The sequence below is a fragment of the Maribacter corallii genome (genome assembly GCF_047345415.1).
Taxonomy (GTDB): Bacteria; Bacteroidota; Bacteroidia; order Flavobacteriales; family Flavobacteriaceae; genus Maribacter_C.
The window spans coordinates 57,672-171,808 of sequence record NZ_JBLFEP010000003.1 but is presented as its reverse complement, the minus strand read 5'-3'; the positions used below and the strand labels follow the sequence as shown (position 1 = coordinate 171,808).

At 43.3% G+C, this 114,137-nt stretch carries 122 protein-coding genes and 1 pseudogene (2 of these 123 cut by a window edge); 53 read left to right on the top strand and 70 right to left on the bottom strand.

The window, feature by feature from the left end; all coding sequences use genetic code 11:
- Positions 1-195, bottom strand: partial view of a PorP/SprF family type IX secretion system membrane protein gene (locus ACKWCA_RS10750; protein ID WP_413978200.1) — the beginning only. 1,635 nt of this gene lie to the left of the window's left edge; the window shows 195 of its 1,830 coding nt (coding positions 1-195); the start codon lies at positions 193-195; its stop codon lies beyond the left edge, outside the window.
- Between the two features lie 96 nt (positions 196-291).
- On the opposite strand from ACKWCA_RS10750, the gene ACKWCA_RS10745 reads away from it, so the two are divergent.
- Positions 292-840, top strand: a complete 549-nt coding sequence (locus tag ACKWCA_RS10745) for a SixA phosphatase family protein (protein ID WP_413978199.1) — start codon at positions 292-294, stop codon at positions 838-840.
- On the opposite strand, the gene ACKWCA_RS10740 is transcribed toward ACKWCA_RS10745, so the two are convergent.
- Positions 818-1,570, bottom strand: a complete 753-nt coding sequence (locus ACKWCA_RS10740) for a DUF6503 family protein (protein WP_413978198.1) — start codon at positions 1,568-1,570, stop codon at positions 818-820. The genes ACKWCA_RS10745 and ACKWCA_RS10740 overlap by 23 nt on opposite strands.
- 107 nt (positions 1,571-1,677) lie before the next feature.
- Between ACKWCA_RS10740 and smpB the strand changes: the two genes are divergently transcribed.
- On the top strand, positions 1,678-2,142 hold the full coding sequence (gene smpB, locus ACKWCA_RS10735) for an SsrA-binding protein SmpB (RefSeq protein ID WP_413978197.1): 465 nt from the start codon (positions 1,678-1,680) through the stop codon (positions 2,140-2,142).
- Here the strand turns inward: smpB and ACKWCA_RS10730 are convergent.
- Positions 2,139-2,780, bottom strand: coding sequence for a protein-L-isoaspartate(D-aspartate) O-methyltransferase (locus tag ACKWCA_RS10730; RefSeq protein ID WP_413978196.1), 642 nt, complete (start codon positions 2,778-2,780; stop codon positions 2,139-2,141). The two genes, smpB and ACKWCA_RS10730, sit on opposite strands and share 4 nt — an antisense overlap.
- A gap of 85 nt (positions 2,781-2,865) precedes the next feature.
- Positions 2,866-3,372 (bottom strand): YybH family protein, encoded by a 507-nt coding sequence (locus ACKWCA_RS10725; RefSeq protein WP_413978195.1) that lies wholly within the window; start codon positions 3,370-3,372, stop codon positions 2,866-2,868.
- 122 nt (positions 3,373-3,494) lie between these two features.
- Here ACKWCA_RS10725 and ACKWCA_RS10720 point away from each other — a divergent pair, with 122 nt between their 5' ends.
- From ACKWCA_RS10720 to ACKWCA_RS10685, 8 genes are all read left to right on the top strand, one after another.
- Positions 3,495-4,460, top strand: coding sequence for a Gfo/Idh/MocA family protein (locus ACKWCA_RS10720; RefSeq protein ID WP_413978194.1), 966 nt, complete (start codon positions 3,495-3,497; stop codon positions 4,458-4,460).
- 67 nt (positions 4,461-4,527) lie between these two features.
- Positions 4,528-5,418, top strand: coding sequence for a 3-hydroxybutyryl-CoA dehydrogenase (locus tag ACKWCA_RS10715; protein ID WP_413978193.1), 891 nt, complete (start codon positions 4,528-4,530; stop codon positions 5,416-5,418).
- A gap of 2 nt (positions 5,419-5,420) precedes the next feature.
- A complete protein-coding gene (locus ACKWCA_RS10710) occupies positions 5,421-6,653 on the top strand; it encodes a DUF1015 domain-containing protein (RefSeq protein WP_413978192.1) in 1,233 nt (410 codons plus the stop codon).
- Positions 6,654-6,671: 18 nt separating this feature from the next.
- Positions 6,672-7,331, top strand: a complete 660-nt coding sequence (locus ACKWCA_RS10705; RefSeq protein WP_413978191.1) for a YggS family pyridoxal phosphate-dependent enzyme — start codon at positions 6,672-6,674, stop codon at positions 7,329-7,331.
- 24 nt (positions 7,332-7,355) lie between these two features.
- Positions 7,356-8,729: an exonuclease domain-containing protein gene (locus tag ACKWCA_RS10700; protein ID WP_413978899.1), complete on the top strand. Its 1,374-nt coding sequence runs from the start codon at positions 7,356-7,358 to the stop codon at positions 8,727-8,729.
- Positions 8,730-9,572: an ion transporter gene (locus ACKWCA_RS10695; RefSeq protein ID WP_413978190.1), complete on the top strand. Its 843-nt coding sequence runs from the start codon at positions 8,730-8,732 to the stop codon at positions 9,570-9,572. It abuts the gene before it with no gap.
- Positions 9,572-10,489 (top strand): tRNA (adenosine(37)-N6)-dimethylallyltransferase MiaA, encoded by a 918-nt coding sequence (miaA, locus tag ACKWCA_RS10690; protein ID WP_413978189.1) that lies wholly within the window; start codon positions 9,572-9,574, stop codon positions 10,487-10,489. The genes ACKWCA_RS10695 and miaA overlap by 1 nt, the downstream gene beginning before the upstream one ends.
- Complete coding sequence (locus ACKWCA_RS10685) at positions 10,486-10,989, top strand: gluconokinase (protein ID WP_413978188.1); 504 nt, start codon at positions 10,486-10,488, stop codon at positions 10,987-10,989. The genes miaA and ACKWCA_RS10685 overlap by 4 nt, the downstream gene beginning before the upstream one ends.
- A 39-nt stretch (positions 10,990-11,028) precedes the next feature.
- Here ACKWCA_RS10685 and ACKWCA_RS10680 read toward each other — a convergent pair whose 3' ends face one another.
- The 13 genes from ACKWCA_RS10680 to ACKWCA_RS10620 form a co-directional block, all read right to left on the bottom strand.
- Positions 11,029-11,736, bottom strand: coding sequence for a response regulator transcription factor (locus tag ACKWCA_RS10680; protein ID WP_413978187.1), 708 nt, complete (start codon positions 11,734-11,736; stop codon positions 11,029-11,031).
- 5 nt (positions 11,737-11,741) lie between these two features.
- Positions 11,742-13,289, bottom strand: coding sequence for a sensor histidine kinase (locus ACKWCA_RS10675; protein ID WP_413978186.1), 1,548 nt, complete (start codon positions 13,287-13,289; stop codon positions 11,742-11,744).
- A gap of 120 nt (positions 13,290-13,409) precedes the next feature.
- A complete protein-coding gene (gene coaE / locus ACKWCA_RS10670) occupies positions 13,410-13,991 on the bottom strand; it encodes a dephospho-CoA kinase (RefSeq protein WP_413978185.1) in 582 nt (193 codons plus the stop codon).
- The gene (locus ACKWCA_RS10665; RefSeq protein WP_413978184.1) at positions 13,991-14,878 is read right to left on the bottom strand and encodes a CdaR family protein; all 888 of its coding nucleotides are present in this window, start codon (positions 14,876-14,878) and stop codon (positions 13,991-13,993) included. Before ACKWCA_RS10665 ends, coaE begins: the two co-directional genes overlap by 1 nt.
- Positions 14,879-14,978: 100 nt before the next feature.
- Entirely contained in the window at positions 14,979-15,980 is a 1,002-nt protein-coding gene (locus ACKWCA_RS10660) for a glycosyltransferase family 2 protein (RefSeq protein WP_413978183.1), read from the bottom strand.
- 43 nt (positions 15,981-16,023) lie between these two features.
- Positions 16,024-16,836 (bottom strand): enoyl-ACP reductase FabI, encoded by an 813-nt coding sequence (locus tag ACKWCA_RS10655; RefSeq protein WP_413978182.1) that lies wholly within the window; start codon positions 16,834-16,836, stop codon positions 16,024-16,026.
- Positions 16,837-16,980: 144 nt separating this feature from the next.
- Positions 16,981-18,633, bottom strand: coding sequence for a DNA repair protein RecN (gene recN, locus ACKWCA_RS10650; RefSeq protein WP_413978181.1), 1,653 nt, complete (start codon positions 18,631-18,633; stop codon positions 16,981-16,983).
- 48 nt (positions 18,634-18,681) lie between these two features.
- Positions 18,682-19,569, bottom strand: a complete 888-nt coding sequence (porD, locus tag ACKWCA_RS10645) for a type IX secretion system protein PorD (protein WP_413978180.1) — start codon at positions 19,567-19,569, stop codon at positions 18,682-18,684.
- The gene (gene coaBC / locus ACKWCA_RS10640) at positions 19,562-20,767 is read right to left on the bottom strand and encodes a bifunctional phosphopantothenoylcysteine decarboxylase/phosphopantothenate--cysteine ligase CoaBC (protein WP_413978179.1); all 1,206 of its coding nucleotides are present in this window, start codon (positions 20,765-20,767) and stop codon (positions 19,562-19,564) included. Before coaBC ends, porD begins: the two co-directional genes overlap by 8 nt.
- Positions 20,768-20,770: 3 nt before the next feature.
- A complete protein-coding gene (locus tag ACKWCA_RS10635) occupies positions 20,771-21,103 on the bottom strand; it encodes a DNA-directed RNA polymerase subunit omega (protein ID WP_413978178.1) in 333 nt (110 codons plus the stop codon).
- 11 nt (positions 21,104-21,114) lie between these two features.
- Positions 21,115-21,963, bottom strand: a complete 849-nt coding sequence (locus tag ACKWCA_RS10630) for an outer membrane protein assembly factor BamD (protein ID WP_413978177.1) — start codon at positions 21,961-21,963, stop codon at positions 21,115-21,117.
- 123 nt (positions 21,964-22,086) lie between these two features.
- The gene (gene dapA, locus ACKWCA_RS10625; protein WP_413978176.1) at positions 22,087-22,977 is read right to left on the bottom strand and encodes a 4-hydroxy-tetrahydrodipicolinate synthase; all 891 of its coding nucleotides are present in this window, start codon (positions 22,975-22,977) and stop codon (positions 22,087-22,089) included.
- A complete protein-coding gene (locus tag ACKWCA_RS10620; RefSeq protein WP_413978175.1) occupies positions 22,977-23,510 on the bottom strand; it encodes a DUF6913 domain-containing protein in 534 nt (177 codons plus the stop codon). The genes dapA and ACKWCA_RS10620 overlap by 1 nt, the downstream gene beginning before the upstream one ends.
- A gap of 67 nt (positions 23,511-23,577) precedes the next feature.
- Between ACKWCA_RS10620 and ACKWCA_RS10615 the strand changes: the two genes are divergently transcribed.
- From ACKWCA_RS10615 to ACKWCA_RS10595, 5 genes are all read left to right on the top strand, one after another.
- Positions 23,578-24,342: a 5'-nucleotidase C-terminal domain-containing protein gene (locus tag ACKWCA_RS10615; protein ID WP_413978174.1), complete on the top strand. Its 765-nt coding sequence runs from the start codon at positions 23,578-23,580 to the stop codon at positions 24,340-24,342.
- A gap of 111 nt (positions 24,343-24,453) precedes the next feature.
- On the top strand, positions 24,454-25,365 hold the full coding sequence (locus ACKWCA_RS10610; protein WP_413978173.1) for a bifunctional metallophosphatase/5'-nucleotidase: 912 nt from the start codon (positions 24,454-24,456) through the stop codon (positions 25,363-25,365).
- A 9-nt stretch (positions 25,366-25,374) separates the two neighbouring features.
- Positions 25,375-25,830, top strand: coding sequence for a GNAT family N-acetyltransferase (locus ACKWCA_RS10605; protein WP_413978172.1), 456 nt, complete (start codon positions 25,375-25,377; stop codon positions 25,828-25,830).
- 12 nt (positions 25,831-25,842) lie between these two features.
- Entirely contained in the window at positions 25,843-26,007 is a 165-nt protein-coding gene (locus ACKWCA_RS10600; RefSeq protein ID WP_413978171.1) for a hypothetical protein, read from the top strand.
- A complete protein-coding gene (locus tag ACKWCA_RS10595) occupies positions 25,973-26,617 on the top strand; it encodes an NIPSNAP family protein (protein WP_413978170.1) in 645 nt (214 codons plus the stop codon). The genes ACKWCA_RS10600 and ACKWCA_RS10595 overlap by 35 nt, the downstream gene beginning before the upstream one ends.
- Here ACKWCA_RS10595 and ACKWCA_RS10590 read toward each other — a convergent pair.
- The 3 genes from ACKWCA_RS10590 to ACKWCA_RS10580 all read right to left on the bottom strand — a co-directional run bounded on the left by ACKWCA_RS10590 (position 26,611) and on the right by ACKWCA_RS10580 (position 31,081).
- Positions 26,611-26,913, bottom strand: a complete 303-nt coding sequence (locus ACKWCA_RS10590; RefSeq protein ID WP_413978169.1) for a hypothetical protein — start codon at positions 26,911-26,913, stop codon at positions 26,611-26,613. The genes ACKWCA_RS10595 and ACKWCA_RS10590 overlap by 7 nt on opposite strands.
- A gap of 130 nt (positions 26,914-27,043) precedes the next feature.
- The gene (locus ACKWCA_RS10585; protein ID WP_413978168.1) at positions 27,044-27,547 is read right to left on the bottom strand and encodes a M23 family metallopeptidase; all 504 of its coding nucleotides are present in this window, start codon (positions 27,545-27,547) and stop codon (positions 27,044-27,046) included.
- Between the two features lie 141 nt (positions 27,548-27,688).
- Entirely contained in the window at positions 27,689-31,081 is a 3,393-nt protein-coding gene (locus ACKWCA_RS10580) for a ThuA domain-containing protein (RefSeq protein ID WP_413978167.1), read from the bottom strand.
- Between the two features lie 199 nt (positions 31,082-31,280).
- Between ACKWCA_RS10580 and ACKWCA_RS10575 the strand changes: the two genes are divergently transcribed.
- On the top strand, positions 31,281-31,859 hold the full coding sequence (locus ACKWCA_RS10575; RefSeq protein ID WP_413978166.1) for a YdeI/OmpD-associated family protein: 579 nt from the start codon (positions 31,281-31,283) through the stop codon (positions 31,857-31,859).
- A gap of 8 nt (positions 31,860-31,867) precedes the next feature.
- On the opposite strand, the gene ACKWCA_RS10570 is transcribed toward ACKWCA_RS10575, so the two are convergent.
- On the bottom strand, positions 31,868-33,124 hold the full coding sequence (locus ACKWCA_RS10570; protein ID WP_413978165.1) for an MFS transporter: 1,257 nt from the start codon (positions 33,122-33,124) through the stop codon (positions 31,868-31,870).
- Positions 33,125-33,228: 104 nt separating this feature from the next.
- Between ACKWCA_RS10570 and ACKWCA_RS10565 the strand changes: the two genes are divergently transcribed.
- The 6 genes from ACKWCA_RS10565 (at position 33,229) to ACKWCA_RS10540 (ending at position 39,623) form a co-directional block, all read left to right on the top strand.
- Positions 33,229-34,068 carry a cyanophycinase gene (locus tag ACKWCA_RS10565; RefSeq protein ID WP_413978164.1) on the top strand — a complete coding sequence of 280 codons (840 nt, stop codon included), beginning with the start codon at positions 33,229-33,231 and terminating at the stop codon, positions 34,066-34,068.
- 110 nt (positions 34,069-34,178) lie between these two features.
- Positions 34,179-34,946, top strand: coding sequence for a CDP-alcohol phosphatidyltransferase family protein (locus ACKWCA_RS10560; RefSeq protein WP_413978163.1), 768 nt, complete (start codon positions 34,179-34,181; stop codon positions 34,944-34,946).
- Between the two features lie 32 nt (positions 34,947-34,978).
- Positions 34,979-36,406, top strand: a complete 1,428-nt coding sequence (locus ACKWCA_RS10555; RefSeq protein ID WP_413978162.1) for an amidohydrolase family protein — start codon at positions 34,979-34,981, stop codon at positions 36,404-36,406.
- Complete coding sequence (locus ACKWCA_RS10550; RefSeq protein WP_413978161.1) at positions 36,403-37,776, top strand: amidohydrolase family protein; 1,374 nt, start codon at positions 36,403-36,405, stop codon at positions 37,774-37,776. Before ACKWCA_RS10555 ends, ACKWCA_RS10550 begins: the two co-directional genes overlap by 4 nt.
- A 4-nt stretch (positions 37,777-37,780) precedes the next feature.
- Entirely contained in the window at positions 37,781-39,031 is a 1,251-nt protein-coding gene (locus tag ACKWCA_RS10545) for a metal-dependent hydrolase family protein (RefSeq protein ID WP_413978160.1), read from the top strand.
- Positions 39,006-39,623, top strand: coding sequence for a methyltransferase domain-containing protein (locus ACKWCA_RS10540; protein WP_413978159.1), 618 nt, complete (start codon positions 39,006-39,008; stop codon positions 39,621-39,623). Before ACKWCA_RS10545 ends, ACKWCA_RS10540 begins: the two co-directional genes overlap by 26 nt.
- A gap of 39 nt (positions 39,624-39,662) precedes the next feature.
- Here ACKWCA_RS10540 and ACKWCA_RS10535 read toward each other — a convergent pair whose 3' ends face one another.
- Entirely contained in the window at positions 39,663-40,199 is a 537-nt protein-coding gene (locus ACKWCA_RS10535) for a hypothetical protein (RefSeq protein WP_413978158.1), read from the bottom strand.
- A 172-nt stretch (positions 40,200-40,371) separates the two neighbouring features.
- Here ACKWCA_RS10535 and ACKWCA_RS10530 point away from each other — a divergent pair, with 172 nt between their 5' ends.
- The 7 genes from ACKWCA_RS10530 (at position 40,372) to ACKWCA_RS10500 (ending at position 48,468) form a co-directional block, all read left to right on the top strand.
- Positions 40,372-43,593: a VPS10 domain-containing protein gene (locus tag ACKWCA_RS10530; protein WP_413978157.1), complete on the top strand. Its 3,222-nt coding sequence runs from the start codon at positions 40,372-40,374 to the stop codon at positions 43,591-43,593.
- Positions 43,594-43,783: 190 nt separating this feature from the next.
- Complete coding sequence (locus tag ACKWCA_RS10525) at positions 43,784-44,494, top strand: DUF2490 domain-containing protein (RefSeq protein WP_413978156.1); 711 nt, start codon at positions 43,784-43,786, stop codon at positions 44,492-44,494.
- Complete coding sequence (locus ACKWCA_RS10520; RefSeq protein WP_413978155.1) at positions 44,491-45,705, top strand: bifunctional alpha/beta hydrolase/OsmC family protein; 1,215 nt, start codon at positions 44,491-44,493, stop codon at positions 45,703-45,705. The genes ACKWCA_RS10525 and ACKWCA_RS10520 overlap by 4 nt, the downstream gene beginning before the upstream one ends.
- Before the next feature lie 157 nt (positions 45,706-45,862).
- A complete protein-coding gene (locus tag ACKWCA_RS10515) occupies positions 45,863-46,357 on the top strand; it encodes a YdeI/OmpD-associated family protein (protein WP_413978154.1) in 495 nt (164 codons plus the stop codon).
- 69 nt (positions 46,358-46,426) lie between these two features.
- Positions 46,427-47,014, top strand: a complete 588-nt coding sequence (locus ACKWCA_RS10510) for a superoxide dismutase family protein (protein WP_413978153.1) — start codon at positions 46,427-46,429, stop codon at positions 47,012-47,014.
- A gap of 131 nt (positions 47,015-47,145) precedes the next feature.
- Positions 47,146-48,015, top strand: a complete 870-nt coding sequence (locus ACKWCA_RS10505) for an RluA family pseudouridine synthase (RefSeq protein WP_413978152.1) — start codon at positions 47,146-47,148, stop codon at positions 48,013-48,015.
- A gap of 81 nt (positions 48,016-48,096) precedes the next feature.
- Positions 48,097-48,468, top strand: coding sequence for a VOC family protein (locus ACKWCA_RS10500; protein ID WP_413978151.1), 372 nt, complete (start codon positions 48,097-48,099; stop codon positions 48,466-48,468).
- 8 nt (positions 48,469-48,476) lie between these two features.
- Here the strand turns inward: ACKWCA_RS10500 and ACKWCA_RS10495 are convergent, their stop codons facing one another.
- Positions 48,477-49,538: a VOC family protein gene (locus ACKWCA_RS10495; RefSeq protein WP_413978150.1), complete on the bottom strand. Its 1,062-nt coding sequence runs from the start codon at positions 49,536-49,538 to the stop codon at positions 48,477-48,479.
- The gene (locus ACKWCA_RS10490) at positions 49,538-50,248 is read right to left on the bottom strand and encodes a TIGR04283 family arsenosugar biosynthesis glycosyltransferase (RefSeq protein ID WP_413978149.1); all 711 of its coding nucleotides are present in this window, start codon (positions 50,246-50,248) and stop codon (positions 49,538-49,540) included. The genes ACKWCA_RS10495 and ACKWCA_RS10490 overlap by 1 nt, the downstream gene beginning before the upstream one ends.
- Before the next feature lie 153 nt (positions 50,249-50,401).
- Here ACKWCA_RS10490 and ACKWCA_RS10485 point away from each other — a divergent pair, with 153 nt between their 5' ends.
- Positions 50,402-51,187, top strand: a complete 786-nt coding sequence (locus ACKWCA_RS10485; protein WP_413978148.1) for a DUF547 domain-containing protein — start codon at positions 50,402-50,404, stop codon at positions 51,185-51,187.
- Between the two features lie 7 nt (positions 51,188-51,194).
- On the opposite strand, the gene ACKWCA_RS10480 is transcribed toward ACKWCA_RS10485, so the two are convergent.
- On the bottom strand, positions 51,195-52,292 hold the full coding sequence (locus ACKWCA_RS10480) for a BamA/TamA family outer membrane protein (RefSeq protein ID WP_413978147.1): 1,098 nt from the start codon (positions 52,290-52,292) through the stop codon (positions 51,195-51,197).
- Between the two features lie 114 nt (positions 52,293-52,406).
- Here ACKWCA_RS10480 and ACKWCA_RS10475 point away from each other — a divergent pair, with 114 nt between their 5' ends.
- Both ACKWCA_RS10475 and ACKWCA_RS10470 read left to right on the top strand, forming a co-directional pair.
- On the top strand, positions 52,407-54,647 hold the full coding sequence (locus ACKWCA_RS10475; protein ID WP_413978146.1) for an efflux RND transporter permease subunit: 2,241 nt from the start codon (positions 52,407-52,409) through the stop codon (positions 54,645-54,647).
- Between the two features lie 389 nt (positions 54,648-55,036).
- A complete protein-coding gene (locus ACKWCA_RS10470; protein ID WP_413978145.1) occupies positions 55,037-56,233 on the top strand; it encodes an LETM1-related biofilm-associated protein in 1,197 nt (398 codons plus the stop codon).
- A gap of 71 nt (positions 56,234-56,304) precedes the next feature.
- Here ACKWCA_RS10470 and ACKWCA_RS10465 read toward each other — a convergent pair whose 3' ends face one another.
- The 10 genes from ACKWCA_RS10465 to ACKWCA_RS10420 form a co-directional block, all read right to left on the bottom strand.
- Positions 56,305-57,060, bottom strand: coding sequence for a LytR/AlgR family response regulator transcription factor (locus tag ACKWCA_RS10465; protein WP_413978144.1), 756 nt, complete (start codon positions 57,058-57,060; stop codon positions 56,305-56,307).
- A 76-nt stretch (positions 57,061-57,136) separates the two neighbouring features.
- A complete protein-coding gene (locus ACKWCA_RS10460; protein ID WP_413978143.1) occupies positions 57,137-57,505 on the bottom strand; it encodes a 2TM domain-containing protein in 369 nt (122 codons plus the stop codon).
- Positions 57,502-57,810, bottom strand: a complete 309-nt coding sequence (locus ACKWCA_RS10455) for a 2TM domain-containing protein (protein WP_413978142.1) — start codon at positions 57,808-57,810, stop codon at positions 57,502-57,504. The genes ACKWCA_RS10460 and ACKWCA_RS10455 overlap by 4 nt, the downstream gene beginning before the upstream one ends.
- Positions 57,797-58,147, bottom strand: coding sequence for a 2TM domain-containing protein (locus tag ACKWCA_RS10450; RefSeq protein WP_413978141.1), 351 nt, complete (start codon positions 58,145-58,147; stop codon positions 57,797-57,799). Before ACKWCA_RS10450 ends, ACKWCA_RS10455 begins: the two co-directional genes overlap by 14 nt.
- Positions 58,134-58,490 (bottom strand): 2TM domain-containing protein, encoded by a 357-nt coding sequence (locus tag ACKWCA_RS10445; protein WP_413978140.1) that lies wholly within the window; start codon positions 58,488-58,490, stop codon positions 58,134-58,136. The genes ACKWCA_RS10450 and ACKWCA_RS10445 overlap by 14 nt, the downstream gene beginning before the upstream one ends.
- A gap of 119 nt (positions 58,491-58,609) precedes the next feature.
- Positions 58,610-58,909, bottom strand: a complete 300-nt coding sequence (locus ACKWCA_RS10440; protein ID WP_413978139.1) for a 2TM domain-containing protein — start codon at positions 58,907-58,909, stop codon at positions 58,610-58,612.
- A 53-nt stretch (positions 58,910-58,962) separates the two neighbouring features.
- Positions 58,963-59,241: a 2TM domain-containing protein gene (locus ACKWCA_RS10435; protein ID WP_413978138.1), complete on the bottom strand. Its 279-nt coding sequence runs from the start codon at positions 59,239-59,241 to the stop codon at positions 58,963-58,965.
- Between the two features lie 270 nt (positions 59,242-59,511).
- A complete protein-coding gene (locus tag ACKWCA_RS10430) occupies positions 59,512-60,849 on the bottom strand; it encodes a 2TM domain-containing protein (protein ID WP_413978137.1) in 1,338 nt (445 codons plus the stop codon).
- A 5-nt stretch (positions 60,850-60,854) separates the two neighbouring features.
- Positions 60,855-61,484, bottom strand: coding sequence for a tetratricopeptide repeat protein (locus ACKWCA_RS10425; RefSeq protein ID WP_413978136.1), 630 nt, complete (start codon positions 61,482-61,484; stop codon positions 60,855-60,857).
- A 55-nt stretch (positions 61,485-61,539) separates the two neighbouring features.
- Positions 61,540-61,956, bottom strand: coding sequence for a DUF2141 domain-containing protein (locus tag ACKWCA_RS10420; protein WP_413978135.1), 417 nt, complete (start codon positions 61,954-61,956; stop codon positions 61,540-61,542).
- A 191-nt stretch (positions 61,957-62,147) separates the two neighbouring features.
- Here ACKWCA_RS10420 and ACKWCA_RS10415 point away from each other — a divergent pair, with 191 nt between their 5' ends.
- Both ACKWCA_RS10415 and ACKWCA_RS10410 read left to right on the top strand, forming a co-directional pair.
- On the top strand, positions 62,148-62,867 hold the full coding sequence (locus tag ACKWCA_RS10415; RefSeq protein ID WP_413978134.1) for a hypothetical protein: 720 nt from the start codon (positions 62,148-62,150) through the stop codon (positions 62,865-62,867).
- A gap of 156 nt (positions 62,868-63,023) precedes the next feature.
- Positions 63,024-64,574, top strand: a complete 1,551-nt coding sequence (locus ACKWCA_RS10410; protein ID WP_413978133.1) for an NAD(P)/FAD-dependent oxidoreductase — start codon at positions 63,024-63,026, stop codon at positions 64,572-64,574.
- Between the two features lie 9 nt (positions 64,575-64,583).
- Here ACKWCA_RS10410 and ACKWCA_RS10405 read toward each other — a convergent pair whose 3' ends face one another.
- The gene (locus ACKWCA_RS10405; RefSeq protein ID WP_413978132.1) at positions 64,584-66,002 is read right to left on the bottom strand and encodes a C-type lectin domain-containing protein; all 1,419 of its coding nucleotides are present in this window, start codon (positions 66,000-66,002) and stop codon (positions 64,584-64,586) included.
- Positions 66,003-66,218: 216 nt separating this feature from the next.
- Between ACKWCA_RS10405 and ACKWCA_RS10400 the strand changes: the two genes are divergently transcribed.
- Positions 66,219-67,520 (top strand): DEAD/DEAH box helicase, encoded by a 1,302-nt coding sequence (locus ACKWCA_RS10400; protein WP_413978131.1) that lies wholly within the window; start codon positions 66,219-66,221, stop codon positions 67,518-67,520.
- Positions 67,521-67,534: 14 nt separating this feature from the next.
- Here ACKWCA_RS10400 and ACKWCA_RS10395 read toward each other — a convergent pair whose 3' ends face one another.
- The 3 genes from ACKWCA_RS10395 to ACKWCA_RS10385 all read right to left on the bottom strand — a co-directional run bounded on the left by ACKWCA_RS10395 (position 67,535) and on the right by ACKWCA_RS10385 (position 70,671).
- Positions 67,535-69,373, bottom strand: a complete 1,839-nt coding sequence (locus tag ACKWCA_RS10395; protein ID WP_413978130.1) for an SLC13 family permease — start codon at positions 69,371-69,373, stop codon at positions 67,535-67,537.
- 13 nt (positions 69,374-69,386) lie between these two features.
- The gene (locus ACKWCA_RS10390) at positions 69,387-70,166 is read right to left on the bottom strand and encodes a universal stress protein (protein ID WP_413978129.1); all 780 of its coding nucleotides are present in this window, start codon (positions 70,164-70,166) and stop codon (positions 69,387-69,389) included.
- Positions 70,167-70,284: 118 nt separating this feature from the next.
- Complete coding sequence (locus ACKWCA_RS10385; protein WP_413978128.1) at positions 70,285-70,671, bottom strand: glyoxalase superfamily protein; 387 nt, start codon at positions 70,669-70,671, stop codon at positions 70,285-70,287.
- Between the two features lie 135 nt (positions 70,672-70,806).
- Between ACKWCA_RS10385 and ACKWCA_RS10380 the strand changes: the two genes are divergently transcribed.
- The 8 genes from ACKWCA_RS10380 (at position 70,807) to ACKWCA_RS10345 (ending at position 76,611) form a co-directional block, all read left to right on the top strand.
- Positions 70,807-71,568, top strand: coding sequence for an endonuclease/exonuclease/phosphatase family protein (locus tag ACKWCA_RS10380; protein WP_413978127.1), 762 nt, complete (start codon positions 70,807-70,809; stop codon positions 71,566-71,568).
- Between the two features lie 3 nt (positions 71,569-71,571).
- On the top strand, positions 71,572-72,177 hold the full coding sequence (locus ACKWCA_RS10375) for an FMN-binding negative transcriptional regulator (RefSeq protein WP_413978126.1): 606 nt from the start codon (positions 71,572-71,574) through the stop codon (positions 72,175-72,177).
- A gap of 26 nt (positions 72,178-72,203) precedes the next feature.
- A complete protein-coding gene (locus ACKWCA_RS10370) occupies positions 72,204-73,142 on the top strand; it encodes a sugar phosphate isomerase/epimerase family protein (protein ID WP_413978125.1) in 939 nt (312 codons plus the stop codon).
- Between the two features lie 71 nt (positions 73,143-73,213).
- A complete protein-coding gene (locus ACKWCA_RS10365) occupies positions 73,214-73,561 on the top strand; it encodes a YciI family protein (protein ID WP_413978124.1) in 348 nt (115 codons plus the stop codon).
- A 47-nt stretch (positions 73,562-73,608) separates the two neighbouring features.
- Positions 73,609-74,850, top strand: coding sequence for an RNA polymerase sigma factor (locus ACKWCA_RS10360; RefSeq protein ID WP_413978123.1), 1,242 nt, complete (start codon positions 73,609-73,611; stop codon positions 74,848-74,850).
- Positions 74,851-74,876: 26 nt separating this feature from the next.
- Positions 74,877-75,245 carry a TfoX/Sxy family protein gene (locus tag ACKWCA_RS10355; RefSeq protein WP_413978122.1) on the top strand — a complete coding sequence of 123 codons (369 nt, stop codon included), beginning with the start codon at positions 74,877-74,879 and terminating at the stop codon, positions 75,243-75,245.
- Between the two features lie 163 nt (positions 75,246-75,408).
- The gene (locus ACKWCA_RS10350; RefSeq protein WP_413978121.1) at positions 75,409-75,939 is read left to right on the top strand and encodes a CIA30 family protein; all 531 of its coding nucleotides are present in this window, start codon (positions 75,409-75,411) and stop codon (positions 75,937-75,939) included.
- 6 nt (positions 75,940-75,945) lie between these two features.
- Entirely contained in the window at positions 75,946-76,611 is a 666-nt protein-coding gene (locus ACKWCA_RS10345) for a haloacid dehalogenase type II (protein ID WP_413978120.1), read from the top strand.
- A 28-nt stretch (positions 76,612-76,639) separates the two neighbouring features.
- Here ACKWCA_RS10345 and ACKWCA_RS10340 read toward each other — a convergent pair whose 3' ends face one another.
- Both ACKWCA_RS10340 and ACKWCA_RS10335 read right to left on the bottom strand, forming a co-directional pair.
- Positions 76,640-76,936 carry a putative quinol monooxygenase gene (locus tag ACKWCA_RS10340; protein ID WP_413978119.1) on the bottom strand — a complete coding sequence of 99 codons (297 nt, stop codon included), beginning with the start codon at positions 76,934-76,936 and terminating at the stop codon, positions 76,640-76,642.
- 8 nt (positions 76,937-76,944) lie between these two features.
- Positions 76,945-77,544 (bottom strand): nitroreductase family protein, encoded by a 600-nt coding sequence (locus ACKWCA_RS10335; protein WP_413978118.1) that lies wholly within the window; start codon positions 77,542-77,544, stop codon positions 76,945-76,947.
- A gap of 111 nt (positions 77,545-77,655) precedes the next feature.
- Between ACKWCA_RS10335 and ACKWCA_RS10330 the strand changes: the two genes are divergently transcribed.
- Positions 77,656-78,015 carry a winged helix-turn-helix transcriptional regulator gene (locus ACKWCA_RS10330; protein ID WP_413978117.1) on the top strand — a complete coding sequence of 120 codons (360 nt, stop codon included), beginning with the start codon at positions 77,656-77,658 and terminating at the stop codon, positions 78,013-78,015.
- Between the two features lie 70 nt (positions 78,016-78,085).
- On the opposite strand, the gene ACKWCA_RS10325 is transcribed toward ACKWCA_RS10330, so the two are convergent.
- The 24 genes and pseudogenes from ACKWCA_RS10325 to ACKWCA_RS10210 all read right to left on the bottom strand — a co-directional run bounded on the left by ACKWCA_RS10325 (position 78,086) and on the right by ACKWCA_RS10210 (position 100,527).
- Positions 78,086-78,451 (bottom strand): hypothetical protein, encoded by a 366-nt coding sequence (locus tag ACKWCA_RS10325; protein ID WP_413978116.1) that lies wholly within the window; start codon positions 78,449-78,451, stop codon positions 78,086-78,088.
- 5 nt (positions 78,452-78,456) lie between these two features.
- Positions 78,457-79,329, bottom strand: a complete 873-nt coding sequence (locus ACKWCA_RS10320) for a nuclear transport factor 2 family protein (protein WP_413978115.1) — start codon at positions 79,327-79,329, stop codon at positions 78,457-78,459.
- Positions 79,330-79,424: 95 nt separating this feature from the next.
- Positions 79,425-80,303, bottom strand: coding sequence for an AraC family transcriptional regulator (locus ACKWCA_RS10315; RefSeq protein ID WP_413978114.1), 879 nt, complete (start codon positions 80,301-80,303; stop codon positions 79,425-79,427).
- 40 nt (positions 80,304-80,343) lie between these two features.
- Positions 80,344-81,399, bottom strand: coding sequence for a succinylglutamate desuccinylase/aspartoacylase family protein (locus ACKWCA_RS10310; protein ID WP_413978113.1), 1,056 nt, complete (start codon positions 81,397-81,399; stop codon positions 80,344-80,346).
- Positions 81,400-81,501: 102 nt separating this feature from the next.
- Positions 81,502-83,217, bottom strand: a complete 1,716-nt coding sequence (locus ACKWCA_RS10305) for a serine hydrolase domain-containing protein (protein ID WP_413978112.1) — start codon at positions 83,215-83,217, stop codon at positions 81,502-81,504.
- A 126-nt stretch (positions 83,218-83,343) separates the two neighbouring features.
- On the bottom strand, positions 83,344-83,853 hold the full coding sequence (locus ACKWCA_RS10300) for a nuclear transport factor 2 family protein (RefSeq protein WP_413978111.1): 510 nt from the start codon (positions 83,851-83,853) through the stop codon (positions 83,344-83,346).
- A 30-nt stretch (positions 83,854-83,883) separates the two neighbouring features.
- Positions 83,884-84,330: a cupin domain-containing protein gene (locus ACKWCA_RS10295; RefSeq protein WP_413978110.1), complete on the bottom strand. Its 447-nt coding sequence runs from the start codon at positions 84,328-84,330 to the stop codon at positions 83,884-83,886.
- Between the two features lie 269 nt (positions 84,331-84,599).
- Positions 84,600-85,253 (bottom strand): DUF2306 domain-containing protein, encoded by a 654-nt coding sequence (locus tag ACKWCA_RS10290; protein ID WP_413978109.1) that lies wholly within the window; start codon positions 85,251-85,253, stop codon positions 84,600-84,602.
- A 1-nt stretch (position 85,254) separates the two neighbouring features.
- Positions 85,255-86,151: an alpha/beta hydrolase gene (locus ACKWCA_RS10285; protein WP_413978108.1), complete on the bottom strand. Its 897-nt coding sequence runs from the start codon at positions 86,149-86,151 to the stop codon at positions 85,255-85,257.
- Positions 86,152-86,218: 67 nt separating this feature from the next.
- The gene (locus ACKWCA_RS10280) at positions 86,219-86,818 is read right to left on the bottom strand and encodes a Crp/Fnr family transcriptional regulator (RefSeq protein ID WP_413978107.1); all 600 of its coding nucleotides are present in this window, start codon (positions 86,816-86,818) and stop codon (positions 86,219-86,221) included.
- Positions 86,819-86,973: 155 nt separating this feature from the next.
- On the bottom strand, positions 86,974-87,753 hold the full coding sequence (locus ACKWCA_RS10275) for a GDSL-type esterase/lipase family protein (RefSeq protein WP_413978106.1): 780 nt from the start codon (positions 87,751-87,753) through the stop codon (positions 86,974-86,976).
- A gap of 231 nt (positions 87,754-87,984) precedes the next feature.
- On the bottom strand, positions 87,985-88,614 hold the full coding sequence (locus ACKWCA_RS10270; protein ID WP_413978105.1) for a hypothetical protein: 630 nt from the start codon (positions 88,612-88,614) through the stop codon (positions 87,985-87,987).
- Positions 88,615-88,744: 130 nt separating this feature from the next.
- Positions 88,745-89,353, bottom strand: coding sequence for a toxin-antitoxin system YwqK family antitoxin (locus ACKWCA_RS10265; RefSeq protein WP_413978104.1), 609 nt, complete (start codon positions 89,351-89,353; stop codon positions 88,745-88,747).
- 104 nt (positions 89,354-89,457) lie between these two features.
- Positions 89,458-90,369, bottom strand: a complete 912-nt coding sequence (locus ACKWCA_RS10260; RefSeq protein ID WP_413978103.1) for a DUF6892 domain-containing protein — start codon at positions 90,367-90,369, stop codon at positions 89,458-89,460.
- A gap of 170 nt (positions 90,370-90,539) precedes the next feature.
- Entirely contained in the window at positions 90,540-91,136 is a 597-nt protein-coding gene (locus ACKWCA_RS10255; protein ID WP_413978102.1) for a mobile mystery protein B, read from the bottom strand.
- Positions 91,127-91,588 (bottom strand): mobile mystery protein A, encoded by a 462-nt coding sequence (locus ACKWCA_RS10250; protein WP_413978101.1) that lies wholly within the window; start codon positions 91,586-91,588, stop codon positions 91,127-91,129. Before ACKWCA_RS10250 ends, ACKWCA_RS10255 begins: the two co-directional genes overlap by 10 nt.
- Positions 91,589-91,875: 287 nt before the next feature.
- Complete coding sequence (locus ACKWCA_RS10245; protein ID WP_413978100.1) at positions 91,876-92,787, bottom strand: hypothetical protein; 912 nt, start codon at positions 92,785-92,787, stop codon at positions 91,876-91,878.
- A gap of 102 nt (positions 92,788-92,889) precedes the next feature.
- The gene (locus ACKWCA_RS10240) at positions 92,890-93,696 is read right to left on the bottom strand and encodes an FAD binding domain-containing protein (protein ID WP_413978099.1); all 807 of its coding nucleotides are present in this window, start codon (positions 93,694-93,696) and stop codon (positions 92,890-92,892) included.
- 141 nt (positions 93,697-93,837) lie between these two features.
- The gene (locus ACKWCA_RS10235; protein WP_413978098.1) at positions 93,838-96,198 is read right to left on the bottom strand and encodes a xanthine dehydrogenase family protein molybdopterin-binding subunit; all 2,361 of its coding nucleotides are present in this window, start codon (positions 96,196-96,198) and stop codon (positions 93,838-93,840) included.
- A gap of 2 nt (positions 96,199-96,200) precedes the next feature.
- The gene (locus tag ACKWCA_RS10230) at positions 96,201-96,665 is read right to left on the bottom strand and encodes a (2Fe-2S)-binding protein (RefSeq protein ID WP_413978097.1); all 465 of its coding nucleotides are present in this window, start codon (positions 96,663-96,665) and stop codon (positions 96,201-96,203) included.
- Between the two features lie 298 nt (positions 96,666-96,963).
- Complete coding sequence (locus ACKWCA_RS10225) at positions 96,964-98,127, bottom strand: vWA domain-containing protein (protein WP_413978096.1); 1,164 nt, start codon at positions 98,125-98,127, stop codon at positions 96,964-96,966.
- Positions 98,128-98,247: 120 nt separating this feature from the next.
- Positions 98,248-98,624, bottom strand: a pseudogene (locus ACKWCA_RS10220) (GxxExxY protein).
- 106 nt (positions 98,625-98,730) lie between these two features.
- Positions 98,731-99,630, bottom strand: coding sequence for an AAA family ATPase (locus ACKWCA_RS10215; protein WP_413978095.1), 900 nt, complete (start codon positions 99,628-99,630; stop codon positions 98,731-98,733).
- A 153-nt stretch (positions 99,631-99,783) separates the two neighbouring features.
- Complete coding sequence (locus tag ACKWCA_RS10210) at positions 99,784-100,527, bottom strand: amidohydrolase family protein (RefSeq protein ID WP_413978094.1); 744 nt, start codon at positions 100,525-100,527, stop codon at positions 99,784-99,786.
- Positions 100,528-100,625: 98 nt separating this feature from the next.
- On the opposite strand from ACKWCA_RS10210, the gene ACKWCA_RS10205 reads away from it, so the two are divergent.
- Positions 100,626-101,231 (top strand): carboxymuconolactone decarboxylase family protein, encoded by a 606-nt coding sequence (locus tag ACKWCA_RS10205; protein ID WP_413978093.1) that lies wholly within the window; start codon positions 100,626-100,628, stop codon positions 101,229-101,231.
- A 470-nt stretch (positions 101,232-101,701) separates the two neighbouring features.
- Here the strand turns inward: ACKWCA_RS10205 and ACKWCA_RS10200 are convergent, their stop codons facing one another.
- On the bottom strand, positions 101,702-103,864 hold the full coding sequence (locus ACKWCA_RS10200) for a TonB-dependent receptor (RefSeq protein WP_413978092.1): 2,163 nt from the start codon (positions 103,862-103,864) through the stop codon (positions 101,702-101,704).
- Between the two features lie 227 nt (positions 103,865-104,091).
- Here ACKWCA_RS10200 and ACKWCA_RS10195 point away from each other — a divergent pair, with 227 nt between their 5' ends.
- From ACKWCA_RS10195 to ACKWCA_RS10165, 7 genes are all read left to right on the top strand, one after another.
- Positions 104,092-104,511, top strand: a complete 420-nt coding sequence (locus tag ACKWCA_RS10195; RefSeq protein ID WP_413978091.1) for a DUF2141 domain-containing protein — start codon at positions 104,092-104,094, stop codon at positions 104,509-104,511.
- Between the two features lie 189 nt (positions 104,512-104,700).
- Positions 104,701-105,786, top strand: a complete 1,086-nt coding sequence (locus ACKWCA_RS10190) for an adenylate/guanylate cyclase domain-containing protein (protein WP_413978090.1) — start codon at positions 104,701-104,703, stop codon at positions 105,784-105,786.
- A gap of 12 nt (positions 105,787-105,798) precedes the next feature.
- Positions 105,799-106,359: a hypothetical protein gene (locus ACKWCA_RS10185; protein WP_413978089.1), complete on the top strand. Its 561-nt coding sequence runs from the start codon at positions 105,799-105,801 to the stop codon at positions 106,357-106,359.
- A 13-nt stretch (positions 106,360-106,372) separates the two neighbouring features.
- Positions 106,373-107,314: an SMP-30/gluconolactonase/LRE family protein gene (locus ACKWCA_RS10180; RefSeq protein ID WP_413978088.1), complete on the top strand. Its 942-nt coding sequence runs from the start codon at positions 106,373-106,375 to the stop codon at positions 107,312-107,314.
- A gap of 367 nt (positions 107,315-107,681) precedes the next feature.
- On the top strand, positions 107,682-108,074 hold the full coding sequence (locus ACKWCA_RS10175; RefSeq protein ID WP_413978087.1) for a VOC family protein: 393 nt from the start codon (positions 107,682-107,684) through the stop codon (positions 108,072-108,074).
- Positions 108,075-108,180: 106 nt separating this feature from the next.
- A complete protein-coding gene (locus ACKWCA_RS10170; protein ID WP_413978086.1) occupies positions 108,181-108,651 on the top strand; it encodes a (2Fe-2S)-binding protein in 471 nt (156 codons plus the stop codon).
- 19 nt (positions 108,652-108,670) lie between these two features.
- Positions 108,671-110,845 (top strand): xanthine dehydrogenase family protein molybdopterin-binding subunit, encoded by a 2,175-nt coding sequence (locus tag ACKWCA_RS10165; RefSeq protein WP_413978085.1) that lies wholly within the window; start codon positions 108,671-108,673, stop codon positions 110,843-110,845.
- A gap of 32 nt (positions 110,846-110,877) precedes the next feature.
- Here ACKWCA_RS10165 and ACKWCA_RS10160 read toward each other — a convergent pair whose 3' ends face one another.
- The 4 genes from ACKWCA_RS10160 to ACKWCA_RS10145 all read right to left on the bottom strand — a co-directional run bounded on the left by ACKWCA_RS10160 (position 110,878) and on the right by ACKWCA_RS10145 (position 113,461).
- Positions 110,878-111,888, bottom strand: coding sequence for an Atu2307/SP_0267 family LLM class monooxygenase (locus tag ACKWCA_RS10160; protein ID WP_413978084.1), 1,011 nt, complete (start codon positions 111,886-111,888; stop codon positions 110,878-110,880).
- Positions 111,889-111,895: 7 nt separating this feature from the next.
- Positions 111,896-112,351 carry a hypothetical protein gene (locus ACKWCA_RS10155; protein WP_413978083.1) on the bottom strand — a complete coding sequence of 152 codons (456 nt, stop codon included), beginning with the start codon at positions 112,349-112,351 and terminating at the stop codon, positions 111,896-111,898.
- Between the two features lie 11 nt (positions 112,352-112,362).
- Positions 112,363-112,905: an NADPH-dependent FMN reductase gene (locus tag ACKWCA_RS10150; protein ID WP_413978082.1), complete on the bottom strand. Its 543-nt coding sequence runs from the start codon at positions 112,903-112,905 to the stop codon at positions 112,363-112,365.
- Positions 112,906-112,990: 85 nt separating this feature from the next.
- Positions 112,991-113,461 carry a Crp/Fnr family transcriptional regulator gene (locus tag ACKWCA_RS10145; RefSeq protein WP_413978081.1) on the bottom strand — a complete coding sequence of 157 codons (471 nt, stop codon included), beginning with the start codon at positions 113,459-113,461 and terminating at the stop codon, positions 112,991-112,993.
- Positions 113,462-113,754: 293 nt separating this feature from the next.
- On the opposite strand from ACKWCA_RS10145, the gene ACKWCA_RS10140 reads away from it, so the two are divergent.
- Positions 113,755-114,137, top strand: the 5' portion of a protein-coding gene (locus ACKWCA_RS10140) for an SDR family NAD(P)-dependent oxidoreductase (protein WP_413978080.1). 373 nt of this gene lie beyond the right edge of the window; the window shows 383 of its 756 coding nt (coding positions 1-383); it begins with the start codon at positions 113,755-113,757; the stop codon falls past the right edge of the window.

Here is a 114,137-nt window from a genome sequence, read left to right as displayed (position 1 = left end):
TTGCTGCCATTGCCATCGTGTCCAGAATGAAACGGACTGTGGATTATTGTAATCTAACGTGAACGTAGGGTTAAAAAGACTCGCATTATACTGGGTCAGTGCGTGTTGCCGAAGGTCCGCTGGAAGCGAAACCTCCTGAGCCTTAGCTACATAACAAAAAAGCAGGAACGAAATTAGGGTGGCTTTCGTGGTCATATGCAAAAAAACAAAAAACCACCAGTTTTACATACTATTTTTCACTTATTTTAGTTAAATCAAAAAGAAAGTTTTCAACAACCCAAGCCACAACGTATGACACGTCTCAAAACAGTAATCGTATTCGTTATCTTTTGCAGCATATTCAGTTGTAAAGATGATAAAAAGGGAACAGCCGAGGCGCCACAAGAAATGGGTATTTCAACCTTTTACTTTATTCGACATGCGGAGAAAGACCGATCAGATCCAGAGAATTCGGATCCCGAATTAAGTCAAGATGGTCTTGGAAGAGCCATGCACTGGGATGTCATTTTAAAGGATGTCGCGCTTGACGCCATCTACAGCACCGATTACCGTCGCACAAGCATGACGGCTGCGCCCACCTCGGTAAACAGAAATATTGACATCCAATATCACGACCCTAGAATCATTGATATTCAAGAGTTTAAAAGGGAGAACCTAAACAAAAATGTATTAGTCGTAGGTCATAGTAATACGACCCCTGAATTTGTAAACCAAATGCTGGGAGAGGAGAAATATTATCCGATGGATGATGATGATAACGGAAGCCTGTTCATTGTACAGATCGTCAACGGTGAAGCAACTTCACAGCGCATCCATATCAATTGTAACTGTCCGGACTGACAATAACATTCTTAAGTTCTATTTTTGACAACAGTTCGAGCCCTCCGTTTATAAACAAACTATCGGCATCAAAAATAGAAGCGTTTGAATCTTTCGGCTTGAGATTCTCATAGTCTACAAAACGTATCCCGTTAACGATTCGCTCATTGTAAGCCACCCGAAATCGGGTGCCTCCTCCATTAACGTGAAAGCTGTACCCTAAGTAATCGGGAGTGAAGGTCTTCTTGTTGATCCAATAGATGTAGGTGTCGTCAAAGTCATCTCCCCCACTCGCTTGTTCAAAGGTTACCTTGACTCTGTAGTACGCCTTTTGGTCAATGGTTATTTCGCCGATCTTCTCTTTTTGTACGGCCGGGTCATTCAGCCCGTACGGAAGTTTGGCGAAATAATGAACCGAGTTCACCGAATTCGAATATACATTGGCCAATGAATCACTGAGGGTGACCAGAGTATCGTTGACAAAACGTTGCAGCCCTTCAATGGTGCGCACATCTTTCATGTAAATCGTATCATTTTTCAAAATACGGGTCAGTGTCTTTTTCTTCCCTTTCATTTCTGAGATATAGTGTCTATCCCTAAAATCAAAGGAGACCGTACGGTCTTCAAATAGTTGTCCTCCGGAAGCCTCGATGCTCTTGTCCACGATTTCTTGTGCGGTCAGTGACTTCTCTGCTTCCCCAGAACAGGAAAAGGCCATCCCTATCAAAAGAATAACGTATATTTTGTTCATGATTTCGTTTTCTATATAGTTCGCAAAAATGCGCTATTATTTACAAAATCAGAAACCTTATTTTCAATCCTCATCCGTTTCGTTGAAAATGTGGTTATTTTTACACTATGGTTCAGAAAAACATCAATATCAAAAACAGACGTGCCCGATTCGAATACGAGTTACTCGACACCTATACGGCAGGTATTGTTTTAGGGGGAACCGAAATCAAGTCGATACGTGAGGGCAAGGCCTCGATTTCGGAAAGTTTTTGCGAATTCAACGACAATGCCGAGCTTTTCATTATCAACATGCATATCGATGAGTACTCGCATGGCTCACATTATAATCATCAGCCCAGAGCCGAACGCAAATTGCTATTGAACAAGAAGGAACTTAAAAAATTATACAAAGAGGTAAAAGCATCAGGTCTTACGATTATACCCCTTAACCTTTTTTTGAATGACCGAGGTCTGGCCAAGCTCAATATCGCCTTGGCAAAGGGTAAAAAGCTTTACGATAAAAGGGAAACAATGAAAGATCGGGATAACAAACGCAATTTGGACCGGATAAAGAAAAACTTCAACAACTAGTTTTTATTCTGCAACAGCGGCACAAACCGGAAGGCACCGAACTCCTTCTTTTCGAATTCAGTGGCCGATGTCCGCACAAATAGGGTCATGATCTGCTCATCCGTTCCTACGGGGATCACTAACCGGCCTCCTATTTTCAACTGTGACATCAGGGCTTTCGGTACTTGCGGGGCACCTGCCGTAACGATGATACCGTCAAAAGGAGCTTCTTCAGGAATACCTTTATAACCGTCACCAAAAATCATTTTTTTGGGTCGGTATCCCATTTTCTTAAAAAAAATGGAAGTCTTTTTAAAAAGTTCAAGCTGGCGTTCTATGGTATATACCTTGGCCCGTAGCTTCAAGAGTACAGCGGTTTGATACCCGCTTCCCGTTCCAATTTCAAGTATTTTCTGGTTTGGTTTTATGGCTAAGAGTTCTGTTTGAAAAGCGACGGTATAGGGTTGGGAAATCGTTTGATCCGCCCCGATAGGAAAGGCCTTGTCTTGGTAGGCATGGCCTTCAAAACCGCTGTCCATAAACAGATGTCTTGGAATGCTTCGAATAGCGGCTAACACGGGCTCATTCGAGATGCCCTTACCAACCAATACATCGGCTAGTTTGTTTCGCATTCCCTTATGTTTTAAGGTATCCTTCAATCGTTTGGTTTTGGTGAAACGAAGTTATAAAAGTTTCCGGATTCCCGATTCGGCTTTTTACGAATTTTGGACATCAACACAAAAATCAATCAAATTGTATCGGTTCTTTTTTATCGAAATCGTGTTTTGATAGTTCTTCCCCAAAAATAGAACCCGTATCCCAGTCCTGTACGATTTTCCAAGTTCCGGCCTTCTTTTTCAAGACAATGTGAAATTGCCCGTAAATGGTTTGTACTTCGCTTGAATTCGTCAATGTCATTCTGTAAAAACCGACTTCGTATGACGTGTCTATATTGGTATGCCTGCTGTCAAACCAAAAATCGAGTTGAAGTTCCGTATTCGTTTTTCGATGCCGGCCCAAGCGTTCCTCGTTTCCCTTTTTAAAAAGGTTTTCCGTATCGATACCTCCAGGGGTCACACGTAACACTTCATCGGCGTAAAGGGCATTGAGCCGTTCGGCATCCAAATTCTCGAAAGCGGCTTGAAAGGGTTTCCACAGATTGGCATCGATTTCTTTTTGAATTTGTGCGCTGTCTTGGGAGTGCATTAAAAACGACATTCCCAGCGCCACGAGTAGACCGTATTTTTTCATCTTGTTTGGTTTCTATTGGACAATGTTAGCCAAAAAAAACGAGTTTCAAGTAAAAACCGAACAGTGGTCTATCGAAGAAGGTATTTGGGCAAATCTCCTTATTTTTGAACAAAAGAAACTTCATGTTAAAAGTTGGTGTTCTAGGAGCGGGCCATTTAGGGAAGATCCATTTACGACTTCTCAACGAATCAGAGAAATTTGAATTGGTCGGTTTTCACGATCCAGATGCGATTACCGGCAAAAAGGTATCCGAAGAATTTGGTTATTCCTATTTCGAGAATAGGAACACACTAATAGAAGCAGTCGATGTTGTCGATATTGTAACCCCTACCCTTTCGCACTATGATTGTGCCAAGAAGGCTATGGAACAAGGCAAACATGTGTTCATTGAGAAGCCCATCACGAACACGCTGGAAGAGGCCGAGGCCCTGGTATCGCTAGAGGAAAAGCACGGTGTGAAGGGTCAGGTGGGTCATGTAGAGCGGTTCAACCCCGCATTCTTGGCGGTGAAAGATAAGATCCAACAACCCATGTTCATTGAAACGCATCGGCTTGCCGAGTTCAATCCTAGAGGTACCGATGTTCCTGTAGTACTAGATCTCATGATACACGATATCGATGCTATTCTGAGTGTGATGGATTCCGATGTAAAACAAATCAATGCCAGTGGGGTTTCGGTGATAAGCAATTCACCGGATATCGCTAACGCCCGAATCGAGTTCGAAAACGGATGTGTCGCCAATTTGACGGCGAGTAGAATCTCCTTGAAAAACATGCGCAAATCGCGTTTCTTTCAAAAAGACGCCTATATCTCCGTAGACTTTTTAGAAAAAAAAGTGGAGGTCGTCAAAATGAAAGACGCCCCGGAACAACCAGGGGATTTTGATATAATCCTACAAAATGCCGAAGGGGTAAAAAAACAGATCTATTTCGAGAATCCCGAAATCAGTCAAAACAATGCGATCAAAGATGAGCTAGAGACTTTTGCCGACGCTATAGCAAACGACACCACCCCTATCGTGAGCTTGAAACAGGGGACTGCGGCCCTGAGAGTAGCCTTGAAAATCATCGCCTCTTTCGACAATTGAAGAAAATCTTTGCCTGAAACGAATAATGGGATACATTCTCGTCAACTAATACATGAATAATAACAGTATGAAAACAGTAGCGGTTATCGGAGCGGGAACTATGGGGAATGGTATTGCCCATGTCTTCGCACAAAATGGATTCAAGGTCAATCTTATCGATATTTCGGAAGCGTCACTAGAAGCGGGCCTAGCGAACATCGTCAAGAATCTTGACAGAATGGTGGCTAAGGAGAAAATTTCGGAAGAGACAAAAGCCAATACCCTTTCCAATATCGGAACGTGTACCTCGGTGACCGATGGTTCAAAAAATGTTGATCTTGCTGTAGAGGCGGCCACCGAAAGTCTAGAGCTAAAACTGGATATTTTCAGGCAATTGGACGCCGCTTGTGCCAATCATACCATACTCGCCACAAATACATCCTCAATTTCGATCACCCAAATCGCCGCTGCGACCAAAAGACCGGAAAAGGTTATTGGCATGCATTTCATGAACCCTGTACCGATCATGCAATTGGTAGAGATCATTAGGGGATATTCCACTTCGGATGAGACCGCCGAGGTCATCATGACCTTATCTGAAAACTTAGGAAAAACACCTACGGAAGTCAATGATTATCCAGGTTTCGTAGCAAATCGTATTTTGATGCCAATGATCAATGAAGCCATTGAAACACTGTATAACGGGGTTGCCGGTGTTCATGAAATCGATACGGTCATGAAATTAGGTATGGCCCATCCTATGGGGCCACTACAATTAGGTGATTTTATCGGTTTAGATGTCTGTCTTTCCATTATGAATGTACTCTATGATGGATTCAAAAACCCGAAATATGCCCCTTGCCCCCTTTTGGTCAATATGGTCATGGCAGGCAAATTAGGCATAAAGTCCGGAGAAGGGTTTTACGACTATTCGACCTCACGAAAAGCCGAAAAAGTAGCAGCGCAATTTAGCCAATAAACATGGCGCAGATCAAACCTTTTAAAGCGATAAGACCAGCTAAGGATAAAGTAGCCTTTGTGGCCTCGCGTTCTTATCAAGAATATCCGAAAAAAGAGCTGAACGCCGAACTGGCTTTCAACCCCTTTTCATTCCTGCACATCATCAACCCCGGATATAAGTTTCATAAAAAGGTATCGGGCTCTGAGCGGTTTCAACTTGTACATAATAGATATCTCGAATTTTTAGAGGAAGGCATACTCCTAAAGGATACTGACGCGAATCTGTACCTCTATCAAATTGAAAAGGGCAATTTTAGATGTTGTGGACTTTTTTGCGCAACAAGCGTGGGAGATTATAGAGCGGATGTCATCAAAAAACATGAGAATACGCTCGAGCAACGCGAAAAGCTTTTTGCCGACTACTTGGATACCGTGGCCTTCAATGCCGAGCCCGTATTGATGACGTATCAAGATAATGAGGCGATATCCAAAGAACTCGACAGGCAGAAAAAGAGAACCCCAGAATACTTTTTCACTACCAAAGACAGAATGACCCACCGTCTTTGGGTAATATCCGAAAAAGAAACCGTTGCGAAACTCACTCAAGAGTTCGAGAAGGTTTCTTCGCTTTATATCGCCGATGGCCACCATAGAAGTGCCTCGTCGAATCTTTTGGCCGCTATTTCGGAAAAAAGAAATCCCCCCACGGGTAAAGAGGCCTACAATTTCTTTATGAGCTATCTCATTCCCGAATCGGAAATTCGGATCTATGAGTTCAACAGAATGGTCAAAGATCTCAACGGACTCTCCAAAGAACGCTTTTTAATAGCCCTTGATAAATTATATCGAATTGAAAACCAAGGGAGTATACTTTATAAGCCTACAAAAAAGCATCATTTTGGCATGTATCTCGATGGACAGTTCTATTCACTCTACCTACGGAAAAAAGTGTATAATTTTACGGATCCCTTGAGCAAACTCGATACCCAAATACTATTCAAAACCATATTGCAACCGATTTTGGGCATTAAAGACCTACGTACCGATAAACGAATTCAATACGGTTACGGGAAGCATAATGTGATACAGATGAAAGATGAAATCGACAAGGGCAGTTTTTCCGTTGGTTTCAGTTTGGTGCCGATTACTATGGAAGAAATAAAGGACATCGCCGACGCAGGTTTGGTCATGCCCCCGAAAAGCACCTATATCGAGCCCAAATTAAGAAGTGGAATAACAATTTATGAACTCTAACATCCAATATTTTTTTCAATGTCGATTCGTTCAAATTTAGAAGAAATAAGAAAATCACTTCCCGCAGGTGTAACGCTGGTAGCGGTTTCAAAAACAAAGCCCATTAGCGACCTCAACGAAGCCTACCAAGCTGGACAGCGGGTTTTTGGTGAAAACAAGATCCAAGAGATGAGCCAAAAATGGGAGGAGCTTCCTAGGGATATCGAATGGCATATGATCGGTCATGTGCAGCGAAATAAGGTCAAATATATGGCGCCTTATGTATCTCTGGTTCACGGAGTGGACAGTTTTCGTTTACTGCGGGAAATCAATAAGCAAGCAAAGAAGAATGACCGCGTTATCCCATGTCTATTGCAAATGCATATCGCGGAAGAAGAAACCAAATTCGGGCTCGATACGACCGAACTGAACGAGATTTTAGATTCGGAAGATTTCCCTAAAATGGAAAACATAGCGGTGACGGGCCTTATGGGAATGGCTACTTTTACCTCGAACGAAGAACAGCTAAGGCGCGAATTCAAACAGCTAAAGACCATTTTCGATACATTACGCCAAAAGGTACCGACAGCTGAAATCCTTTCTATGGGGATGAGCGGCGATTATAAAATAGCAATCGAAGAAGGAAGTACCATGGTGCGTATTGGAAGTAGTATCTTTGGAGCACGAAATTACCACTAAGCCAAAGATTACGAAAAGAGCATGATGTACGCAGTTTTGGATATTGAGACTACCGGAGGAAAGTATAATGAAGAAGGTATTACGGAAATAGCGATACACCGCTTTGATGGTCATCAAGTGACGGATAAATTCATCTCACTGGTCAACCCAGAAAAGGAAATTCAACCTTTTGTAGTCAAACTTACGGGAATCAATACTAAAATGCTCCGGACGGCACCTAAGTTTCATGAGGTGGCCAAACGCATTGTCGAAATTACCGAAGGGGCCGTTCTCATTGCCCATAATGCCCAGTTCGACTATCGCATTCTACGCACCGAATTTCGAAGACTTGGTTACAATTATGAGCGAAAAACGCTCTGTACCGTTGAATTGGCACAAAAACTATTGCCCGATGCCGAATCATATAGCTTGGGTAAATTGGTGCGATCTTTGGGTATTGCGGTCAGCGATCGGCATAGAGCCAACGGAGATGCCTTGGCGACTTTAAAACTCTTTAAACTACTACTTGATAAGGATTCTGAAAAAGCCATTCTCAAAACGGTAGTCAAAGCGGAAACCTTGGGGGAATTATCCCCACGGCAGCTCGACATTGTAGCCAATGTACCTTCGGAGACCGGCATTTATTATATGCACAACAAGGATGGAGACATCATCTTTTTAGGAAAAAGCAGTAATATCAAGAAGAGGGTCAATCAACATTTTACAAAAAGTGGGCATCGCGCAAGGCGTCTTCAAAAAGAAACGAAAAAAGTCACTTTTGAAAAAACCGGTAGCGAATTGGCAGCCCAATTAAAGGAGTATGAAGAGCTAAAACGCAACAGCCCCAAATACAATCAACGGCGAAAATCTCGCTTATATTCCCATGTAATGCATAAGGTCTCCCATAAAAATGGGTATCTGGCCTTGCATATCGGCAGCGCCGAAATGATTCAAACCGAATTCATTACTTCCTTCATCAGCATCCATGGCGCTCGTAATTTTTTACACGAAGCGAGTTTGGCCCATGGGCTATGTGACAAAATCAATGGAATCTCTCAGGCAAAAAACGAATGTGGCCGTTATGAGGAGGAACTGTGCCTGGGGGCATGTATTGATGAAGAACCTGTTGAAACCTACAACGAGCGGGTATTAGAGGTCACGGAAAAGTATTCTTTAAGCGACAAAAATCAAGTCATCGTCGATAAAGGTCGGGAAACCGGGGAATATTGTGCGATTCTTATTCAAAATGGTCGCTTCAAAGGTATGGGGTACTATGGTCTTAATCACCAAATAAATAATATTCATATCTTAGAAAACTTAATCACCCCAATGAAGGGTGATGCCAATACCAAACATATTATCGAATCTTACCTACGGAAGCGAAAGGTTTTAAAAATTCTAGAACTTCAATCCGAGTAATTGAAAAAAGCAACTAAAGGCTGGAAAGCTAAAATTCATGAAGTCATTTACGAAGCTGACACGCCTCTGGGCAAGTGGTTTGACATTGTTTTGATTTTCTTGATACTGTGCAGCGTTATCCTTATCATGCTCGAGAGCGTTAAGGAAATCGATGCCGAGTATCATAAGTTGCTATTGACCTTGGAATGGATCGTGACCATCTTTTTTACCATTGAGTACATTCTGCGAATTATTTCCATCAAGAAACCGTTTCACTACATTTTCAGTTTTTATGGTATTATCGATTTTGTATCGACAATACCCTTATATCTATCATATCTGTTCGCTGGTTCGCAAGTGCTATTGGCTTTTCGAGTATTTCGAATGCTCCGTATTTTCCGGATACTAAAATTGGTCAAATTCATTGGGGAGGCCTCTCAACTAAAGGAAGCGCTCAAAGCGAGCCGAGCAAAAATCGCGGTGTTCATTTATGTAGTTCTTATTCTGTCTGTCATTATGGGAACGGTCATGTATTTGATAGAAAGCAATGAAGCAGGTTTTACTAGTATACCACGAAGTATTTACTGGACCATTGTGACCCTAACAACCGTGGGATACGGTGATATCGCCCCGCAAACCGATATTGGTCAATTTATCGCCACGATAATCATGATTTTGGGATATGGTATTATCGCCGTTCCTACCGGTATAGTGACCGTGGAGTTTTCAAAGCACAGCAAAGGGGCCAAGGTCAGTGGTCCGTCGGATATTGTACATATCAATACGCTAAGCTGTTCTTCTTGTTCTAGAGAAGGGCATCGCGACGATGCCTCACATTGTTATAACTGTGGAAGCGAACTATAGTGAGTAAAAAGTTAATTTCCGTCATAGGCCCTACGGCCATAGGCAAGACCACACTTGCTATTGCCCTCGCAAATCATTTCGACACCGAAATCATATCTGCGGATTCTAGGCAGTTCTTTAAGGAAATGCGTATCGGAACAGCAGTACCCTCAACCGAAGAACTGAAGCAGGCGAGGCATCATTTCATTCAGCACAAAAGTATTTTCGAGCCGTTCACGGTTGGTGATTTTGAAAGAGCGGCCATTGAAAAAATTGAAGGGATCTTTAAGGAAAAAGACTATATCATTATGGTGGGCGGCAGTGGCCTCTATGTGGATGCTGTCATCAACGGGCTCGACGAGTTCCCAAAAGTCGATCCTGAAGTACGTATACATCTCAATACATCGTTTGAAGAGAAGGGTATCGAATACCTGCAGCAAGAACTGCAGCAACACGACCCTAATTACTATAAAGAAGTGGATATAAGCAATCCCCATCGTCTTATACGAGCTTTGGAAATCTGTATCGGTACTGGTCGGCCCTATTCTAGTTTTCTCAAAAAGAAAAAAGCGCAAAGAACGTTTCAAACCACCACTATCGGTATGATGGCTCCACGTGAAACGATCTATGAACGCATCAATCAAAGAGTGGCACTGATGATGGAAGAAGGCTTATTGGAAGAGGCTAGATCACTTTACGACCATAAGGCTCTCAATGCGTTACAAACGGTAGGGTATAAAGAACTTTTCCACTTTTTCGATGGGCATGGCACCTTGGAATTCGCTGTGGAAGAAATCAAGAAAAACACCAGGCGTTTTGCCAAGCGCCAATTGACTTGGTACCGCAAAAAGGAAGATGTACTGTGGGTGGATTATGATCTAGAACCCGCTAAGATTATCGATCGACTGGAAAAACAAATTATCGAAAACAATAAATGAAAAAACCTTCTCTTTTTGTGGTCATGGGCGTCTCCGGTTGTGGTAAATCCACAATAGGAAAACTACTCGCCTCAACATACGGACTTCCTTTTTTTGATGGTGATGACTATCATCCACACGAAAATGTGGACAAGATGTCAAAGGGAATCCCTTTAGAGGATTCAGATCGAAAAGACTGGTTGCAACGACTGAATATACTCGCTAAGGAGTACCGGGAGAAAGGAGCGGTAATCGCCTGCTCTGCCTTGAAAAAAGCGTATCGCGACCAAATCGCCGATGCACTGACGCCTCAAATGGAATTCATTTATTTGAAAGGAACCAAAGATGAAATACTTCGTAGGTTAGAGGAACGAAAAGGTCATTTCATGCCGGCCGGTTTACTGGACTCCCAGTTTCAAACGCTTGAAGTTCCTTTAGATGCCATAACCGTATCCATAGAAAAAAGTCCAGATGAAATTGTATTGGAAATTATTAAAAAACTACCATTAAAAAAGCCCTGATGGAAGTCAGGGCTTTTTAGTGTTATCAAAAAAATGCTATTATTCGGTTTTTACGACCAATCTGAATCCTTCTCCATGGATGTTCAGAATTTCGACCGTATCATCGACTTTCAAATACTTTCTGAGTTTGGCAATATATACGTCCATACTACGAGAGGTAAAATAGTTATCATCTCTCCATATTTTGGTCAGCGCCAATTCTCGAGGCATTAAATCGTTTTCATGAAGTGCCAATAGTCGCAAGAGTTCGTTCTCTTTTGGAGACAGTTTAATCGCTTCGGTATCTTTATATTTCAAAAACCGGAGTTTTGAATTTAAGTGGAATCCTCCAATTTGGAACTCGAATTTTCTGCTGTCCGCAAGCGTATTAGAAGCCTTGCGTTGCAAGATGGCCTTCAATTTCATCAACAATACTTCAGAATCGAACGGTTTGTTCAGATAGTCATCGGCACCTGCTTTGTAGCCTTTCAGCACATCTTCTTTCATGGTTTTAGCGGTGAGAAAAACGATAGGAACGTTCTCATTTTTTTCACGTATTTCTTTCGCCAGGGTAAAACCGTCTTTGTACGGCATCATTACATCCAAAATACAGATATCAAAATTATCCTTCTTGAATTTTTCAAAACCCTCCATTCCATTCTTCGCAAGAGTTACTTCGAAATCGTTCATTGACAAATAATCCTTTAGTACAATACCAAAGTTCGGGTCATCCTCTACCAAAAGTATTTTCTTGTTTATCGTCTCCATAAATTTTAAATTAAAGGCAGTTTGATATAAAAAGTGCTTCCTTTTCCTTTTTCACTTTCTGCATAAACCTCACCTTGGTGATCATCTACTATTTTTTTAACATATGCCAGTCCTAAGCCGTGACCTTTTACATTATGTATATCTCCCGTGTGTTCTCGGTAAAATTTCTCAAAGACCTTTTTAAGAACCGCCTTGCTCATTCCAGCTCCTTGATCTTGTATTTTAATTATTATATTATTCTTGGCCAACTCAGTAAACACATCTATTTTAGGCGCCTCAGGCGAATACTTAACGGCATTGTCCAAAATGTTTACCACGACATTCGTAAAATGCATTTCATTCGCCAGAACTTCAGACCTTCCAGCGTTGAGATGTTTTTCAACATATCCCCCACGGTCAGCAACAATCAATTCAACATGGGCAATCGCATCTTGAATTATGTCGTGTGCATCTACTCTATCCTTACTAATATCCAATTGGTTCTTCTCCAATTTTGATATTCGCAACACGTTCTCCACTTGGGCATGCATTCGTTTATTCTCGTCACGGATCATTTGCAAATACCGTTGAACCTTTTCGGTGTCACCGATTATTTTAGGATTTCGAATGGCCTCTACCGCTAGATTAATGGTCGCAATGGGCGTTTTGAACTCATGCGTCATGTTATTAATAAAATCCGATTTGATTTCGGAAATCTGCTTTTGTCGTATCAGCTGGTATATCGCTCCGGTATATGAAGCTACGATAACCAACGTAAAGAGAATGGATAAAAGCCCCATTCCTAAAATAGATTGTATTAAGAACCGCTTTTTCTTTGGAAATGAAAGGAGAAGCGAAAAATCGGAATTTCCCTCACTATCTTTGAAAATAGGAGCTTCAAAGAGCCCCCTCTTCGCATATTTGAACTTTTTCGACTTTACTTTAGTTGGCAAATCATTGCTATACACACCGTATTCATACTCGATATCAATACCCCTATTCTCTAGCTCTTGGTTCAATCGTAGTTCTATCTCTTGTTTGGATACCCGTTGATGAATGGGGTGCTTTTGAGCCGCTTCACGAAATACATCTTCGAACTGTGCCTTTTCAATGGCTGATAGCCCACCGATTTTCTCCAATTTCTGAATGGGCGATAACCGATATGAATTTCCATCGAGACCAAAGTCCTCTTTAAGAATCGTAGTGGTCCGCTTGCTAGTGAAATTTTTCACTATGGTACTATCGGTAGTCGTGTTACTATTGTCAAAGAACGTAGATGCGATGTTGTATTTTTCCTCAAGGATTCCATGTTCATACAACCGAATCTCATCGGAATTCACATCTCGATTGACAAAAAAGAAATTGGTGAAGTTTGAACCTTTGAATTCGCCTATGCTATCGATTCTACTTAAATACCGATCAGAGTAGTCCTTACGCTCCCTTGCTTCTATTTTATCAGTGACCTTATTCAACACCTGGGTGACCGTATTGGAAAACTGTTCTTCTTTATCTTCAACCGATTGTTTAAACCAATACCCCTGAACAAAGATGATTCCAATAAGTGAGAGGCTCATGAAAATTACTAACAGAACAAACAACCTCTTATTCATCTAAAGCTAAATTAAAGATTAAAGCACTTGCACATTCTACGTTTAACCAAACCTTAACAAAAATGTTAAAATTTCTGCGGATGCCTAGCTATTGTCAAGGAGAGCGCTATGTATCTCCTTTACACTACGGCGTGTATCGTCTAGGTGAATGTTCTCGAGCACATAATCGGAAAGTGGTATTTTCCGATCATCTTGGAGCTGGTTTTGAAGCCGGTCTAAAATCTCCTTTTTCGAAGAGCCGTCGCGTTTGATAACTCGCTCAAGCCTGAGTTCTATGGGCGCCGTAACCAAAACAATGAAATCATAGAAGTCTTGTTTGTCATTTTCGAAGATCAAGGCTGTTTCTTGGACAACATAGGGGGCTTTTTGTTTTCCCTCCCACATCAAAAAATCTTTGGCAACAGCTGGGTGAACGATTTGATTCATTTTTTTCAAAAGAGCGGAATCCGTAAAAATCCGCTTCGAAATGTACTTTTTGTTTAACTTTTTGTCTTTGTAGGCCTTTTTTCCCAACAAGGAAATTATGGCCTCTTTCACCTCTTTTGACGTGGTCATCAACCGTTTCGCTCTTTTGTCGGAATTATAGACGGGCACTCCTAATTCCACAAAAAAACCGGCCACTGTAGTTTTACCGCTTCCTATTCCCCCTGTTAAACCTACCCGCATTATTTATTCTTTAATATATACGCCACCTTATCTTGAACCAAGGTCGCATCAAAAACGTTCCTGGGTTTCTTTTGTAAGGTCAGTGAGAGCGTTTTCTGCCTTTGATTCGCTCCCGTCACCTGCTTATAATCTGCGACCACCCTAAAATCGCTACTTTGTATGGTTTTTAAATTGCTTACACTGGCCTTGCACAGTATTTCTATTTCTTCTGGAAAGGTCTGAATGGTCATCGCAGCAGGCAAATTCAGCACTTGAACGGGTACAGCGATGATTTTTTCCGAAAACTTGGCCACCACCCCACTCACCACAACGTTCTTATGGGAGAAAGTAGAATTTATCAAGGAATCGGGTATCGTGATTATCGTAGTTTGAGAGAAGTCGGACGAAAGATCGTTCAATTCCATTCTAGGCGTAGTCAGTGAGACGATCGTATCTACTTCATTTGAGGGGCCCGTAATGGTTATCATTGGGGGATCTACCCGTATCTGCCCTTCAAGGAAGTAGTTCTGATTGAGGTCGAGCTCAATATCGGGTTCCACGGGTACTTCTTTTGTCAGTAATGCATCAAACTCGAAGAACAAAGTATCATCCACAATTTGAATCAACCGCATCGAATTTGACAATTGTTTCTCAATCTGCTGTTGAAACTGATCCGGAGTTACGAAATAACGCCCTTCGGACTCCGAAACAGTAGACAGATCGATATCAACGTCTTTATTACCGAAATTAAAACGTAAAAATTGGAAACCGACGGCCTCTAGCTTCACATCTAATTTTTCTTTGGACGCACTCAGCAATAATTTGTCTTCTGGGATACGGGTAAAATTAAGGTCAAAGGTCGTACCACTCGTATACGTTTCCGACAGGTTGCTTACAAACCATGCCAAAAACGAACAAAGTAAAAAAACGAAAAAGAGTTTTACTTTCCTTTTCTTTAGTCCCTTTTTGATTTTCGCGAACAAATCGTGCTACTTAATTGATTCCATGCTATTGAAAAAACACCTCTGGAAAAAGCTCCTGAGGCTCCTTAGGCGAAAGGGCCAGAAGTAGGGAAGACTTTAAAAATCCGAACCCATAACCGGCAAACTGAATCACCACTGCAAGTAAAGATAACAAAGCAATGGCAATGCTCTTGTTCTTTACTAATGAATCGAGGAAAATCAATAGAAAATAAGAGACAAATAGAAGCACTGGTAGTATAAGGCCCAAATACCACAACACTAAGGCTATGATAAAGCCTGAACAGAATATGGTAGGAAACCAGTAGGTAGCCTTAGCGGTTTTAGGATGCCATTTGTTCAAAATAGGGCGTACCGTACCGAATTTACGAACTTGGGTGAAAAACTTCGACCAATCGATTCTCCGCTTGTGGTATACAAATGCATCGGGAACTAATGCGGTCGTAAAACCTTTTTTCCAAAGGCGGATGCTCAAATCAGGGTCTTCGCCAGGGTGTATTTTTCCAAACCCCCCGGTAGCTTCAAAAGCCTTATGGGAAATACCCATGTTAAAACTTCTTGGCTGAAATTTGCCCAATGCTTTTTTACTGCCCCGAATACCACCAGTGGTCAAAAAAGATGTCATGGCATAATTGATGGCTTTTTGCACCAAGCTAAAAGATTTGTGGGCGGCATCAGGACCTCCATAACAATCTACATAGCTCCTTTGTAACTCTCGATCCACGATTTCCAAATATTTGGGTGGAAGTACACAATCAGAATCAAGAATAATAAAATAATCCCCATTGGCGTGGCGCATGCCATAATTTCTTGAATCTCCTGGTCCAGAATTCGGTTTTTGAAGGTAGGTAATGGATAATTTTGCCTGGAAATCAGCGACCACTTCATCTGACGGAAGAGTTGAACCATCTTCGATTACAACCACTTCGAATGGTTTCGAAAATGTCTGAACCGCTAAACTTCGCAACAGCTCCTCGATTTCATTCGGTCTGTTGTATACGGGAATGATAAAAGAAAAGTACCGATCCATTGGGCCAAAAATACACCTAAAAACTAGAACGGACGGTTTTCATCTACTCTGAAAAACGTTCGATTACTTCCTGACTCACCCCAGTGTTGGAGAATCCTCCGTCGTGAAAAAGATTCTGCATGGTCACTTTTTTGGTCAAATCGGAAAAGAGGGATACCGTATAGTCCGCACAATCTTGTGCGGTGGCGTTACCTAGGGGCGACATTTTTTCAGCATAACTGATAAAGCCGTCAAAACCTTTTACCCCAGATCCCGCTGTAGTTGCGGTCGGTGATTGTGAAATGGTATTTACGCGCACCTTTTTTTCTTTCCCGAAGAAGTACCCAAAGCTACGGGCTACCGATTCAAGATAAGCCTTGTTATCGGCCATATCATTGTAATCTGGAAACGTTCGTTGTGCCGCCATATAGGTCAGGGCTACAATACTGCCCCATTCGTTCATGGCATCGGCCTTGTATAAGTTTTGCAATACACGGTGAAAGGAAAGCGCCGAAATATCCCAACCTTTAGCAGTAAAATCATAGTTCTCATCAGTATAGTGTCTCCCCTTGCGCACGTTGATTGACATTCCGATAGAATGCAGTACAAAGTCTAACTTACCACCGAGAATCTCCATGGACTTGTTCACCAAGTTTTCCAAATCTTCTTGACTTGTGGCATCCGCGGGTATGATCTCTGAACCCGTTTTTTCGGCCAACACCTTTATCTGTCCCATTCGCATGGCGACGGGAGCATTGGTCAATACAAAGGTCCCTCCTTCTTCATGAACTCTTTCCGCTGTTTTCCAGGCGATTGAATGCTCATCAAGAGCTCCAAAAATGATTCCTCTTTTTCCCTTTAATAAGTTGTATGACATGTTCTCGACTTCGTTAAGTTGTTAAGGCCCCAAAGATATTAAAAATTAGTATGTGCAAATTAAATCGGGAAGTACAAATCAAGATATCCCTTCTGCCCCAGGTCAAACCCGTGAGCCAGATCCAGTTTTCGCCACTGCTAGTGCTTAATTCAATAATTGGCGGGCGTGCGCCAGAGCGGAATCGGAAAGGTTTTTCCCGCCGAGCATTTCAGCCAGCTCCACTACCCTTTCGTCATCGCTCAAAGGCTTCATTCGGGTGCGGGTAACATTATTTTCATCTACCTTATATACTTTAAAATGCTGTTTGCCCTTCGAGGCTACTTGTGGCAAATGTGTGATGGAAAAAACCTGCATGCTTTTTCCCATTTGCTGCATAATATCGGCAATGCTATTAGATATTTCACCGGAAACACCGGTATCTATTTCATCGAACATCATGGTCGGAAGCTGCTCGTATTTCGCCAAAATCGATTTGATGGTCAACATGATCCGGCTCAATTCCCCTCCAGAGGCCACCTTCTTCAATTCACCAAAATCGGCGCCTTTGTTGGCAGAAAACAAGAAGGCCAAATCGTCATTGCCATTTTCTTTAAAGTCGTTTGAGGCAGCAATGGTAATGTCAAAGGTCGCATTCGGCATCCCCAAACTCGTGAGATTGGTTTCCAATTGCTCCTTTAATTGTGGAATGACTTTTTTTCTACGGTCATGTAAAACGGTCGCCAGCTGCTGTAACTTATGTTCTGCCTGCTCTAGTTGCTCTTGCTTTTGGCCGATGGTAGTTTCCAAATTTTCAGTGACACCCACTTTTTCCGATAAGTCCTCTCTAAGAGCAATGAGTTCGGCAATCTCCGAGGTGCCATGCTTCTTATGCAAATCGAACAAAACCTGTAGCTTTTGGCTAATTTCATCGAGCATTTGCGGATTTGTTTCCGCTTGTTCGACCAGGGCCCGAAGTTCGGTCGAAATATCGTCCATTTCAATAAAACTAGAGGCTATTCGCTGGTGTAACGCATCGTAGGAAGTACCGAAAGCGGACAAACGTGCGGAGACCTGTTTCAACTCGGAGAGGGAGGTGAGCACACCAACCTGCTCGTCCATCAACAATTGATTGCCTTTGGCCAGCAATTCAATAATGCGCTCCATATTGTTCAGCTGCTCATACTGCTGCTCTAACTCCTCTTGTAAACCGACTTTTAAAGTAGTAGCTTCTAACTCTTTCAATAAGAAGCTATTGTAATCGTGTTCTTTATGCGCATTTGACTGAAACGCCAATAGTTCTTCCAACTCCCTAGCCAGTTTTTTATACTGCTTCAGATTATCGGAATAGTTTGACAAGACTTCCGTGTTTTCCGCAAGCGCATCGATTACCTTCATCTGAAAATCGTTGTTTCCCAATTGAAGGGTTTGATGTTGCGAATGCACATCGATTAGCCGATTGCCCAATTGCGATACGATATCAAGGGTTACCGGCGTATCATTTATAAAAGCCCTTGACTTTCCACTGGGAAGAATTTCGCGACGTACCAAGGTCAACTCTTCATAATCTAGATCATAGGTTTCAAAGAAAGCTCGAAGACCGTATTTTTTTACTTGAAATTCAGCCTCTACGATACACTTGATCTTCTTGTCTTGCAAGGCACCCAGGTCGGCCCGCTTTCCTAAGACCAAGGATAACGCTCCTAGTAAAATGGACTTACCAGCCCCCGTCTCTCCCGTAATACAGGTGAACCCAGTGTCAAAAGATACCTCAAGGGTATCGATAAGTGCATAATTTTTTATGGAAAGATGTGACAGCAATACTTCGAATTCAAGATTGCCGCAAAGATAAATGATATTCTAATGGATTCAATATTTAATATCATTCCATGTACTGGAATAATATGGTGCCACTCTGTTCAGGGTCTCTTTGAGCTTTACGATATCGACTTTGGGTCCGTCTGAAAAAATATTTTGTATCTCCTCGTTCTTCGCATCGAAAAAGGTTTGGGTCAAAAAGGCGTTTGGCCTCCGTTTTTGCATCGTCTCGAACAGTTTCATCACACCCGAAATCACTTGCTTTCCAGTACTGTTGTTATCCGCAAGGATATCCAGTCCCTTTCGGTGGTAATTGTACATCGCCACGCGGTACTCCCTATAGGTATTCGACATGAGATCATCGATAAGTACGAAGCGACTTCGGTTTTCACTTGAATCCCATCCTTTATAATTGGTTCCTTGTGCCTGGGTGGTAATCTGTTGTGCCATACGGTAATGCTCCGTTCCTCCTTCCAAAGAGAAGGTATCCGCATCCATCCCTAAAATAATATTGACATAGTAGGCAATCACCCCGATCAAATTGGACTCATAGACATTTTCATTGAAAACCAGGGGTTGAAATTCAAGATACTCAAATGTGAAGTCGTTATCCTTATAACTAAAAACCGAAGTCTCATACGAAGTGTTGAACACCGGACGGAAAGACTGAACTTGAATAGTACCTTCGAATCGATTCGATTCGTATTTGGTAATCGTAATGAACATCTGCGCATTGATAAGCTCATTTTCCTTGTAGGTTCGATTGCTCCAGCGTGTTTTATTTACAAAATCGTTCAGTGACCTTTCCAAGTTCTTAAAAATCGGCAGGTCTCCCTGCGACAATTGATCGGAATTGACCGTGACGGTACAGTTCAATTCTTGCGCCCGTACCATTAAGGAACCGATGAAACAAAAAATTACAATGAGAAGATTACGCATGGATTCTACTACAAATTTCAGATAGAATATCGGCAGCTACGGCGGCCTTGGTTTTTAGTTCAAACGTTTTTATTACGGAATTCTTGTCTATAAAGGTGATTTTATTCGTGGCCTTTCCAAAACCTGCTCCTAGGTCATTCAAAGAGTTCAACACAATGGCATCCAAATTCTTCCTTTTTAACTTCCCCTTGGCATTTTCAAGTTCGTTTTCCGTCTCCAAGGCAAAACCGACCAAAAACTGATTTTGCTTCCGCTCACCTAGCGAACGTAAAATATCTTTATTTCTCACCAAGTCCAATGACAGGGTATCGGATGCTTTTTTAATTTTTTGACCCGCAATCGTCTTGGGTCGGTAATCGGCAACGGCTGCAGCAGCGATGGCAATGTCTATCTCTTCAAAATATGAATGGGCCGCTTCGTACATTTCATCGGCCGAAACCACGCGTATCAATTTGATATTCGTATGGGCAACGTTCAATGAAGTAGGGCCTGAAACCAGATATACTGACGCCCCTAAATCGGCTGCTGTCTTAGCAAGTTCGTACCCCATCGTGCCCGATGAGTGATTTCCGATAAAACGAACCGGATCAATCGCCTCATAGGTGGGGCCTGCGGTAATCAAAACCTTCTTTCCGCTCAGCGGAAGACCTTCTGACAGAAAATCGGTAACCGCGTTTATAATGTCTTCTGGTTCTGCCATTCGACCTTCTCCGTGTAGTCCACTAGCCAATTCTCCTGAAGTGGCCGGTATCATATGATTCCCAAAGGCCTTCAACTTTTCGAAAGAAGCCTTGGTCGAAGGGTGCTTATACATGTCCAAATCCATAGCAGGAGCATAAAAGACCGGACATTTCGCTGAAAGGTAGGTCGCTAATAAAAGGTTATCGCACGCTCCATTAGCCATTTTGGAAAGCGTGTTGGCCGTGGCGGGCGCGATAATCATGAGATCGGCCCATAAGCCGAGCTCTACATGATTGTTCCAATCTGTTTCACCTGATTCTTCCTTTATAAATGAGGATAGTACCGGGTTTTTGGAAAGGGTCGCGAGGGTGAGCGGGGAAACAAAAGAGCTGGCGCTATCGGTCAAAATTACTTTAACCTCTGCGCCAGCTTTTATCAATAATCGTACAAGAAAGGTAGTTTTGTATGCGGCGATTCCTCCGGTTATACCTAAAAGAACTTTTTTGCCACCCAACATTGCCTATGCGTCTTTCTCTGTATTGCGATAGTATATTTTGTCAGTCAACCACTCTTCCACGGCCAATGCGTGTGGTTTTGGTAACTTCTCGTAAAACTTGGAAACCTCTATTTGTTCCTTGTTCTCGAACACCTCTTCTAGGCTATCGCTGTAAGTTGCGAACTCTTCCAATTTTTCCAAAAGTTCTTTCTTGATTTCAGAATTGATCTGAATCGCCCTTTTCGAAGCAATTGAAATCGCCTCATAGATATTGTCGGTAGGCTCATCGAACTCATTTCTATTGATGGTCTTCGTTGAGACAGGTGCCTTTGAATTCTTTAGATCGTTCATGTTCATAATCAGTATGTTTATTTTGTTTCTTTGGGAGCTTCTTCCCCTTTATAGTCTTGTAATTCCTTATTGACTTTTTCTAACAGGTCGTTTGCTTTTTTATCGAACTTAGACTCCGGATATTGCTTTCGGAAATCATCGTAGGCCTCTTTTGCTGCTTTCAGGCGGTCTTGCTTGAATATCTCAAAACTGTTCATCGCCAGATTGGTCGTGGCCTGTACTTTGATAAAAAAAGCTTCCTCCCGATAAATAGAACCTGGAAAATCGGACACGAAGTTATCTACGGCCGCAACAGCGGACTTCAAGAGTTCATAATTGAATTCACCTAGTTTATTAAACTGCTTGGCTATCTCAAAAGCCTTTCGTTCTTTTTTTGTGGTTAATTCCTTAGCCATTTTGTTGGCTTCGTCAAAGTATTCGGAATCCGGATATATATTGATAAAACCCTGAAGTTTAACCAAAGCTTTATCGGTATCCGTTTGATCTAAAGAGTATTCGGGTGATAATTCATAATAACTCTTTGCTCCTAAGAAAGCGGCTTCCGGAACTTTATCACTCTTTGGATACGACTTGATGAACCGCTCAAATTGATACCCGGCCATATTAAAGTCTTTTCTTTGGAAATAGGAATCCGATAGAAAGAACATGACCCGCTCACCCTGTGGTTTGCCAACATATTTCGGAGCGATTTGCTCGAAAAGCCTATTGGCGCGCTTAAAGTCTTTCTCCTCATAGTATCTTTGGGCCAAGTCATACTTCGCTTTGACATCGGTATTCTTGAGCACCTTTTGGTACTCACTACAGGAGGATGCCGCAACTAGTACTAAGGCCAGTAAAGGAAACAGTCTACGCATATTAAAAAACATTTTGCAAAATTACGGATAAACGGTGGATTTAAAAAATAGTTGCTCCACCCTTGTCAAAAGTATACCCCTACGTTGGTCAGGGCAACATATTTAGCTAACATTTAACGTAGTAGGAAAAGAAGATTAGGCGGTCACTTCCAAGAATGGTTTCACAAACAAACCGATTTTCTGCTTTAATGCCGGGGTCGCTTCCACAAGAGGTAATCGTACCGTGGCCGTACAAAGTCCCAAGACCTCGAAAATTGATTTGATTCCTGCTGGATTCCCTTCATCGAAGATCAAGGACATCCCCGAATTCATTTTATCATGCAACTGAATAGCCGTGGAACTATCGTTTTCCAATCCGGCTTTGATCATTTGCGAAAATTCAGTAGGCAACCCTTGCCCTAAGACCGATATTACGCCAGAGCCCCCGGCCAGAACTGTTTCTAGGGCGGTACCATCATCACCGGAGATCACCAGAAAATCAGATGGTTTTTGCGCGATAATGTCCTTTACTTGGGCCATGTCGCCGATAGCTTCCTTGATTCCCACGATATTGTCAAAGTCGTTCGCTAGGCGCATCACTGTTTCAGGGAGCATATTACTGCCAGTCCTACCAGGTACATTGTATAAGATAATCGGTTTTGTTGCCACTTCGGAAATGGCCTTGAAATGTTGATAAATGCCTTCTTGGGTAGGCTTATTGTAGTATGGGGATACCGAAAGTATGGCATCGAAATCATCGGATTGAAAGGACTGTACCTCGTGCGCCACCCGATAGGTACTATTGCCTCCAATACCCAGTACCAAAGGCAACCTTCCCTCGTTTGCTTCCACAACGGTCTCCATAACCAACTGCTTCTCGGCCTTGTTCAATGTGACAGACTCGCCTGTTGTACCAAGCACCACAAGATAATCTACGCCACCTTCAATACAATAATTGACAATGCGTTTCAACGCTTTTGTGTCAATCGAGAAATCAGTTTTGAATGGGGTTACCAAAGCAACACCCGTACCTATCAACTCTTTCATTAGTTTATTTCATTCAGAACTCGCAAGTATTTCTTAAGCTCTTGTTTAAATGTTTTAAAATCGTTCATCGGCGTCGCCAAAATCAGATCATTGTATTGTTCATCCACTTCCATAAACCCAACTCTGACCCTCGCCCTTGTCTTTACGCTCATCAACTGTAACAACAAATTGTCGACCGTGTAATAGTTGACAAGTAAATCATATTCCCGACTTAAGAATTCAAGCACATAGCTATTCTCGATGGCCCCGTTCCACCCCAAGTCCTTATCTGAAAAAACAGGTGTGGCATATGGCGAATTCTTATCGTAATAATTTTTATAGCCAATTATTTTTACCGCATTTGGACGCAATGAAAATTCATCTACGAATTCATAAAAAAGATTGGCGTTCTCAAAGCTGTCTAAATCTACTAGGCACGCTATTGCCGTAATACCCTTTTTCCGTTTTACTTCGGGAAACGGTTGCTTCAATTGATCTTTCAAGAATTTAAGCCCTGATTTGTACTTAAATTTATCTTTTATCCCCTTAAACATGTATTTTTACATTTCCACAAATGTAAAGAATATCCATGCATATTATGGATGCAAGATAGTACCATTTATGAGTTTAAAAATACAACATTTTGTTATATTTATAACTTTAAGTCTAATTACATCCTGTAGGCAAGGTCCTGTAGGTCTTTCAAAAATTGAGTCGGCCCAGCTACCAGTTGATAGCGCGCTTTCGAAAGCTGAGGCTATAGAAGCATACATTCTCCCCTATCGCGAGCGCGTCAAAGAAGTGCTTGATAGTACATTGGCCTACGCACCTAAGCTGATTACAAAAGAAGATGGCGCGTACAATACCTCAGCGGGAAACCTGATGGCCGACATACTCTTATCGGAAGCCAGTCCCATATTCAAATCGCGGACCGGAAAGAAAATTGACTTAGTGGTATTGAATCACGGAGGAATACGTTCCGTTATTTCCAAGGGAAATGTCTCGGCCAAAACGGCCTATGAGGTCATGCCTTTTGAGAACTCCATAGCCGTTGTTACCATGGACGGTAACGCCATTATGGAATTGGCGGAATTCTTGAGTGCCTCTGGAAGGGCCCACCCGATTGCCGGAATGCAAATTGTACTAGGGTCATCAGGAACGATCAAGTCCATACGAATTGGAGGAAAGCCATTGGATACGGATAGAAAATACCGTGTAGCCACTTCGGATTATTTGGTTTCAGGTGGAGACGATATGGTATTCTTTAAAGAGGCGGAAACCGTCCATAATCTAAACTACCTTATCCGTAACGCCATGATCGACTATTTTCGAAAGGTGGATACGCTTAAGGCATCTGTTGATGACCGTTTTATAAAACTGAAGTAAACAATCTTGGAACACGCTCTTAAAGCATTTGAAATAAAGTAAAAGCATCAAATCGTCGCACCCTGCAGGACAGCTTAGCGTCAAGACCTATTAATTTCGATTACAGAGTAAATGAAAAGAAGGAATTTCATCAAAAATACTACGGCGGCTACCGCCTTAACAGGTCTAGGGGGACTATCCCTTGGTTCTTGTTCCGTCGGAAACGAAAAGCATATCACCATTTTACACACCAATGATGTGCACAGTCATATCGATGCCTTTCCGAAAGACCATTCATTGTACCCTAATTTAGGTGGACTTGCTAGACGGGCCGCTTTGGTCGATTCTATTCGGAAGGAAAACCCGAATACGCTCCTTTTTGACGCTGGCGATTACTTTCAGGGTACCCCCTATTTCAATTTTTATGGCGGGGAACTGGAATTTAAATTGATGAGTATGCTCAACTATGATGCGGCGACAATCGGCAACCATGATTTTGATAACGGGGTAGATGGCCTGTATGCCCAGCTTCCGCATGCTAATTTCGACTTACTGTGTGCCAATTATGATTTCAAGAATACGCTAATGGACGGGCACGTACAGCGAAGCAAGGTCTTCATACTCGATGGTCTCAAAATAGGGGTATATGGCATCGGTATTGAATTAAAAGGGCTTGTCAACAAAGAACTGTACAAAGAGACCCGATATATGTATCCTTATGCGTTGGCACAAGATGCCGAAAAGCAGTTGAAAGTATACGAAAAATGCGATGTGATCATATGCCTTTCACACCTAGGTTATGATTATGAATCCGAGACCAAACCCAACGATCTCACACTGGCCAAAAAAACCGAATACACCGATTTGATTATCGGCGGTCATACCCATACCTTTTTGGACAAGCCAACTATTGTTAAAAACAAGAGCGATAAAGAGGTACTTGTTAATCAGGTCGGTTGTTTTGGAATCAATTTAGGGCGAATCGATTTTTATTTTGACGACTTGGCCAATCTAAGCTCAAATGGGGTCTCTATAAAAGTTTAAAAGATGACTATGATACACTTGGTCCGAACCGATTTCAAAAACCATGATTTTGCACATCTCGTTTCAAAACTAGATGCTGATTTGGGTCAACGTGACGGTGAGGATCATGCCTTCTATCACCAATTCAATGGTATCGATTCACTACACCAGACGGTAGTGGCTTATTTAGATGGAGTGGCAGTCGGTTGTGGTGCACTAAAAGAACACGATACGGATGTAATGGAAGTCAAACGCATGTACGTGCCCCCACAATACCGGGGAAAGGGCATCGCTTCAAAAGTGCTTCACGAACTTGAAAAATGGGCCGCTGAGCTAGGCAACTCCGCCTGTGTATTGGAAACCGGAAAAAGACAACCTGAAGCCATCGCGCTATACACCAAAAATGGCTACAAGAGTATCCCCAATTATGGACCGTATACTGACGTAGAAAACAGCGTCTGTTTCAAAAAAAATGTATCTTTCTAAAAATTCGATCTTATGAGACGTATCAAACCCTTTATCTGTTGTGTTTTTTTATTGGCGATTATGCAAGGTTTTTCACAAGCACGTGAGTATTATCAACTCAAGATCTACTCTTTTGATACAGAAGCACAACAAAAGACCACAGATGCCTATCTCAAAGATGCCTTTTTACCAGCTTAAAAAAAAACTCGACATCCAAAACGTGGGCGTATTCAAACCAAGACCTACAGATTCGGAAACCCCAAAAATGACCTACGTTTTGATACCGTTCAATTCAATGGCACAATTCAGTCTTTTGGACGATACGCTTATGAAAGATCGAACCCATATGGAAAAGGGAGCGGCCTACCTTGAAGCTCCGCATGACGCCCCCCCGTACAGTCGAATCGAATCCGTACTGATGAAGGCTTTTGTGGAAATGCCGAAAATGAGTCCTTCCAAGTTAGACGGGCCCCGCAAAGACCGTATTTATGAGCTAAGAAGTTACGAGGCTGCCACGGAATCGCTGTACCGAAAAAAAGTGGACATGTTCAATGCAGGCGGTGAGGTTCAACTGTTCGACGAATTGGATTTTAATGCCGTCTTTTACGCAGAAGTGCTATCCGGCAGTCAAATGCCCAATCTGATGTACATGACTACACATAAAGATCAAGAAACGAGAGATGCCAATTGGAAGAATTTTGTCGACTCCCCCACTTGGTCCAAACTCAAAGTCATGCCCAAATACCAAAACACGGTCTCCCGTAATGATACCAGACTTTTATATCCCACGGAATACTCGGACTATTGATTTAGTATAAAATCAGTGATTTCACGATGTTCTTGGGCCAATGTCATTTTCGGAAACGGCTGGTTCGCCTGCCGATACCAATATCCGGCATTCCACTCATCCCCTTCTTTTCTGTGTAGGTATGCATGTATCCAACTACCTAGTCTAGTATGCATTTCTTGGGCAATATCGTGAGAAGCTGCCCAATTTCCATTCGCGTCATACCACATCGCTTTTAGAGCTTCGGGCCATTTGACGTTCGGTTCGTCATCAATTAAGGTTTCTTCAAATTCCGAATACGAAGTTATTACGTTCATATAATACAGTTTTGGCTCAACTTCTTTCACAAAGGTAATTGTAATATGATAAAACCATCTTTGAGCCAAAAGACGGCTTACTCGATATACTCTGGTTTGAAACCCGTGGTTATCAATAATAGTCTTGTACTCAGCGCAACCAAATGTCGGGGTTTAAATAAAACATGCGTTTCCATCCCTGGACCGAAACTTCATCATACAGATTTGGATAAGGGAAAGGCGTGGTTATCGCATAATGCAGATGTGGGGGTTTTCCCTTTGCGTTCCCTGTATCGCCAACAGTTCCTAAGACAGCACCACGACCTAACGGTTTGAAAGTAAACGTTTTGATCTCATCTAAATGCGCGTAGTAATGAAAACGCCATTTGGGTCCCAATACCATTACCGATTTACCTCCCTTTCCGCCCTCATGGGTATAAATGACAATACCGTTCGTAGCCGCAATCACAGCCGTACCTTTTGGAGCAAAGATGTCAATTCCCTTATGGGTAATGGAACTGCCCCAAGGATAGGCCCAAAACGATTTCTCACTCCAGCTATTGGTAGTCGCATTCTCAACGGGGATAATCATATGCTGCGGAAGAAGAAATCCGATGCCGATAATCACCAGTGGAATCCAAAACCACTTGCGCATGCCGCGGTTACGTATGAAAAAGGCAAGCGACATCAACAAAGTATACCAAAATCGTCTCGTCGTATTGGTGATCATAATACCCTAAAATAAAAAAAGCATCCGACTAGGCCGGATGCTTATACCTAAATTCATATCATCTCATTAGTTAAAGGTCGTATTGACCAATGCGATCTGTGCAGGCTCTTTCCCTTCCTCCACGGCATACGTCATATACAGATCGGTTTTACCGTCAACGGTATCGGTCAATGGTATGACTGCGGCGCCTCCCGGGGTGCCGGGTGCAGGGTTCAGTCTACCTTTACCCAAGACCTTTCCATCAGGACCTCCTGCCCTCACTTCAAAATCATAAGCGACTTTTGGCGCTTCTTGCCAACCTGCTGCAGCGATGACCGCCTTCACTCCGGTCAGATCGATTTCACCAAATTGAACCCATCCATCTTTTTTAGCCAATAAGAACAGATCCATTCCATTGAACGCTACCGCTTGCATACCTTCGGTTTTCATGGCAGGATCACACAAAACCGTATTACTCGAGAGGGCTACAGAGGTGGATCCCGTCAAGGGTACGGAACCTTCGGCACCGACATCGGTATAACTTGCCGTCAACACCATTAAATTACCAGGTTTAGCAGCCTCTGCCACTACCGATCCAGTTGGTGGTAAAGAGGGTTTCTTGTTCACATCACCCGCCAGAGATAAAATATAGGTAGCGATCTGACGTGTTTCATCTGCCGTAATATTCGGGTGGGCAGCCATCATCACATCACCCCAGACTCCTGAGCCACCTTCCTTGATCTTCTTTTGTAGATAAGGAATAGCATTCTCATCATCTTTATATTTTTTGGCAACATCGGTATAATTGGGTCCAATGGACGCCTCCGCCTCCTTGTGACAGGTTTTACAGTCCATCGCAAGGGTCATGGCTTTCCCCGTTACCACGGCCGAAACCTGCTGATGCCCTAATGACATGGCTACCTTGTCCATACCTTCCAAATAATCTACGGAAACAAAAATATTGGAAGGGTCTATGGAGGTACTTTCGGCATCGGTCACCGTGACCTTATAGTTGACCGGCTGTCCTGGTACGAAAAAGGAAGAATTGCCCCCGGTAATAGCAATTGCTACTTCTGGTCTAGAGTTACCCGCTACAACGGACGTCGACTCACTCATAGCAGCTTCTCCACGGGCATCTTTGACTTCAACCGAAATCTTATACTCCCCTGCGTCCGCATAGGTATACGCTATTTCCGGCTCCGAAGTTTCCTTGGTCTCACCATTTCCTAAATTCCATATATAGGTCACCGTATCATTTTCTCGATCTACTGCCGTTACTTTGGCCGTAACCGATAAGGGTAACTTTCCTGAGGTTTTGTCAACGATCATGTGATCGATAACCGGAGGACGGTTTCCGCCGTTGAATTCGACATAACTTAATGCTGAATCGTCATTTTGACTGAACCATCCACTTCCATATTCCAAAAGGTACATGCGCCCATCAGGCGCCATCTCCATATCGATCAGGTTATTAACTTTGATGTCAGAAGAAAACGGTTCCATTTTATTAAAACTTCCATCTTCAAAGAGGTGTACGGCCATCATCCAACCTCGCATCCAGTCGTACACAATGACTTTCCCATCGTAATAGCTCGGCAATCCACCCCCATTGGGATATTGATCGGAATAGTAGGTTGGGCCTGCCATGGCATTTCTACCTCCGGCGCTGACCTGTGGAAATTCAGAGGTCTCCGCGTAGGGATAAAACGCATAGGCCGATTGTGCCGGTGGTAATTCACGTAACCCGGTATTGTTTTTAGAATCATTGATCGGTTTTTCGGGATCGAAAGTGATTCCGCTTTCACCAGTGGCATAGTCATAGTCCACATAGGGTTTATTGTCGCCTATGAACAAAGGCCAACCAAAGTTACCTGCCTGACGTGCTTGGTTCATTTCATCATAGCCTTTTGGACCACGCGTCTCTAGTTTATCCTCTCGGGCATCAGGGCCCACATCTCCCCAATAGACATACCCTCTTTTGGAATCGACGGAAATGCGATATGGGTTGCGATGTCCCATCGTATAAATCTCAGGACGGGTCTTTGCGGTTCCTTCCGGGAATAAATTGCCCTCGGGAATAGCATAACTGCCATCTTCATTGACCTTGATTCTTAGAATTTTACCTCTCAAATCATTGGTATTCCCAGAAGAGCGTCGCGCGTCATATTGTTTTTTTCCAGGAAGATCATTGAGCGGTGCATAGCCCTCATTGACATATTTGGCCCCCTTTTCATTAAAAGGTGTAGAGTTGTCACCCGTAGAGAGATAGAGCAACTCATCTCCACCAAAAGCAATGGAGCCTCCTGTATGGCAACAGATTTCTCGATCGGAGGCGACATCAAGTATTTTCTGTTCGGAATCCATATCCCAAACCCCATCTTTATACTTGAAACGCGACAACCGGTTGACTTCTTCTGCTCCGGTCGGGGCATAAAAAGCGTATACCCAATTATTTTCACTGTAATTAGGGTCTTTTTGCAAGCCCATGAACCCTTCTTCGGCATTCGCATCAGGATTGTTCAACGTCTTATGATACACATCCAACTTAGCAATCTCCTTTAATTCTTGGGTCTCCGCATTGTAACGCAATAGTTCACCTCTGCGTTGTGCAATAAGCACATCATTGTTTGGGAGAATGGTCATCTCCGTAGGTTCGAAAAATTTGCCTTCACTCAAAACTATTTTTGAAAAACGATCGACATCCGGCGGAATCTGAGAGGTAACTTTGGTATAATCCAACTCTAGGTTATCACCTATGGCATACTGAATACCACCGAGAATATGCTTCAAGAATTTTTCTTCTTGGTAACTTTCATCGGTATGTCCTGCCCCCGTGTAAAATGCGCGGCCTCCGTCAAACTCGTGGTACCAAGCAAACGGATGGTAATCGCCATTCTCTCCACCTTCATAGGTCGATTCATCAACCGTCATCAAAACATTGACATCAGGGTTTATTCTTTTGTAATTGTAGATTTCGTCCGCACGATGCCAAACTGAATCCGTGAAGTGTTGTGTAGCAATGAAGGTATTATCCTTTATAATAAAGTCAGCTTCAGGTTGCCCAGCGGGGTGGCTTAAAAATTGTGCCCCGACCAATTTGTTATACCAGCCCCAATCATATTCACAATCGGCAGCGGCATGAATGCCAACATACCCCCCTCCCGCTTGAATATAACGTTCAAAGGCCGCCTCTTGCTTATGGTCGAGTACATTCATTGTAGTGCTCAAAAAGATGATACTCGAATACTTCTTCAAGTTTTCTTCGGTGAACAATTCCGCATTTTTGGTAGTATCTACTTCAAATCCGTTCTCGACACCAAGCTTTTGTATCGCTTCTATTCCTGCCGGAATCGAGGCATGTTTGAAACCCATTGTTTTTGAGAAGACCAAAACTTTTGGTTTCCCTGGTCTTGTGCTATCATTGCAACCGATCATTGCAAGTCCGAAAATGAGTACTAGTAAAAACGTCGATTTTTTCATGGATACTTTTCTATGCATAAGGTTTCCCCTTTTTTTACTCCCATACCAACTGAAACACGTATCGGCACAGGTTATGTTATTGGAAATTTGTTGTTTCTGTAAGTCAAACTTCTAAAATAAGCATAAGCCCTCAAATGTGCCAAATACATTTGCAGTAATTGGTTATTTTTAAGGAATAGCAGGTAAATTCCAAAAATCAGTGAAAGAAATACAGCACTACTATTTTAAAGACGATGTCGAATGGCGCTCATGGCTTCATGAAAACCATACCAATCAAGAAGGAATCTATTTGATTTTCTATGCAGTATCACACAAAAAACCAAGCATGCGGTGGGAAGAAGCTGTTCGGGTAGCCCTCTGTTATGGCTGGATAGACAGCACGGTGAAAAGTCTTGGCAATGGTAAAAGACGGCAATATTTCTGCCCGAGAAAACCAAAAAGCGTCTGGAGCAAAGTCAACAAGGACCATATCAAAGATTTGATCAAGCACAATCGGATACACCAAAGTGGTTTAGAGGTTATTAAAACCGCCAAGAAGAATGGGTCGTGGTCGGCCTTGGACGCTGTGGAAAAAGGCATCATTCCTGACGACTTAAAAAAAGCTTTTGATACGAACAAAGCGGCATTGATCAACTATAAAGGTTTTACGCGAGGGCAACGCAAAAGTTACCTCTATTGGTTGAATCAGGCCAAACGAGAGGAAACCCGTCAGAAACGTATTGCCGAAATCATCAGGCTCTGCGCCAATAATGTAAAAAGTAGAACTACAGGTCGATAATGAAAGGGTTATTTCTTTCGCCCATATAGTCGATAATAGACCACGGAGGCCACACCGCCCACAAATGAAAAGGCTACCAACATCCAAAAAACGTTTTGATGGCCAATTTCCTTTCCAGGATGGGCATCCAACAAGTAGCCGTAAGCTGGCCCCGCAAAGATATCGGGAGTATACCCAACCACTGAAATTAGGCCCACGGCGGTACCGGTCAATTTAAGCGGTATTCGCCCCTCTTGCATTACGGCAAAATATAGGGTTCGCGCAGAATACACTCCCACGGCAATGATAACCACCGATATGAAGAACAAGGCGGTATACGAAGGTCCGATGATTCCCGAGGCGAAAAGCACTCCTCCTGCCAAAGACAACACAAAACTCAAAATCAAGACTTTACTTAACCGAAAACGGTCTGCAAGTAGCCCCAGCAGAATACCAGTGGTGGGCCTCAAAAATTGCAAAAAAGTACCTACCTGGGCTGATTTCACCTCATCATAAGCCATCACTTCATTGGCGTATTGCGATAGAATATCCGTTATCTTATACCCTACGTAGGCACAAAGAATGATAATCATGAGCAGCATGACCGAGGGAAGTCTTAGTACCTCCATGATCTGGCTCCATGAGATCTTCTCCAATTGAATTTCTTTCTCATCGACCCCAGACTTCATAAAGAACCAGGTCAAGACTCCAATAATGGTAATGATCAACGACGAACAGTATAGAACATATCGAAAAGCCTCTTGCCGTTCCGCTAGTGAAGCGGTCTGCACATTATCCGTGAGAAACAAGGAGAAAATAAATACCCCCAAAAGTCCAAAAAGTGCTCCCGTAAGTCCTCTTCCCCCATCCAACAACCCGAAAGCCCGACCTTGGGAACTTGTGCCGCCCCAAACGCGCGCTGCCTTGATCATGGGCGCCCAAAATAGAAATATAGTCGTAAAGCCCCAGAAACCATATAGCAACTGTAGGGTAGTGAAATCAGGGAAAGAAGCAAAAACCAATCCACCAGAAGCCGTCAACCAAAGCGCCATGGCCATGAGTTTTCGTGGCGGGAATTTGTCGGCAATCGGTCCTCCGAATACATAAGAAATCAGCGCAACGACACCATAAACGGAAAAACATAATCCGAGCTCTACATTGTCAAGTTCGAATACCCCTAAGACCGTAGGTCTAAAAATTCGGGGTAATACAAATGGAAGTATGAATACGGCCTCACCAGCCAAAATGAGCAAAATCAAATAATACCAAGGGGCCGTTTTCTGCATGAGCCGAAAGGTACTAAGAACCATTGAATCTAAAAAAGTGATCATACAGTAAGCGCAACCATGGCTTTATGAATTTTATCGTTAGCTTCGTATAAATTCCGGTAATGAAAAAGTTTCTCTGTCTTTTTTTAGTGTCTCTTTCGGTAATGGCGCAAGAGCAATCGACTACGGGACCCGAGAGCGGAAACCTTGTCATTGCCGGTGGTGGCGCCATTGGACAGGACATCACCAATACTTTTATCAATCTGGCCGGCGGCAAAAATGCCACTATCGTAGTGATTCCTACAGCGGGTGGGCAAGATACGTATGACGATGACGTATGGTTCGCAAAACAGCTACGTGACTACGGATGTACCCGAGTGACGGTCTTGCACACCTACGACAGAACGATGGCCGATTCGGACGAATTTACACTTGCACTAAAAGAAGCGACCGGCGTCTGGTTCTCTGGCGGTCGGCAGTGGCGATTGGTAGACGCCTATGCCGGTACCGAAACCGAACGGGTATTCTGGGAAGTGTTGGACAAAGGCGGGGTCATCGGTGGCACCTCGGCAGGGGCAACCATTCAAGGGTCTTATCTTGTCAGGGGCGATACCCAAACCAATCAGATCATGATGGGCGACCATGAAGAAGGATTTGGCTTTGTAAAGAATATTGCCATCGACCAACATGTTCTGGCAAGAAACCGTCAATTCGATATGTTTGAAATATTGGAAAAGCGACCCGAGCTTTTGGGTATCGGGCTCGACGAAAGCACGGCCATTGTAGTCCATCAAAATACCTTTGAAGTCATTGGTGAAAGTAATGTGCTGATCTATGATGGTAACTTTTGGTCGAGGGATACCAATGATGTCGCACACCCCCCCAACATCGAACGGCCGTTCTATTTTCTGCAAAAAGGTGATCTGTACGATCTCCGAGAACGGAAGGTAATTACTAACTGACCACTTGCCTTTACCGAATGTAAATTAAATCTTATCTTTACATTAAGTTCTTAGGAGTGTACCGGGCCAACGTGTTTCCGTTACCGGTTTTCTCCGAGAACTGGAATACTATGTCAAAACTGCCCAAGCAGAACCAATTCTTGGACTTATCGGATTACGGCAGACCTTTCGCTAAAATCATAGCGAAATCCCTTAAAAACACTTCCTTCACTCCTATTCATGTGACCATCGCATTTGTGATTTCGGGGCTTGTAGCCATCGCCTGTATTTTGAACCACTATTATTGGGCAACGGCTTTTTTCTTGATTCTCAAATCGATTTTAGATGCGGCCGACGGTGAGCTGGCACGTATTAAAAACACACCTTCCTATACGGGAAGGTATTTAGATTCCGTTTCCGATATCATATTGAACCTATTGATTTTGGTAACGATATGGTACGTAACCGACGGGTCTTTTAGTCTGACCATTCTCGCTTTTTTCGGAATCCAATTACAGGGTACGCTCTACAACTACTATTATGTCATTTTGCGAAACAAGCACAATGGAGATACCACCAGTCGTATATTCGAAAATGAGACCCCAAAGGCACTGGCAGGTGAAAGACAACAAGATGTGGACTTCCTTTTTTGGCTCTATACCATGTTTTATGGTGTGTTCGATAAAATTATCCATACCATAGATCGAGATGCTGTCGAGGCCAACTATTTGCCCAATTGGTTCATGACCGGAGTGTCGACTTTTGGCCTCGGGTTTCAGTTGCTCTTGATCGGTTTGATGTTGGCGCTAAACCTAGAACAATACATCATTCCTTTCTTTATAGGCTATTCGATTTTCATCTTCGTATTTATCGCCATCCGAAGGTTGATAAATCGGTAAGATTGGTTACTTTTCAGCAAAGAAACCGTCCTATGCGCTTTATTTTCGTATTCCTATTGACCGTACTGCTAGGTACGGGGTGTGCTTCCGAGGAACAGGAAATGTTCGACTTGGTCATCGAAAACGGTAACGTCCTGAACCTGGAAACTGGAACCATGGCAAATCAGACCCTTGGTATTTCCGACGGAAGAATCGTGAAAATCCTAAAAGCGAGCGAGAAACACACATATATAGCCAAGGAGACCATTAATGCAAAAGACAAATACGTGTTACCCGGCTTTTGGGATAATCACGTACATTTTCGAGGGGGCGACAGTCTCATATCCGCCAATAAGAACTTTTTGAAACTATTTATCGCAAACGGAATAACCACGGTCAGAGATGCCGGTGGGGATTTAACAACTTCCGTAATGCAGTGGAAAAAACAAATCAGTGCCAATGAGTTGGTCGGCCCTACTATCTTCACCTCAGGTCCTAAAATCGATGGCCCTAGAGGAACTTGGGCAGGATCACTTGAAGTCGTAGACGAAGAGGATATTACAAAGGCCTTAGATTCCCTTGAGGCCATTCCAACGGATTTCGTAAAGCTCTATGATAGCAGAATTTCGGGCGAAGCCTACCTTAAAACCATTGCCGAAGCCGAAAATAGAAACCTAATTACCTCGGGCCATATGCCGTTTACCGTTGCGCTCGATGAAACCATAGGAGCTGGTATCGATGCCATTGAGCACCTGTACTATGTGATGAAAGGATGTTCTTCGGAAGAAACACCCATAACTCAGCAATTGGTCAATAAAGAAATCGGATTTTGGGAGGCCATGCCAGCTTTACAAGCGACTTACCAAGATTCCGTGGCGCAGCGTACCTTCAATGAGCTAAGGGAAAATGGGGTTTTCGTTGTACCTACATTGCATATTGGGAAGGTGTTGAGCTACCTTGATGAAGTGAATCATACCCATGACCCCTATTTGAAATACATGACCAAAGGCATTCAAAAAACGTACGAGGGTCGTATCAAAAGGGCGCTGAATGCTTCCGAAAAGGCAATACAGGATCGTAAGGATCTTGATACCTTCTTTGGCGAACTTACCAAATCCCTTCATGAAGCGGATGTTCGCTTATTGGCGGGCTCGGATAGCGGGGCGTATAATTCCTATACCTACCCGGGCATTTCTTTGCATAAGGAATTGGAAGAAATGGTGGCCAACGGTATTCCACCCCTTGATGCCCTTCGCTCCTCGGCCTACAATGGAGCGGACTTCCTAAAAAAGAATACGGATTATGGAACGCTATCCGAGGGAAAACTATCGGATATTGTTATTTTAGAGGCAAATCCCTTAGAAAACATCTCGAACACAAAACACATCTTTTGCACGGTACATGGCGACAAGATCTTTTACAAAAAGGACCTTGAAACCCTATTACAATCTGCGGAAGTAGATCAAAACCCAGACTTATGAAAAAACTCGCGTTATCCTTGTTGCTTATTGTTTTCGTTTCTTGTGGACAATCAGAGGAGAAAATCAGTCCGACAGCAATTCTTATTTCCAACGTGAATCAAATAGATGTCACGAACGGCTCGCTTTTAAAAAATCGTCAAATCGTTATCGACTCCGGGAAAATCAAGCGAATCACAGATGATATTGAAAACCCCGGAGCCTATACGACCACTATAGACGGAACCGGAAAATATGTGATCCCAGGCTTAGCGGAGATGCATGCCCATATTCCCCCTCCTTCGACTCCGGCCGAACGTGTGGAGGAAGTACTCTTTTTATATGTCGCCAACGGCATTACCACTATTCGCGGTATGTTAGGTCACCCAGGCCATCTGACACTGCGGGAGGTAGCCAAAGAAGGGCGTATCATTAGTCCGCGTATCTTTACCTCTAGTCCTTCTTTGAACGGTAATTCGGTGACCTCTAAAGAAGAGGCCATACAGAAGGTAAGCGCATATCAAAAGGCCGGTTATGATTTTTTGAAAATCCATCCCGGTATTCAACGCGAGGTATTCGATCAGGTGGTAGCCACTGCCAATGAGGTCGGCATCCCTTTTGCCGGGCATGTACCTGTTGACATAGGTATTCGTCATGCTTTGAAGAGCAGGTATGCGTCCATTGATCATGTCGACGGTTTTCTGGAGGGCCTTGTACCCGAGTCCGCTAATGTAAAACCTACCGATAATGGTTTTTTCGGCTATGCCTTCACCCCCTTGGCCAACACCTCCAAAATTGATGAATTGGTAGCACTTGCAAATCAGAACGAGGTATGGATCGTACCTACACAGAGCCTTTTCGAGCGTTGGTTCGCCCCTATTAGCTCAGATGAACTCTTGCAGCAACCCGAAATGGTTTATATGCCCAAGACAACCTTGCAGAATTGGAAAACCCGTAAAGACGAGTCTATAAACGACCCTAGCTTTAATACGGAGCAATGGAAGAAGTTTGACGGCATAAGAAAAGAACTGATCGCCAAACTGAATGCCAACGGTCATGGCATGCTTCTAGGTTCCGACGCCCCACAGCTTTTCAATGTACCCGGTTTCTCCATCCATCACGAAATTCAGGGCATGATAGGTGCCGGAATGACGCCGCTGGAGATACTGAAATCAGGCACCGTAAACCCTGCCCGCTACTTCGACATGGAAGATACTTTTGGTGACCTGAAGGTTGGTCTGGAGGCTGACATGGTATTACTTGAGTCGAATCCCTTGGATGATATGACCGCCTTACAAGAGATTGCAGGTGTCATGTTGCGAGGTCGTTGGATTCCAAAGGAAGAAATAGACGAAAAGTTGGCTATCGTAGCCAAACATGCTTCCCAAAACTAACATCATGAAAAACATATTGACCCTTATACTGCTCTCGTTAGGGCACCTCGTTCTGTCACAAACCCTTCTTCGACCAGACCGAGTGTTCGATGGTGAGGCACTACACGAGAACTGGGTAGTCTTGGTCGAAGGCAACCAGATTGCTTATGTCGGCAGTGCCTCCGATCTGAAATATTCCGGCAATACGACAATCATAAACCTAAACGGCACTACCCTAATGCCCGGATTGATAGAAGGGCATTCACATCTACTACTCCACCCCTACGATGAAACCTCTTGGAACGACCAAGTACTGAAAGAATCTCCAGTAGAAAGGGCTATTCGAGGTACCGTGCATGCCAAAAAGACCTTGTGGGCGGGTGTTACCACAACACGCGACTTAGGCGCCGAAGGAGCGGGTTACACTGATGTGTATCTAAAAAAAACCATTGAAGACAGCATCGTTCCCGGACCAAGGATGCTGGTTGCCGGACCAGCAATTGTAGCTACCGGAGCATACGGACCAAAGGGATTTCACGATGGTGTTCAGGTACCTTTGGGAGCAGAGGCCGTCAGTGGCGTTCCCGCGGTCATTCAAACCGTTCGTAGGCAATTGGGCAATGGCGCGGATTTCATTAAAATATATGCCGATTATAGATGGACACCAGGAGCACCTTCGCAGCCCACGTTCTTACAAGAGGAAATCAACGCCATGGTAGCCACGGCGACGAGTGCCGGTAGCCACGTGGTAGCCCATGCAAGTACCCCTGAAGGAATGCGACGAGCGATAGCCGGTGGTGTAGAGACCATTGAACATGGTGACGGCGGCACTTTGGAGATCTTTAAGCTGATGAAAGAAAAAGGTATCGGGTTTTGTCCCACACTGGCGGCAGGTGATGCGATTACCCAATATCGCGGATGGCGCAAGGGAATAGATCCCGTACCGGAGCGAATCACCCGTAAGAAGCAATCGTTTCAAATGGCCCTTGACGCTGAAGTTCCAATCGTTTTCGGAGGTGATGTGGGCGTTTTTGCCCATGGGGAAAACTACCGCGAGCTTGAATTGATGGTCGATTACGGGATGAAACCGATAGATGCCTTGAAATCGGCAACAGCCGTGAATGCCGAAATTTTTCACTTGGAAAAGCTAGGTAAACTTAAAAAAGGATATCTGGCCGATATCATAGCTGTTGAAGGAAATCCAACGAAAGATATTAATGCCATGCGGAAGGTACGATTTGTTATGAAGGATGGTCGAACCTACAAAACCGAATGAATTGAAAGAAGAAGCATACTGGACCCAACGTTATCAGGAAGCTAGAACGGGATGGGATATCGGATACCCCTCCATACCACTCAAGACCTATATTGACCAACTTGAAGATAAGACGATCTCTATTCTTATCCCCGGCGCTGGAAATGCCTATGAAGCCGAATATCTTTGGAAAAAGGGATTTCGCAACGTATTCATCATGGACATTTCGCAAGTTCCGTTGGAACAATTCGCGAAAAGAAACCCCGACTTTCCGAAACAGCAGTTGCTTTTAGAAGATTTTTTTCAGCACAATACCCGCTATGATCTCATCTTTGAGCAGACCTTTTTCTGCTCATTTGTCCCAACATTAGAAAATCGAACTGCGTATGCAAAACAAATGGCGGACGTATTGAAATCTCATGGAAAATTGGTCGGGGTATGGTTTGATATCCCCCTCACGGAGGATATGGAAAAACGTCCTTTCGGTGGTGATAAAAAGCTTTATTTAAGCTATTTAACCCCCTACTTCAAACCTATTACTTTTGAGCCTTGCTACAATTCAATTCCGCCAAGAATGGGCAGTGAATTATTTGGGGTTTTTGAGAAAAAATAACCCCCGAAAAAAGCACTATTTTGCTTACAGGGAAGAAACTTATCTTTTTGTCTTTACGAAGCCCACTACGAATGTAGATAGCTTGTAAACGATAAAAAGCATCAGTGCCAATATACTCCCAAAAACAATGGGAATGATAGCACCAAAGGTAAATGAAGAACCGAGCACCCAGCCCAAGAGGTATTCAGATTTGTACAACGGATAAAATAACGCTAAAACGATGATGCCCAACATAATGTAATCGATGATATCGATCTGAAGACTAAAGAACACAGAAATCGATAGCGCTATGGAAAGGGATAACAAAAAACGCTTGAGTATGGCGTTCAGGCTTTCAGAGGCTGGAAGCATCTCAAAACCGCTCATACGTCGATGAATTCTGTATAATAGGAACCAAGTAAAAAATGGCAAAACCAAACCACCTACCCAATTGGGAATTCCCGGAAGGGCATCATCATGTAAAACATAATGAACAGGAATACCCCCATGGAAATAGTCCCATATGATATGACCCCATACCAAAAGGGTGACCACTACAGTAATGCTGATTCTTGATTTTAAGGTAAGTTTGTCCATAGCTATTGGTGTCTATATTTAAAGACGATTTAGGTTGGACTTTCGTTGCCCAGAGATTGCGCAACGTGCTTGCGTCTTAAAGATAGTGAATCGATACTAGCTCTTAACACCCTCTTAAGAATTCTCCCTAAAGTTTTTGGTATATTTAACTCGACTAATTAATTCAATCAAAATGACTAAAAAACTACTCGTTTTTGCGATGTTCATCGCGACGCTCCCCCTATGTGCACAAGACTTTGACATGAAATTGCTTCAAGACCTCAAGCCTAGAAACATTGGGCCTGGGGGAATGAGTGGTCGCGTTACCGCTATTGATGCCGTTCATGATAATCCTGATGTCATGTATGTGGGCACGGCTTCCGGGGGACTCTGGAAATCGACTTCAGGAGGTATTAAATGGGAACCGATGTTCGATAAGGAACTGACGGCATCCATAGGGGCTCTGGCGATACAGCAATCCAACCCTTCGATACTCTGGGTAGGCACTGGTGAAGGGAACCCACGAAACAGCTTAAATGGTGGTTACGGGGTGTATAAATCCTTGGACGGGGGTAAAAGTTGGAAGTCGATGGGTCTTGAAAAGACACGACACATCCATCGTATAAAAATCGACCCTTCGGACCCCAATACCGTGTATGTTGGCGCTATTGGATCTCCGTGGGGCGAACATCCAGAACGGGGTGTTTTTAAAACGACGGATGGCGGTGAGACCTGGGAAAAAGTGCTATTTGTAAATAATAAAACTGGCGTAGCCGATTTGGTAATGGACCCGACCAATCCAAATAAATTGATTGCGGCGATGTGGGAACACAAACGTGACCCTTGGTTTTTTAAGTCCGGAGGAAAAGGAAGTGGATTGTACATGACCCATGACGGCGGTAAAAACTGGAAACGTTTATCGGAAGAGGATGGCCTGCCTAAAGGAGACCTAGGGCGTATCGGAATCGCCATAGCCCCAGGAAAACCGAATATCGTATACGCGCTTGTAGAAGCCAAAAAGAATGCACTGTACAAATCTGAGGACGGCGGATTCAAATGGAAAAAAATCAACGACAAGGCCGATATCGGCAATCGACCTTTCTATTACTCTGAAATCTATGTAGACCCACAAAATGAGAACCGCGTATACTCGGTATTTACCTATGTGAATGTCTCGGAAGACGGAGGCAAGAATTTCACGCAACTTATGCCCGCCTATCAAGTAGATAACGGGGTGCACCCCGACCACCACGCCTGGTGGATACACCCTAAGAACGGTCAGTTTATGATGGACGGTAATGATGGGGGTATGAATATTACGAAAGACGGTGGTAAATCATGGCGCTTTGTGGGCAATATTCCCGTTGCGCAGTTCTATCATATCAATGTGGACAATGAGTTTCCGTACAATGTATATGGTGGTCTACAAGATAACGGTTCATGGCGCGGCCCTGCCTATGTGTGGAAAGACCAAGGCATTCGAAACAGTTACTGGCAAGAAATCAGTTTTGGTGATGGCTTCGATGTCGTACCCGACCCCGATGATTCGCGATATGGGTATACCATGAGCCAACAAGGTTTTGTACAACGATACGATCACGTAACCGGCAACAATTACATTGTTCGCCCCACTCCGCCAGATGCAGAAACAAAGTTGCGCTTTAATTGGAATGCTGCTATCGGTCAAGATCCTTTTGACAATAACACCGTCTATTTTGGCAGTCAATATGTACACAAGAGCACCGACAAAGGATTGACCTGGAAAATCATTTCTCCTGACTTGACTACAAACGACCCGGAAAAGCAAAAGCAATCGGAGAGTGGCGGACTATCGATGGATGCCACAGGGGCCGAAAATCACACCACCTTATTGGTCATTGAACCTTCGCCATTGGAAAAGGATATGCTTTGGGCAGGCTCTGATGACGGTCGAGTGCATTATACACAAAATGGCGGACAGAGTTGGGTAGACGTCACAACTAACATCAAAGGACTGCCCAGTGGTAGCTGGATTCCACAAATTAAAGCCTCGAACAAAAACAAAGGGGAAGCCTTATTGATCGCCAATGACTATCGACGGTTTAACTATACCCCCTACGCCTATCGCACCAAGAATTATGGTAAAACATGGGAACGTATCGTTGACGGTTCCGACGTGCAAAGTTATACCCTCTCTATTGTTGAGGATATTGAAAATCCGAACTTGTTGTTTTTAGGAACGGATGACGGACTCTACATCTCTTTTGACGCCGGTACAAAATGGCAAAAATGGACCGAAGGATTTCCGACAGTATCCACAAAGGACCTTGTCATACAACCAAGAGAACACGATTTGGTCATTGGTACTTTTGGTCGTGCCGTCTGGGTTTTAGATGACATTCGTCCGTTACGGGCCATAGCTTCCGATAGAGGCATCTTGAATAAAGATGCCAAGTTATTCGCACCTCCCGTGGGGTATCAAGCTGCCTATCAGCAGCCCACCGGAAGTCGTTTTGGTGCGGACGCCCTTTACAACGCCGAGAATAGGAAAGAGGGTGCGATGATTACGTACTACCTCAAAGAAGGGAAGAAAAAGAAAGACGCTCCAGAAAATAAAGAGGATGGAGAAAAAGATGATGCCACTTCGGCAACCGAAAAAGAATTGACCGGAGTACAAAAGAAAGACTCCGTTCAATTTGAGTTTTTAAAGGGTAATCAGGTCATTCGCACCTTGAAATTCAAGACTCCGGAAAAACCAGGTTTCCATAGAATTTATTGGGAAATGGATGAGAAGGGACCTGACCGGCCCTCTCGAAAAATCAGCAAAAGCAAAGATGAGCGCGGTGGTCGCGATGTCAGACCTGGCACCTATACGGTGCGAATGTCTTTTGGCGATTTGACTGACGAGACTGCCATTACCGTAGCGTCGGACCCCCGACTGGAAGTAGACTTGAATTCAATCAATGAAGTGTACGAGGCTTCGGGCAAAGTAGCGAAAATGACGCAAATCGCCGCCGATGCGGTGAAGCAACTTGTAGAGAGCAAAAACACCGTGAATGAATATTCAAAGCAGATGAAAGATCTGGATAAGAAAAAATACAGAGATCAAATCAAAGCCTCGGGGAATATGGTCAAAGCCATCGATTCGGTCATCGCGTTATACATTGGCAAGGATGACAAACGTCAAGGTATTACCAGAAACCCGGAAATCACGGTAATGCAGCGCCTTGGAAATGCAGGCTATTATGCAGGGACGCGTCAATCCGGTCTGACCGAAACCGAAAAAAAACTAATGGAGTATGCTGAAATGGATTTGAAAAAAGCCCTTGAAAAGACCAATACATTTTTCGCGGACCGTTGGAACGCGTATCGTGAATCAATCGAAGCCTTAGAATTATCACCCTTCAAAGAAACCGAACGTTTCAGCTTAGACTAGAGAGGAAGCACTGTGTGTTGTAAAACCTCAGTAAACAAGCTAGTGGCAGGTCTGTCTGGCGACAAAGGCAGGATTAAGAGACATTCGAAGGAAATTCAATGAAACGAATCGATACGTGCGGTATACATCCTTGATTATCGCGCTATTTTATAAAGGAAAACAAATTTTAATTTAAGAAGACGCTCTTTTGATGAAAAAAACGCTCGCTCTTTTAGCGCTACTCCATTCAATTACAAGTTTTGCTCAAGAAATCGGTGATGATAAATGGGGTTCTTGGCATATGTATTTCGGCACCAATACGATTTCCGAAAAGCTGAGCATACACACCGAAGCGCAACTGCGTTATTATGAAAACGGTAAGAATTTCAATCAATTGCTACTTCGAACGGGGTTGAACTATCATATCAATCGGAATGCCATGGTTACGGGAGGATATGCCTTTATCGACACCGACCCGACCTTTGAGGGAAATGAGAACCTGATCAATAACATCTCAGAGCATCGTATTTTTCAACAGCTTATTTTGAAGAACACCGTAGGTCGAGTTCTTTTCGAACATCGCTATCGACTGGAACAACGATTCATTGAAGTGGAGAACCGCAATTCACCCTTTTACGAGAAAAGTACCCAGCATCGGGCACGGTATCGCTTACAGGTTACCGTACCTTTGAACAAGATATTTTTCCTGAATTTCTATGACGAGATATTTCTGAATTTGCAGGATAACGTGTATGGTCAAAATCGTTTGTATGGAGCACTAGGTGCCCATGTCTTTAAGAATACTAGTGTTCAAGTGGGGTACCTAAAAAATCATTTTCCCACGGCAAATTTCGATCGCTTGCAGATAGGTGTCTTTTACAATCCCGACTTAAGACGTAAATCTAAAAAGAACGCACCATGAGTCTCCAAAAAATCACGTTTCAAAATAAAGAAGGGCAAACTCTTGTCGGCAGATTAGAACTACCCGCAGATCAACATCCGCATAACTTTGCCATTTTCGCGCATTGTTTTACGTGTAACAAAAATCTCTCAGCGGTACGGAATATAAGTCAAGCCCTTACTTCAAAAGGTTTTGGGGTACTGCGTTTTGATTTTACAGGATTGGGTGAAAGCGATGGCGATTTTGAGGATACCAATTTCTCCGGTAATGTAGAGGATCTAATTGCCGCCTCAGACTACCTAGAAACAAATTACAGCTCCCCCACCCTTCTTGTTGGGCATTCTTTAGGAGGTGCCGCGGTTATCTTTGCGGCGTCCAAGATCGCTTCGGTAAAGGCCGTAGCAACTATCGGAGCCCCATCAAATCCGAAACATGTACAGCATCTGTTCAAAAGTCGATTGGATGAAATTGAAGCATCTGGTAAGGCCGTAGTGAATTTGAGCGGTCGGGACTTTACCATCAAAAAGCAATTCTTGACCGATTTAGAATCGAAATCCCTTCCGGAAACCGCTCAAGGTTTGCGAAAGGCCTTGTTGATCATGCATTCTCCACAAGATGACACTGTGGGCATTAAAAATGCCGAGGAAATCTATGTGGCCGCACGTCATCCGAAAAGTTTCGTTTCCATTGATGGTGCGGATCATTTGCTAATGAACAAAAGTGACTCGGTCTATGTCGGTCGGGTTATCGCCGGATGGGCGCAACGTTATGTTGAAGTTCCTGAGGGATCATCATTGAAATCACAACATCAGGTAGTGGCAAGTTTAGATGCCGAAGATGGCTTCACTACAACCATGAAGGTGGGCAATCACTATATGGTCGCAGATGAACCGACTTCCTTTGGAGGAAACGATTTTGGACCTTCACCCTACGAATTGGTTTCGGCAGGTTTGTCGGCTTGTACGGCAATGACCGTGCAGATGTATATGCGGCGAAAGAAATGGCCCTTGGAAACCATTGAAGTGCACACGTCATACGGAAAATCACATGCTGAGGATTGTGAGGACTGCGAATCGGATAAAGCGAAAATCGATACCTTCCATCGGGAAATCAAACTGACCGGAAATCTAGACGAAAAACAAATTGCCCGTATTTTAGAGATTGCCGATAAATGCCCTGTTCATAGAACATTACATAGCGAAACACAGGTCATCACCAAACTCATACGTTAACAATGAACAGTAAACAGTGAACAGTTGGCAATGAGCAATGAACAGTGAACAGTGAATAATAATCAATGACCAATGATCAGTTAGCAGGGAACGGTTTGCAATAAACAATGATCTCTTAACTGTGACCGCTGAACAACGACTTATTAAATTTTACGATTTGTCCAAGTTAAAAACCGAACCTTTCGAGATTACCGTTACGGGAAGCTATTATTCCCTGCTACTACCTGTAGCCATCATTCAACCTTTTCTCGAAAAGAACATCAAGCGGGTAAAGGCAAAGGCTTCGTTTGAGGGGAAAGTGTTGCATTTTCATGCCGCGATTCAGAAGCGAAACGGAAGCTATTACATGATGTTCGGCAAGCGTTACCAAAAAGAATTGGGGCTATTCCCCAACGACTATTTTCAATTACAATTCTTTGAAGACGATTCGAAATACGGTGTGGAAATGCCTGAAGAACTAGATGCTGTTCTGACCAGCGACTATGAAGCCTATCAAATTTTCGATTCCTTTACCGATGGAAAAAAGAGAGGTATTATTTATGCCGTGGCCAGATACAAAAATTCGCAGACTCGAATTGATAAATCTATCTTAATCTGTGAGAATTTGAAACGAGGAATACGTTACAATCCCGATTTGTTAAAATCATTTTGATTGTGTTTGACATGACCTCAATTATTGTGTAACTTCAACATCGAAAAAAATTCACTAAAAAACCGAAAAATGAAAACACTACAAATAGCCGCACTAGGCCTATTGGTCTTCGCTTCCTATAATTGTAAGGAGGCAAAAAAGGAAGCCGAAAAAGCGGTGGACACCGTGGAAGAAGCTGCTGAAGAAATCGAGGAAGAGATTATGGCAAAGGAAATCAAGTTCAAAATGGAACCAAAAAGTGACAGTGAGGTTACCGGCGATGTCACTTTTACCGAAGAAAACGGAACGGTCAAAATGATGGCAGTTCTTACTGGATTAACTCCGGGAGAACATGCGATTCATATTCATGATAAGGCCGATTGCTCCTCTGCGGATGGAAAATCCACTGGTGGACATTGGAACCCTACAAATACCCCTCATGGTAAATGGGGTGCCGAAGAAGGCTATCACAAAGGCGATATTGGTAACTTCCCCGCAGATGCCGAAGGCAATGCTACGGTCGAGTTTGCTACCAGTGAGTGGTGTATTGGATGTGACGATGCTACTAAGAATATTGTGGGCAAAGGTGTCATTGTACATCAAGGTGTCGATGACTTCACTTCGCAACCAAGTGGCGCTGCCGGAGCACGAGTAAGCTGTACGGGAATCATTCAATAGATTTAAGTATAAGAATCGATAAAAATTGCCCTTAAAGGGCAATTTTTTATGGAATATCATTTACTTCAGTACACTAAGGGAACCCGAGCAGCTAGCAATCGTGAAGTACCGAAAATGAGAGCACTACTACTATGAGCCATGCTGAGACACATCGGGTCCCAAATCAAAGAGTGCCTGTTCGACTTCAAGAATATGGTGTAGGGGTCTTTAAAGCGATCATGACCAAATCGGCGCTAAAAAAGGCCTTGAAGAAAGCGTATATTACAGTTGATAACGTGACCGCTACCACCGCTACCTTTATCTCAGGGGGAGAGGAAATCACTTTGACCCTACCTGATAAAAAAACGTCAGGAAAAAAATTCCACTATTCATGTCACATCCTATTTGAAGATGCTTATTTGGCCGTCATACGAAAGCCTCCGGGCATTCGGGTCAGTGGCAACCACTTCAAAACAATTGCCAATGCGCTTCCGCAATGTATTCAGGCCAGTGAAGTAGACGATGCTATCAAACCTCAACCTGTTCATCGCTTAGATTATGCAACAACGGGCGTATTGCTCATTGGAAAAACCAACAGCAGTATCCGTAAGCTGAATGCCCTATTTCAAAATAGGGTCGTGACGAAAACCTATTATGCGGTTACCATTGGTAAAATGAAAGATTCGGGTGAAATTAAATCCGATATCGAGGGAAAAGTGTCGCTTTCGCGATACACATTGCTCCAATCTGTACCCTCAAAAAGGTTCGGGCAGCTCAACCTAGTTCAACTCTATCCGGAAACCGGCAGAAGACATCAGCTTCGCATCCACATGTCAGAAATAGGAAATCCTATTTTGGGTGACCCGAATTACGGTACGGAAGGATTGGTATTAAAGGGCAAAGGACTACACTTACATGCCCACTCGTTGAAATTCACCCATCCATTTACCGAAGAATACCTGTGTATAACGGATGCGCTTCCTCAGAAGTTCAAAAAAATATTTCCGGAAATAGCGGTATAAGACCAGCCCAAAGTGCCACATCATCGAGCATCCCGTAAATTGCTATCTTTAGTACTGTAGAAATTCAGTAAAAAGAAACATATGAAATTAGGTGCCTTTTCCATTAGTTTAGCGGTTAAAGATCTTCAAATCTCTAAGCAATTTTATGAACATCTAGGCTTTGCCCTTTTTGCAGGGGAAGTCGAAAAAAACTACGTAATCATGAAAAACGGAGATGCGATTGTTGGACTTTTTCAAGGAATGTTCGAGAACAATATCATCACTTTCAATCCTGGATGGGATCAGAACGCGGGGCCCGTGGAAGGTTATGATGATATCCGAGACCTACAGTCGGAATTCAAATCAAAAGGTATCGCGTTTCAATCAGAAATAGCGGAAGACACCCAAGGACCAGCAAATTTTGTCATCAACGACCCCGATGGAAATACCCTTTTGTTCGATCAGCACATTTAAACGGAGCCTTATCGATCTTTCCGGACCCGATGCCAGCGCATAGCCTTGACCAACCATCTCGGTAGGGGCTTCTTCGGGTCTCGATTCCTCAGGTCAATAAACCAACCCAAACGTTTTAAAAGCGGTACTTTGTGGGTCTGCACAAATTCAATGAGTGTACCATCGGGGTCTTCGGCGTAGCTAAAACGGCCCGCTGCCTTTCCCATATCAAAACTATCGGCACTGTCTACCGTAAAACAATAATCCAGACTTTTGGCTCTTTGTAAAAGAGCGTCCATATCCTGTACATCAAAACAGACATGTATATATCCGAGATCGCCCCAAAGTCGGTTTTCAAATATTTTTTGTGGAGGCCTATCCGGGATTTGTATCAACTCTATCTCGGTCGGACCTAAAAGCGCTCCGAACCCACCTACCTTTTGTGAAGACTGTTTTAAAACGACCCTCCGAATAGTACCTTTTCCAGTGGCGGTCATAAATGGCTTAAAACTACCGGTCCGATCACTTAATACCTGGTCATAGCCTAAAAGCTTTTTATAGAAATGAAGGCTTTTTTCCATATGCGATACCCCGATTATCGCGCCTAGAACCCCACCAAAACGTGACTTAGTCTCGCAGAACACATAGCCATCCGATAGGACCTCTACTCGATTTCCCCAAGGGTCTCGAAACAAGAAATGTTGTCGAGATTCAGGAGTTTGCATGAGTGCGGTCAAGAAAGGAAGTTGAAGTTTTTTAAGTGTGGTATGGGCTTTTTGAATGTCATTAGTCCGAATTTTCATGGCATTGACACCCAAATCGCCCCATTCGATTTCAATAGCAGGTTCTTGGGGTTTTCTATTTTTGAACTGCCATATTTCCAAACCACCACCACCTCTCATGTTCATGGAGAGCAAGGCACGACGATGCTCGACCGTACCCCCTGTATACCGGGTCATTAGAGTCGCCGGCGACTCATCTTCAAAAACCAGGATATCGAAGCCCAGATTCTTTCGATACCAATTGAAAACTACTTGGGTATCGGCAACGCCAAGACCTATCTGTTGTATACCATTTAATCCACTATCCATTAAGTATTTGTTTTATAAGAGACACGCAACAATTTGTCATGCAATGCCTTAAGCCTTTGAGAAGAGTATCCGAATTTAAATAATAATACGAGCAGCATGTTGGCAAGATTGACACGTAAATAGGAGTTAACACTATATTTTCTAGCAGAAACAATCAAGTCGTTCTTGATGATCGTGTAGTTGATATCTTGTCTTTTCATCCGTTGGAAGAACTCGAAATCCTCCATCAATACCTGTTCTTCATCGAATCTTCCGAGCTCCATAAAAACAGGCTTTTTGATAAAAAGGCATTGATCGCCTCCTCCGGTGAAAAATCCATCCTTAGCGGTAAAGCTCGCATTGATTTTTAACAAAATACTGTCTTTGTCGAACTTATAAGAAAAGAAGCCTGCTACATAACCTTCATCTAGGGCCTGAACGATATCTTGAAGAAAAGAGCGGGGAGGTACCACATCAGCATGCAAAAAAACCAAAATATCACCTTTCGCCCTTTCTACAGCGGCATTCATTTGCACGGCCCTACCCCTACCCGGACATTTTAAAAGTTGAACACTATTGGAATCCAAAAAATCATAGGGACCATCGTGGTTTTCACAGGAAAGCGCGACAATTACTTCAACCGGTATGGCCGAACTCAACTGCAGTAGATAGGGCAATAAATGCGTCAGGTTTTGCCTTTCGTTATGCGCCGGTATTATAATCGATATCATATAAATTCAACCAAAGATTCCATTACCATTAGGTCGGGCTGCTACCCTTTCTTTATACCTACGTATTTTTGTTGGAAAGGTTTTTTTTTATTTACGACAAACCTTTTGCAAAAATCTTCGTACATCGTATAGCACGAAGCTACATTTAATTTTATGATATCACATCCTATAAAATCATTACTCTTGGTCTTTTTTATCGTACTTAGCTGTACGAGTCACTATGCACAAAAAGCAAGTTCGGATATTTCGGATTTCAATCAATTGTCGGAACAGTTCCTAAGCGATGTCAAGGCCGGGAAAGACACAAAATCCTATGAAGACAAACTTGCAAGGACCTCGGTCAACGCATTGGCGGACGGACTGCAGACCGATGAACAAAAGTTAGCCTTCTGGATAAACATCTACAACGCCTACATTCAGGTGCTTTTATCAAAAAATCCGGAACTGTATGAAGATCGGCAGGCCTTCTTCAACGAAGAACGCATACTGATCGCCGGGGAGAAAAGGTCATTCTCAAAAATTGAGCACGGTATCATACGGAAGTCACAGTGGTCACTCGGTTTAGGGAAAATCCGCAAATGGTTTCCCGATGCGTTTGAGCGGAAGCTACGTGTCGACAAACGTGATTACCGCATTCATTTCGCCCTCAATTGTGGTGCGAAAGACTGCCCCCCTGTCGCCATTTATGAAGCAAAGCGCGTAAATGAACAATTGAATAAAGGCACAGAACAGTATCTTAAGAGGACTACCGCTTATGATGCAGCGTCAAAAACCGTTAAGGTCACGTCATTATTCAGCTGGTTTAGGGGTGACTTTGGAAGCGGTCGAGGCACGAAGAAGATTCTTAAGGAACAGGGGTTGATACCCTCAACGGATGTCGAATTGGAGTTCAAGAATTATGACTGGACGTTGGACCTGGACAATTGGATCGCCCTGTAGTTTCCATTTAAAACGCCTCGTTGATGGTGAAATAAAAGTTACCCCCTTCTCCGCTTATACCATAGTCCATCCGTATACGGGTTCCTTCTTTTTTATTCAGGGTATATCGGAGACCGATACCCGCGGCATTTTTGAAAGCAGAGGAAAAAAGTGAACCAAAATCTTTTGAAACCGTAGCCGTGGAACCGAAAGCGACCCCTTCAATGCGCCGGTACAACGGAAACCGATACTCGAGGGCCATACTCCATTCCGCATTATCTTGAAATCGTCGGTTGTCAAAACCCCTTGTTCTTCTAGAGCCCAATGAGTTTAGGTCTAGGAAAGGGGCACCTTCTCCATTATTGGCAAAATAGAGGTTTGTAGCCAATACATGTCTTCCCTTGATTTTCTGGTAATATCGTGAATCGAGAATCCATTTGTTATAGGAGAAGTCGGAACCTACGGCCTTAAAAGAGGCCAACAAATTACCTTGTATAAAAAGTCCTTTGGTCGGAAAGAAGATGTTATCCCGTGAGTCATACACGGTAGAAATTCCCAAATTGGAGATGATTCCCCCCTCTTTACCAAGAAAGTCTCCTGCATCGATCAAGCCATCCTCTTTTAATGTCGGGGTGCCGTACTTATCGAATTCATACGCCAACCCCACGGAAAATTTGGGGACAATTTCCCGAAGCACGGTCAGCCTAGCCCTGGAAAAAGTAACATCATAGGTTTCAAGATCCTCTTCCCTAGAATCGATTCCGATACCAAAAAAATTATAGAAATATTTATAGAACCCCACCTCGCCTACAAAGCGCCATTTCTCTTCATCGGCATATATTTCAAAAGGTGCGAAGAGTAAAATCTGTTTTTTACTGGTCAAAGTAGCTGCCGCCTGAATGGTTGAAGGACGTGAATCAGCAGATTCATTTTTAAAGCGAAACGTTCCGATACTTATTCCTCCGTAACCCAAGCCTGTTTCCGGTAAAAAAAAGAGCACGGGTAGTACCCTTATTTTCAGGTTTTTTGTAGAATCGTTAACCTTAGGAGTCGGTTCTTGGCCACATACCGATTTTGAAATTGCACAAAGCGCGAGCAAAAAGAAAACTACAATCCGAAAATTCATCGCCGTAATTTAAACAACTATTTATTGTTCATCCATATTTCTGAAGAAAACTATCAGGTTTTCCTAAATTTGTAGTTCCAGCAAAAGGATAAATACGATTCCCTAAGTCCCTCAATGCAAAAAATACTTGCTTTTAAGAAATCAATACTCGGTCTTTTCATTTTTTTGGGAATTGTAGCTACCCTGCTACTTTTTCAGTTAAAGTTCTCATTTGACTTCAGTCAGTTTTTTCCTGAAGGCGACGAAGACCTTGTCTTTTATCAGGAGTTTATTAAAGAATTCGGAGTAGACGATAGCTTTCTACTTATCGCCATTGAAAAGGAACCCACTGTGTTCGAAACGGATTTCCTAGAGCGTTTCGATGCCTTCTCAAAAACATCAAAAGACATCCCGTACGTTATTGAAAACCAATCTTTAACCACCCTCTTTTATCCTTTAAAAACTTCTTTCGGATACAGCCGGCTTCCGATCATACATATTGGGGATTCGTTGAAGTACGACAAGGACTGGCAGAAAATAAAAAAGGATAGTTTGTTTACTGGGCTTCTCGTCGACGAAAAAGCCACTTCTATGGTAGTTTCCCTAGAAACTGAGGATACACTCGATTACGAGCAATGTATCGCACTACTTACGGCTTTAAGAAATTCATTGGAAAAGCACGGTTTCGATGACTACCACCTTCTCGGGCGTGCTTTTTTCTATGAGGCACTTGTCAATATGCAAAAAGAAGAACTGATCAAAACCACGATTTTCGCCACCCTACTTGTCGTACTAGTGCTCTTTTTGGTGTATCGAAGAATAACCGTAGTGGCTATCGCCCTCTCTTCCATAATTTTGGCACTACTCATTTTTTTGGGAGTGTTATCACTTCTTGGCAAAGAGCTGAATACGTTATCCTCCTTTTACCCCATTTTGTTATTGATTGTCGGCACTTCCGATGTCATCCATATCATGGATGACTATTTGGCAAAACTACGTAGCGGACTGCAAAGACAGATCGCAATGGCAAATACACTTAAGGAAGTAGGCATTTCGACCCTACTCACTTCAGTGACCACGGCTATCGGCTTTGCCTCCTTGGTCACCTCCAAATCAAGCGTGGTAAGTGGTTTCGGAATCAATTCGGCCCTTGGGGTGCTGATCGCCTTTGTGACCATCGTAGGATTTGCCTGCTCCCTCTTACTGCTGATCGATACGAAATACGTACTGCCCAAAAAGAACAGTTCTTCGAAATGGACTGCTGGCCTCACTCGCGTAAATCAGTTTACCCAACATTTTCCTAGGGGTATCCTAGTGGCAAGCCTCCTCTTTATGGGAATTTGCATTTGGGGGCTTTCAAGAATCAATACGAACTATCAGATCAAAGAGAGTCTTCCCTCGGGAAGTGCAATTGCCGCTGATTTTGAGTTTTTTCAAAAAAACTATGGCGGATTTCGACCTCTTGAAGTAGCGGTGTCAGCTCAAGGGGAGTATAAGGTTACCGACTTTTTCGTGGCTCAGGAAGTTGAAAGAGTAGTACAGCGCCTAAAGCAATTCAGTGCTGTGCGTAACGTGCAATCGGCCAATGCTTTTTACAAAGGATTGCACAAGGCCAATAATCTTAACCAATCCGATTACTTCATACTACCAAAAGAAAGGGAAACCTTTGAAAAATATAAAAGGGAAGTGCAGAAAATAGCGCGCAAGCCCTTGGGTAAGTTCGTTAATACCGAAGAGACCAAAGCGAGAATAACGGCCAAGGTACTCGATATAGGGCTAGACACCCTTAATACGGTATATGAAGAATTCAATTCATTTGTGACCACGGAAATAGATTCGAATCTAGTGAAGTTCAGACTGACCGGCACAGGTATCTTATTGGATAAAAACGCCTACTACATCAAGGACAGTCTGTTGCAAGGTTTGCTTATGGGACTATTGCTTGTTGCGCTCGTTATGGCTTTTTTATTCAAGAACTTGAAGCTAGTGTTGGTCTCCTTACTACCAAACTTTTTACCCTTGTTATTCGCGGCGGCACTTTTAGGCTTTTTAGGTATACCCCTTGAGGCTACTATTTCAGTAGTATTCGCTATTGTATTCGGTATAGCCGTCGACGATACCATACATTTTCTAGGTCGTTATAAGATAGGGCTTTCTAAAGGCTTGAATAAGGAAGAAGCCTTGCAAGTTACCTTTGCAGAAACAGGCCGGGCACTTATTATCACCACTTTGATACTGTTCTTCGGCTTTCTGGTGTTGTTATTTTCAGTGCATACACCAAGTACGACCATTGGAATGCTCGTCAGCGTGACGCTTTTAACGGCATTGATTTTAGACCTACTACTACTTCCGGTGTTGATCCGAAAGTTGCTTTAGTAAAAGGTGCGCAATAAAAAGAACCGTCTTACTTTAAACGGTATTTGCGACCTCGAAGAGTTTTACGTAATTGTTTGCGCGCATTTAAAACAAAATACACCAACACTGACATGATAGAAATCCAAATAAAAAATAGGAAGTATTCCATAACACTCTAGTTTTTAGGGGAACTGTTTTCGGTTAAATTCTATTGTTGCTTCTGTAACACTTGGGGCATTTCATAAGCTTTTAAAATAATTGGGAAGATAAAAATATAGAAAAGTACGCTATATTCCTACAAAAAATATCTAAAATCGACCAAATGACATCTAAGCTTCCGACATCGAATCGTTCATAACCACCTAAAAGTCCCTATTTTCCATTAATTTAGCGACCTAAATCATCGATCAATGAACCCATCGGCATCGGGCTGGATTAATAAATTCGGGCAGATAGTTAACACGAGCCATGAAAGCTATGCCAACTTTGTTGAACTATACAATGCACTTAGAAAGACCGGCTTCGTATATGGCATCAATACCCAAGTTCCGCCGTTTATTGCCACTCAGCACACCCTATCGGAAGATGAAAAAGCCAAAATCAATCTAGTAGTAGGCCTGTACTCCGTTTTCAATCTAGAAAACCCAAAAACACCTTTTGATGCTTTCTTAGAAGCTATTTTCGCTTTTTACCAAGATTTGGGGATTCAACAGATTTCCTTTTTGCATAAAATTCTGACCGGTAAGAAAACGTCCGATCAGCTGGAAAAACTGATCGATTCGCGGGTTTATCTCGAAGATAATTTAATCAGTAAGACCTTTAATAGTATTATCACCAACTCGTTGCTCTTCATAGATGTATTGGTCTTCAAGAAATACCTGCAACAGAAAACGGAAATACGTGCATATGCTCAAAATTTGGAATACAAGACCATACATATTACCTATCACGCCTTGAATTCAAAGGAAAAGGAGCGTAATGATGAGCGGTTGGCGCAGCTCTTTGGGGCTTCACTGACATTCATAGACACGACCTCGCAGCGTTTTGACGGGTCATACCGCGAAAAGCTGATGCACAACCACTCTGTATGGGAAAACCATTATTTCTTGGACATTGCCTGCTTAAGTGTTTGGGAAGACAATTCGTTGGACTACCGAGAATCGGAGTTTATCTTCGGAATAGGCAAAGACCTGGGATTCGAAAAAAAACAGATTTCCGAATCTTTGGAAGAAGTGACCGCCTTTTTCGATATGAACGCGGAGAATATCCCTTTCTTAAAGGACAATAATATGGCCATGCAATTTTACGAAAGCATGTCAAAAGTGGTCAATCGACTCATTCTAAGAAACAGTAAGCGATTGCAAAAAGAACTTTCCGAAAGCGCCGAACTCGTGGCCTTACTATCAAAATCAACGGTTCGTGATTTGAATGCGGAGGAAAAGAAAAAAATACAAAATCAGCTTATCGATATTTTCAAGAGCATTCCTTCCCTTGCTATTTTTATTTTACCAGGTGGTGCGGTTTTACTTCCGATTTTCATTAAATTGATTCCAAAATTACTTCCCTCGTCATTCGATGAAAATCGCATTGAAAAAACAGATAATTAGCGCTAAAAACATGATATAAGAAAAATCTATAGCTGTATTCAATAATCACAAAATCAATTAATTAAATCACACTACTCTAACCATACCTTAAAGTCTCGAACTCTTTCTCTACTAACGATAATTTCTTGCTCGGAAAAGTTGTTCAACTTGATTTGAAGCCTTGAATTCGTATAAGAAATGATGTCTTTAATATGGGTGATACTAACATAGAATTTTCTACTCACCCGAAAGAAAATCTTGGGATCTAGTTCTGTCTCCAAATTTTCCAGCGTCGTATCCAATAGGTAATTTCTTCCGTCCGAGGTAGCTGCATAGGTGCCTTTATTCTCACTATAAAAACACTCCACCTCATCAGCGTTGATAATCTTCAGGTGCTGCCCTACCTTGACAGTGAATCTTTTCTTGTGTTCTCGCTCCAACGGATTTATCAATAGCTTTTTAATATCTTCAAAATCGAGTGCCAATTTTTGTGCTTGCGGTTTCAGCGCACGGTATTTCTTTACAGCTTGCTCCAATTCCTCATCGTCTATCGGTTTCAACAGATAGTCGATACTATTCAGCTTGAACGCTTGCAGTGCATACTCGTCATAGGCTGTTGTAAAAATGATGGCACTCTTGACTTCCACCTCGTCGAATATCTCAAAAGAGAGTCCATCAGAAAGCTGAATGTCCAAGAATATCAAATCAGGATGTGGGTTGTTATTAAACCAATTAATGGCCTCTTCTACCGAATGGAGCATCACCGATACCTCAACATCCAACTCTGCCAATAAACGGCCCAAACGCCTTGCGGCGGGCTTCTCGTCTTCAATAATGATTACGTTCATGTATTACCTATTTTTTAGTTGAAAGTTCGTTGTCTTTTGATATGACTTTTCATCTGACCCGAACCTCATTTTTTACCTATTCGGATTTTTCCTTATTGCGCTCTTCCTTCATAAATCGCTCCATTTGGCGTTCTTCCCATTTTCGTCCAAAAATAGAGAATCCTCCGAATACTTTAACCCCATGTACCGCGAGGATGATTCCCCAAATGATAGGGGTTCCATATACATTCCAATCGATCCACTCTAAAAACTCAGGATTGCCCAAGGCCCTTTTACTCAAAAGAGTTACGGTCATCCGCTCTTTAAAAAGCAATAAAACCGCATTGACTACTAGGTATACACCCAAATGATTATAGAAGCCCCTGATTTCGGCTACCCTGCGTTGCGCGCGTTCGTACTTGGTCAATTCTTTATTTTCCATGGTCTGTTTGGTTATTGTTCTCAATTTTCATTTTTGCTGTCGTCCATAAACTTTTCGATTTGGCGTTCTTCCCATTTCCTTATCAACAAAGGAATCTTACCAAATACCAATAGCGCATGTATGGCAAGGATAATACACCAGATATAAAAATTCCAAACAACCCAGTCCATCGCCTTTGTATGATATCCTATAGTATCACCAAGCTTACCCTTCATGAGGATCAACGGGACATTGATTAAGATAAAAATAGCGACATGCCGGTAGAACCCTTTGATTTGGGCTATCCTATCCCGAGCTCTTTCGAATTTATCGAACCTATTGCTTTTCATTGTCTATCGATTTGTATTTTTCAACTTCCTTTCGGTCTTCCTCTAAGAACTTTTGCATTTGGCGCTCTTCCCATTGTTTACCTAAAAACGGATTTAATCCAAAGACTTTAAGCCCATGAAAGGCAAGGCCTATTCCCCAAAATAATGGAGTAGCAAATGTGCTAAAGTGCCATATTGGCCCCATAAAGGACTCTCCATTATACATCGTGCCCACAATTTTAACCACAATAAGCATGGTATTGATAAAAACAAATACCATCAGGTGTGTGAAAAAACCCTTCAGCTCCTCTACTCGCTTTTTTGCCCTCGCTTTCTTGTCTTCCCTATCGGTTTCCATACCCATCGCCTAGTTGCTTGTACTTCTCCACTTCTTTGCGGTCCGCATCCATATACTTTTGAATCTGCCGCTCCTCCCAATTCTTACCGAAAATGAAGTTAAAGCCCAATACTTTGGAAGCGTGCCCCGCAAGTCCTATTCCCCAAAAAAACGGCGTCGCAAAAGTGCCAAAACTGAAAAATGCGCTTACAAAACTGTCACCTTCATTCATTCGGGCGTAAATTGAAACCCCCATAATGAAAAGGTTTACCAGCACGTATACCATGAGGTGTATGTAAAACCCTTTCAGTTCTTCGACCCGTTCTCGAGCCCTTTTTTTCTTCTCTCTTCGATTTGTTTCCATTGGTCTTATTTTTTTGTTCCTTCTCCTGTCAAATCACAGGTTTATAAGGATCGTTTCACATGAATTGTTATTTTATTCGATACGGGAACCTTCAATGAGGCCCAAATGCACGGTGTTGATCACTTCCACCTTTCCTTGCCCTCATCTTGCTGCATAAACTCCTGTATCTTTCGTTTCTCCCAGTCCTTTCCAAAAAAGGGATTGAGGTCGAATGCCTTGATCGCCTGAAAGACCAGTCCTATACCCCAGCCAAAAGCCGCCCATAAAAACCAAGCATTGCTCCATTCGTTCAGATAGTAGTTGATTCCTCCCAACAGGGCGATTACAAACAAATACTTTGTCAGGCTTGAGTAGAACTTCCGCATGCAGGCAATTTTATTCTTTGCCCTAATATATTTCTCGTCCTCTATTTTGTACATAATGTATGATTTTTACAAGATTTTTTTATTGGCGTATTAAAGATACGGAATACCTAAAATTCAGTATCGTTCATAAATTCCCTTATCTTTCGTTCTTCCCAGTTCTTCCCAAAAATCAGGGCACTCCCAAAAACACTGACCCAGTGTCCGAAAAGACCTAAGCCCCAACCGACGGCCGGAAACAGCACCCAGGGAAAATGGGTCGTATTATAATTGAGCCAAGCCAATAACGGGATGATGATCAAATAAGCTCCAAGGTTCGAATAAAAAGATTTAACCTTCGCTATGTGTTCTTTCGCTTTTTCGTATTTGTAGTCGTATGAGTTCTCCATGATAGTTCTATTTGTATGTTCTATTAATATTTACAAGTCAAATATCGTGGGAATCAAAAAGGTTTGAAAAACTTGCTTTCCGAGTTGTCGCTTTTTGGGGATGAATTGGGAAATCGGTCCCTTTCCGTTATAAGGACCACTAGTTGTTCTGTAGAAAAGGTGCTACCCGGAGCGCTCGGAGCACACTCACAAAGCTTCGGAAGGGAAACGCATGAAGGAAATTGGATCTAGCTGCCCAAAGACGGTCAGGTTTACATATGGCGTATCGAATCAAAAGTCTTCATCTTCCATCAACTCGCGCATCTTCTTTTCTTCCCAACGCTTTCCCCAGAGCGGATTGTACCCATAGGCCTCCATTCCATGGGCAACGACTCCGAAGCCCCAGCCTAAGGTCGGAAATATGGCCCAAGGAAAACTAGTCGTATTGTAATTCAGAATCCATAAAAAGGGGATGACTATGAAATACGCCAAAAGGTTTCCATAGAACCCTTTGATCGCTTCAACACGTTCTTTCGCTTTCTCATAGAGTTTATCTTCGATATACTCTTTCTGGGTCTCCATGACCGAGACCTGTTTGGTCAACATGGGTAACTTTACACTAAAATCGGAAACCGATTTTTCGATTTCCACCTGTTTGTCCGTTAGAATGCCATACCGTTGTCGAATGTTCTGTAAACCGACGCCGCTACTTTTTTTGACCACTTGTTTCTCTTGAAGATTGTTACTGACCTTAAGCATTCCATCTTTCTCGGTCACCTTGATATGTAACGGTTTTTCAGCGGTTACCACATTGTGCTTTACTGCGTTTTCAAGCAGAAGCTGAAGCGATAAAGGAATTATTTTTGCGTCCGGATCCAAACTGCGTTCCGGGATGTCGAAAACGATACTATCTTCAAAACGCATCTTCAAAAGACGTACGTAGGTCTTGGCAAACCGAAGCTCTTCATCAACAGTGACCAGATCTTTATTTTTCTGTTCAAGCACGTAGCGATAGACTTTCGAAAGTGATGTGGTGAACTTTTGGGCCTGATACGGATCCTCTTCGATCAAACTGGTCAAAACGTTCAAACTATTGAATAGAAAATGTGGGTCAAGCTGATTTTTAAGGGCATCGAATTTGGCGGAAGCGGTACCTGCGATTATTTTTTGCTCCTTTACTTTGATTTCCTGACGATGCCGATAGTAAGAAACTATGTAAAAGGTCAAGGCGACCACTACTCCAATAAGCATTGAAGGCCAATACGCCATTAGGGTTTCATTCTCCCAAAATTCGTCCAAGGTATAATTGTAGATACCAACTAACAAAATGATACGGGAAATAGCCGTACCTATCAATGTAAAAAGCGCATGCCCTGCCACTGCAATTGCCATCTTGTTTGTAGTAAACAGTCCCTGACGGTGCTTTTCGGTATAATAGCCGTACCAAACCGAGTTTGTGGCGTACAGGATAATCGAAAAGAGCATATTATTACGAACCTCCCTCCAAACATCATTTGCTGTAAGGCCTTCCTCATAAGTGCCGTTGAAATAAACTATGGCAAGCAATATCAATGAGATAAGAATCCCAATTAAAAGTGCATTGCCAATGTGTTTTAAAAATCTTTGCATTCATTCTATTCTTTACCGCACAAGGTAGATAAAACCGATGCAGCCCTATCCTTGCCCCAATTTGGATGAAAATCCGATTCGGCTTTAAAGGTATCAAAAAGTTCCAAGGAACGCGATACGTCTTTACAGTATGGCGTAGTATCCTGCCCAAAATATCTGGCCGAGCCCATATCCCATTCGGCTTTAGAAAATACGACTCTCGGATTTTCAGGTGCGATTTCCAAGGCCTTCGCGTAGAGTGCAGCCACCTTACCGGAAAGTGTCATTCCATAAGTTGCCCCGTCAAAGGCGATCCAGGCTGTATGCGTCATCGCCTGCTGCACGAGAATCTCGGGATTATCAGGAGAAATATTTTTCGCCAAATCGATGTATTCCTGTGCTTTTTCGAGCTGCTGTGTCAATTTCTCTTTGTCCTTTTCCCCAAAAGAGATGATTGTATTGATCTGCGCTACATAGTAATACGGCAACCAATTATCCATCTCTGCATTTGCAATGCGTTCAAACATATTCGAAGCATCTGCTGTCTTTCCTTCTCCCCAAAGTTGAAGGGCCTTTTGCATTCCTTTTTCATAGGGTCCTTGGGCGAATGCTATGGATGAAACTAAAAATAAGGCGATTGCGATTGTGTTTTTCATGATATACGAATTATGATGTTATGAGTGAGGTTCCCAAAGGGGAACAGTAATGAGTTTACAAATTGATGATCTGGGTGATGGTGCCACCTGATACTTCAAATTTAGCATCCTTCCAAGTCGGGGGACCGAACCTGGCGGGTGCATCATTTGAACTTCCGGTGGCTTCTGTAGGTATGCCCAAAAAGGAATCTAGTTTACCGTCGTTGTCCTCATCGTGAAAGACCGATATCGCATAGGTTCCATTGGGAATATCGAGAAACCTGACAATACTTTGCCCATTTTCGATTTTTCCGACCATGCCTTTCACTGGTTTTTGTAACCAGTTATCGCTACTGTCATATAATCCGATGAGCATCTGTCCTTCCTCGGAAGAAATATTTTCTATTTCCAAGACAATGGTAGTGCCCTCTTCTTGCGCTTTGACAACTACGGTGAATAAAAGAAAGATAATTACACGGGTTAAGGTATACATGGTATTGTATTTTATTTGATTACTGTGCAAATCTGGAGAGATCGGGACTTGAAAAGAAAAAAGAAAGACTGAATTGTAGAATTTAGGGGATGGACTGTAAAACGTAGTTTTACTTTAGGGACAATACACAAAAAACGTATTCAAAAAGAGATTTATTTCATTACATTCATCGTAAACAAACCATCCAACCTATGAAACCGACCAAACGCGCATTGCCCTTTGAAAATTCGGGTCTTTACTTTATCGTACTTTTCGCCTTGGCCCTAATCGGTTTTTGGCCATCTTATTTCTCGAAATTCTTTGACAGTACGGGCGATTTTAGCTTCTATTTTCATTTTCACGCCATTTTTGCGGTACTGTGGATCTTTATGCTAATCGTACAACCCATTTTAATCCGCAAGAAAAAGTTTGCACTGCATCAAAAAATAGGCAAGCTCTCCTATATTCTAGTACCATTTGTATTCATCTCGATTATCCTCTTGGCACATAGCACGCTTAAAGGCCCAAAGGAAAATTTGGGGCTTGAGCTGTGGATTCCGGCCAAAGATCTTTTAATTTTTGCGATAGGCTATGGTATTGCCATCAAATACCGGAGTCAAATGGCCATTCATGCAAGAGGGATGATTGTCGCCGGAATCGTATTGATCGAACCGGCCTTGGTACGCTTGATTCTATTTTCGTTTTTCCCAGATGAGGGTTTTGCCCCTGCGGGATATTTAATCACCATAGGTCTCGTCTACCTCCTCTTGATCGGACTGATCATTGCAGAACGCAAACAAAAAACAGGGCGCTGGGTCTTTCCACTGGCTCTGGCACTCTATGTTTTTGTCCATTCCGTATTGGTTTTTCAGATTCGCATACCGCCGTGGCAGGCATTTGCCGAATGGTTTGCCATCTTGCCATTGACTTAAGACCTCGTCGCGTAAAGCCGCTTACTTCATAAAAGAATCTTCCAATACGGGGGAATGTCTGTCTTTTTGTTTCTAACCTGGTAGCCGTGCCACATCATCGCCTTGTTCCACAAAAATCCACCGCGGTCATTCTATAATTTGCGCTAGCTTTGCCACATGGTCAGAAACATCCAAATACGGGTCAGCTTAAAGGAAGAAGATAAAATCGGATTACAGGCCAAAACGGCCAATTATCTAGGAGTTTCAGAAAAGGAAATCGAAATTAAGGTGCTTCGTAAATCCATCGATGCCCGTAAGCCTAGCATCTACTTCAATTATAAACTAGAAGTCTATATCAACGAACCTATGCCTGCCACCCAGGCCTATATTTTTGACTACAAGGATGTCTCCAAGGCCAGACCGGTTCATATTATCGGCTTCGGGCCCGCAGGAATGTGGGCAGCCCTACGATGCTTGGAACTTGGCTATAAACCAATCGTTTTGGAACGCGGTAAGGATGTTCAGCAACGTAGGCGAGATCTGAAAGCCATTAACCAAGACCATATCGTCAACGAAGACTCCAATTATTGTTTTGGCGAAGGCGGTGCGGGCACCTATTCCGATGGAAAACTGTACACCCGAAGTCTAAAACGAGGTGATGTGCGGCGTATTTTCGAGAGCTTGGTATATCACGGGGCTACAGAACGAATATTGGTCGATGCCCATCCGCATATTGGCACCAATAAGTTGCCGAAAATCGTACAGAACATCCGTGAAACGATTATCAAATGTGGTGGAGAGGTGCACTTCAATACTAAAGTAACGGATTTTGTTATTGCGTCTAATGAACTGAAATCCATAGTCATAAATGATTTGGAGGAGATAACTACACAACGTGTTATTCTTGCCACAGGACATTCGGCCCGTGATATCTTTTATTTACTACATAAAAAGGAAATCGCCCTGAAGGCAAAGTCGTTCGCCATGGGGGTCCGTGTGGAGCATCCGCAACACCTCATCGACTCGATTCAATACCATTGCAGTGGCGAACGTCATGAATTGCTTCCTGCGGCGGCCTATAGTTTGGTACATCAATCGAAAGGTCGTGGCGTATATTCTTTTTGCATGTGTCCGGGAGGATTCATCGTACCTGCCGCAACAGGACCGAAAGAAGTGGTGGTCAACGGTATGTCTCCTTCCAAAAGGAACAATGACTATGCTAATTCTGGAATCGTCGTGGAAATCGATGTTTCTAAAGATATTCCCAACTATGAAAAATTCGGAGACTTGAAAGGTCTTGAATTTCAGAAGCATTTGGAATATTTAGCGTTTACTTCAGGTGGACGCACACAAGTTGCTCCTGCACAACGTCTTACCGATTTTGTCGAAGGAACTTTATCGTCTGATTTGAATCCGACCTCTTATCAACCGGGGCTAAAATCCGCACCCCTGCATTCTTTGTTACCCAAACTCATCGGGAGTCGGTTGCGGGCAGGTTTTTCGGAATTCGGTAAGAAAATGAAAGGGTATTATACCGCAGAGGCCAATATCGTTGGTGTGGAATCACGCACCTCATCACCTGTTACCATTCCTCGGGGTGAAACGTTGGAACATCCAGAAATCAAGGGGTTGTTTCCCTGTGGTGAAGGTGGCGGCTACGCCGGTGGAATCGTGTCGGCTGCCATGGACGGAGAACGTTGTGCCGAAGCTGCGGTAAATGGCTTATAGGTATTCTATTCAATTTCCGCTTACCCTGTAGGTAATTCGCCTATTGGTAATGACCCGACAGTCGCTGATATTCAACGTTGTAGTTGCCGTGATATTCAAGGGGGGGTCACCGACCATGCCCCCATACTCGACCACATACCCTTGGGAAGCGTAGGCTCCTCCTCCACCTCCATTGGGCAAATCGTTCCAAGCGCCGACGGGTGCACCACCTCTAATAACAGAAGCGTCAGCAATATGCGCATAATCTTCCCCACCACAGCAATTGTTGGGTTCTCCTCCATTCCAATTGGCATAGGTCAATTCCGTGCCTCCCACACTCCCGCTCCAAAATTGGGTGCCCGCTTCAGGGCCCGTAACCCATCTCCATTCGCCTTCCACAGCGACATCATTAGCGCCGATCCAACCGAATCCACTCGCTTGTTGTCCTGAAAAATCAGCTTCTTCCTGCGAGGTGAGGGTCACCAAATACCCTTGCCAACCGAAATAGGTGCGGTTACTGGCCGCTATTTCCGCGTCGGTCCAACTTATGCCGGGGTCCGATACAAATTCATAGTAATGCCCCGTATTGGGTAAAAAGTTGGCTTCCCCGACCGTAATGGAAAACTGCCGACTGCCGCTCGGGTTAGGTGAACTTGAAGAAAACTCAGTAGCTAGAACCGCAGCTTCGAATTCAGAATAGGTCGCAGGGCCTTGAAGGGTCAGTTCGCCCTGAACCACATCCCAGCTAGAGGTGATGTTCGGGTGACTGCCTGTCAAAGTGAGCAGATCTTCCCCGTTCACATAGCCACCGGATATTTGAATATAGACCGCTGTTGTGGTCGTATCATCGGGGTCAGTAATCGTAATACTCTGTGCTACGGGTAGCGAGCCACCAGGGCAATAGATTTGATTCCCCGAGCCCACGACCAACGGAGGTTGGTCCGGCACCTGGGCGGTAAACAATACATTATCGATAAAAACGGTTTCAGAATTACCCCAATTTCCACTTGCCGTTGCAAATCGTATTCCCGAATTAGCACTTATTTCACTGATGTCCAAATCATAACTCAGACTACCTGAACCTGACAAAACCGCTACACTGGAGTAACTTGAACCATTGAATAGTTGTACGTCAATATTTTCATCCCCATTCGTTCTGTTGTAATCCAGTGTCAAGGTCACATCAGTGTATGCCGATAGATCTAGGTTTCTTGTAATATAGCGTGAATCAATGTTGACAAAACGAAGCTGGTTGCTCGTCACCCGAATTCGACCTCCACTGGCGCTGGTACTCTCTCCAGTCTCGACCCAGTTACCTAAAAACAACTCCGAACCATCACTATTCGCATAGCTTACACTTTGAAAATTATCGGCAAACGTATCTTGCGCCTGTATCAGGTGAAAACCTAAAAAAGCGCATAGGCAAATGAGTGTTTGTAGAATCCTCATAAGGATTTGGGACTAAAATGGTTAATTGGGGGAATATAAAGTTATATCAGGGAACCGATTTCGCAAGACTAATGTTGTACAAACGGGCCAAACAGGGGCGAAACCCCCAAATACTGTGGTAATTGGTTCCATAAAAAAGCGATTTTCAAGTAAATGAATGCTTTTTCGGGACTGTTATCCATGGTTTAAACGTACCTTCGCGGCTAACCAAACACTATGACTTTTAAAGAACTGGGGCTCGCCGAGCCCATTTTAAAGGCCCTCGAAAACGAGGGTTATAAATCTCCGACGCCCATTCAAGAACAAGCAATTCCCATCTTGCTCCGGGGCAAAGATCTTCTCGGGGTCGCCCAAACCGGTACGGGAAAAACCGCCGCTTTCGGTATTCCTATTCTACATCATCTCTATGAAGGTATTAGCCTTCGTCAAAACAAACGCATAGTACAAGCGCTAGTGGTCACTCCTACACGTGAGTTGGCCATACAGATCGGAGAAAGCCTAACGGCCTATGGCAGACATACCGGTTTACGAAATACCGTAATATTCGGAGGTGTGAAACAGGCCCAGCAGGTAAGGGCTCTTCAAAAAGGTGTCGATATCTTGGTGGCCACTCCAGGTCGGCTACTTGATCTTATGGACCAAGGCTACATCTCTTTTCATCACTTGAAGTTCGTGGTACTTGACGAGGCGGATCAGATGCTTGATATGGGATTCATACACGACATCAAAAAAATCATCGCGAAGCTTCCTCCTAAAAGGCAATCGTTATTCTTTTCGGCTACTATGCCGAAAACCATTGTGGAACTTTCCCGCAAAATGCTCGGCGATTTTGAACGGATTACCATCAAACCTGAACAGGCTACCGCCGAAAGAGTCGAACAGGGTGTTTATTTCGTCAGTAAAAAAAATAAGCCTAAACTATTGGCACACCTCATTAACGAGCGACCCAAGGATTCGGTTTTGGTATTTTCACGTACCAAGCATGGTGCCAATAAAATAGTAAAGAAATTGGGACAGGCGGACATTCGAGCTGCCGCCATTCATGGCAACAAGAGTCAAGCCGCGCGCCAAAAGGCCCTAGGAAGTTTTAAAGCAGGTGCCCTAAAGGTACTGGTGGCTACCGATATCGCCGCTCGGGGAATCGATGTGGACGAGCTATCCCTCGTCATTAACTATGACTTACCGAATATATCCGAAACCTATGTGCACCGTATCGGGAGAACCGGACGCGCTAGCGCAAGTGGAATTGCCCTTTCATTCTGCGATAAGGAAGAACGACCCTACCTCAGGGATATCGAGAAGCTGATCAAACAAGAGGTGCCACGGATGCCCGAACACCAGTTTGTAGACGAAGAGGATACGAAAGAAGAGCCTCAACAAAAACAAAGACCTTCTGAAAATAAGCCCTCATCGAGTTCCGATCATCGCAATCGAAATAGAAATCGAAATAGGAACAGAAATCGCAATAGAAATCGAAGGCGAAACAACAACCAAAGTAATCAGGGCAACAACGACTAGTTTTTTGAAAGCGCCTAAAATGGCCAAATAAGTGGTACAACCAATAAAGTACACAAGAAAAACAAGAATAACAACGGACCGCCTACCCTGACATAGTCCATAAACCGATAACTACCGGCCCCCATTACCATGGCATTTGTCGTAGTGCCGACAGGAGTTAAAAAAGCGGTCGACGCGCTTATCGCCACTGCAATCAGAAATGGTTTGGGTGAAACGCCTAACGATGAGGCGGCCATCAGGGCTATAGGAGCCATCAAAACAGCTGTTGCGGAATTATTGATCGTTTGGCTGAATGCAGCCGTCAATAGAAATATCCCCGCCAAGAGTGCCACCGGGTGAATGGCACCCAAACTCGCCACTAAGGCACTGCTGGTCGACTGGGCGATTCCGGTCTTTTGTAATGCAATACCCATCGGAATCATTGCGGCGATCATAATCACACTGGTCCAGCTGATTCCTTTATAGGCCTTAGTGATGGGTACACAGCCCGATAACATCAATATTCCTGCACAGATCAAGGCCGCCATTGCACCTGGTATCACCTTAAAGACTAGCAGAATGACCATCAAGAGCAACGTACCCAGCGCTATAAATGATTTGGGAGTAAGCACATCGACATTTTTCGATAAGGCTTCGGGACTTCCTGAAATAACCACATGCTCATACGCTTTTTGAAGATTTTCAATCGCCTCCCAAGACCCTCTGATGATAAAGGCATCCCCGGGCCGAACCGTAATATGGGTGTCTTTTAAAGGCGTATTGTTTCGTGAAACACCAACAAGCTGGATTCCTGCCTGTTTTAGGTACATTCCCAAAGGGATGGTCTTCCCGACAAAGGCTGAATTCGGTGTGATGATCATTTGGGAAAGGCCCACCTCTTGGTTGATCAACTCCTCTTTTAAATTGGCACTGGTATATTCAAAGGGAATGACCCCCAGTTTGTATTTGAGCATCATAGCATCCACCTCTTTGGAGTCACCTTTTACCGTGATAATATCATGGTAACGCATCTCTGTATCCGGTGTTGGGAATTCCACAAAGGGCGGAATGCCCTTTAAAGGTCGTGGAAACCGTCTGCGCAGGCGCATGATATTCACCTTATGCTCTTTTTCAAAGTCCCAATCCCCTATTTTAGAGTTGATCAAGGGCGACATTGAACGAATTCGAAACCGGTACAACTTATCGCCAATACTATAGTTTTCTATCCATTGATGTACTTCCGTATCCAAGTTTACGGGACGATCCGAACCCTCGTTGCTGGGCAACAGTCGAAATCCCAAATACTTAAAATAGCCCAAAGTGATGACCAATAAAGGCATTCCGATGAGTGCGAATTCAAAGAAGGAGAATCCCTCTAGACCAGCTTCCAAAAGCGCATTGCTCGCGATAATATTGGGGGGTGTACCGGTCAAGGTCAATAGGCCACCTGTATTAGAGCCGAAGGCAATGGGCATCAAAAGTTTTGAAGGTAAGGTGCCTGCATTCCAAGCGGCCGATACCGTTACCGGAAGTAATGCCGCTACAGTGCCGGTATTACTGACAAAACCCGAGAGAAGGCCAGAGCCCAAAGTAACGATAACCAATAATCTTGACGTACTGTTTTTTGCCCATGAAACAAACTTACGCCCGGCCAGGGCCGTCCATCCGGTTCTTGAAAGCCCTTCGCCAATGATGAACAAGGCGGCAATCATAATTACGGTCGGATTACTAAAACCACTCAAGGTCTCCTGCAAATCAAGGATTCCAAAAAGGAAGAGCGCGATCATCGACAATAAGGCCACCACATCAGGTGGGAACTTACCCCAAATAAAAAAGAAAATAGTAATTCCTAGAATTACCAGAACTGAAACCATAGGTTTACAAAAGTTAGTCGATCGTGAGTACGGGAACTTTAGAGGCAAAGGTAAGCTCTTTAGTCAACAATCCTTCCGAACGCACAGCGCCTTTCGCGTGATTACGCGGTAGTATGGCAATCATATCAATGGTGTGCTGTTCTACATAATCCATGACGCCCTTTACAATATCTGGATTCTCTATAAAGGAATGGTGCGAATAAAAGTCTTCCAAATAGTACTCCAATAAGTTTTCATTACTCTCATCGTTTTCCGAGTACCCATAAATACCTTCCTCGTTTTGAATGGTCAATACGACGACCTTCGCATTGAACCTACGGGTAATCCGCAATAGGGTTTCCAGCACGGTTCGGTCTTGAATTTTATCCTTCCCCAAAATGAGGGCAATCTTTTTTATACCGAATTCAGTTTCCGTATCCGGAATAGCAATGACGGGGCAATCATCAATTTCCAAAGCCAAATCGACAGTATTATTGACATCAGAACTAGCATCACCTGATGTTCCCATGACCACCAAATCAATAGGCTCTTCTTTTTGTATTTCGAGGAGCGCTTCGGTCAGGCTTCCTTTACGTATGACTGATTTGATCGTACCGCGAAATGTATTTTCAACATCGTTCTTAATGACAGTGAAAGCTTTTTCGATCGTAGTTACATTCTCTTCATCAGTGATATGGGCCAAAAGAACAGTGCTATCCTTGTCGAGCCCAACGAACTCCAAGGTATAGTCCAGGGCTTTTTTTGAAATTGATGTAAAATTATAAGGTACCAGTATCGTATTGATTTTTTTCATAGTGCGATAGACTTAAATTCATTTGACGCTGTAAATCTAAGCAAGCTCCACTTTCAAAAACATGACCCCTGTCATGTTTTGGGAAAAGGAACAAAACTTCCTTGTGATGAAGAGGTATTTACGAGGTAAGATCCCTGTAAAAGGTGAGTCCATTCCCGAAGGGATCATAGAACGCAAATTCTTTGGTGCCCCATGCAGTTTCCCTTAATAGTGTATGCGGGTGGAATACATCTTTTTGGGCATACTCCTCATAAAGAGCGTTGATGTTTTGCGTCACGATCCGTAACATCGGCCGATCTAATTTACCTTCCCAAGCCTTGGCATCATGCCATTGCAAATGGATCTCAATGCCGTCGCGCAGAATTCCCGCATAGGTCGGATTCTTCGAGTCATCGGCAAAACCGATTCTAAAGCCCAACCGATTGACATAAAAATCCAATGCGGCTACAACATCCCACACGGGCAGGACGGGATGAATTTGATGGAGATATCCTTTCGTAGTCATATCATAAATTTAAAGTATTCTGATTAACTTGTTCTCACATTACTAACGCCTTTCTTCACAATGAAACGATTAAATAGTATCACCATCTTACTTTTTCTGCTACCAGTTCTTGGATTTACACAAGACCTGAAAGTAATGAGTTACAATATCAAATATGATAATGTCAATGACACGGTGAACAATTGGAATGACCGCAAGATGCCTATGGTAGAGGTGTTAAAAAAACGGCATCCAGAGTTCATAGGGATGCAAGAAGTATTGTACCGGCAACTTGACTATTTGAATAGTGCGCTTGAAGATTATGATTACATTGGGGTCGGCAGGGATGATGGGAAGCAAAAAGGAGAGTTCTCCCCCATCTTCTACGACACCGAAAGATTTAAGTTATTGGAGTCGAATACCTTTTGGCTCTCAAAGACCCCCACGCTCATATCGGTAGGTTGGGATGCCGCCATGGAACGCATCTGCACCTACGGCCTCTTTGAAGACAAGTCCACAGGCAAAAAAATGTATGTGTTCAATACCCATTTCGACCATATCGGAACCAAGGCCAGAAAAAACGCTGCAAAATTGATCCTAAGGCAGATCGCAAAACGCAACAAGCAAAAACTTCCGGTTATTCTTATGGGGGATTTCAATTTAAGACCGACAGAAAAACCCATTCTTTTCATCAAAAAACGAATGGAAGACGGACACGCCATTTCAAAAAATGCCGTTCAAGGTCCGAAAGGGACGTATAATGGGTTCGACCGCAATGCTCCCATCAACCGACGTATCGATTACATCTTTTTGCAGGGGTGGACGGTCAGCCAATATGAACACCTTGACGCACGCCTGAAAAACGGAAAGCACGTTTCCGATCATCTACCGGTTCTAGCAACGATAGCAATACCTTAAGTCATGTATACTCCCGATCACTATAAAAATGAAGACATTGACCAAATCAAGGTATTCTTAAGACAACATAGTTTCGGCATATTGGTGACTACGGCGGACAAAAAACCGTGGGCTACCCATATTCCCTTGGAATTGGATACCGACACCGAGGGTCATGATATCCTTGTAGGACATATCGCCAAAGCGAATCCGCAATGGCAACATTTTAAGGAAAATGAACAGGTACTTTGTATTTTCAACGGACCTCACAGTTACATCTCTTCCTCATGGTATGCAGCGGAAGAAGTTCCTACCTGGAACTACATTGCCGTTCATGTTTACGGAACCCTAACCCTATTGGATGAAAAAGCTGTTTTGGCCTCTCTTCATAAACTGGTGGACAACTATGAGAAAGCTTCGAAAAACCCGATTTCATTGCACGACATATCACCGAAAACCATGCGTCAAATCAAAGGCATTGTTGGTTTTCAAATTAAAGTAACGGACATTCAGGCCACGTACAAACTTTCACAAGGGAGAGAACACGACCACCCTAAAATCATTTCGGAACTCGAAGAAAGGGATGGTGCCGGAAGCAAAGCTATTGCACAGTGCATGCGAAAAGACTAAATTAGAAAACAAACACAGAAACGCCCATGTCGAACAGAAGAGACTTTCTTAAAAAATCGGTCCTCGCCGCAACGGCCATTTCCATAGCCCCGTTACACCGTTGTTCCACCAAACCAAAAAACACCATGCCCAAAATATCACTTGCCCAATGGTCATTGAATCGCGCTTTTTTTGCCAAAACCCTTGACCCCATTGACTTTGCGCACATTGCTAAGGAGTATGATATTTCGGCTATTGAGTACGTGAACCAATTCTATACGGACAATGCCGCTAATGAGTCCTTCTGGAAAGAGATGGCCACTAGGGCCGACGACGCCGGTGTGCAAAGTTTGATTATGATGGTCGATGAGGAGGAGAAACTGGGTGATCTCCGTGATGCGCAGCGACTAAAAGCCGTTGAAGATCATTACAAATGGGTGAATGCTGCAAAAATATTAGGATGTCACTCCATTCGCGTAAATGCGTTCGGGGAAGGTACTAAAGAAGAACTAAAAACATCCTTGACTGACGGACTCGGTCGATTGACCGAATATGCAGCCAAAGAAAAGATTCATGTGATTATCGAAAACCATGGGCTACACACCTCAGATGCCCGCTATATCGTTGACCTTATCAAATCGGTGGACAACCCATTTCTAGGTACCCTACCCGATTTCGGAAATTGGTGTACCACCGCAGAATGGGGAGGCACAAAAACCAGTCAACAATGCGAAGAAAGCTATGACCCTGCCGAAGGCATCGCAGAATTTCTGCCCTTTGCCAAAGGGGTGAGTGCAAAGTCATACGAATTCGATGCTGAAGGCTATGATACGGTCATTGACTACCCCAAGTTGCTACAACTTGTGAAGGAGTCCGATTTTGATGGGCATATCGGAATTGAATTCGAAGGGGAAGCCAATAGTGAGCCGGAAGGAATACGCATGACCAAAGAACTCATTGAAAAGGTTTGGGCAGACTTAAAATAAAAAAGTCGGAGGGCCGTCCTATTTCAAAAAACTTGTTCGTCCTATTCATATAAACTTAAAATTTAAAAATTATGACGGAATTCATGATGATTTTCAGAACAGAAAAAATGGACAATTCAGGACAGACTCCTGAGGAAATGCAAGCAATCATGCAGATATGGCAAGATTGGATCGGTGGAATCGCCGCCCAAGGCAAGTTTGTTAGTACCAATGCCCTTAATTCTAACGGCAAGACCGTAACCAGTGAAGGCGTGGTCACGAACGGACCCTATGCCGAACTAAAGGAAATAGTAGGTGGGTATATCATCGTCAAAGCAGAAAGCCTTGACGATGCCGTTACCCTTTCTGAGGGATGCCCCATATTGGCTATCCCTACCGGAAAGGTAGAAGTCAGGGGTGTTCAAGTTTTTGATAGTTAAAAATGTAAAAACCTAGAGGTGGACTGTACAGGTCCACCTTTTTTAGTATGGAAGATCGTGGTTTGATTCCCGAATTGTTCCGAACGGAATTCAGCAAGATCGTTGCTGTTCTGTGTAAGACCTTTGGGCTTTCGCATATAGAGCTGGCAGAAGACTTGGTGAGCGATACGTTTCTAAAAGCTGCCGAAACTTGGGGTCTCAAAGGGGTGCCCGACAACCCGAAAGCATGGCTCTATACCGTCGCGAAAAACAAGGCAAAGGATACCTTTCGCAGGCAGAAAGTATTTCAAGAAAAAATTCAACCGGAATTAATGCATGCCGGCACAAGCGCGGAAGCCGTTGATATCGACCTCTCGGAACACAATATTAAAGACAGCCAACTACAGATGCTTTTCGCCGTATGCAATCCCCTAGTTTCGGCAGAAGCCCAAATTTCGTTGGCACTTCGCATTCTATGTGGTTTTAGTATTCCCGAAATCGCCACTGCTTTTTTAAGCACTGACCAGACCATTAACAAAAGGCTATATCGAGCCAAGGAAAAGCTACGAAAGAACCAGGTAGAGCTCTCTATGCCCAGCGCCAAGGACTTAGATCAGCGCTTGCAAAACGTACTTCTGGTCTTGTACTTACTGTTCAGCGAGGGCTACTATTCCTCCATTTCAGAAAAGCACATTCGCAAAGACCTATGCATAGAAGCGATGCGGCTTACATATCTGTTGTTGAATTCAGAGTCGACCAACCTTCCTAAAGTAAACGCCCTGATGGCCCTTTTCTGCTTTCACGCCTCTCGTTTTGATGCGCGTACGGACGCCGATGGAGGCCAAATCATTTATGACCAACAAAATGAGGCGGATTGGGACCTTGAACTTATTGAAAAGGGAAATGTATTCTTAAATCGTTCAGGGAAAGGAGATGAGATTTCAAAATATCACCTCGAAGCCATCATTGCCTATTGGCATACGCAAACAGCGCTCGAACCGTTACAGAAGTGGGAACATATCCTACAATCGTATAACCGTTTGCTACAATTGGAATATTCCCCTATGGCGGCTTTGAATCGCACCTATGCCCTCGCCAGGGCCCGCGGCAAAAAGGAAGCCCTTCAAGAAGCGCTAAAAATCGACCTCAAACAAAACCACCTGTACCATTTGCTCTTGGCGGAACTCTATGAGGACCACGATTCTTCAAAATATCAAGAACATTTGGAAATTGCGGCCGCCTTGGCAAAAACGGAAAATGAACGGAACTGGATTCTGGATAAACTGGCTCGAACAACTAAAAAGAACTAAATTGATATTCCACTTAAGACGAAATTATGGCATATGATGAGTTTTTGGCCGATAGGGCGCGGCAGCTGCTCACTGAAAAATCGGTTTCCTTCACGGAAAAGAGGATGATGGGCGGACTCTGTTTTATGGTCGATGATAAAATGTGTTTTGGTATGCACATCGATAAAAACACGAACACATCGCTATTGATGGCACGCATCGGTCAAGACAATTATGAGGAGGCCTTAAAAAAGGAGCACTGTTCTGAAATGAATTTTACGGGCCGGGCCATGAAGGGATATGTATTTGTCTCGGAAGAAGGGATCGATCTAGACGAAGATCTAACGTATTGGATAGAGCGCTGCTTGGAATTCAATCCGATAGCACAAAGTAGCAAGAAGAAGAAGAAGAAGTGATTACAATCATAAAAACCCCTTCCCCGGAAAAGGTAAAATGTGAAATAGAATCGCAAAATGACGGTCGGTTTCTAAACGGAAATACCATCGCTATTCCCCTACCCTAATTCATACCGCCAGTACCAGAGCACGCTAAAAAAGAAATTGTTGTATCTTCTCAAGAATGCAATTCATTCTCCAAATCAGTGGTATCTTTCTTGTCATGAATATGATCATATTTGATTTCAATACCGACACCGCTATTGACGATTGGCGAGTGGTGAATGACGGGGTCATGGGGGGACGCTCCCAAAGTCAGTTTTCAATCAACGAAGCCGGGCACGGATTCTTCCTAGGAACCGTTTCCCTTGCCAATAATGGCGGATTTGCATCAGTCCGTTACCGTTTTCAAACTATTGATGCGACCCCCTATTCTAAAGTCAGCATCCGGTTAAGAGGTGATGGAAACACCTATCAATTTCGGGTGAAGGCAACGACCGAACAACGGTATTCGCATATTGCCAATTTCACTACCTCCGGAGAGTGGCAAACGGTCACCATCGATTTTTCGGATATGTATCCGGCCTTCCGAGGACGATTGTTGGAGTTACCCAACTATTCGGGATCGACCCTCTCTGAAATCGCCTTTCTCATCGGGAACAAGAAAGAAGAATCCTTTGCTTTGGAAATCGATAACATCATGATCTATAACTAAAACAAGATGAAATCAACCCTTGCCTTTGATGTCTACGGCACGCTTATCGATACCTCTGGTGTATTTGAAACGCTACAGGAATATATGGGGAATGAAGCTCCGGCCTTTATGGAAAAGTGGCGTACTACACAACTCGAATATTCGTTTCGACGGGGATTAATGAACGCCTATGTCGACTTTTCGGTGGTCACGCAGGAAGCCTTGGATTATTGTTGTTCGCTATTCAACAAGAACATGGCTACTGCGGAAATTCAACGCTTGATGGACGCCTACAAAGTGCTTCCGGCCTTTGCCGATGTAGCAACCGCCTTAACAGACCTATCCGAGACGGGATACCGAAAATATGCCTTCTCTAACGGGAGCGCAAAAGCGGTGACCACACTACTACAAAACGCTGATATCCGTACGATGTTCGACGGTATCGTCAGTGTAGAACGGACCAAAATGTTCAAACCTAGTCCGGTTGTTTACCGTCATTTCATCGAAAGCACCCAAGCCAAAACAGCGGATACCTTTTTGATTTCAGGCAACCCCTTTGATGTCATCGGCGCACTAAATTATGGCATGAAAGGCATTTGGGTCAAACGTTCGGAAAAGGCCGTTTTTGATCCTTGGGGAGTTCAACCGACCGCGGTGGTACGAGATCTAACCGAACTGAAGTCAATTTTGTGATTCCCCGTGTACTACACTTAGCTTTTTACTACCCGATCTGGGTCATTTCGTAAAGTGAAAAATCTTCTACGGCACCTTCTGTCGCTTTTTTGTATTCGGCGAGGTGGGAAGCGTTCATATGCTGTTGCCAGAGTTCCCTACTTTCCCAATTTTCATAGAACAGGAACAGGTTACTATTGTCGTTGTCCTGATGCAAGTCATAATCGATACATCCGTTCTCGGCGCGTGTCGTCTTTATTATTTTAAGCAATTCGTTTTTTACCAATTCCCGCTTTTCGGGTTTGGCCAGAATCTTCGCTACAATCGTTAATTTTTGATCTGCCATATTTTCATTTAAATTGTTTCTACTATCCTGTCCAAATCCATTCTTGATTTGGGTTTTAGGTGCGGTTGGTTAAAATCATCCTCAGTGCGATGCCCAATAGCAACGGCCACAATAGCGGCATAATCGTTATGATCTAGGATTTCATCGTACTTCTCCGGCTCTATCCCTTCCATCGGAGTGGCGTCAATACCCATATTAGCACAAGCACTGAGCAGCACGCCCAAAGATAAATAGACCTGACGATCAAACCATGATTTGATTCGGGATTCCGGCCAGGGTTTGATGAATTCCTTGTAATAGCCAACGGCACCTTTGGGGAGTTCCCGTTCGATTTGTTCTTCGAATCGAGATATACTGTCGATTCTGCTAAAGACCACTACGGTATCACAGTTCAGAATACGATCGGTGTTCAGCCATGAGACCTTAGAGAGTCGTTCTTTGGTTTCCTTATCCGAAACAAAGGTGAATCGCCATGGTTGACTGTTGATGGAGGAAGGGCTCAAACGTACGACCTCCTTCAATTCCTCTATTTTCTTGGGGGTTATTTTTTTGCTGGCGTCATAGTTCTTGGTGGTATAACGCTGCTGCATTGCTTTTACAAAACTCATATTTTCATTTATACTATAATTTTTATAGTTGCAAAACTAAGTATAGCATTTTATCTTTGCAATAACGGTCAAAAAGTATAGTTGCTTTAGTTTGGCCAAATCAGTGATGGTATGCATGTAGTGAATGGAAAAACCTATCCCTGTTGCACCAGTGTTACCATGGGTATCATAGGCGGCAAATGGAAAACGGTAATTTTATACCATTTAATGGAAGGACCGCTGCGTTATAATGAATTACGGAAGAAAATGAAATCCGTTACGGAACGTGCGCTGAGTCTACAACTGAAGAAATTGGAGGAAGATGGGGTAATCAAAAGAAAAGTGTATACCTCCAAACCTCCCTTAAGGGTGGAGTATTCCTTGTCGGCAATGGGCAAAACCTTAGTACCGCTGTTGCAGGCAATTGCCGAATGGGGCGATACCGTCATCGCCAAGGAGCATCAATACAGTCTTGATTTTTCAGCAAATTAAAAAAGCGATTGGGCAGTTACTCCAAATCGCTTTTTAAATCGGTGCATATGTGGTAACCTCCTTACCCTATCTACCGAACGTCATAACGACTCATTTTCATCGTACTCCCTTCAATCATCATGACATAGTTGCTTACCGTGGTGTCTTCCATGAATTTTTGCATTGAGGCATCCGCAGCTTCGGTCGTTTTCCATCGTACTACGACCACTACTTCATTCGTTTCTTTCGAATAACCACTTTCACGACTTATGAATCCGGGTTGTTTGCTTGTATAGTTGGCTTCAACTTTGGCATCCTCCGACCAAAATAGTTCGGCATCGACCTTCGCCTTGTAGCTGAACGTCGTCACTTCAAGTACATAGGGCTCCCTATCTTCCGATTTTGTTTGATCGGTGAAAATGAGCGTGCTGAGTATAAGGGGTATCAGTAGTTTCATGATTTCTAAAAATTGAATTTCCCATTGCTATTCTTCCATTCGGCTTCGGGCATAATGGTTTCGATCACATCCCAATGCTCCACGATTTTTCCATCCGCCACACGAAACAGGTCATAGTACGCTGTTGGCGTTCCGCCAAGGGTTCCCTCACTGATCGTCAGCACAAAATCCCCTTCGCCCAATACTTTATGGGTCGTCGTATAGACCATTGTGACACCTTGCTTGGCCATCCCTTCCAAGGCTTTCCCTAGACCTGACAGACCATCGGCTACTGCTGGGTTATGCTGTAGATAGGCCTCATCCGCTCCAGCAATAAAATTTCCCACCTTGTCCATTTCACCCTTCATTAGAATGGTGGATACAAAATCACTTACCAACTGTTTATTGGCCTCGGTCTTATCCAAATCCGTTGCCTCGGTTCTTCCATCGGTTTGGGTTCTCCCACTAGGATTGGCCGGTGCTACCGGAATCAGGTTGTCCCAGTGCTCAACGATTTTACCCTCCTCGAATCGAAAGACATCAAAACCGATTTTAGGGCCAAAAAAGTCATAAATGGTATGGGTAAAGACATAATCACCATCTTCAAAGGCACGTACGACATTGGCCTTAAACCCGCCTTCAGGGGCATGTTGCATAACGGCACCGAATCCTTCCAGTCCGTCGGCGACCGCTAAATTATGCTGTATGTACTTCTCCGGATTGATATAACCTATGGCGCTTTGGTCTCCGGTTTCCAAGCTGCTTAAAACCGCTACTGCTTTTTCTTTATTCGATACTTCCATTTGTTCTTCTTTTTGAGGTTCAAGATTCTTTTCTTCTTTCTTTTGTGTTTTACATGCCATGAAGATTAGGGTCATGGCTACGAGTGTGTATTTCATAATGCCGGTGTTTTGTTGGGACAAATGTACCGGAGGAATACGCTGAAAGAAAGGTGAAAGTGATTTTAAAAATGGTAAATATCGAACCTAAAAAACTAAGTGTATGTCTTTTTAAACTTATTTGGGGTTAATCCTGTCTTGTTTTTAAAGTACTTGACAAAGTTGGTGGCTTCCTCAAAACCTAGGGCGTAGGCCAATTCGGTGCTCTTTATCGATGAATTAATCAGTTGCCTTTTGGCCTCAAGTACCACGAACTCATCAATGAATTGCTTTGCCGTACGGTCGATGATGGCTTTACAGATACTATTCAAATGTTTGTAGCTTATATGTAGTTTATCCGCGTAGAAATCCGCATTCCTACTATGGGTATACTCTTTTTCTACGAGGGCCTTGAACTGTAAGAATCGCTGTAGTTTATCCGATTCCTTGATATGAAACGTCTGGAACTTCTTGAGTTGTTCCAATTTTGAAAAAAGTACGGTAAACAGTGCATTGATGGTGTTGGCCTTATTGAAGGTCTCTTTCCCATCATAAAACTCATCGAACAAAAGGGTGATATACTGATGAACATTTGAATTCTGAGGAATCTGCAACCGGGGCGAGAACAGATGTGAATTAAACAGCCGTAACACTTCGGTATCGGGCATTTTATTCAGTTGCCGTCTAAAATAAGCCTCCGTGAAAAGAATCAGATAGCCCGATACGCCTTCCTTGAAACTAAAGGCGTTGATCTGCCCTTTGGTCAAGTAAATAAGGGTATGGGGCGAGACCTCATGCCAAACAAAATCCACCAAATGTTCGGTTTCCCCACTAGTATAGAATACAAGGGCATAAAATTCGATTTGATGTGCCTTTTCTGGATAGTGATCCAGGTCGGTACGTCGCTGCATCAAACTCTGTAAGGTAATAATCTCAATACCCTCTACTTGAAAGTTGCCTGACTGAAACGGTATCTGTGGTAGTTCTTTTTGCATAGGTCTTGCCCCATTCAGACCCAAGGTAACGGATCAAATCTTATTCGTAATAGCTAATGCACATAATGGTATCGTCTACACTCACGGGAGGCGTACCGATCTTGTATAAAATGACACCCGATTTCGGTGCCTTGATTTCGGAAAGTTCAGCGCCGAATTCATCGGTCACCTTACCTACAACCGCACCTTCTTGTACGGTATCGCCCGCTTTGTAATCACTGTAAAAAATGCCCTCGTGAGAGGAACTGATATAGGTTTGTCGGTTCAGTCGTACGGGATTGTCTTTGGCCTCCGTCGCCTTGGCGTACATGCCCATCTTGTGCAACATATTGTACACTCCGTTCTTAACGAGGTCAACTGCTTCTTGCTGAACATTGCCTAATTTACCTGATTCAATGCTTAGCGCTGTTTTACCATCTTGTGTGGCCTGCTTAAAGACGTATTTTGCTGGATCGCTATCTTTAAGGGTATAGGCGTAGGACACGATGTATTCGAAACCACTGACCTCTGAAAGCTCCTTTGCCAACTGGGTCTGCTCCGGTTTTTGTTCATTATTGTAGTAACAGATAAAGGGCAAGAGGTCTTCATTGGCATCACCCCCGTGAATATCTAGAAAGACATCACTTACCGGAATGATTTCCGTTCGTATCATATGCGCGATCTTTTGGGTGACCGAGCCTTTGGCGTCGCCCGGAAAGGCATTGTTCAAATTGACACCATCATTTGAATTCTTGAAGGGGGTACGTGTATAAAAGGAATTTGTACTCGCGACGGGAAGCACCACTATGGTGCCCGTAAGTGCATTGGGATCAATTTCCTGAAGCAAGGCCTGCGTAGCTACGATGGGGGGATACTCAAATCCGTGAACACCCGCTACCACGGTAAATACCGGCCCCTCTTTAAGGCCCTTAATGATGACCACGGGCAAGTGGCTCCGATTGCCTTGATTGTCACCAAATTCCAACCGCAGTCGTTCTACAGCAGGGCGGACGTTTTTTTTGAATGCCTCTTGGAAGGGGCGCTGTGCCCCCATCGACAAGGTCGTCAAAACAGTGATCAGTGCTACAAGTACTCGGTGTAGTGTTGGTGTCTTCATCCCTCAAAAATTAATATCGGTTTCGAGCTGCCGTTTTCCGACAAGGTTTCGTCACTACAAATATGGGAGTTTCCTCCCTACTACACCAATTAAATCATCGTTTTAGGGTACCAAGGCAGGAAGAATGTAATCGCGTAAGACCTCCCGGGATTGATTTCCCTTGCGATTCCTGAAATTACCGGCGGTAATGACAACAACCGATTCCAATTCGGGGAGGATGAATATAAATTGCCCGCCGGCCCCTCTGGCTTCTATCGAACGGAATTCCTTGCCTTTGACCTCATAGGTGTCATGCCACCATAAGTACCCATAGGCATTCTTATCCTGCACATCTTGCAAGCGAAGATGTTTTTGAAACGAGGCCTCCACCCATTGTTCCGAAATGACCTGCCTGCCCTGCCATTGTCCCTTGTTCAGATACAATTGCCCGAATTTGAGTAAATCACGCGGGGTGAGCAACATGCCACCCCCAAAATAAGGGATGTCATAGGTATCATCGGTCTGATTGATGTAATTCGTGATGCCCAGGGGAGCGAAGAGTTTTTCGTTCATATAATCTTCCAATGGAACATCTAAAACCTCATTCAGGCAGACCCCCAATAAAAAGGGATTGGCGGAACCGTAATCGGCATACGTACCCGGTTCTTTGACCATGGGTGCCTCTAAAACCGTTTGTAACCAAGGGGTCGTGGTCGTACTTTGGTAATTGTCTTCCGAGGCTTTACCATTCACCTCAAGACCAGAACTCATGGTCAACAGGTGCTTCAAACGGATCTTGGACTTTAACTCGTCTTTGGTAGCTTGATAGCTTTCCGGCAAAAAATCATAGAGTTTTTGGTCCACACTTTCGAGAATTCCATCATCCATGGCAATACCGATTATTGCCGACGAGATACTTTTAGAGGCAGAGCGCAAATCGTGTGGAATATGGGCATTAAAGCCTTCGAAATAATTTTCGTAGACCAATTTCCCTTCCTTGGCGATCAAGACACTATGGGTATTGACCAAGGTATTGGCATGGATATCGGTTACTAAACGGGCCAATTCACTTGTGTCGATTCCGGAATCATCGCTATTGGCCGTGGCCCAACCATCGTTCGTTTGAGGAGGGGTGGCGTTGTTTTGGGATTGATCTACCGCATCCCTATTGTAATCCCAGCCCTCAGTGGTATGGGTGAGGTTTGTTTTGGCGAGCAACACATCGGTCAATAATACCTTTAGTTCAATGGTATCGGGCAAGAACAGCGCCTGAAAATTTAATCCCGTCATTCCGTCACGAAAAAACAAGGTTTCTCCTTTCTTTTCAAAATCGCCGGACCACATGCCTCGAAAACGCTGGTCTCCCCAAAACGGATAGGCCGCAAGGGTACTATCCTCCATATGTTCCACATAGAGCATGATGTCGTCCGATTGCAGGCCGTTGTCCACCATGAACGGATTCCAAGGACCGCCAAAGGTATTTTTCGCTATTTTGGGAAAGCGAACGCGGTAATAGAACTTACCGGTCTTGATGAATCCACTGAGTGCTGTCCCTTCCGAATTCTTTTCCAAATTGAAAAACAATTGTTCGTCTTTATTGAATCGGATATGATCTGCACTGGACGACTCAAAGGTCTCATCGATGAGTTTGGTATCATTGACAAGGGTCAGTTGGTATTTGGCTCCATCTAGGTGTTCTAAGGTGACCTGAAAGTTGAAACTCTTTTTATTGGGCAGGAAACCGATCCACTCCCCATCAACGACCGGCTGCTGTTGCGGTGTACAGCTGAGTACGATTAAAAAGAACGGGAGGACTACAAATGAAATACGTTTATACATAATTGATGAATTTTAGGACAAAAGTAAGGCAGTGAGGTATCCCAAAATTGTATGAAATTAACATTGGGTGCCTATTTCCCTTTTTTTGAACCACTCACCTGCAAAATGATTTACAAACGGTCGACCTTACTCCACCTTACTAGCACCGTAGATGGTGGTCTGCATACCTGCGATTTTCCATTGGCCCTCCACTTTTTCCATCAACCGGGTTTCACGTTTGAGACCGCGTAGGGAATCTTGTTGTTCATACACCACCCAGGCCCCAGTGCCATAGAGCCGTACATCGATATCATCGATCAATTCAGGTACCGGCTCGGGTTCGGGATGGGCCACAAAATAGTCCTTGACGAATTGGTCGACCTCGGCCCAACCTACGGACTCCGAGAAGGTACTATCCGAAAAATTGAGATAGATCTTGGTCATGGTAGGGTCATGTACCCATTTATCTTGCCAGGCTTCATAGTCACGGCTAAAGGCAGCTTCGGTCTCGCTGTTCAAGGTATGTAGAATTGCGGCTTTTTCCTGTTCGACGGTTGGAGTTTCGGTAGTCGTTGTCGCTTGTTTTTCTGGAGTTTGTTCCTTACAAGCTGCAACGCACCATACTAGACATAGTGCCAAGGCAAATTTCTTTTTCATCTGTTGTATTTAAGTTTACTGAATAGCCCATTATGGCTTCTCTTCTTCGTAGATGTCAAATTTAGCCGAAAAGGAGGTCATGAATTCTGCATTTGAAAACTGTGTTTCTGTCATGGTCGACAGTTCTTCCAAAAAGATATCGAAGCGTCCTTTCTTGAAAATAGTCAACATTTTTCCGCCCGCTTGACATTTGGCCTCATGCCATACCTTCGGCGGAACCGTAATCGTATCCCCTGGTTGGAGCAGGATAGTCTCCTCATCAAAAACGAGTTCCATTTCTCCCTCCAACATATAAAAAATCTCGGTCATGATCTTATGATGATGGCGCTTTAAATGGAATCCGGGTTTTAAGGTATCTTCAATGAGGCATAATTCACCGTTAGTATCTCTAGAGGACAGTTTTACAAAGCAGTGATCTTGCGCATAGTCGTAGTTCGCTCCCTGGCCTTTTTTGACGTAGTTCTTGGCATTCATCATTTACTGTTTTTATTGATTCATTATCCGAAGTCGCACTTCTACCCTAAATAGATCAAAATCCTCTTCTGATTCAAAACCCTAATTGTCATTAAAGTTACTACTTTATATGGATCGTAAAATACCGCTAAGTCCTTGATCACTATGGTGGGTGATGAATAGTCAATCCTATTCCCTAGGTTAAATTCTTGAATAGAGTACACGCTCTTAGTACTCTTGATATTTAAAAAAGGGCAGAACGATTTTTTTATTTTCAGTGTTACTATGCTTTTTTATGTTGGCTTGGTCACCGAACCTTTCTTTTGCAATTTGAAGAACCAATAGGCCAAATAGACATTTCCAAAAATAGATGGGGTAAACCACGCCCAAACCCCAGGAATCCATTCATTGACCACAACAAAAGCGGTCACGGCCGCTACATAACCACTTATCATTTTTGATAAATGTATCTTAAGCCAGTTCTTCTTTAGCTTTTTAAGGTTTTTTAAAAGAATTAAATCTATCGCTCCAAAAATCAAGGCAATTAGTCCAAAAACAAACAAGACAATGTCTATCTTCTTATCAAGCAACACGGGATATATCATCATTGCCGCCCCGGTAACGATTATGAGATAGGCTAAAAACTTATCCGCTCGAACCGAATGATTTCTTTTTCGGTAGTTCAAACTTCTAAAACCACCAATGATAAAATAACTGCTGAATATTCCAATACAGAACAAAAACGAACTTTTGTGATTTGGCATATTGGCAATGGCCAGGGATAATATGGTGGAAGTGAGCATCGTATAGAAAAACAGTTTTCCTGACTTTTTATGTAGAACCGTTCCTTTTTTTGCCAATAGGGAGATGGCCCCGGATATCAAGGCGATCCCTCCAAATCCGGCATGCGTAAGAATCAGTATTTTTGCTAGTTGTGCTATGGTCATGTTACTTTGAATTTAAGAGTTGATGGATTTTTTCCGCAATTTCTTCGGCGTAATATTGAAGCCCCAAAATATGCGACTGGTCTATTTCATAAAATTGCTTGGGATGATTGGCGTTTTCAAAAATTATTTTCCCGAATTCTATAGGTACTTTTTTGTCCTCCTTGCTATGGATCACTAAAACAGGTTTCCAATTCTTCTTGATCTCGACATCCGCTTTTTCTTCATTTTTAACCAAACTCCCCCAAAAAGGAACTGTGTATCTCGCCTCGTCCCTGTGACTTGCAAAAGCGCCTTCGACCACTATCGCGTCTATTTCATTTTGGCGGTTTGAGCCGATTACCGAGGCCAAATACCCCCCATACGACTGCCCATATAGTATGATCTCTCCATGACGTAACTCGTCTTTCCCTTTGACATAGTCAAGAATAGAATATGCGTCTTTTAGCGCATTCTTGCGAGTAGCCTTTCCCGACGAAAAACCATAACCACTGTAATCAAAGGTCAGAACCCTGTAGCCATAGTTAAGAAGTGGACTTATGGCTTTATACTGGGTAAACAAGTTACCAGCAGATCCGTGAAAATGAACCACCGTAGCCTTTGGATTTATTGTGGTAGGCGTCATTAACCAAGCGTTCAATACGTTTCCGCTTTTGCTTTTTATGGTGTCGACTCGTATCATAAAATCCTTATCGATGGGCTCACCGTCTTTTCTTGAGAAGTGTATGGTCTTATCTTGGGGATTTAAATTGAAAAGTACAGTGTCCTTTCCAAAATCAAATGATTTTAGTGATTCTATTGAAACAGGGATTTTACTTGGATAATGAAATCTGCTATTAAAGGCACATGAAGCGGTAAGGGCGACCACTAGGGCCAAATGTAAAAAGGTACGATAACACATTTGTCTTCGATTGAAATTCAATCGTAAATATGTCGCATTTACCAAAAGTTATCCTGACACATTTGTGTCAAAAATGATTTTCTACCATTTTTTTTCGAATTCTTGTCAAGGATTGTCTCTCAATACCAAGGTAGGATGATAGGTCTGAAATACTAATACGCGTGATGATGTTTTGATTTTTTTGGATAAAGTCGGTATATCGTTTTTCGGCATTTTCGAATAAAAAGCTCTCTATACGGTCCTGTTTTTTTAATAAGATCTGTTCCGCAATCAATCGCCCGTATTTTTCAAAATTCTTGTATTCGCTATAGGCGCCTTGAATTGCAACGTAGGGTAAATTCACCATTGTAGTGGGTTCAATTGCCTCAATATAGTACTTAGATGGTTTCTGCTGAATAAATGAAGGGTAGTCAGCCGCATATGAATTTTCGTGAATAAAGGAAATGGTCACCTTTTTGCCTGATTCATCAATATAATAACTACGCAATAATCCTTGATGAACAAATCCCATGTTATTTTGAATTTGCCCACTTTTTAGGTAGAATTCCTTTTTCCTTAAACTGGTCAGGGTAAGATTTCTTCTGATGTATTCGAGTTCCTCTTTTTCAAGTTCCGGACAAATTTCCAAATAGGAATTTAGATAATTTTGAAAGGCTTCTTGTTCCATATTCACTGCTGACAATTGGTTTTTCTGCTGTAAAATACAGCTTTATCGCCCTAAAACATTACAAAATCGGTACATCTTAAACCAACGCTGTTTACATGGGAGAAGATAAGTGTTTTGCAGATGAGGGTGGTCAGGGTGTTGAGACCTGCTCCCTCCTATTCGGAAGGGTTATCCAGTACTCTTACCAACGCGGTAAAGTAGCGATTGGCGATAAACTCGGCGCCAGCTTGATTGTAATGGACCTCATCGGCCAAGAAATCATCGGTAAACCCGGTAAACATATCTACAGGAATGACTTGGGAGCTGGTCGTAGTCTGTGTCGTAGCAATGGCAGCGATGACCTGTTGCGCCTGCGCAATGGCAATGGTTTCAGCTGTAGTCGTGAGATCGGAACGTAGCGGCGCCAGTTGCTCAATGAGAATGGTCACATTCGGATTTGCCTCCTGTATGACATCGATGATTGCGTTCACATTCGCAAGGGTTGCCTCTATCGAGGCACCGTTCAAGATATCATTTCCTCCGGGGGAACTGAACAATACGATATCAGGCGCTCCGGCGGCGTTGATCCAACTTTCGATACCTTCCAAAATTTGTGAGGAGGTCCAGCCGCCCCGTCCTTCATGGTCGGTATCAAAGGTTCTGCCTTCAAACTCGAGATAAGAAGCACCATCGGTCTGGGTACCGATAAAATCAAAGGTATATCCTCCTTCGACCAGATTTTTCCATAATTCATATCGAAAACTCTCAAATTCGGGGCGATTGCCCTCCACCCGTGACGCCCCTAAAGGCATGATCGTATTGATAGAACTGCTTTGGGGTTTTGGGGGATCGGCATCATCAGCACTGCAACTCCATGTCAACACGGTAACAAGTATCAGCGCGAACGTACTTAGATGGTTGAATAGCATTGGGCTTCGAAAAATGTGTGCAATCATATCGAAATTATTTGGGTGTACTTCCTTTTCGTCGTAGTCTTAGGAGAAAACTTCCGCTTTAGGGGCCTTGTAGTGGTAAAAGTATCAAATCAGAAGTTGTTAATGGGGTTTTCGGTCGAGCTAAAATACTTAGGTTCGTGATTTTATTTCTAAAGTACTCTTCACACGTGAGAGTAGCTTGAATTAATTTCAGTATAAATGATGAAGTAGGCTCTTTTCTGCTGGTCATTATTATCGTAATCTTTTTGATTTTTTCATTGCCTTTCTATCATAACTGGAATAATAAAGATTATTTATGTCTGGGAAGTCTTTGGATATTAGCAAGTCGATTTTGGATTTCTTACACTTTTCTACTGTTTTGCACGGTAGACTGTCTTTATGCTGCCTCGTCCTAAAATGGAATTGGTTTTTGAGATAGGTGTATTTGATGTATAAATCCACATACGAATTGGATGTTTCGTAGGCATTTTCGACCTCCCCCTTAATTCGGATTCCCTCTCTAAGTATTTTGTCAATTGCAAGCGGTTTCCTAGTTATTAAAATTTTGGAATTTTCAGGATTCGTATAATCATATTCAACGGGATAGAACTCAAATCTTCGAGCCTTGGACTCACGAACATATTTTGGCCATCCAGATTTGTTTGGATTCTTTGTTTGAACAAGTTTTCCATTGGCGTAAAACTCAAACCGAATAGAACCAGCATGTCTATCCTTTTTTATTTTGGTGACCCTCCCAATAGTAGTGATGCGATTGGAATTCAAAGAAATTTCATCTTTCCGTGAATTATATAACCCCATGATAATTAGGGCACATATAAATAGGAAAATGAGTATTGCCTTTTTGTTTTCTTGTTTCTCCAAAGACTTAATATATTATTTTACAACAGCCTACCCTAAACCGCAAGGAGGTTTAGGATTCATTCTTAAAAGATCAACGATATACAGTAAGACCCGCAAGTAACGAATAATTGGACTTTGTTTCAATCCTCCTCTATTCCCAAAATACCTCCCCATTTAATGGTACCATTAGTATACTCCCGCTTGGATGGTCTTGCTCTACTTTTTGGCGCTTGAAGACTGTGTCAAGGGTAACGATATCCTCATATTCACTTGGAATCCGCTCGACCAATCCAAACAATATATCATAACCACCTGAGCAGTTAGTAAACATATGGACTTTAGCAGGTACAAATTCCAGTTCATAACTCAGAGCCCCTTTATCATCATAGTATTTCCAAATTCCACTTCTGTAGTGATAAAAATTGAGGCAATATGCCACATAACAACAGGTGACATACTCCCCTATTTTGTAATCTCCTTCACTGACAAGGATTCCGCTTGCATTATATTCTCTCCAATGCCCAACCTTTATATTACTCGGTGTCTTACCGTCCATTGCTATCTTTCCTATTCCTGTTACAACATCATTTTCATTACATTTAGTTATTAAACTGTCCCTCTCAGGAAGTCCGTCGGAAATATCCCCATACTTTCCATAATTCTGATAGTTTTCATTAGCCTCTTGTCCATAAGCGAGATTGATTATGGTTAAGAATAAGGCCAATAGAATTCTTTGGGGTTGCTTCATTTTTTTTAACATTATCTCTAGTGTCTTGTCTTTGAGCAGTTGTGTGATTTAGCACTTAACTTTGTAAGCCCGCCGACAGGCAGGCAATGACTAAAAGTCATTATTGTAGCTCATTTTTATATCCATTCGGCTTTAATTCCAATACTATTCATTTCGTCAACTATAGTATCTTTTGCATAGCATACTATGGCTTTCTTTAAGTTTGGAAAGTGTTTTACATCTTCAATAGACTCGATGTCCCAATACTTTTCCCACCCTTCCCCAGACCTTAAAAGTTGCATATAAATGTCATTTCCGCCATCTTGATAGATTTCAGTGATTTCAGATGCATATTTCTTAGGAATCGGTAAATCCTTAAAATATTGGGTTACTTCCGGTATGGGCTCATAACCTTCTTTTTCAATATCTATTTTCCTTTTGTCATACCACTCTACAAATTCAATTAAGTCAAACTTAGGTGCCAAGAGTTCTTTGATATACATTAACTCTTGAATAACCGATAACTTAAAACCGAAATCTCTAAACTCGATTTGCTCTTCGTCTAATTTCTTGATGGTATACTTATCTTTTGTCAGTTTAGGCTTCACAAAATCTTTATCAAAAATGATATTATAGGAAATACTAATCAAGCAAGGGCTTTTTTTACCAGTATATGTGAAGTGCTTAATCTCATATTTTCGCATCGTAACATTGTTGAAATGTTTTTTATTGATTTCAGAACCATCTACAATTATTTTTCCTTTGAAGTACGGCTTTTGTTCAGCTTTAGATTTAGCTTCCATAGGATTATAGTCTGTATGTAAGGTCAAATGATTTGTTCGACCATTCCCGTGTGGGTTCGTACTTATACCTAACTCTTTCCAGTAAATCTCATTTCCAGTAGTTTCAGATGGTTTCCCAAAACATTCTGTTAAGCCATCGCTACTTATGGGTAACTCAATGATTTTTTCGTTGATAAAAAGTTTGTCATTATCGATTCGTATTGTGACATCGGAAGATTTATTTTTTTGATTAAAAATGTTTATCATATTCTCATCTCAAATTGGCTACAAAGGTATCGGTTATGAGTAGTTGCGTGGGTTAGCACTTAACCTTGCAAGCCTCCAGGCAGGCAGGTACACACCAAGTTGGAAATTGCTGCGGAATTTCCAAAGTAGGCGAGAACATGCAATTACGTATAGCCATTGCATTATTAGCTTTAGTTTTTTGCAAATTTTAGTAATGGTGAAATGTTCCCATTGTCAGCCTTTTTTAATGCGTCAATATACTGTTTCCTTATTTCATCAGCTCTGACCATATTCGATTGGTTCCAATTAAAAACCTCTTTCTCAAATATTGATTCCATTATTATATCTGCCATTATTCTTGAATGTCTTCCATTTCCATTTGGAAAACAATGAATAGAAACTATTCGATGTTTGAATCTTATTGCAATTTCATCAGGTGAATGCGTTTTATTCTCAATCCAATATTTGGTGTCGTCCAATAGATTCTTTAACTCGACTTCAATTTGGACCCATGGAATACCGATGTTTTTTTCAGTTCTTCTAAATTCACCTGCCCATTTCCATACATCTCCATACATTCGTTTATGCAAATCCTTGATAAATTTTTCGGTAAGTACTTTTTCGGGCTTCAAATTTGTGTGAATAGTCCATTCAACCGCATTTTCAATGTTCAGTTGCTCAAATTCATCTAGTTCTCCTTGAGTGGTAATTGACTTTATTTTTAGACCTTCCTTTTCATCTTCGTCCAATGGTGTTTGTCCATCTTTGTAATCGAATTCTAATCCCATAATGACTTCCTCATCTCTCGTTTTATTTCATTAGCAAGTTCCTTTATAGTTATGGCTATCTTTTCATCCCCAATTCCTTGGTTCTCTAATTTCATATTTTGATTGGTCCGCAATACTATTTTTTGGGCCAACTTTTCTGCTTTTAGTTGTATTAAATCGTTGATGGTCCCATTTTTTGGGACCAGTGCATATACCAATTTTAAATCCATTGCCTTGGCTACATCCTTTAAGGAATTTAGCGTTATCGAGCCATTAGCCTCACTCTCCTCAATTCTTTTTACACCTTGTCTTGTTATATTTAGGTTGGTACCAAGTTGGGCCATTGTCATATTGAGTGTAGTCCGGATTGTATTTGTCCATCCACGTTCTGGAACCAGGGTTTTTCTACTTTCATAGAACGGCTGTAACTTTTGGTCCAATTGCTCAATTAAAAGTTTTCGTTTATTTCTCATACATTGTAAATATTCACGTTTACAAAATAAAAACAATGTAAACGTATTCATTTACAAATATATTAAAAAGTCAATATATATGTTTACAAAAAAATAAAAAAGTAAACTTATATGTTTACTTTGTGTTGTTGTTTAAATTGAAGCCAACTTGTTTTTATAGATGTAAAATACAGCACTAAACCACCCAATGGCAAGAAAAATGACGGTTTTGTACGAATTTTGTACGCTATGCTAAACATTCGAACAGCTTTTGGGTTAAAACTCCGAAGATAAGGTCGTCCGAAACCTTAGAAAGCCTCCATCGCCTCAATGATAAAGGGATCTACTTCCGTGGCCAAGCGCTTTTGAAAAGCAGCCTCATCCAATTGGTCCGACCAGCTCTCGTCGTATTTGATCAGAAAATCATTGAGCGGTTTCAGTACCTCGACCCCAAGAGTATCTATAATCCGTTGGGCCGCTCGCGTAAATTTCATTTGATAGAACCCATAGTCTCCCGGAGATAGTTCATAATAGTGTGTATTGAAATCCGACAGGCTGTTATACTGCTGTTGTGGTGGAGGATTGTTTAGACTAAAGTCGACCAAGCTAGTTATGTATATCAACTCTTTCGGTCTTTGGTACTTATAAAAAGCATAGAGGCCCATATTGGCATGCACTTCCTCTAACCATCGACTCATCGAAAAGCCTCCCGAATTGTTGGGATCCTGAAAGCTATGGGTCAGCTCGTGAATCGAAAGCTTGTCGAAAAAAAGCTGCATATCGAACTCCCCTTCAGCGTTGGTATATACGGCTTTGAGTTCCGTTGTCATTTCCGGAGGAAAACCGCCCAGCATCTGCTCATAACCATCGGCCATACTATTCTTCCCAGCCCCGACAATCAGATTACCTTTATAGTATTCCGGCATGCCCGGAACCGGCAAATAGGCGTGGGTAGCCCAATCTTTTTCGGAAAGCACGAGGAGACAAAAATCGCTCTTCTCTCCCATGATAGCAGTCAGAAACTGGTAGGCCTCGTTTACCAATGCAGCCTCTTCTTGGGCATGGGCCGCTTCACCGGTACTATGGAGTACCTTAAAGGTACTTTCGAACTCCAGTTGTTGAAGTCCCTCGTGCTTGGCCGTATCCACGGAAGTTTCCTGGGCAATTCCCTTCGATGCCAGCACTGTTAGGGCCAATGCTATTACCAATTCTCTTATCATAGTTCAGTTCTTTGACATAAAAACAGAACACCCCGATGTCGACATCGGGGTGTATCAGTCTTAAAGATATAAAAATATATACTTCTTATATTACATTGAGGTTTAAAGTGCCTCTAAGGCCTTTTTAACCATCACTTTTGCCAAATGGGCGCGGTAGGCCTCATCAGCAAAATGGTCGCTCATCAGATCTTCTATACCATCCACAGCATGCTCGGCGGCATCGGAGCTCCCAGAATAAGCATCCTCTACTGCGGTAGCGCGATAGGGAGTGCCTGCTACTCCTGTAATACCCACTTTCACACCATCGCCGTCCTGTACCGCAGCCACGCCCACCACCGCAAAGCGGGAAGCGGACTGAAAAAACTTCTGGTACGTGCCATTGGCCACTTTCGGAAAGCGGATGGCCGTAATGATCTCCTCTTCGGCCAAGGCCGTCCAAAAGAGTCCCAAGAAAAATTCTGTTGCGGGAATACTGCGTTTCCCTTCTTTCCCTTCGACCTCAATCGTCGCATCGCAGGCCAAAACGACCGCCGGATAGTCCGATGAGGGATCGGCATGAGCCAAACTTCCGCCTATGGTGCCCCGATTCCGTATTTGTACATCCCCGATCTTACTGACCGCTTGGTATACGATATTCAGGTGGTTTTGTACGACTTCGGAGCGCATCACTTGGCTATGGGTACAATTGGCGCCGATAACGATCTCATCGCCTTCTTCGGTAATGGTATCCAAACCGGGAATGCGTTTGATATCGATCAATACCTCAGGGCGACTCATCCGCAGTTTCATAGCGGGCACCAAACTATGTCCCCCAGAAACCACTTTCGCCTCCGAACCATGTTCGCCAAGTAGGCTTATCGCCTCACTTACCGATGATGCTCTCTTATAATCAAATTTTGCTGGTATCATTGTGTTCTATTTTTTTATTGTGGTTCCCGCTTAGGCAGGAATCGTTGTTTTAATAGGTTACTTACGGTACGGTACGCTATTCGCTGTTCGCCCATTGCTTTTCGTCGTTTTTAAGGCGTATGGCGAATAACGCTTCGCGTCTCAGTTTTGCATCGCCCTCCAAACCCGTTGTGGGGTGACCGGCATTTGAATATCGGTGACACCGAGATGCGATAGGGCATCGACTACAGCGTTTACGACCGCTGGGGTGGAACCAATGGCGCCGGCCTCCCCTGCTCCTTTGACACCCAAGGGATTATGGGGACAAGGGGTAGTCGTGCGGTCGGTTTCGATCATCGGCACGTCATCAGCGCGTGGCATCGCATAATCCATATACGAACCGGTGGTCATTTGACCTTCGCCGTCATAGACCACTTCCTCAAGCAATGCCTGTCCGACACCTTGTACAACCCCTCCATGGATCTGTCCGTCTACGATCATCGGGTTCATTACGTTGCCGACATCATCACAGGCCACAAAACGCTTCAAATTCACTTTTCCCGTATCCGAGTCAACCTCCACTACAGCAATATGCGCCCCAAAGGGATAGGTGAAATTCGTCGGGTCATAAAAACTGGAGAAATCAAGTCCGGGTTCCAGTCCTTCCGGATAGTCATGTGGCACATAAGCCGTCAGGGAGACATCCCCGAACGAAATGGATTTATCGGTTCCTTTTACGGTCCATTTGCCTTCGGCATAGTCCAAATCTTCCTCGGCAGCTTCCAATTTATGTGCTGCTATTTTCGCTCCTTTTTCCAAAATCTTATCGATACTCTTGATGATCGCACTTCCTCCAACGGAAAGACTTCGTGAGCCATAGGTACCCATTCCAAAGGCGACCTGGTCGGTATCTCCATGAACGATGTCCACATCATCCATGGCAATGCCCAATTTATCGGCTACAAACTGGGCGAATACGGTCTCATGTCCTTGTCCGTGGGAATGTGCTCCGGTAAATACCGAAACCTTTCCGGTCGGCTGTACGCGCACATGGCCTACTTCATAGAGTCCGGCTCGGGCTCCTAAAGCCCCAACTACCGCCGAAGGGGCGATACCGCAGCCCTCGATATAGGTAGAAATCCCTACCCCCAAGAGCTTTCCATTCTTTCGGGCTTCGGCCTGTTCTTTTCTAAAGTCTTCATATCCCAACATTTCTAGTCCGCGTTTCAGTACCGCTTCATAATTACCGCTATCGTACTGAAGGGCGACCTGCGTTTGGTAACCCGGTTCGTTTACCCCATCGAAAGGAGGAATGAAATTCTTGAAACGGAGTTCCGCCGGGTCCATGTCCATCTCCTTGGCCGCTTTTGAAATGATACGCTCCAAGAGATACGTCGCTTCTGGTCTTCCGGCCCCGCGGTAGGCATCTACTGCCACCGTATGGGTAAACGGCGCGACCACATTCAAATGAATCAGCGGTGTGGTATAGACCCCTTGAAATAGGGTTCCATGCAAATAAGTCGGTACGGCAGGTGCGAAAGTGGATAGGTAAGCCCCCATCGCACAGTACTCGTCGGTAAGATGCGCCACGATTTTTCCATCTTGATCAAAGCCCATTTTGGAGTGAACGATATGATCACGTCCGTGGGCATCGGTCAAAAAGGCCTCTGTTCTATCGGAGGTCCATTTGACAGGCCGTCCAATTTCCTTCGAAACCCAGGTCAGTAAGGCTTCTTCCGTATAATGGTAGATCTTACTTCCAAAACCGCCCCCTACATCATAGGATACTACACGTACTTTATGCTCGGGAATACCGAGGGCAAAAGCGCATAGTAACAAGCGGATCAAATGTGGGTTCTGCGTACTGGTATAGAGGGTCCATTTATCCCCGTTCACATCATAGTCCGCAATATAACTTCGTGGTTCGATGGCATTCGGGGCCACACGATGGTTCTTATAGGTCATTTCGGTGACGTGGTGGGCCTGCTCCAGGGCGGCCTCCACTTCCGCCCTATCGTTTCCGATACACCAATCGAAAGAGGCGTTGTCTCCCCAATCGTCATGTACTTTGGGCGCACCAGGCTCCATAGCCTTTTTAGGGCAGGTTACCGCGGGCAAGCCTTCGTATTTGACTTCGACCAATTCCGCAGCATCGCGCGCCAGTTCTTGCGTCTCGGCGATGACAATGGCGACCGCCTCACCCACATGTTTGATTTTATCTTTGGCCAATAATGGGTGTTGGGGTTCGCGCATGGTCTCCCCGTTTTTGAAATCCACCTGCCATCCACAGGGCACCCCGTACGCGCCGCAGCCATCTTCGGCCGTGTAGATCGCGACCACCCCTTCGGCAGCCTTGGCCTGTGTCGTATCAATACTCAAAATCTTCGCATGGGCATATGGGCTACGAACAAAGGCAGAGTGCGTCATGCCCGGTAGTTTGATATCATCGGTATACTTTCCAGCTCCTTTCAAAAACCGATCGTCTTCTCTTCTTTTTACGGATTGTCCTATATATGTTTCCATAGTTATGCGTTCATTTTTTCAGCAGCATGCTGTATCGATTTGACAATATTGTGATAGCCGGTACAACGGCAGAAGTTGCCTTCAAGTCCGTGGCGAATCTCTTCTTCGGAGGCATTGGGATTATTCTTCAGGATGTCGGCCGCCGTCATGACCATACCGGGCGTGCAGAAACCGCATTGCAATCCGTGGTTTTCCTTAAATGCGGCTTGAATCGGGTGCATTTCGTTTCCATTGGCCATGCCCTCAATAGTGGTTACCTCAGATCCATCGACCTGCACGGCCAACAAGGTGCAGGCCTTTGCCGCAGCACCATCAACGTGAACGGTACAGGATCCACAGCCACTGGTATCACAGCCAATATGCGTGCCGGTCAAGTTCAAGGTTTCTCGAAGATATTGGGCCAAGCTGATACGTGGCTCAACATCATGGGAATACGTCTTCCCATTAATTGTCATTGAAATTTGCATATATCTTACGATTTTAAAGTGTTATCAGGATTTGATCTCGGAAAAAGGAATCTGTTTCTTGTGCAACACTAGCCCATCGGACGGACTTCCTTCGGCAGTCGTGTTCCCCTATCGCTTCCCTGAGACTTCGTGATCGTTTTCGACTCCACTCAAACCGACCGTGTTCTTACAATCACCAATTTGACAATTAAGATAAAAAGAAGCGTTGGTTTTTCATAACTATTTTGGGAAGTATTTTACGTATTCCATACTTATTAGCACATCTGTTCAAGAGTCTATCAAAATACGGTCGACAAAATTAGCGATTTGGTAATTTACGTTTGCTGCGAAGTTGCTGCAAAACCGATTTTAGACTTTCCATATTATGGGCGGACGCCAAGATATCGATATATGGAAGCGCCGTTTGCATCCCAATGGACTCTGGAGCAAATTCAGGATTCCCCGCGAGCGGATTTAACCAAATCACCCTTTTCGATTTTTTGTGAATGGTTTTCATAGCGTCTTTCATGATTTCAGGTTCACCCGTATCCCATCCGTCGGATAAAATCAAGACAACCGTTTTCTTATCCAACATGCCATGGCCATGGTTTTGGGTGAAATCCTGAAGACAAGAACCAATGGTCGTTCCTCCGGACCAATGGGGTACGCGATCCGAAATCATGCGGAAGGCCGTATCGAATTCGTTGTTGTCCAATAGCGTACTTACCCGATGTAGGGCAGTGCTGAATACCAAGGTCTCTATTTTATCATAGGCGTTCTGAAACGCATACATCAGATGAATGAAAAAGCGACTGTACAGATCCATCGAACGGCTTACATCGCAGAGCAGTACCAGTTTTAGTTTACGGTTCTTTTTTTCGGAAAAGACCAGTTGTTGTATTTCCCCTCCTTTGCGCATATTCGTCCGTATGGTGCGTTTGAGATCCACATGTTGCTGTCGTTTGGACTTCTTCCGCAAACGACTTTTTTGATGTGCCATTTTTCGCGCTAGCTTTTGCAGTACCCGCATCATCAAGCGCATCTCGTCTTCGCTTAAATCGAGGAAATCCTTTTTGGTCAGCACGTCTATCGGACTAGAAGCGGCGATTTCCTTCTCCTCCTCCGACGGACTCAGGTTCAACCAGTCCTTCAAGGCTTCAAACTGGGCCGCTTTGGACTTTTTTTCCGGCTGCCTCTTTTCTTCAGGGACTTCTTTGACCTTGGAATCGGAAGCGTTCTCCAACTGTTTTTTAAAATCGAGATAGTAGGCATCAAAATGCGACCGTTGGAATTCACTCTTGGAAAGAACAGCCTTCAATGCCTCTTGGAAGTAGTATTCAGAATGTATGGGAAGCACTGCAATCGACCTAAGGGCATCGGCCTCCTCGGTAGCAGTGATGTTAAATCCCTTTCTTCTCAGAAAACGACATAGCAGCACAATATTGGCCGAAAGTTCTGTTTGGTGTGTTGGGGTTGACTGCATATCACTACTTTGACTTAAACGCAAGGGACGCAAAGTTTACGCAACGAACGCTAAGTATCGGTTTCTAATGTCTATTTGATCCTTTTAAACTCTGCGATACTCACTGTACAGTGAGTCTACTTACATATTATTGGCTACTCTTCGAATTCCGTTCTTAATTAAAGTCACATTGAAATTGATCAACATGCCCAATTTACAATTTGATAATTTTAAATAGGGTAATAGCTGAACTAGATGAACATCGTTTAAGGCCTCTACTGCTTTTACCGCAATGATAACTTTATTTTCTAAATAAGGTCTATCCGATAACCGACTTCTAATTTTACCTCTTCATATACTAAGGGTAGAGACTTTTGTTTTATCACGACCAACCCGGATTTCCTCAATTCGCAGTAAAGACATTCCTCATAGGCGCTTTCCAAAAGTCGGGGTCCCAAAGCTCTATGTACTTTCAGAGCACAGTCGAATATCACCTTTGAAATTTCATTTTCAGTCATATGCTGGGTTTAATCGCTAGGAGCACCAAGGTTTCTAAAGGTCACGAAGCATACATAGATGAAGTAATCGCTAGCCTTCCTTGGGCCTTCTTCGCGCGCCTTGCGTTTACGTCAACCGTGAGCTAACCCCAGTTCTTTCAAAGAGCTCCGAAAGGGAATCTCGGGTATGGCGCATATCTTGCCAATCTTTAAGAACCACACCAAGCGTATCTTCAACAATCTGTTTATCTAGGTGCGTTAAATGCATACTAGCCAATGCTTTGGCCCAATCGATAGTTTCCGAGATCCCGGGGGTCTTTTCGAGCTTCATCTCCCGCAATTCTTTCATAAAAGCACAGATCTGTATGCCGAGTTGTTGATCGATTTCCGGGACTTTGGATTGCACAATAGCCAGTTCTTTTTCGAAGGTCGGATAGTCGATCCAGAGGTATAAACATCTTCTTCGCAAGGCTTCCGATAGCTCTCTAGTACGATTGCCCGTTAAAATAATTTGGGGTTTATGAGTGGCTCTGATCGTGCCTATCTCAGGAATGGTCACCTGCCAATCGGAAAGTACTTCCAACAGAAAGCTTTCGAATTCCTCATCCGCACGATCTACCTCATCGATCAATAAAACGGCCTTTTCTTTATGTGTAATCGCATTTAACACCGGTCGTTTTAAAAGGAACTTATCCGAAAAAATGGTCTCTTCCAGATCTTGAATCCCTTTGCCTTGGTGTTCTTGCATTTTCAAATACAATAACTGGTATTGGTAGTTCCACTCATAGAGCGTATGCGTGCTATCCAAACCTTCATAGCATTGCAGCCGAATGAGTTCTGTTCCCATGGCTTGTACCATTACCTTGGCGATCTCGGTTTTGCCCACCCCTGCAGGACCTTCTACCAATAATGGTTTTTCAAGTTTCATGGCCAAAAAGACGGACATGGCAATGGCGCCATCATCAATATAACCTTGCTCGTGGAGCATTTTCTTGATTTGGGGAAGTTCTTGCGATGTTGGATTCATCAATAGGTGATTTTGAGAATAAGATACCAAATCTAAACTGAAGTTCAAATATGAAAAGGTGCGGCATCTATAGCCCTACGAAATGAGGAAGCAGAACGATCGGATCAAAAAAATCAGAACACTACGTTTTAGCGGAGGGATGGGAGACCGGTACTATTTCAAATACCAGTCCATCGCATTTTTATAAAATATATTTTCTTGTTCCGCCGCGGTGAAGTTTTCTTTGATCAGTTGAATGTCCCTTACAGAAAAAGGTATTTTCGCCCTGGTAGATGGTAAATCCGTTCCGAACATTAAGGCAGTAGGGTCGATGCTATGGATTTTCCGCATAACGGGAATCGGGTCAAAATCAATTCTTCCGAAACCAGTGACTTTTATTTTCACTCCCTTTTCCGCCCAGTGATACAAACTAGGAATGCCCTTTTTTGAGAGGCCTAGGTGGTCAATGGAAAACTTAGGGATTTGACCGAGTACAGGAGCTAGTTCGGGTAAGTCCTTACTGTCTACATACAACTCCGTATGCCAATTGTATTCCTCGTACAATCGATTGGAGAGATTGACCATATGCTCAATACGCTCCGAGCCGCCCCGTTTCAGATTGAATCGCACGGCGACGATATTGGATTTATTAAGGTTATCGAGTTCTTCTTTGGTCATTTCAACAGGAATATTGGCTACTCCAAAATAATTTTGCCCCAGCTCCTGTAACGAATCGATTAAGTACTCTTGATCGAATTTCTGAAAGGAACCGGAAACGATCGCCCCTCCAACAATATCCAAGTTTTGAGTCGTTTCCCTATAATTTTCTAGTGTAAAATGTGAAGGCAAATACCCATTGTTTTCAAACAAAGGATACTTCGGGTCAATGATATGAAAATGAGCATCGAATAGTGGCATACCTCATCAATTAAGAAATGATTTTTTCCAATGAATATAAGTCTTTCCAAATCATATTAAGTATATTCCAAGCCGGAATCTACTATTTAAAATTTGATATGAGCTGGATTACAACTATAGATTTCGAAAAGGCCCAAGGAAAATTAAAGCGCCTCTACAAAAGAGTCAAAGGCCCCAATAACAATGTGGACAATGTGTTGAAAATACACAGTCTACGGCCGCATACCCTGGAAGGACATATGGCGCTCTATAAGGCTGTGCTACATCATTCCGGAAATTCATTGCCCAAATGGTACTTGGAAGCTTTAGGCGTTTATGTCAGTCATCTGAACCACTGTGATTATTGTTTCGACCATCATCTTGCAGGACTCCAGCGGTTATGGAACGATGATGAGAAATCAAAGCGCTATGCAAATGCCGTTACAAATGATGTGCTCGATACGTTCTTCGATGCGAAACTTTCACTTGGAGCTAGCTATGCCAAAAAATTGACCTTAAGAGTTCAAGAAGTGGTCAAATCGGATTTCACAACACTCAAAGATGTGGGATTCTCCGAGGGTGAAGTATTGGAAATCAATCAAGTAGTGAGCTACTTCAATTATGTCAACCGAAGCGTCATCGGTTTGGGTGCGACCACGGCGGGGGATATTCTAGGCCTCTCCCCCAACCAAAACGACGAGCCAGACAACTGGGGGCATTCCTGAACGTTATGCGCTTTCGCTATGCGCTGTTCGCGATACGCCGTACGCCATACGGCATACGCTTTACGCTTTACGCACGACATCGCGCTTCATGCTACTGACAACATACTTCTGAATTCTCAATTCTGAATTCCTAACTGCTGGCTTTTCGCTATAAGCTTTACGCCATACGCTTTACACAAGTCATCGAGCTTTGTGCTTCAAGCTACTGACAACATACTTCTGAACACTCGATTCTGAATTCCGAACTGCTGGCTTTTGGCCCTTGGTTGCTGGCTTTTCGCTATTCGCCTTACGCTATACGCTTTACGCACGTCATCGAGCTTTGTGCTTCAAGCTACTGACAACATACTTCTGAATTCTGAACTCATAACTCCAACTCCTAATTCCTAACTCCTAACTCCTAACTCCTAACTCCTAACTCCTAACTCCTAACTCCTAACTCCTAACTCCTAACTCCTAACTCCTATAAACTATAAATTATCCAATTGATTGCTGCTCTTATCGTCACTGATGGTCCAGAAGAAGCCGACGACAAAGAAGGCATCTGCAGTGGGTCGTATCGCACGTCGATCGAAAATACCATCCATATTAGGCGCATCGGCATATTGATAGCCATTTACGTTTTGAAATCCTGTAATATTGCTTACCGAGAAGAACAGTATTTTCTGTTGTGAAATCAAATAGGCCCAATTCACGTTCAGGCTGTTGAACGGTCTGGTCTTTTCCGCTAAAAATTCCGGTGTATTCGGATTGTCATAGGGGCGACCTGATCCGTAGTTATAGGATACACCGATCTGCGAACGCCAATCTTCGACCCAATACTTCGTCACCAATGAAAGGCTGTGTGTCGGTGCAAAGTTTGGAGTGGCCCGTTCGGAGAAGTCTCGATAATCACGCTCTGTATTCAAATAGGAGTACGACGCCCAATAATCCAAGTTCTTGATACTCTTATTATCACGCCAGAAAAAATCGATACCTGTGGCATAACCACCACCTAGATTACTGAATTGCGAATCGAATTGAGGCATTTCGGTATCGAATTTGACGAGTCCGTCATAGTCTTTGTAGTAGGCTTCGGCACGAAAGGTTTTGCCGTCGGATAAATACTGATAGTTCAGAATGTAATGCGACGTTTTCTCGAAATCCAAACTACGGTCGAACTGTAACGATTCCGCCAAAGGATTTTGGTAGAAATCCCCATACGCTAAAGAGAACTGTCCCTTTTCGCTGCTTTTGTATGCAAGAGAAAGACGCGGTGCGATATTTGAATCTTCCAAAAAGCTTGAATATTCACCCCGTACACCAAGCTTCATGGCAAATTTGTTACTAAAGAAAATATCGGCCTCGGCAAAACCTGCACTGAGGTTATCGTTAAAGCCTGATTCAAATGTAAAACCATCGGGTGCAGTAAATATATTATCATAGTTGGTCCTAAAGTGCTCCGCTCCGAAATTCAGTTGAAACCGACTATTAAACGTCTTCTTTAATTTCAATTTTAAATGTCCGGCTGTTTCGTTGGCTTCGATATCATTGACGTCAAACGCGATGTCATTCCGATCGGAAGAAACACTTACCCCTGCCGTCATCGTCCATTCCTTATCAAAAAAGTGCTTGTAGGAAGTATTTGCATAGAGATTACTGTTTTTTAGGCCAAAGTTGACAAACTCGTCAAAATTGATATCCTCTTGGTCAAGATTCAGGTTCGCCTGATTGAAGCCTGTGTAGAATTTGAACATTCCTTTATCGGTCTTACTTCGAAACACGGCCTCTCCTGAAATAGACTCGTAGGGTTTATTCCAACGGGCACCCTGTTCATTGGGTATAATCCATTGATAGGGCGCTAAGTTGATGTATTGGGCATTGACACTCAGTGATTTATCACCCCAAATTTCGGTCTTCCCCAGCCCTGCTCCTACCGAAAGTACGGAGATATCGGTTTTCTCTTGATCCGGTTCGTCTGTGGTGTTCAATAGCAATACACTGGAAAGTGCTTGCCCATATTCAGCGGAATAGCCTCCCGTACTAAAGGTGATTCCCTTGAATAAAAATGGAGAAAAGCGACCTCGGGTGGGAATATTATTCGCTGTAGCGTTAAAAGGTTGAAAGACACGAAGACCATCAATAAAGACCTGCGTTTCCCCTGCTTGTCCCCCTCGAACGAACAAACGCCCATCTTCACTAACCGTTGACGTGCCGGGTAGGGTTTGTAAAGCGCCGACGAAATCACCTGCCGCCCCTGCCGTTGTAACGATATCCAAGGGTTTTAAGACCGATACTTTTGAATTGTCTCCAGCTTGAAAGCTCCCGGCCGTTAAAGTGACTCCCGTCAATTGATTGATCGCTTCCGCAAGTTCGATTTTCAAATCTTTGAGATACGAAATGTCACCTGCTTGCATATAGGTATCGAATCCGACCATCGAGACGATTAAATTTTGGGTTCCGGTTTCTGTGGTTTCAAAAGTGAATCCTCCCTTTGCGTCTGAGGAGGCCCCATCGTAGGTACCGTCCAAATAAATATTAGCCCCTTCGATCGGATTTCCTTTTACATCCGTCACTAGACCAGATATGGTCGTTTGCGAAAGGCTGATCAAGGTGTAAAAAAGACAGGTAATAAGTAGAATTTGATTTTTCATGATTGTTCGTTTCTGATGTTCTTTTTGTTTGATGAAGCAAAAATGCGAACAGAGAAGACCGTAGGGAAAACCGTTTGACCGAACTGTAAATTTTAGGGGGTGAATTGAAGGAAAAAAATGAAGACACAATTCAGTAGCAAAAATCAACAATTCGGTTAGATGCATTTCAAAAGGCAGACATACCACCGCATCTTTGGGTCATAATTAATCACTAAAACAAAAACATCATGAAAAAAGTAGCATTATTATTAGGATTCGCATTCATCACATTGACCATGAACGCACAAGAAACTTCAGGAGCAACCGTTACCGTAACCATTGAAAATGTGCTTTCTGACGGAGGTACGATACTTGCGGGGCTTCATACCGCAGATACCTTTATGAAAGGAATGGGAGTCGCTAATACGGCAGCACCGGCCGCCGAGGGCAAAGTAATTTTGACCTTTGAAAACGTTACCCCCGGAACCTATGCTATTATGGTGATGCACGACAAGAACGATAACAAGCAAATGGATATGGATGCCAGTGGTATGCCCTTAGAGAGCTATGGTACTACCGGAGAAATGAACATGTACGGTCCACCAAGCTTCGACAGCTCAAAATTTGAATTCACCGGGGAAAATCAAGAATTCACCATTCGGTTCTAAAAACAAAATCATCGATCAAAAACAAAAAAGCTCGCCTAAGGCGGGCTTTTTTTATTCTAAAATTTTGAGGAAAAAAGTCTTTGGTTCACTATAGTCACCAACTACGTAATCAAAAGCATGGTCAGAAATAGATTTGAATATCATTATTAAGTCCAAATGAGGTATCTTGATACTTCTTAGGTAGAAGCAATGAATAAAACCCTTCAAACATTTTTGAACCAGTTGTGGAAATCCATTGTGTTCTGGACGTTTGCCATGGTACTCTGGGGGATGTTTCGCTATTTTGGTATTGAAGATGAACCGGGCGTTACGATAAGTGATGATTTTCAGAACGATCTTCACATGACAGGAATACTGCCCCTTTTTACCTTGGCGGGCTTTATCATGGGAATTTTATACGCCGTGGTGGAGTTCTCTTTTGAGAAATACAAATCCAAAAGGCTTTCTATAGGACTCAATATACTGGTCAAAACCCTGATTTACCTTGTCTTGATCGTCATTCTATCGACTTCGATGATCGAATTGGGCTCACAATTATTCGGTATCGAGAAAAACAACGATTTGGGTTGGTGGCGTCAGGATAAAAGTTTTTGGATTACCGTATTGTACTTCTTGCTTACCTCCCTGATTTTTTCCTTCATCAAAATCGCCAACGAAAAATTCGGACAGGGAGTGTTTTTAAAAATGCTACTGGGTACGTATAAAAATCCGAAAGAAGAAAAACGGATTTTTATGTTTCTTGACTTAAAATCGTCGACGACCATTGCGGAGGCCCTAGGGCATTTCAGATACAGTCAACTAATCCAAGATTGCTTTTATGATCTGAATGCCATAGTTCCGAAGTACGCTGCCGAGATTTATCAATATGTCGGTGATGAAGCGGTGCTCAGTTGGCCCTATCAAAAAGGATTGGCCCACAATAATTGTGTCGCGCTTTTCTTTGCCTTTCAAGCGCTATTGAAGTCAAGAAATTCATATTATACGGAAAAATATGGCACAGTTCCTGAATTTAAGGCAGGACTACATGGCGGAAGATTAATGGTGGCGGAAGTTGGTGTCGTAAAAAAAGAACTGGCCTTTCATGGGGATGTCATCAATACGTCGGCACGGATACAGGCCGAATGTAACAAACATAATGTGCCTGTGTTAATCTCCGAAGAATTAAAAGAGGATTTGCAAATAGACTCGAATTATACCACAGCGTCTATTGGGAACTTGCTTTTAAAAGGAAAAAAGAAAGCACTGAATGTCTTTACCATTGCTCCAATCCCATAGCTATTCGACCAGATGAACAAACAAGAATTTTCAGCTAAGATCAATTGGGACGAATACGGCATCGGCCATGTTAAAGCCCACGTTCCCATTTTTGAAAAAGAACTGGAGTTTGAATTGTTTTCCGATCATGCGAAAAAACCGGACATCTCAACTAAGATGTTCGCAACCGTCGAAGATGTTCTGAATTTGCCCGATGGCGCCCTTGAAAAAATAAAGGACCTCCTTTGGGAAGAAGCGCAATTCTCTTTTACCGTTGCGGATTATGGCTGTATCCCCCAAGAGGGTGAAACGGTAAAAAATGCGCATTTCCGGGAGTTTGGTTTGCATACTAAGCAAGATACCTTTGAAAAAAGTTATATAAAAGCGGTTCAGATTCAATATGAAAGTGATGTGCTTGATGCAAGATATGCCGAACTAAAAGTTGAATCCGCTACGGATAACCTCATCAGTATTATTGTGAAAAACGGAACGATCATCGACTTTGATGACGATGGCGCATATTTGGGCGCTTTCGAAAAAAATAATCAGTATGCCCATACCCAGCGAAAAAAAGTATTGAACGGATCGATTTAATGAAATTCGAAAAATGACATACCTAAAAACGGTTCCATTGCTATTATTGCTCGTCGCATGTGCCTCAAAAATACCAAGTAGTTATGTGCTGGATGAAAAGGACCTGGTCCCTGAGGGCATTGCCTACTCCAAAAAGAACAACGCTTTTTACCTAACTAGTGTCGCTAAATCGAAAATCATAGCCGTGGATAAAAACTCGGGCAAACAGACCGATTTCATATCAGCCAACGAGTTTGGCTACCAACCTGGGGTCGGTATTTTAGTCGACGATCAAAGAAACCTTGTTCACGCCATTGGTGGCTATGCGCGAATGCCAGATTCCCTATCCGCATTGTACACCTTTGATAGCAGTACCCAAAAACTACTCAAACGCTACAACGCTGCACCCGGTGATTTCCTAAATGATCTTATCCAAGACTCCGATGGAAATTTGTACGTGACCAATTCCGAAGGTGCGTCCGTATTCATTTTGAAACCGGGAACTGATTCGTTGGAACTATTCTACGAGTCTCCAGAAATTCAATTCCCGAATGGTATTGCGATATCCGATGATCAAACCAAGCTTTATATTGCCTCTTTTGAAAAAGGAGTGCGCATCTTGGATATTTCGACCCGCCGTCTTGTTAACGAAGCGGATAGCCTGGGAATCTCACAAGGTATTGATGGACTAGAGTTTTACAAGGGCCATCTGTATGCCATTCAAAACGGTAGTCGCGCCAACGGCTTTAATTTTCGAAAGCTGGTATTGAACAGCACCCAAGACGGGATTATTGACATGGAGATTATCGATAGCGGTAATCCGGATTTATATGTACCACTCACCTTTGCTGTAGCAGGAAACGAAGCCATTGTCATCGGAAATTCCAATTTGGGCCATTTGAATCAGGAAACGATGCAGTTTGAGATTTCAGATACCATCCCAAAAACAAAATTGCTCACATACACCATTGATTAACAGAATTTTATTTGTTTTTATCACTTCAAAATTGCGTCGTATTGTTTCCGAGATAATCGGCTTTCGAGAAAAACACGCTACCTTCTGATTATTGGTTTAGCAATCATACTTCGTTTCTTCGACCTGGGAAAAACAAGGAATTAATTGATCGTAGGCGTATGTGCCTCCCACTGAAATCATTGTAAAAGATGGTTCAACCGCTATTGTTCTCAAAACATAGTACCCTTGGGGAAAGTGGCCCCGTTCTGAATTGAGTTAAAAATGACAGCAACCCAAGGACCGCTGGTATTTTGAAATCACTCTTGTCACTTTTCAACGTTTTATTGACCTAACTTAGCTGGAACCTAAGGATTCAAAATTAATTCGAATGACATACGCGTACACTATTATTTATGTGGAAAATGTAGTTGATACCATAACCTTTTACGAAAGCGCTTTTGGTTTCAGCCAAAAATTTGTTACCCCCGAAAAAGACTATGGCGAGTTGCTTTCTGGAGAAACGACCATAGCTTTTGCAACTTTTGCCTTGGGGAACTCCAATTTTAAGCAAGGCTTCGAGCAAACCTCACGGACCAAGAAGCCCTTTGGAATAGAATTGGCCTTTACCACGGAAAATATCGAGGCGGATTTTGAAAAGGCGATCAATGCCGGAGCGACCATATATGAACCTTTAGTCGAAAAACCTTGGGGGCAAAAAGTCGGTTATTTGCGCGATAATAACGGTTTGCTTATTGAGATTTGCACGCCGATCAAGTCGTGATTCAATTAGATATCCCTTTTAAGTGGTAATCTGCACCAAGCTGAATGGATTTGACTATACTACTTTCTCTGGTTTTGAGTATCTTAGGGAGAAATAGCTTTTTGACATGGCAACCTATTCACTCAACATCAACAATGAACAGCATACGTTTGAAGCTTCCGAAGGCACTTCCCTGCTTTGGATACTGCGCGAACATCTTGGACTTACCGGCACCAAATATGGTTGTGGTATAGCGCAGTGCGGCGCCTGTACCATACATGTAGACGGTACACCTGTGAAGGCATGCATGCTACAAGTTCAAAACTTTGGGAATGGACAAAAGATCACGACTATAGAAGGGTTGTCCGAAAATGCAGATCATCCGGTTCAAAAAGCATGGATCGAGGTCCAAGCACCCCAATGCGGGTATTGCCAATCAGGGCAAATCATGCAGGCCGCGGCGCTTCTGAACGGAGACTCGCAACCTTCAAGGGAAAAAATAAAGAGTTATATGAACGGGGTACTCTGCCGTTGCGGTACCTATTTGCGAATTATCGATGCCATCGAATTAGCTTCCTCGAAAAAGCCGCTAACCTAGATCTTAAAACGAAACTATCATGCCTAAAACAGCCAAAGTTGTCAACCGTCGCGAGTTTTTGAAATCATCTAGCGGAGTGGCCCTTTTCATAGGAGTATCCGGAATTTTACCGCAATTGATTTCTTGCAAAGACGTCAAGGCTATGCGCAACCAATTGAAACAGCATCAGCTTACCGCTTGGGTACACTTGAACGAAGATGGCGAGATTACCATTTACAATCCGGCAGCGGAAATGGGCCAGGGTTCCATGACTTCGTTACCTCTACTTTTTGCGGAGGAAATGGATGCGGATTGGTCAAAAGTCAAGGTCGAATTTTCACCACAGGTAGCCGAAATATACGGTGGTAAAGGTTGGGCTCCGGACAGTAAACTCATGTTCACCGTGGGAAGTAGGACCACGAACAGCTACTACCATACCATGAGAAAAGCCGGTGCACAGGCGCGTTATGTCATGTTGAATTCCGCTGCGAAACATTGGGGAGTTCCTATTTCCGAACTGACCACAAAGGCGAGCACCGTCTTTCATAAAAAAATAAAAAAAGAAATCCGTTATGGAGCGCTCGTTCCTTTTTTAGTTCTAACGGAAGAGCTTCCGGATTTCACCTTTGAGCAACTCAAACACCCTAAAGACTTTCGTCTTGTAGGTACTGATATCCAAAGAACTGAAATCCCTTCCAAAGTAAATGGCAAGGCGCAATTTGCCATAGATATCCGTTTGCCGGATATGGTGTATGGGGTACTAGAAAGAGGAAAACGGCATGGAGCCAAGCCCACCCTATTGAACGAGGCGGAAATTTTGGCCCAAGACGGAGTACTAAAAACGATTCCCTATGCGTACGCCATAGGCATTGTCGCCAATACCTTGGAACATGCATTAGCAGCGAAAAGTCTTTTAAAAATAGACTGGAGCGCGTCAGATGCTTCCGGATTCAATTCACAGGAGGTATATGAGGCCTACGATAAAATCGCTGCCCAACAGGAAACGGGTAAAGTGGTTGTCGAAAAAGGTGACATTGGTAATGCGATGCGAAAGGCATCAAAAACCTTTACTTCCGACTTTAAAAATGATTATATATACCACGCCCAATTGGAACCCCTGAATGCTGTTATTCAAGTCGCGGAAGATTTGGAAAGTGCAGCTGTTTGGGTAGGAAGCCAACAAGGGTTTGATACCAAACTAGGTGTCCCGGATATCTTAGGGATTTCCCCTGAAAAAGTAACGGTCCATCTACACTATCTTGGGGGTGGCTTTGGAAGAAGAAGCATGAACGATTTTGTGGAAGAGTGTGCCGTGCTGGCCAAGGAAATGGCACCACGACCTGTAAAACTGATCTGGACGCGGGAAGACGATGTTACCCATGGCGCGTTTCGGCCCATTTCGCTACAGCGGTTAAACGTATACCTAGATGCCAAAGGACAGCTTGATGGATTCTCTCATATGGTGGTCGGTGATGGCGGGAATTTGGTAGCCAGCGGCGTGCACAATGACTATTATGCGATTCCCAATCAATTCGCCGAATGGCGCGAAACCTCTCATGGTGTTCGACTGAAACATTGGCGTTCCGTAGGTCATGGTCCAAATAAATTCGCTATCGAATGCATGCTCGACGAGGTCGCCATGGATCAGGGCATGGATCCTGTTGCCCTACGAAGAACTTTAATGGCGAACTCCCCAAGGGCATTGGCTACCCTGGAAAAAGTAGTTGAACTATCCGATTGGAACGGTTCCATAGCCCAAGATCGCGCCAAGGGAATGGCTTTCGTAGAACACGGCTCTTTAGGCACTGGAGTATGTGAAATATCCGTGGACACAGCTACAGGGAAAATCAAGGTCCATCATTTTTGGATTGCCTTGGATGCCGGTGTCATCGTGCAACCCGATAACGTGAAGGCCCAAATGGAGGGTGGCATCATTATGGGCATGAGCAGTGTGCTCAACGAAAGAATTACTATTAAAAATGGGGAAGTTCAGCAGTCGAATTTCCATAACTATCCTTTGTTGCGCATGGAGGATGTTCCGGACAGTATTGAAACTGCGCTTATAACTTCAAGCGAAATTCCTGAGGGTGTCGGTGAAACCGCAACGCCCATGGTAGCCGGTGCGATTGCCAACGCCTTTTTGAAATTGACCGGTAAAAAATTACGCCACCTGCCTTTCACCCCGGAGCGCGTTTTAGAAGTTTTAAATGGTTGAGAAAAGTAGTAACGTTTGGGCCTAACAACTATTCAACTACTTAAAAGGGGCTTTAAGGTATCCCCGATCAGTGCTATCGATTTCATCAATTTATCATGTGCAATACCCACATCCATTTGAAAAGTTACTCTTGAAATACCGCCCAAGGCCTCACTGTGGTGCATGATTTTTTCGGCTACTTCTACGGGTTCACCTACCAAAAGTGCTCCCTGAGGCCTGGCATTTTGCGCATCGAATCCTTCTCGTGTCACGGGTGCAAACCCGCGTTCACGACCAATTTTGTTAAAGACTTTTCTGTACCCCGGATAATAGTCCGCAATGGCATTTTCGGTACTCTCGGCAACATACCCCAAAGAGTGTAGTCCTACTTTCAATTCTTCCGGCGCAAAACCAGCTTTCTCACCTGCTTGCCGGTAACTTTGCACCAAGGGTGCGAAACGGTGTGTTTGCCCACCAATTACAGCCACCATTAAAGGTAACCCCAATTCTCCGGCGCGCACAAACGAAGCAGGGGTGCCACCAACTCCTAACCATATCGGAAGCTTTTGCTGAAGAGGCCTTGGGTAAACTGGCTGATCATACAAGGATGGACGAAACCTTCCGGACCAAGTAACACGCTCCTGTTGGCGTAGTCGTAATAGTAAATCCAGTTTTTCCTTAAAAAGAGCATCGTAATCCGAAAGCTGATATCCGAATAAAGGAAAAGCATCGGTAAATGAACCACGGCCGGCGACTATTTCCGCTCGGCCCTTTGATATCAAATCCAAGGTGGCGAAGTTTTGAAATACACGAACCGGGTCCGCCGCACTAAGCACGGTGACGGCACTGGTTAGTCTAATATTTTTCGTTCTTGCGGCAGCTGCGGCCAAAATCATCGTAGGTGCCGAATCCAAAAAATCCTCGCGGTGATGCTCACCAATACCAAAGGAATCCAGACCTACTTTATCGGCTATGACGATGCGATCTAACAGCTCATTCAATGCTTGTGATTCGCTTAGGCCCGAATCTGGGGCAGCAGCGAAACTATCTATACCTATTTCCATACCTATATTAAGGTTTTTCGTTGTCCTTATTCCTAAAATGTGCGTAGAGACTGATCAATATCGCCGATCCAGAGACCAATGTCATGACAGTACCGGGAACAAAATTTACATAGCCTCCTAAATCCATAAAAAGAAAGTATCCCAAATCAGCTAAACCGCCAGTGAGGGCAGCTAGAAAAATCGCATTTTTGTTTCCTTTCAAAATATAGAATCCTGCAATTAGGGTCACTATACCGATCCAAAACAAGTTGAAACCGTGCTGGCCAATTATTGCACCAGCCGCGGCGGGATAATCCATTTGTATTAGGGTTGGGTCTACCGAATCGGCTATTCCCGCAATGGAAGCCGAAATATCATCTGACCCTATGAATTTCATGGTCATTAACCCGGCCAGAATGTGGACAAGGCCCCAAACGATCCAAAGCAGCCCTGATATATTAAAGAGTAGTTTTACCTGTTTCATAACTATTTACTTTAGTATTGAATTTCTATAGATCGCTGAAATCGTTCGATTTTGTCTACCAGTTCCCTTTTTAGCTGCGTATTGACCAACTGTCCATCCTGAAAATTGGTGTGAAATGACGGCAATGAAAACTGCGCAATGACATTACCACCCAAGTGGGGCATTAGCTTACCAATAATTTCCAAAACACTTGTCCCTCCCCGACCTCCTGGAGAGACAGCCATAAGTAATAGCGGTTTATTCGCCCAGAACTTCATATCGATTCTGGAGGCCCAATCCCATAGATTTTTGAAAGCGGCCGTGGGCATTCCGTTGTATTCCGCCAATGATAATACAATGGCATCAACCGATTGAACGGTGTTATAAAAGTGTTGTACATTTTCGGGTATGCCCATGGATGCTTCTAGATCTGGGCTATAAAGCGGTAGCACCAAGTCGTTCCAATCTATACTGACTAGAGTGCTATCTTCAATTTGTGAGGCCACATAAGTAGCAAAAAGTGCGTTGATAGAGGTTGAACTATTGCTCGCCCCAAAAGCTAGGACTTTCTTCATGACAATTTGTATTTACATTGTTACTACAAAGTTGCCATTGTTCATACCACTATACATTAACCTAGATTAAGAAATGTAGCAAGTCTTACTTCTTTCGCAGTCGATTTCTTTTCACCTTACTTAAGGCCTCTGGGGTCATACCCAAATACGAGGCGATCATTTTCTGGGGAACACGTTGCAGAATATCGGGATAGGTCTGCTCAAAGTGTTCATAGCGTTCAATAGCAGAGGCGCTCATCAACAAAATCACTCTTTTTTGTAATACGCTTATGCGTCGCATCAAAGGGGCTACGTTAGGGGTTTCTTTAGCTAGGTCTTTCTCGACCACATGTACAATGGTATCCTCTAGAGCATCGATAAACAAATCAACAGGCACTTCGACAGGGCTATTATCGGCCACCACCCAGCCTTCAGGACCAAACATAAAAATATGCTCCTTTCCTTTCGCATCAATAGTATAGCTTCTTAAAAGTCCCCTTACCACGTGATACACTTTTGAATTCAAATCCCCAGGACGCTGGATAATCTCTCCTTTTTTTAGATTAAGTCTTCGCATTGTTTTATTTTGACTTCTAGGTATTACTCCATAAAGACAACAAGATAAGCATTGGTCGTCTGCTCATCAATTCTTACTCGCAAGAATCATGTTTAGTAATTTTAAATGATCGAAACCGGTTTCCAAATACCGGTTTTATTAAGCGTGACCAGCAACTAAAAATGAAAATACCACCCTTGTTGCTTTGTCCTGTTTGTTTTGTAGGAGATTTGGACAAGAGAATCGTGGTTTTGGAAAAGAATAAACTATACGTATGACGGAACTTTGTACCCTAGTATTAAAACAAGAAAAAGATGCGACAAAAAAAAGCAATTATTACAGGTGCAAGTCGGGGCTTGGGTAAAGACATGGCCCTTGAGCTAGCTAAAGATGCGGTGGATATTATCTTCTCGTACCATAGCAATGAAACGAAAGCAAAAGAACTCATTTCGGAAATTGAAGCCATTGGGCAAAAAGCAGTTGCTTTTCAATTCGATGCGAACTCCCCAGAAAGTGGAAAAGCGTTTATGAATCAAGCCATCGATTATTTAAAAAGAGAAAATGGAAGCTCGGGTTTTGATTTTTTAATCAACAATGCCGGTACCGGAGCGTACAATTTAGTAGCGGATACCACCGAAGTGCAATTCGATGAAATGATGAACATACACTTGAAAAGTGTCTACTTCTTAACGCAAGC

Bases quoted from the DNA above. Each gene is read 5' to 3' on its own strand.
- ACKWCA_RS10745 (WP_413978199.1), top strand. From the start codon at position 292: ATGACACGTCTCAAAACAGTAATCGTATTCGTTATCTTTTGCAGCATA.
- ACKWCA_RS10740 (WP_413978198.1), bottom strand. From the start codon at position 1,570: ATGAACAAAATATACGTTATTCTTTTGATAGGGATGGCCTTTTCCTGT.
- smpB (WP_413978197.1), top strand. From the start codon at position 1,678: ATGGTTCAGAAAAACATCAATATCAAAAACAGACGTGCCCGATTCGAA.
- ACKWCA_RS10725 (WP_413978195.1), bottom strand. From the start codon at position 3,372: ATGAAAAAATACGGTCTACTCGTGGCGCTGGGAATGTCGTTTTTAATG.
- ACKWCA_RS10720 (WP_413978194.1), top strand. From the start codon at position 3,495: ATGTTAAAAGTTGGTGTTCTAGGAGCGGGCCATTTAGGGAAGATCCAT.
- ACKWCA_RS10715 (WP_413978193.1), top strand. From the start codon at position 4,528: ATGAAAACAGTAGCGGTTATCGGAGCGGGAACTATGGGGAATGGTATT.
- ACKWCA_RS10710 (WP_413978192.1), top strand. From the start codon at position 5,421: ATGGCGCAGATCAAACCTTTTAAAGCGATAAGACCAGCTAAGGATAAA.
- ACKWCA_RS10705 (WP_413978191.1), top strand. From the start codon at position 6,672: ATGTCGATTCGTTCAAATTTAGAAGAAATAAGAAAATCACTTCCCGCA.
- ACKWCA_RS10700 (WP_413978899.1), top strand. From the start codon at position 7,356: ATGTACGCAGTTTTGGATATTGAGACTACCGGAGGAAAGTATAATGAA.
- ACKWCA_RS10685 (WP_413978188.1), top strand. From the start codon at position 10,486: ATGAAAAAACCTTCTCTTTTTGTGGTCATGGGCGTCTCCGGTTGTGGT.
- ACKWCA_RS10680 (WP_413978187.1), bottom strand. From the start codon at position 11,736: ATGGAGACGATAAACAAGAAAATACTTTTGGTAGAGGATGACCCGAAC.
- ACKWCA_RS10675 (WP_413978186.1), bottom strand. From the start codon at position 13,289: ATGAGCCTCTCACTTATTGGAATCATCTTTGTTCAGGGGTATTGGTTT.
- coaE (WP_413978185.1), bottom strand. From the start codon at position 13,991: ATGCGGGTAGGTTTAACAGGGGGAATAGGAAGCGGTAAAACTACAGTG.
- ACKWCA_RS10660 (WP_413978183.1), bottom strand. From the start codon at position 15,980: ATGGATCGGTACTTTTCTTTTATCATTCCCGTATACAACAGACCGAAT.
- ACKWCA_RS10655 (WP_413978182.1), bottom strand. From the start codon at position 16,836: ATGTCATACAACTTATTAAAGGGAAAAAGAGGAATCATTTTTGGAGCT.
- porD (WP_413978180.1), bottom strand. From the start codon at position 19,569: ATGCGTAATCTTCTCATTGTAATTTTTTGTTTCATCGGTTCCTTAATG.
- coaBC (WP_413978179.1), bottom strand. From the start codon at position 20,767: ATGTTGGGTGGCAAAAAAGTTCTTTTAGGTATAACCGGAGGAATCGCC.
- ACKWCA_RS10635 (WP_413978178.1), bottom strand. From the start codon at position 21,103: ATGAACATGAACGATCTAAAGAATTCAAAGGCACCTGTCTCAACGAAG.
- ACKWCA_RS10630 (WP_413978177.1), bottom strand. From the start codon at position 21,963: ATGTTTTTTAATATGCGTAGACTGTTTCCTTTACTGGCCTTAGTACTA.
- dapA (WP_413978176.1), bottom strand. From the start codon at position 22,977: ATGAAAGAGTTGATAGGTACGGGTGTTGCTTTGGTAACCCCATTCAAA.
- ACKWCA_RS10620 (WP_413978175.1), bottom strand. From the start codon at position 23,510: ATGTTTAAGGGGATAAAAGATAAATTTAAGTACAAATCAGGGCTTAAA.
- ACKWCA_RS10615 (WP_413978174.1), top strand. From the start codon at position 23,578: ATGAGTTTAAAAATACAACATTTTGTTATATTTATAACTTTAAGTCTA.
- ACKWCA_RS10610 (WP_413978173.1), top strand. From the start codon at position 24,454: ATGAAAAGAAGGAATTTCATCAAAAATACTACGGCGGCTACCGCCTTA.
- ACKWCA_RS10605 (WP_413978172.1), top strand. From the start codon at position 25,375: ATGATACACTTGGTCCGAACCGATTTCAAAAACCATGATTTTGCACAT.
- ACKWCA_RS10600 (WP_413978171.1), top strand. From the start codon at position 25,843: ATGAGACGTATCAAACCCTTTATCTGTTGTGTTTTTTTATTGGCGATT.
- ACKWCA_RS10595 (WP_413978170.1), top strand. From the start codon at position 25,973: ATGCCTATCTCAAAGATGCCTTTTTACCAGCTTAAAAAAAAACTCGAC.
- ACKWCA_RS10590 (WP_413978169.1), bottom strand. From the start codon at position 26,913: ATGAACGTAATAACTTCGTATTCGGAATTTGAAGAAACCTTAATTGAT.
- ACKWCA_RS10585 (WP_413978168.1), bottom strand. From the start codon at position 27,547: ATGCGCAAGTGGTTTTGGATTCCACTGGTGATTATCGGCATCGGATTT.
- ACKWCA_RS10580 (WP_413978167.1), bottom strand. From the start codon at position 31,081: ATGAAAAAATCGACGTTTTTACTAGTACTCATTTTCGGACTTGCAATG.
- ACKWCA_RS10570 (WP_413978165.1), bottom strand. From the start codon at position 33,124: ATGCAGAAAACGGCCCCTTGGTATTATTTGATTTTGCTCATTTTGGCT.
- ACKWCA_RS10565 (WP_413978164.1), top strand. From the start codon at position 33,229: ATGAAAAAGTTTCTCTGTCTTTTTTTAGTGTCTCTTTCGGTAATGGCG.
- ACKWCA_RS10560 (WP_413978163.1), top strand. From the start codon at position 34,179: ATGTCAAAACTGCCCAAGCAGAACCAATTCTTGGACTTATCGGATTAC.
- ACKWCA_RS10555 (WP_413978162.1), top strand. From the start codon at position 34,979: ATGCGCTTTATTTTCGTATTCCTATTGACCGTACTGCTAGGTACGGGG.
- ACKWCA_RS10550 (WP_413978161.1), top strand. From the start codon at position 36,403: ATGAAAAAACTCGCGTTATCCTTGTTGCTTATTGTTTTCGTTTCTTGT.
- ACKWCA_RS10545 (WP_413978160.1), top strand. From the start codon at position 37,781: ATGAAAAACATATTGACCCTTATACTGCTCTCGTTAGGGCACCTCGTT.
- ACKWCA_RS10540 (WP_413978159.1), top strand. From the start codon at position 39,006: ATGGTCGAACCTACAAAACCGAATGAATTGAAAGAAGAAGCATACTGG.
- ACKWCA_RS10535 (WP_413978158.1), bottom strand. From the start codon at position 40,199: ATGGACAAACTTACCTTAAAATCAAGAATCAGCATTACTGTAGTGGTC.
- ACKWCA_RS10530 (WP_413978157.1), top strand. From the start codon at position 40,372: ATGACTAAAAAACTACTCGTTTTTGCGATGTTCATCGCGACGCTCCCC.
- ACKWCA_RS10525 (WP_413978156.1), top strand. From the start codon at position 43,784: ATGAAAAAAACGCTCGCTCTTTTAGCGCTACTCCATTCAATTACAAGT.
- ACKWCA_RS10520 (WP_413978155.1), top strand. From the start codon at position 44,491: ATGAGTCTCCAAAAAATCACGTTTCAAAATAAAGAAGGGCAAACTCTT.
- ACKWCA_RS10510 (WP_413978153.1), top strand. From the start codon at position 46,427: ATGAAAACACTACAAATAGCCGCACTAGGCCTATTGGTCTTCGCTTCC.
- ACKWCA_RS10505 (WP_413978152.1), top strand. From the start codon at position 47,146: ATGAGCCATGCTGAGACACATCGGGTCCCAAATCAAAGAGTGCCTGTT.
- ACKWCA_RS10500 (WP_413978151.1), top strand. From the start codon at position 48,097: ATGAAATTAGGTGCCTTTTCCATTAGTTTAGCGGTTAAAGATCTTCAA.
- ACKWCA_RS10495 (WP_413978150.1), bottom strand. From the start codon at position 49,538: ATGGATAGTGGATTAAATGGTATACAACAGATAGGTCTTGGCGTTGCC.
- ACKWCA_RS10490 (WP_413978149.1), bottom strand. From the start codon at position 50,248: ATGATATCGATTATAATACCGGCGCATAACGAAAGGCAAAACCTGACG.
- ACKWCA_RS10485 (WP_413978148.1), top strand. From the start codon at position 50,402: ATGATATCACATCCTATAAAATCATTACTCTTGGTCTTTTTTATCGTA.
- ACKWCA_RS10480 (WP_413978147.1), bottom strand. From the start codon at position 52,292: ATGAATTTTCGGATTGTAGTTTTCTTTTTGCTCGCGCTTTGTGCAATT.
- ACKWCA_RS10475 (WP_413978146.1), top strand. From the start codon at position 52,407: ATGCAAAAAATACTTGCTTTTAAGAAATCAATACTCGGTCTTTTCATT.
- ACKWCA_RS10470 (WP_413978145.1), top strand. From the start codon at position 55,037: ATGAACCCATCGGCATCGGGCTGGATTAATAAATTCGGGCAGATAGTT.
- ACKWCA_RS10465 (WP_413978144.1), bottom strand. From the start codon at position 57,060: ATGAACGTAATCATTATTGAAGACGAGAAGCCCGCCGCAAGGCGTTTG.
- ACKWCA_RS10455 (WP_413978142.1), bottom strand. From the start codon at position 57,810: ATGAAAAGCAATAGGTTCGATAAATTCGAAAGAGCTCGGGATAGGATA.
- ACKWCA_RS10450 (WP_413978141.1), bottom strand. From the start codon at position 58,147: ATGGAAACCGATAGGGAAGACAAGAAAGCGAGGGCAAAAAAGCGAGTA.
- ACKWCA_RS10445 (WP_413978140.1), bottom strand. From the start codon at position 58,490: ATGGAAACAAATCGAAGAGAGAAGAAAAAAAGGGCTCGAGAACGGGTC.
- ACKWCA_RS10440 (WP_413978139.1), bottom strand. From the start codon at position 58,909: ATGTACAAAATAGAGGACGAGAAATATATTAGGGCAAAGAATAAAATT.
- ACKWCA_RS10435 (WP_413978138.1), bottom strand. From the start codon at position 59,241: ATGGAGAACTCATACGACTACAAATACGAAAAAGCGAAAGAACACATA.
- ACKWCA_RS10430 (WP_413978137.1), bottom strand. From the start codon at position 60,849: ATGCAAAGATTTTTAAAACACATTGGCAATGCACTTTTAATTGGGATT.
- ACKWCA_RS10425 (WP_413978136.1), bottom strand. From the start codon at position 61,484: ATGAAAAACACAATCGCAATCGCCTTATTTTTAGTTTCATCCATAGCA.
- ACKWCA_RS10420 (WP_413978135.1), bottom strand. From the start codon at position 61,956: ATGTATACCTTAACCCGTGTAATTATCTTTCTTTTATTCACCGTAGTT.
- ACKWCA_RS10415 (WP_413978134.1), top strand. From the start codon at position 62,148: ATGAAACCGACCAAACGCGCATTGCCCTTTGAAAATTCGGGTCTTTAC.
- ACKWCA_RS10410 (WP_413978133.1), top strand. From the start codon at position 63,024: ATGGTCAGAAACATCCAAATACGGGTCAGCTTAAAGGAAGAAGATAAA.
- ACKWCA_RS10405 (WP_413978132.1), bottom strand. From the start codon at position 66,002: ATGAGGATTCTACAAACACTCATTTGCCTATGCGCTTTTTTAGGTTTT.
- ACKWCA_RS10400 (WP_413978131.1), top strand. From the start codon at position 66,219: ATGACTTTTAAAGAACTGGGGCTCGCCGAGCCCATTTTAAAGGCCCTC.
- ACKWCA_RS10395 (WP_413978130.1), bottom strand. From the start codon at position 69,373: ATGGTTTCAGTTCTGGTAATTCTAGGAATTACTATTTTCTTTTTTATT.
- ACKWCA_RS10390 (WP_413978129.1), bottom strand. From the start codon at position 70,166: ATGAAAAAAATCAATACGATACTGGTACCTTATAATTTTACATCAATT.
- ACKWCA_RS10385 (WP_413978128.1), bottom strand. From the start codon at position 70,671: ATGACTACGAAAGGATATCTCCATCAAATTCATCCCGTCCTGCCCGTG.
- ACKWCA_RS10380 (WP_413978127.1), top strand. From the start codon at position 70,807: ATGAGTTACAATATCAAATATGATAATGTCAATGACACGGTGAACAAT.
- ACKWCA_RS10375 (WP_413978126.1), top strand. From the start codon at position 71,572: ATGTATACTCCCGATCACTATAAAAATGAAGACATTGACCAAATCAAG.
- ACKWCA_RS10370 (WP_413978125.1), top strand. From the start codon at position 72,204: ATGTCGAACAGAAGAGACTTTCTTAAAAAATCGGTCCTCGCCGCAACG.
- ACKWCA_RS10365 (WP_413978124.1), top strand. From the start codon at position 73,214: ATGACGGAATTCATGATGATTTTCAGAACAGAAAAAATGGACAATTCA.
- ACKWCA_RS10360 (WP_413978123.1), top strand. From the start codon at position 73,609: ATGGAAGATCGTGGTTTGATTCCCGAATTGTTCCGAACGGAATTCAGC.
- ACKWCA_RS10355 (WP_413978122.1), top strand. From the start codon at position 74,877: ATGGCATATGATGAGTTTTTGGCCGATAGGGCGCGGCAGCTGCTCACT.
- ACKWCA_RS10350 (WP_413978121.1), top strand. From the start codon at position 75,409: ATGCAATTCATTCTCCAAATCAGTGGTATCTTTCTTGTCATGAATATG.
- ACKWCA_RS10345 (WP_413978120.1), top strand. From the start codon at position 75,946: ATGAAATCAACCCTTGCCTTTGATGTCTACGGCACGCTTATCGATACC.
- ACKWCA_RS10340 (WP_413978119.1), bottom strand. From the start codon at position 76,936: ATGGCAGATCAAAAATTAACGATTGTAGCGAAGATTCTGGCCAAACCC.
- ACKWCA_RS10335 (WP_413978118.1), bottom strand. From the start codon at position 77,544: ATGAGTTTTGTAAAAGCAATGCAGCAGCGTTATACCACCAAGAACTAT.
- ACKWCA_RS10330 (WP_413978117.1), top strand. From the start codon at position 77,656: ATGCATGTAGTGAATGGAAAAACCTATCCCTGTTGCACCAGTGTTACC.
- ACKWCA_RS10325 (WP_413978116.1), bottom strand. From the start codon at position 78,451: ATGAAACTACTGATACCCCTTATACTCAGCACGCTCATTTTCACCGAT.
- ACKWCA_RS10320 (WP_413978115.1), bottom strand. From the start codon at position 79,329: ATGAAATACACACTCGTAGCCATGACCCTAATCTTCATGGCATGTAAA.
- ACKWCA_RS10315 (WP_413978114.1), bottom strand. From the start codon at position 80,303: ATGCAAAAAGAACTACCACAGATACCGTTTCAGTCAGGCAACTTTCAA.
- ACKWCA_RS10310 (WP_413978113.1), bottom strand. From the start codon at position 81,399: ATGAAGACACCAACACTACACCGAGTACTTGTAGCACTGATCACTGTT.
- ACKWCA_RS10305 (WP_413978112.1), bottom strand. From the start codon at position 83,217: ATGTATAAACGTATTTCATTTGTAGTCCTCCCGTTCTTTTTAATCGTA.
- ACKWCA_RS10300 (WP_413978111.1), bottom strand. From the start codon at position 83,853: ATGAAAAAGAAATTTGCCTTGGCACTATGTCTAGTATGGTGCGTTGCA.
- ACKWCA_RS10295 (WP_413978110.1), bottom strand. From the start codon at position 84,330: ATGATGAATGCCAAGAACTACGTCAAAAAAGGCCAGGGAGCGAACTAC.
- ACKWCA_RS10290 (WP_413978109.1), bottom strand. From the start codon at position 85,253: ATGACCATAGCACAACTAGCAAAAATACTGATTCTTACGCATGCCGGA.
- ACKWCA_RS10285 (WP_413978108.1), bottom strand. From the start codon at position 86,151: ATGTGTTATCGTACCTTTTTACATTTGGCCCTAGTGGTCGCCCTTACC.
- ACKWCA_RS10280 (WP_413978107.1), bottom strand. From the start codon at position 86,818: ATGGAACAAGAAGCCTTTCAAAATTATCTAAATTCCTATTTGGAAATT.
- ACKWCA_RS10275 (WP_413978106.1), bottom strand. From the start codon at position 87,753: ATGATTGCACACATTTTTCGAAGCCCAATGCTATTCAACCATCTAAGT.
- ACKWCA_RS10265 (WP_413978104.1), bottom strand. From the start codon at position 89,353: ATGTTAAAAAAAATGAAGCAACCCCAAAGAATTCTATTGGCCTTATTC.
- ACKWCA_RS10260 (WP_413978103.1), bottom strand. From the start codon at position 90,369: ATGATAAACATTTTTAATCAAAAAAATAAATCTTCCGATGTCACAATA.
- ACKWCA_RS10255 (WP_413978102.1), bottom strand. From the start codon at position 91,136: ATGGGATTAGAATTCGATTACAAAGATGGACAAACACCATTGGACGAA.
- ACKWCA_RS10250 (WP_413978101.1), bottom strand. From the start codon at position 91,588: ATGAGAAATAAACGAAAACTTTTAATTGAGCAATTGGACCAAAAGTTA.
- ACKWCA_RS10245 (WP_413978100.1), bottom strand. From the start codon at position 92,787: ATGATAAGAGAATTGGTAATAGCATTGGCCCTAACAGTGCTGGCATCG.
- ACKWCA_RS10240 (WP_413978099.1), bottom strand. From the start codon at position 93,696: ATGATACCAGCAAAATTTGATTATAAGAGAGCATCATCGGTAAGTGAG.
- ACKWCA_RS10235 (WP_413978098.1), bottom strand. From the start codon at position 96,198: ATGGAAACATATATAGGACAATCCGTAAAAAGAAGAGAAGACGATCGG.
- ACKWCA_RS10230 (WP_413978097.1), bottom strand. From the start codon at position 96,665: ATGCAAATTTCAATGACAATTAATGGGAAGACGTATTCCCATGATGTT.
- ACKWCA_RS10225 (WP_413978096.1), bottom strand. From the start codon at position 98,127: ATGCAGTCAACCCCAACACACCAAACAGAACTTTCGGCCAATATTGTG.
- ACKWCA_RS10215 (WP_413978095.1), bottom strand. From the start codon at position 99,630: ATGAATCCAACATCGCAAGAACTTCCCCAAATCAAGAAAATGCTCCAC.
- ACKWCA_RS10210 (WP_413978094.1), bottom strand. From the start codon at position 100,527: ATGCCACTATTCGATGCTCATTTTCATATCATTGACCCGAAGTATCCT.
- ACKWCA_RS10205 (WP_413978093.1), top strand. From the start codon at position 100,626: ATGAGCTGGATTACAACTATAGATTTCGAAAAGGCCCAAGGAAAATTA.
- ACKWCA_RS10200 (WP_413978092.1), bottom strand. From the start codon at position 103,864: ATGAAAAATCAAATTCTACTTATTACCTGTCTTTTTTACACCTTGATC.
- ACKWCA_RS10195 (WP_413978091.1), top strand. From the start codon at position 104,092: ATGAAAAAAGTAGCATTATTATTAGGATTCGCATTCATCACATTGACC.
- ACKWCA_RS10190 (WP_413978090.1), top strand. From the start codon at position 104,701: ATGAATAAAACCCTTCAAACATTTTTGAACCAGTTGTGGAAATCCATT.
- ACKWCA_RS10185 (WP_413978089.1), top strand. From the start codon at position 105,799: ATGAACAAACAAGAATTTTCAGCTAAGATCAATTGGGACGAATACGGC.
- ACKWCA_RS10180 (WP_413978088.1), top strand. From the start codon at position 106,373: ATGACATACCTAAAAACGGTTCCATTGCTATTATTGCTCGTCGCATGT.
- ACKWCA_RS10175 (WP_413978087.1), top strand. From the start codon at position 107,682: ATGACATACGCGTACACTATTATTTATGTGGAAAATGTAGTTGATACC.
- ACKWCA_RS10170 (WP_413978086.1), top strand. From the start codon at position 108,181: ATGGCAACCTATTCACTCAACATCAACAATGAACAGCATACGTTTGAA.
- ACKWCA_RS10165 (WP_413978085.1), top strand. From the start codon at position 108,671: ATGCCTAAAACAGCCAAAGTTGTCAACCGTCGCGAGTTTTTGAAATCA.
- ACKWCA_RS10160 (WP_413978084.1), bottom strand. From the start codon at position 111,888: ATGGAAATAGGTATAGATAGTTTCGCTGCTGCCCCAGATTCGGGCCTA.
- ACKWCA_RS10155 (WP_413978083.1), bottom strand. From the start codon at position 112,351: ATGAAACAGGTAAAACTACTCTTTAATATATCAGGGCTGCTTTGGATC.
- ACKWCA_RS10150 (WP_413978082.1), bottom strand. From the start codon at position 112,905: ATGAAGAAAGTCCTAGCTTTTGGGGCGAGCAATAGTTCAACCTCTATC.
- ACKWCA_RS10145 (WP_413978081.1), bottom strand. From the start codon at position 113,461: ATGCGAAGACTTAATCTAAAAAAAGGAGAGATTATCCAGCGTCCTGGG.